Source organism: Streptomyces lusitanus (assembly GCF_042647945.1).
Lineage (GTDB): Bacteria > Actinomycetota > Actinomycetes > Streptomycetales > Streptomycetaceae > Streptomyces > Streptomyces pseudogriseolus.
This window is the reverse complement of sequence record NZ_JBHRWL010000010.1, coordinates 1-94,865: the sequence shown is the minus strand read 5'-3', so window position 1 is coordinate 94,865 and position 94,865 is coordinate 1. Positions and strand designations below refer to the sequence as shown.

Annotated in this window: 83 protein-coding genes and 1 pseudogene; 31 read left to right on the top strand and 53 right to left on the bottom strand. The window is 73.3% G+C overall.

From position 1 onward, the window contains the following. The first annotated feature begins 712 nt into the window (after window positions 1-712). Entirely contained in the window at window positions 713-2,827 is a 2,115-nt protein-coding gene (gene tap, locus ACFOSY_RS17980) for a telomere-associated protein Tap (RefSeq protein ID WP_394307943.1), read from the top strand. A gap of 6 nt (window positions 2,828-2,833) precedes the next feature. Further along, on the top strand, window positions 2,834-3,391 hold the full coding sequence (gene tpg / locus ACFOSY_RS17975; RefSeq protein WP_394307940.1) for a telomere-protecting terminal protein Tpg: 558 nt from the start codon (window positions 2,834-2,836) through the stop codon (window positions 3,389-3,391). A 413-nt stretch (window positions 3,392-3,804) separates the two neighbouring features. Here the strand turns inward: tpg and ACFOSY_RS17970 are convergent, their stop codons facing one another. From ACFOSY_RS17970 to ACFOSY_RS17940, 7 genes are all read right to left on the bottom strand, one after another. Then, window positions 3,805-4,281: a carboxymuconolactone decarboxylase family protein gene (locus ACFOSY_RS17970; RefSeq protein ID WP_394307938.1), complete on the bottom strand. Its 477-nt coding sequence runs from the start codon at window positions 4,279-4,281 to the stop codon at window positions 3,805-3,807. 118 nt (window positions 4,282-4,399) lie between these two features. Further along, window positions 4,400-5,647 (bottom strand): ketosynthase chain-length factor, encoded by a 1,248-nt coding sequence (locus tag ACFOSY_RS17965; RefSeq protein WP_394307936.1) that lies wholly within the window; start codon window positions 5,645-5,647, stop codon window positions 4,400-4,402. Continuing rightward, window positions 5,644-6,909, bottom strand: coding sequence for a beta-ketoacyl-[acyl-carrier-protein] synthase family protein (locus ACFOSY_RS17960; RefSeq protein WP_394307934.1), 1,266 nt, complete (start codon window positions 6,907-6,909; stop codon window positions 5,644-5,646). Before ACFOSY_RS17960 ends, ACFOSY_RS17965 begins: the two co-directional genes overlap by 4 nt. A gap of 10 nt (window positions 6,910-6,919) precedes the next feature. Continuing rightward, window positions 6,920-7,690, bottom strand: coding sequence for a thioesterase II family protein (locus ACFOSY_RS17955; protein ID WP_394307931.1), 771 nt, complete (start codon window positions 7,688-7,690; stop codon window positions 6,920-6,922). A gap of 148 nt (window positions 7,691-7,838) precedes the next feature. Continuing rightward, a complete protein-coding gene (locus ACFOSY_RS17950) occupies window positions 7,839-9,350 on the bottom strand; it encodes a lyase family protein (protein ID WP_394307929.1) in 1,512 nt (503 codons plus the stop codon). Further along, entirely contained in the window at window positions 9,347-11,323 is a 1,977-nt protein-coding gene (locus tag ACFOSY_RS17945; RefSeq protein WP_394307927.1) for an FAD/NAD(P)-binding protein, read from the bottom strand. Before ACFOSY_RS17945 ends, ACFOSY_RS17950 begins: the two co-directional genes overlap by 4 nt. A 73-nt stretch (window positions 11,324-11,396) precedes the next feature. Next, the gene (locus ACFOSY_RS17940; protein ID WP_394307925.1) at window positions 11,397-13,142 is read right to left on the bottom strand and encodes a condensation domain-containing protein; all 1,746 of its coding nucleotides are present in this window, start codon (window positions 13,140-13,142) and stop codon (window positions 11,397-11,399) included. A gap of 317 nt (window positions 13,143-13,459) precedes the next feature. Between ACFOSY_RS17940 and ACFOSY_RS17935 the strand changes: the two genes are divergently transcribed. The 10 genes from ACFOSY_RS17935 (at window position 13,460) to ACFOSY_RS17890 (ending at window position 24,262) form a co-directional block, all read left to right on the top strand. Beyond that, complete coding sequence (locus ACFOSY_RS17935) at window positions 13,460-14,236, top strand: alpha/beta fold hydrolase (protein WP_394307922.1); 777 nt, start codon at window positions 13,460-13,462, stop codon at window positions 14,234-14,236. A gap of 81 nt (window positions 14,237-14,317) precedes the next feature. Continuing rightward, complete coding sequence (gene cysC / locus ACFOSY_RS17930; RefSeq protein ID WP_394307956.1) at window positions 14,318-14,878, top strand: adenylyl-sulfate kinase; 561 nt, start codon at window positions 14,318-14,320, stop codon at window positions 14,876-14,878. Continuing rightward, a complete protein-coding gene (cysD, locus tag ACFOSY_RS17925) occupies window positions 14,875-15,813 on the top strand; it encodes a sulfate adenylyltransferase subunit CysD (protein WP_394307920.1) in 939 nt (312 codons plus the stop codon). Before cysC ends, cysD begins: the two co-directional genes overlap by 4 nt. A 2-nt stretch (window positions 15,814-15,815) precedes the next feature. After that, window positions 15,816-17,135, top strand: coding sequence for a sulfate adenylyltransferase subunit 1 (locus tag ACFOSY_RS17920; protein ID WP_394307917.1), 1,320 nt, complete (start codon window positions 15,816-15,818; stop codon window positions 17,133-17,135). A gap of 110 nt (window positions 17,136-17,245) precedes the next feature. Continuing rightward, window positions 17,246-18,352, top strand: a complete 1,107-nt coding sequence (locus tag ACFOSY_RS17915; RefSeq protein ID WP_394307915.1) for an aliphatic sulfonate ABC transporter substrate-binding protein — start codon at window positions 17,246-17,248, stop codon at window positions 18,350-18,352. A gap of 42 nt (window positions 18,353-18,394) precedes the next feature. Beyond that, the gene (locus tag ACFOSY_RS17910) at window positions 18,395-19,204 is read left to right on the top strand and encodes an ABC transporter ATP-binding protein (RefSeq protein ID WP_394307953.1); all 810 of its coding nucleotides are present in this window, start codon (window positions 18,395-18,397) and stop codon (window positions 19,202-19,204) included. Continuing rightward, window positions 19,191-20,084 (top strand): ABC transporter permease, encoded by an 894-nt coding sequence (locus ACFOSY_RS17905; protein ID WP_394307912.1) that lies wholly within the window; start codon window positions 19,191-19,193, stop codon window positions 20,082-20,084. The genes ACFOSY_RS17910 and ACFOSY_RS17905 overlap by 14 nt, the downstream gene beginning before the upstream one ends. A 97-nt stretch (window positions 20,085-20,181) precedes the next feature. Further along, window positions 20,182-20,388, top strand: a complete 207-nt coding sequence (locus ACFOSY_RS17900; RefSeq protein WP_394307910.1) for a hypothetical protein — start codon at window positions 20,182-20,184, stop codon at window positions 20,386-20,388. A gap of 106 nt (window positions 20,389-20,494) precedes the next feature. Beyond that, entirely contained in the window at window positions 20,495-22,231 is a 1,737-nt protein-coding gene (locus tag ACFOSY_RS17895) for an ABC transporter ATP-binding protein (protein WP_394307951.1), read from the top strand. 102 nt (window positions 22,232-22,333) lie between these two features. Next, on the top strand, window positions 22,334-24,262 hold the full coding sequence (locus ACFOSY_RS17890; RefSeq protein ID WP_394307908.1) for a multicopper oxidase family protein: 1,929 nt from the start codon (window positions 22,334-22,336) through the stop codon (window positions 24,260-24,262). A 35-nt stretch (window positions 24,263-24,297) separates the two neighbouring features. Here the strand turns inward: ACFOSY_RS17890 and ACFOSY_RS17885 are convergent, their stop codons facing one another. Continuing rightward, window positions 24,298-24,534, bottom strand: coding sequence for a hypothetical protein (locus ACFOSY_RS17885; protein WP_394307906.1), 237 nt, complete (start codon window positions 24,532-24,534; stop codon window positions 24,298-24,300). A gap of 270 nt (window positions 24,535-24,804) precedes the next feature. Here ACFOSY_RS17885 and ACFOSY_RS17880 point away from each other — a divergent pair, with 270 nt between their 5' ends. Then, window positions 24,805-25,980, top strand: a complete 1,176-nt coding sequence (locus ACFOSY_RS17880; protein ID WP_394307903.1) for a glycosyltransferase — start codon at window positions 24,805-24,807, stop codon at window positions 25,978-25,980. A gap of 217 nt (window positions 25,981-26,197) precedes the next feature. Here ACFOSY_RS17880 and ACFOSY_RS17875 read toward each other — a convergent pair whose 3' ends face one another. Next, complete coding sequence (locus ACFOSY_RS17875; protein ID WP_394307901.1) at window positions 26,198-27,274, bottom strand: glycosyltransferase; 1,077 nt, start codon at window positions 27,272-27,274, stop codon at window positions 26,198-26,200. Window positions 27,275-27,332: 58 nt separating this feature from the next. After that, complete coding sequence (gene rfbA / locus ACFOSY_RS17870) at window positions 27,333-28,202, bottom strand: glucose-1-phosphate thymidylyltransferase RfbA (protein ID WP_394307899.1); 870 nt, start codon at window positions 28,200-28,202, stop codon at window positions 27,333-27,335. Window positions 28,203-28,395: 193 nt separating this feature from the next. Between rfbA and ACFOSY_RS17865 the strand changes: the two genes are divergently transcribed. Further along, entirely contained in the window at window positions 28,396-29,409 is a 1,014-nt protein-coding gene (locus ACFOSY_RS17865; protein WP_394307898.1) for a Gfo/Idh/MocA family protein, read from the top strand. Between the two features lie 99 nt (window positions 29,410-29,508). Here ACFOSY_RS17865 and ACFOSY_RS17860 read toward each other — a convergent pair whose 3' ends face one another. Genes ACFOSY_RS17860 through ACFOSY_RS17845 form a run of 4 tightly spaced genes read right to left on the bottom strand, consistent with a single transcriptional unit; the run spans window position 29,509 to window position 32,338 of the window. Beyond that, entirely contained in the window at window positions 29,509-30,117 is a 609-nt protein-coding gene (locus ACFOSY_RS17860; protein WP_394307896.1) for a dTDP-4-dehydrorhamnose 3,5-epimerase family protein, read from the bottom strand. Window positions 30,118-30,135: 18 nt separating this feature from the next. Next, window positions 30,136-30,795, bottom strand: a complete 660-nt coding sequence (locus ACFOSY_RS17855; RefSeq protein ID WP_394307894.1) for a sulfotransferase family protein — start codon at window positions 30,793-30,795, stop codon at window positions 30,136-30,138. A gap of 15 nt (window positions 30,796-30,810) precedes the next feature. After that, the gene (locus ACFOSY_RS17850; protein ID WP_394307892.1) at window positions 30,811-31,257 is read right to left on the bottom strand and encodes a carboxymuconolactone decarboxylase family protein; all 447 of its coding nucleotides are present in this window, start codon (window positions 31,255-31,257) and stop codon (window positions 30,811-30,813) included. A 52-nt stretch (window positions 31,258-31,309) separates the two neighbouring features. Then, complete coding sequence (locus ACFOSY_RS17845) at window positions 31,310-32,338, bottom strand: methyltransferase (protein ID WP_394307890.1); 1,029 nt, start codon at window positions 32,336-32,338, stop codon at window positions 31,310-31,312. Between the two features lie 216 nt (window positions 32,339-32,554). On the opposite strand from ACFOSY_RS17845, the gene ACFOSY_RS17840 reads away from it, so the two are divergent. Continuing rightward, complete coding sequence (locus ACFOSY_RS17840; protein WP_394307887.1) at window positions 32,555-33,172, top strand: mycothiol-dependent nitroreductase Rv2466c family protein; 618 nt, start codon at window positions 32,555-32,557, stop codon at window positions 33,170-33,172. A 6-nt stretch (window positions 33,173-33,178) separates the two neighbouring features. Here ACFOSY_RS17840 and ACFOSY_RS17835 read toward each other — a convergent pair whose 3' ends face one another. Together ACFOSY_RS17835 and ACFOSY_RS17830 are read right to left on the bottom strand one after the other, a co-directional pair. Continuing rightward, the gene (locus ACFOSY_RS17835) at window positions 33,179-34,057 is read right to left on the bottom strand and encodes an NmrA/HSCARG family protein (protein ID WP_394307884.1); all 879 of its coding nucleotides are present in this window, start codon (window positions 34,055-34,057) and stop codon (window positions 33,179-33,181) included. A gap of 98 nt (window positions 34,058-34,155) precedes the next feature. Then, the gene (locus ACFOSY_RS17830) at window positions 34,156-34,884 is read right to left on the bottom strand and encodes an SDR family oxidoreductase (RefSeq protein ID WP_394307882.1); all 729 of its coding nucleotides are present in this window, start codon (window positions 34,882-34,884) and stop codon (window positions 34,156-34,158) included. A 242-nt stretch (window positions 34,885-35,126) separates the two neighbouring features. Here ACFOSY_RS17830 and ACFOSY_RS17825 point away from each other — a divergent pair, with 242 nt between their 5' ends. The 3 genes from ACFOSY_RS17825 to hemG all read left to right on the top strand — a co-directional run bounded on the left by ACFOSY_RS17825 (window position 35,127) and on the right by hemG (window position 39,694). After that, window positions 35,127-36,608 carry an FAD-dependent monooxygenase gene (locus ACFOSY_RS17825; protein ID WP_394307880.1) on the top strand — a complete coding sequence of 494 codons (1,482 nt, stop codon included), beginning with the start codon at window positions 35,127-35,129 and terminating at the stop codon, window positions 36,606-36,608. A gap of 30 nt (window positions 36,609-36,638) precedes the next feature. After that, on the top strand, window positions 36,639-38,102 hold the full coding sequence (locus ACFOSY_RS17820; protein WP_394307878.1) for an FAD-dependent oxidoreductase: 1,464 nt from the start codon (window positions 36,639-36,641) through the stop codon (window positions 38,100-38,102). 113 nt (window positions 38,103-38,215) lie between these two features. Continuing rightward, the gene (gene hemG / locus ACFOSY_RS17815; protein WP_394307876.1) at window positions 38,216-39,694 is read left to right on the top strand and encodes a protoporphyrinogen oxidase; all 1,479 of its coding nucleotides are present in this window, start codon (window positions 38,216-38,218) and stop codon (window positions 39,692-39,694) included. A 65-nt stretch (window positions 39,695-39,759) separates the two neighbouring features. On the opposite strand, the gene ACFOSY_RS17810 is transcribed toward hemG, so the two are convergent. The 9 genes and pseudogenes from ACFOSY_RS17810 to ACFOSY_RS17770 form a co-directional block, all read right to left on the bottom strand. After that, complete coding sequence (locus ACFOSY_RS17810; RefSeq protein WP_394307874.1) at window positions 39,760-41,511, bottom strand: FAD-dependent monooxygenase; 1,752 nt, start codon at window positions 41,509-41,511, stop codon at window positions 39,760-39,762. Window positions 41,512-41,677: 166 nt separating this feature from the next. Continuing rightward, a complete protein-coding gene (locus tag ACFOSY_RS17805; RefSeq protein WP_394307949.1) occupies window positions 41,678-42,136 on the bottom strand; it encodes a pyridoxamine 5'-phosphate oxidase family protein in 459 nt (152 codons plus the stop codon). Window positions 42,137-42,238: 102 nt separating this feature from the next. Then, window positions 42,239-43,249: pseudogene (locus tag ACFOSY_RS17800) on the bottom strand (GntG family PLP-dependent aldolase); the annotation flags it as partial. A gap of 4 nt (window positions 43,250-43,253) precedes the next feature. Next, window positions 43,254-44,648 carry an aldehyde dehydrogenase family protein gene (locus ACFOSY_RS17795; RefSeq protein WP_394307872.1) on the bottom strand — a complete coding sequence of 465 codons (1,395 nt, stop codon included), beginning with the start codon at window positions 44,646-44,648 and terminating at the stop codon, window positions 43,254-43,256. Beyond that, window positions 44,645-45,742 carry a hypothetical protein gene (locus ACFOSY_RS17790; RefSeq protein WP_394307870.1) on the bottom strand — a complete coding sequence of 366 codons (1,098 nt, stop codon included), beginning with the start codon at window positions 45,740-45,742 and terminating at the stop codon, window positions 44,645-44,647. Before ACFOSY_RS17790 ends, ACFOSY_RS17795 begins: the two co-directional genes overlap by 4 nt. Beyond that, window positions 45,684-47,528 carry an asparagine synthetase B family protein gene (locus ACFOSY_RS17785; protein ID WP_394307868.1) on the bottom strand — a complete coding sequence of 615 codons (1,845 nt, stop codon included), beginning with the start codon at window positions 47,526-47,528 and terminating at the stop codon, window positions 45,684-45,686. Before ACFOSY_RS17785 ends, ACFOSY_RS17790 begins: the two co-directional genes overlap by 59 nt. After that, window positions 47,516-48,520, bottom strand: coding sequence for an alpha/beta hydrolase-fold protein (locus ACFOSY_RS17780; RefSeq protein ID WP_394307866.1), 1,005 nt, complete (start codon window positions 48,518-48,520; stop codon window positions 47,516-47,518). The genes ACFOSY_RS17785 and ACFOSY_RS17780 overlap by 13 nt, the downstream gene beginning before the upstream one ends. After that, window positions 48,517-49,923 (bottom strand): MBL fold metallo-hydrolase, encoded by a 1,407-nt coding sequence (locus ACFOSY_RS17775; RefSeq protein WP_394307864.1) that lies wholly within the window; start codon window positions 49,921-49,923, stop codon window positions 48,517-48,519. Before ACFOSY_RS17775 ends, ACFOSY_RS17780 begins: the two co-directional genes overlap by 4 nt. After that, window positions 49,923-51,290 carry a formylglycine-generating enzyme family protein gene (locus ACFOSY_RS17770; RefSeq protein WP_394307862.1) on the bottom strand — a complete coding sequence of 456 codons (1,368 nt, stop codon included), beginning with the start codon at window positions 51,288-51,290 and terminating at the stop codon, window positions 49,923-49,925. The genes ACFOSY_RS17775 and ACFOSY_RS17770 overlap by 1 nt, the downstream gene beginning before the upstream one ends. Window positions 51,291-51,615: 325 nt before the next feature. Between ACFOSY_RS17770 and ACFOSY_RS17765 the strand changes: the two genes are divergently transcribed. Further along, window positions 51,616-52,416 carry a phytanoyl-CoA dioxygenase family protein gene (locus tag ACFOSY_RS17765; RefSeq protein ID WP_394307860.1) on the top strand — a complete coding sequence of 267 codons (801 nt, stop codon included), beginning with the start codon at window positions 51,616-51,618 and terminating at the stop codon, window positions 52,414-52,416. Between the two features lie 37 nt (window positions 52,417-52,453). Here the strand turns inward: ACFOSY_RS17765 and ACFOSY_RS17760 are convergent, their stop codons facing one another. Then, window positions 52,454-53,731 carry an ATP-grasp domain-containing protein gene (locus ACFOSY_RS17760; RefSeq protein ID WP_394307858.1) on the bottom strand — a complete coding sequence of 426 codons (1,278 nt, stop codon included), beginning with the start codon at window positions 53,729-53,731 and terminating at the stop codon, window positions 52,454-52,456. Between the two features lie 77 nt (window positions 53,732-53,808). Between ACFOSY_RS17760 and ACFOSY_RS17755 the strand changes: the two genes are divergently transcribed. Both ACFOSY_RS17755 and ACFOSY_RS17750 read left to right on the top strand, forming a co-directional pair. Then, a complete protein-coding gene (locus tag ACFOSY_RS17755; protein WP_394307856.1) occupies window positions 53,809-54,996 on the top strand; it encodes an MFS transporter in 1,188 nt (395 codons plus the stop codon). A gap of 82 nt (window positions 54,997-55,078) precedes the next feature. After that, window positions 55,079-56,398, top strand: coding sequence for a nucleotide disphospho-sugar-binding domain-containing protein (locus tag ACFOSY_RS17750; protein ID WP_394307854.1), 1,320 nt, complete (start codon window positions 55,079-55,081; stop codon window positions 56,396-56,398). 84 nt (window positions 56,399-56,482) lie between these two features. On the opposite strand, the gene ACFOSY_RS17745 is transcribed toward ACFOSY_RS17750, so the two are convergent. Then, window positions 56,483-58,030, bottom strand: a complete 1,548-nt coding sequence (locus tag ACFOSY_RS17745) for an alpha/beta hydrolase (RefSeq protein WP_394307851.1) — start codon at window positions 58,028-58,030, stop codon at window positions 56,483-56,485. Between the two features lie 165 nt (window positions 58,031-58,195). Here ACFOSY_RS17745 and ACFOSY_RS17740 point away from each other — a divergent pair, with 165 nt between their 5' ends. The 3 genes from ACFOSY_RS17740 to ACFOSY_RS17730 all read left to right on the top strand — a co-directional run bounded on the left by ACFOSY_RS17740 (window position 58,196) and on the right by ACFOSY_RS17730 (window position 61,067). Next, a complete protein-coding gene (locus ACFOSY_RS17740) occupies window positions 58,196-58,549 on the top strand; it encodes a VOC family protein (RefSeq protein ID WP_394307848.1) in 354 nt (117 codons plus the stop codon). A 167-nt stretch (window positions 58,550-58,716) separates the two neighbouring features. Next, the gene (gene rfbB, locus ACFOSY_RS17735) at window positions 58,717-59,697 is read left to right on the top strand and encodes a dTDP-glucose 4,6-dehydratase (RefSeq protein ID WP_394307846.1); all 981 of its coding nucleotides are present in this window, start codon (window positions 58,717-58,719) and stop codon (window positions 59,695-59,697) included. Continuing rightward, window positions 59,694-61,067: an NDP-hexose 2,3-dehydratase family protein gene (locus ACFOSY_RS17730; protein WP_394307844.1), complete on the top strand. Its 1,374-nt coding sequence runs from the start codon at window positions 59,694-59,696 to the stop codon at window positions 61,065-61,067. Before rfbB ends, ACFOSY_RS17730 begins: the two co-directional genes overlap by 4 nt. Before the next feature lie 76 nt (window positions 61,068-61,143). Here ACFOSY_RS17730 and ACFOSY_RS17725 read toward each other — a convergent pair whose 3' ends face one another. Together ACFOSY_RS17725 and ACFOSY_RS17720 are read right to left on the bottom strand one after the other, a co-directional pair. Beyond that, the gene (locus tag ACFOSY_RS17725; RefSeq protein ID WP_394307842.1) at window positions 61,144-61,596 is read right to left on the bottom strand and encodes a carboxymuconolactone decarboxylase family protein; all 453 of its coding nucleotides are present in this window, start codon (window positions 61,594-61,596) and stop codon (window positions 61,144-61,146) included. Window positions 61,597-61,705: 109 nt separating this feature from the next. Next, window positions 61,706-62,476 carry a gamma-glutamyl-gamma-aminobutyrate hydrolase family protein gene (locus ACFOSY_RS17720; RefSeq protein WP_394307840.1) on the bottom strand — a complete coding sequence of 257 codons (771 nt, stop codon included), beginning with the start codon at window positions 62,474-62,476 and terminating at the stop codon, window positions 61,706-61,708. A 223-nt stretch (window positions 62,477-62,699) separates the two neighbouring features. Between ACFOSY_RS17720 and ACFOSY_RS17715 the strand changes: the two genes are divergently transcribed. From ACFOSY_RS17715 to ACFOSY_RS17705, 3 genes are all read left to right on the top strand, one after another. Further along, window positions 62,700-63,626, top strand: a complete 927-nt coding sequence (locus ACFOSY_RS17715) for an ABC transporter ATP-binding protein (protein ID WP_394307838.1) — start codon at window positions 62,700-62,702, stop codon at window positions 63,624-63,626. Beyond that, window positions 63,623-64,462 carry an ABC transporter permease subunit gene (locus ACFOSY_RS17710; protein ID WP_394307836.1) on the top strand — a complete coding sequence of 280 codons (840 nt, stop codon included), beginning with the start codon at window positions 63,623-63,625 and terminating at the stop codon, window positions 64,460-64,462. The genes ACFOSY_RS17715 and ACFOSY_RS17710 overlap by 4 nt, the downstream gene beginning before the upstream one ends. A 190-nt stretch (window positions 64,463-64,652) precedes the next feature. Continuing rightward, window positions 64,653-65,783, top strand: coding sequence for a ParB N-terminal domain-containing protein (locus ACFOSY_RS17705; protein ID WP_394307834.1), 1,131 nt, complete (start codon window positions 64,653-64,655; stop codon window positions 65,781-65,783). 49 nt (window positions 65,784-65,832) lie between these two features. Here the strand turns inward: ACFOSY_RS17705 and ACFOSY_RS17700 are convergent, their stop codons facing one another. Continuing rightward, window positions 65,833-66,702 carry a helix-turn-helix domain-containing protein gene (locus tag ACFOSY_RS17700; protein ID WP_394307831.1) on the bottom strand — a complete coding sequence of 290 codons (870 nt, stop codon included), beginning with the start codon at window positions 66,700-66,702 and terminating at the stop codon, window positions 65,833-65,835. 171 nt (window positions 66,703-66,873) lie between these two features. On the opposite strand from ACFOSY_RS17700, the gene ACFOSY_RS17695 reads away from it, so the two are divergent. Beyond that, the gene (locus ACFOSY_RS17695; RefSeq protein ID WP_394307829.1) at window positions 66,874-67,503 is read left to right on the top strand and encodes a glyoxalase; all 630 of its coding nucleotides are present in this window, start codon (window positions 66,874-66,876) and stop codon (window positions 67,501-67,503) included. Window positions 67,504-67,598: 95 nt separating this feature from the next. Here the strand turns inward: ACFOSY_RS17695 and ACFOSY_RS17690 are convergent, their stop codons facing one another. The 8 genes from ACFOSY_RS17690 to ACFOSY_RS17655 all read right to left on the bottom strand — a co-directional run bounded on the left by ACFOSY_RS17690 (window position 67,599) and on the right by ACFOSY_RS17655 (window position 76,194). Next, the gene (locus ACFOSY_RS17690) at window positions 67,599-68,015 is read right to left on the bottom strand and encodes an enediyne antibiotic chromoprotein (RefSeq protein WP_394307826.1); all 417 of its coding nucleotides are present in this window, start codon (window positions 68,013-68,015) and stop codon (window positions 67,599-67,601) included. Between the two features lie 264 nt (window positions 68,016-68,279). Continuing rightward, window positions 68,280-69,086, bottom strand: coding sequence for a response regulator transcription factor (locus ACFOSY_RS17685; protein WP_394307824.1), 807 nt, complete (start codon window positions 69,084-69,086; stop codon window positions 68,280-68,282). Between the two features lie 113 nt (window positions 69,087-69,199). Next, window positions 69,200-69,604 (bottom strand): GNAT family N-acetyltransferase, encoded by a 405-nt coding sequence (locus ACFOSY_RS17680; RefSeq protein ID WP_394307822.1) that lies wholly within the window; start codon window positions 69,602-69,604, stop codon window positions 69,200-69,202. After that, window positions 69,588-70,874: an adenylosuccinate lyase gene (gene purB, locus ACFOSY_RS17675; protein ID WP_394307820.1), complete on the bottom strand. Its 1,287-nt coding sequence runs from the start codon at window positions 70,872-70,874 to the stop codon at window positions 69,588-69,590. The genes ACFOSY_RS17680 and purB overlap by 17 nt, the downstream gene beginning before the upstream one ends. A gap of 55 nt (window positions 70,875-70,929) precedes the next feature. Then, a complete protein-coding gene (locus tag ACFOSY_RS17670; RefSeq protein ID WP_394307818.1) occupies window positions 70,930-72,441 on the bottom strand; it encodes a glutamine synthetase in 1,512 nt (503 codons plus the stop codon). 24 nt (window positions 72,442-72,465) lie between these two features. Then, window positions 72,466-73,854, bottom strand: coding sequence for an amidase (locus ACFOSY_RS17665; RefSeq protein ID WP_394307815.1), 1,389 nt, complete (start codon window positions 73,852-73,854; stop codon window positions 72,466-72,468). A gap of 10 nt (window positions 73,855-73,864) precedes the next feature. After that, on the bottom strand, window positions 73,865-75,868 hold the full coding sequence (locus ACFOSY_RS17660; RefSeq protein WP_394307813.1) for a hypothetical protein: 2,004 nt from the start codon (window positions 75,866-75,868) through the stop codon (window positions 73,865-73,867). Then, a complete protein-coding gene (locus ACFOSY_RS17655) occupies window positions 75,865-76,194 on the bottom strand; it encodes an ATP-binding protein (RefSeq protein ID WP_394307811.1) in 330 nt (109 codons plus the stop codon). The genes ACFOSY_RS17660 and ACFOSY_RS17655 overlap by 4 nt, the downstream gene beginning before the upstream one ends. Before the next feature lie 218 nt (window positions 76,195-76,412). Between ACFOSY_RS17655 and ACFOSY_RS17650 the strand changes: the two genes are divergently transcribed. Continuing rightward, complete coding sequence (locus tag ACFOSY_RS17650) at window positions 76,413-77,594, top strand: methyltransferase (RefSeq protein WP_394307809.1); 1,182 nt, start codon at window positions 76,413-76,415, stop codon at window positions 77,592-77,594. A gap of 68 nt (window positions 77,595-77,662) precedes the next feature. On the opposite strand, the gene ACFOSY_RS17645 is transcribed toward ACFOSY_RS17650, so the two are convergent. The 8 genes from ACFOSY_RS17645 to ACFOSY_RS17610 all read right to left on the bottom strand — a co-directional run bounded on the left by ACFOSY_RS17645 (window position 77,663) and on the right by ACFOSY_RS17610 (window position 85,565). Continuing rightward, entirely contained in the window at window positions 77,663-79,168 is a 1,506-nt protein-coding gene (locus ACFOSY_RS17645) for an FAD-dependent monooxygenase (protein WP_449343583.1), read from the bottom strand. A 97-nt stretch (window positions 79,169-79,265) separates the two neighbouring features. Then, complete coding sequence (locus ACFOSY_RS17640) at window positions 79,266-80,771, bottom strand: FAD-dependent oxidoreductase (RefSeq protein ID WP_394307805.1); 1,506 nt, start codon at window positions 80,769-80,771, stop codon at window positions 79,266-79,268. Between the two features lies 1 nt (window position 80,772). After that, entirely contained in the window at window positions 80,773-81,714 is a 942-nt protein-coding gene (locus ACFOSY_RS17635) for an aromatase/cyclase (RefSeq protein ID WP_394307803.1), read from the bottom strand. Between the two features lie 94 nt (window positions 81,715-81,808). Then, window positions 81,809-82,594, bottom strand: coding sequence for a 3-oxoacyl-ACP reductase FabG (gene fabG / locus ACFOSY_RS17630; protein WP_394307800.1), 786 nt, complete (start codon window positions 82,592-82,594; stop codon window positions 81,809-81,811). An 11-nt stretch (window positions 82,595-82,605) separates the two neighbouring features. Then, a complete protein-coding gene (locus ACFOSY_RS17625) occupies window positions 82,606-82,881 on the bottom strand; it encodes a phosphopantetheine-binding protein (protein ID WP_394307798.1) in 276 nt (91 codons plus the stop codon). A 103-nt stretch (window positions 82,882-82,984) separates the two neighbouring features. Beyond that, complete coding sequence (locus ACFOSY_RS17620) at window positions 82,985-83,314, bottom strand: TcmI family type II polyketide cyclase (RefSeq protein WP_394307795.1); 330 nt, start codon at window positions 83,312-83,314, stop codon at window positions 82,985-82,987. 25 nt (window positions 83,315-83,339) lie between these two features. Then, window positions 83,340-84,035 carry an antibiotic biosynthesis monooxygenase family protein gene (locus ACFOSY_RS17615; RefSeq protein ID WP_394307782.1) on the bottom strand — a complete coding sequence of 232 codons (696 nt, stop codon included), beginning with the start codon at window positions 84,033-84,035 and terminating at the stop codon, window positions 83,340-83,342. Window positions 84,036-84,080: 45 nt separating this feature from the next. Beyond that, the gene (locus tag ACFOSY_RS17610; RefSeq protein WP_394307780.1) at window positions 84,081-85,565 is read right to left on the bottom strand and encodes an FAD-dependent monooxygenase; all 1,485 of its coding nucleotides are present in this window, start codon (window positions 85,563-85,565) and stop codon (window positions 84,081-84,083) included. A 165-nt stretch (window positions 85,566-85,730) separates the two neighbouring features. Between ACFOSY_RS17610 and ACFOSY_RS17605 the strand changes: the two genes are divergently transcribed. Continuing rightward, window positions 85,731-86,195, top strand: a complete 465-nt coding sequence (locus ACFOSY_RS17605) for a nuclear transport factor 2 family protein (RefSeq protein WP_394307778.1) — start codon at window positions 85,731-85,733, stop codon at window positions 86,193-86,195. 27 nt (window positions 86,196-86,222) lie between these two features. On the opposite strand, the gene ACFOSY_RS17600 is transcribed toward ACFOSY_RS17605, so the two are convergent. From ACFOSY_RS17600 to ACFOSY_RS17590, 3 genes are all read right to left on the bottom strand, one after another. Next, the gene (locus tag ACFOSY_RS17600) at window positions 86,223-87,170 is read right to left on the bottom strand and encodes a 4'-phosphopantetheinyl transferase family protein (RefSeq protein ID WP_394307777.1); all 948 of its coding nucleotides are present in this window, start codon (window positions 87,168-87,170) and stop codon (window positions 86,223-86,225) included. A 118-nt stretch (window positions 87,171-87,288) separates the two neighbouring features. Then, window positions 87,289-89,100: an acyl-CoA dehydrogenase gene (locus ACFOSY_RS17595; RefSeq protein WP_394307776.1), complete on the bottom strand. Its 1,812-nt coding sequence runs from the start codon at window positions 89,098-89,100 to the stop codon at window positions 87,289-87,291. A 92-nt stretch (window positions 89,101-89,192) separates the two neighbouring features. Further along, a complete protein-coding gene (locus tag ACFOSY_RS17590; protein WP_394307775.1) occupies window positions 89,193-90,170 on the bottom strand; it encodes an aromatase/cyclase in 978 nt (325 codons plus the stop codon). A gap of 446 nt (window positions 90,171-90,616) precedes the next feature. Between ACFOSY_RS17590 and ACFOSY_RS17585 the strand changes: the two genes are divergently transcribed. Continuing rightward, complete coding sequence (locus tag ACFOSY_RS17585; protein WP_394307774.1) at window positions 90,617-90,850, top strand: DUF6059 family protein; 234 nt, start codon at window positions 90,617-90,619, stop codon at window positions 90,848-90,850. Window positions 90,851-90,871: 21 nt separating this feature from the next. On the opposite strand, the gene ACFOSY_RS17580 is transcribed toward ACFOSY_RS17585, so the two are convergent. From ACFOSY_RS17580 to ACFOSY_RS17565, 4 genes are all read right to left on the bottom strand, one after another. Further along, window positions 90,872-91,693, bottom strand: coding sequence for an AfsR/SARP family transcriptional regulator (locus ACFOSY_RS17580; RefSeq protein WP_394307773.1), 822 nt, complete (start codon window positions 91,691-91,693; stop codon window positions 90,872-90,874). Window positions 91,694-92,488: 795 nt separating this feature from the next. Then, on the bottom strand, window positions 92,489-93,316 hold the full coding sequence (locus ACFOSY_RS17575; protein ID WP_394307772.1) for an AfsR/SARP family transcriptional regulator: 828 nt from the start codon (window positions 93,314-93,316) through the stop codon (window positions 92,489-92,491). Window positions 93,317-93,660: 344 nt separating this feature from the next. Then, on the bottom strand, window positions 93,661-94,338 hold the full coding sequence (locus tag ACFOSY_RS17570; protein ID WP_394307771.1) for a ScbR family autoregulator-binding transcription factor: 678 nt from the start codon (window positions 94,336-94,338) through the stop codon (window positions 93,661-93,663). A 13-nt stretch (window positions 94,339-94,351) separates the two neighbouring features. Further along, window positions 94,352-94,865 (bottom strand): carboxyl transferase domain-containing protein (locus tag ACFOSY_RS17565; protein WP_394307770.1); only part of this gene is annotated, 514 nt, incomplete at its 5' end.

Here is a 94,865-nt window from a genome sequence, read left to right as displayed (position 1 = left end):
TGTTAGTGGGTGGATGACTTGATGCAGCATGTAGGGTTGGCGAAAACACGGCACATCCCCGAGCTTTCTCTTGACGGGCTCATGCTCTGCCGAGAGGGAAGCGGAAAAATGCGTGTGTGGAGTGTTCAGGAGGTGGCGCGTGACCAGGTGAGGCACCAGGCGAACGGTCACGATGCGGCTGCCCCTGCGGACAAGGTCACCGAGGCAGCTGCCCAAGAGCAAGACGGCGGGTCAGATGAGGCGGGCGGTCCCTCCATGCGAACTGGCGGATCCGAACGGCTGACTGCCGTCCAGACAGTGAGACACAGAAAGTGGCAACACGTCAGCACCTTGTGGTCCAGGCCTGGTTGGGCTCTGCACGAGTCGGAGCAAGATGCTCAGGACCCCCCAAGGGGGCTCCAGAGTGCGGAGTGTCATGGAACAACGGAGAGGCCCCTTGGCCGAACGACCCGTCTGCAAGACACAGCAACGGGACACGGGACACGGTAAGTGTTGTCGGCCGCACCGAGCCGACCGACCCGGACAACAACCCACCAAGCCGCACTGACCCCACCTCAGCTCCTGGCCCGGCCGGCCAAGCAGGTTGTGGCGAGCAAGGACGGTGCGGCAGCTGTCCCGCCTTTCACACCGCTCCAGCACTTCCCAGGCGGGCGCGAGTAATTCATGTGAAATCCATTGTTAGATCTAAGGCGTGGTTGAGGTAGGGTGCGGCATGGAGGTGAGCTCTGTGCCCGCTGAGGACGAGATGTTCCGTGCCGTCGATGCGCTGTTGGAGGAGGTCGCTCAGGACGAGCTTCCGCCGCCCGACGAGCGCAGGCGTTTGCGCGAGGCCGCGGGACTGAGCCAGGAACAGATCGCGAAGGCTCTGAAGAGCCGACGGGAGACCATCGGGAACTGGGAGTCGGGGGCCACTGAGCCGCGGCCGCCCAAGCGCGCCGCATACGCCCGACTCCTGGAGGGCCTCGCCGCACGCTTTCCCGCCCCGGCGCCGGCGGTCCAGGAAGTGTTCACCGGCCGGATTCCGGCGCCGGCGGCGGGGCGACCGCGGCCGGAGGCGCAGAAGGCGACGAAGCCGCCGGCCGTCGCGACGGCCGGGCAGGCGCGGTTTGAGAACGGTCCGCTGGCCGTCGTCGACGTCGATGACGACGGCCGGGTAGTCGCGTACTGCGTGGGCGGGCTGGTTCTGGACGTGCCCGCCAAGAGCATCCCGGCGCTGGTCGACTGGACTCTTACGGAGGCGCGCCTCGGGCAGGCGCGGCTGCATCGCCACGGCAAGGACGCCGACCCTGTCCTCGTCCTCACCGCGTCCGCGCTGGAGCGTTACGGCCTGCCTGCCGAGCTGTCGCCCGAGGAGCGGCGTGCCGGACGGCTCGCGGCCGGCCACAAGGTGCTCAAGCAGATCGCCAAGGCGGGGCAGCAGCTCACCCAGCGCGGCTTCGGCGCGTGGGCCCGGGTCTACCGCGAGCCGGAGGGTTCCCGGCGCCGGTGCGTGCAGTTGTGCGTCCCTGCCTGGGGCGCCCTGCCCGTCGACGAGTGGGACGACAAGAGCAACCCGCTGCTGCCCACCATGCACGCTGCCGACCTCGCGCGTTTCCTCGGCACGTATGCGGAGCGGGTGATGACGCCGCGCGGCACCACGGCGGTCACGGGCCTGGAGCTGATGACGGCGCTGCGCCCGCCGACCCGGGCGCAGAAGGACGAGGCCACCGGCGAGTTCAGGCAGGCGTTCAACGACGACGCGCTCACCGGGCTGTACGACGTGGTGGAGTGCGAGGTCCCGGACGAGCATCCGCTTCTGGAGGGGAGGTACGAGCGGCACCATCAGCGCACCCCGGCCGAGATGCTGATGGAGGAGCCCTACAACTGGTGCCGGCCGCTGACCGATGCCGAGTGCATGCAGCCGTACCTGGTCGCGATCGACGTCAACATGGCGTTCGCGGCGGCCGCGAACGGCCTCACGGTCGGTTTGAACGGCCCCACCCATGTGAAGAACCCGGCGTTCGACCCTGCGCTGCCCGGCTCGTGGCTGGTCGACCTCTCCCACGTCGACCTCTCCCGCGTCGAGGCGGGCGGCCGCAGGATCGATGCCGGCCTGCTTCCCTCGCCGTTCACGCCGACCGGCGAGCACCCGGCCGGCCCGGCCTGGTACGCCACCCCGACCGTCGCCTACGCGGTGGAGCTCGGCTTCGACGTCGCGCCGGTCGAGGCGTATGTGCGTACCCGGACCGGCCGCTACCTGGATCCCTGGTACAAGCGGCTGCGTGACGCGTACGTGGAGACGATGGCCGACCTCGGCGTCACCACCGCCATGAGCGGGAGTGAGTTCCTGGACGCGATGGCCCGGTCCAAGGACGTCGACCCGGCCCTGTCGCTGGTGCTGAAGGCGATCAAGGCCACGGCGAAGGGCGGTATCGGCAAGCTGCGTCAGCGCAACCGGGGCCAGGTGCCGTACTACGAGCCGTGGCCGGCCCTGGAGCGCAGGACGTGGCGCCCCGACATCCGGGCCGCGGTCCTGTCCACGGTCCGGGTCAGCATGCATCGCAAGATGCTGAAGACCGCCGCCGTGGCCGGCGTCTACCCGGTCGCGATCGGCACCGATGCTCTCGTTTATCCTTCGCCCGGTCCGTCCCCTCTCGACTTCCTGCCGCATACGCCCGAAGGCAAGCCCGCCCCGGGTACGTTCCGGCTCGGCGTCTCGCCCGGGATGGTCAAGCACCAGGGCACCCAGACCGTGTTGTGGGCGGAGCAGCAGTTCGAGGAGCACGGCGACGTCTTCAACATCGCCAATCTCATCAAGACGGACCAGTCGGCCGGGGAAGGCGAGTAGCCCACGATGGCGGAATCGATCGGGGACGGCCTGGACCGCGCGCTGGAGTCGGCGTTCACCCGCCGTCCCCCGCAGAGCGCCCAGGCGCAGATGAAGTACCTGGTCAAGCAGCTCAAGGGCACCATGGCCACCGCGCAGGCGCTCGGGATTTCCCAGCGCACCGTGGAGCGGTACGTCAAGGGGCAGCTCAAGCGTCCCCGCCCGGATCTGCGCGGCCGTATGGAGCGCGAGGTCAGGAAGCGGTGGCAGCCGCAGGTGAGGGCGAGGGCGAAGAAGAGGGCGGCCTCCACCGGCGGCCTGGTCGTGTCCACCCGCGCCCGCTTCGGGTTCACCGCCGCGCCCGGCACCACCGATGACGCCCGCATCCGCGACATCACCCAGGCCCTGCCGCCCGAGTACGCCGACCGCCTGTTCACGTCGCGGGAGCAGGGCGCCACCGAGCAGCAGCTCCAGCAGATCGCGGCCGAGGGCCTGGCCCAGATGTACTTCCGGGCGAACGACACCCGCGCGCGCGGCCTGGGCGTGGAGTTCACCGACGTGGAACACGTCGACATCGAGCTGTAGGCCCTCTGCCGACGCGAGTGCGTTGCTCATGAGCGGGGAATGCGACGATGCCGTCTGGTGACCCCCGGGACGCGCTGGCGGTGCGACCTACGGGGAGGCCGAGGCCCTGTCCTGGACGACGAGACCGGCGAGCACCGTACCCACCCGGTCAGGCTGGACGAGTGACTGCGCCGGCACGGGGCCGGGGCCGGCCACCGGTCCCACGTCTCCTGGCATGCCGCCCTGCGCGGTGCGCTCGGCCTGGCCGTCGCGGGGGACCTCGCCGCTCGAAACCGGCGGTGGCTGGACTGCGTGCGTGAACGGCGTGCCGGGTGGCGTGGTCCCGCGGTCGTCGGCGGGGGCACGGAACATGTCCGGTCCGCCTGACCGCGGCGGCCGGTGGTCTCGGGCAGGCGATGGCGCCGGCGGCCCGGTCACCACGTGGTGCCGGCCGGCTCCTCGATGGTGGTGTTGATGCGGTTGAAGAAGTTGGTGAGGGCGATCATCAGGATGATCGCGGAGAGTTGTTCCTCGGTGAAGTGGTCCGCGGCCTCGTTCCAGATTTCGTCGGCGACGGCCTTGCCGGAGCGGTCGGCGATGCGGGTGGCGGCCTCGGTGAGGGCGAGGGCCGCGCGTTCCTCGTCGGTGAAGAAGGGGGTCTCGCGCCAGGCGGCCACGGCGTGCAGGCGTTCGTCGCTCTCGCCGTGTTTCTTCGCGCCTGTCACTCCGGCGAACACGCAGGCGCTGCAGCCGTTGATCTGGCTGGCCCGCAGGTGGACCAGTTCGAGGATCTGCGGGGCGACGCCGCCCTGGTACATGGCCTGGTGGAGGGTCTGGATGCCTTTCATGGCGTCCGGCAGGACCATGGCGGGGTTCTTCATGCGGGCGGTGGGGGTGGTCGCGGCGTTCATCCGGTGCCTTCCTGAGGATGCGTCATGTCGTGCGGGGGGGGCCGGGGCCGCCGGGACGTGGGGGATGTCGTCCCGCGGCCCCGGTGTCCGGGCTGTCCGCCGAGGGGGTGGCCGGCGGTCAGGCGGCGCTGAGGACGGCCGCCGAGTTGAAGCCGCCCCGGCCGCGGGCCAGGACCAGGGTGTGGCGGAGGGGCGTCCGGCGGGGTGTGGTGACGAGGTCGACCGGGCAGTCCGCGGCGGGTTCGGCGGTGCCGACGGTCGGCGGGATCACCTGGTCGCGCAGGGACAGCAGGGCCGCGGCGACGTCGAGGGACGCGCCGCCCGCCAGCAGCCGCCCCGTCATCGACTTCGGCGCGGTCACCGGTACTCCCCGCGGGCCGAACAGGGCGGCGAGCGCCTCTGCCTCGGCGCGGTCCGCGGCGCGCGCGCCGGCCGCGTCGGCGAACACCACGTCGATGTCCTCGGGCAGCACCCCGGCGTCGTCCATGGCCAGCCGTGCGGCGTCGCGGAGGCGCGGGGCCCCGCCGCCGTCGAAGGTGGCCGCGTACCCGGTGAACGCCCCGTAGACGTGGGCGTCGCGTTCGCGGGCGGCGGTGGCGTTCTCCAGCACGAACAGGGCGCCGCCCTCGCCGACGACGTGCCCGCAGGCCTCTTCGGCGAACGGCAGGTAGGCGCGGGCCGGGTCGGCGACCTGGCTCAGCTCGCCGGCGGCGAGGTGCGCGGCCCAGCCCCACGGACACAGCGCCGAGTCGACGCCGCCGGTGACCACCAGCCGGGCTCCCTTGCGGACCTGCCGGCGGGCGTGGGCGGCGGCGTCCAGGCCGCCGGCCTGTTCGGAGACGACGACCCCGCTCGATCCGCGCAGCCCGTGCCGGATGGAGATCTGGCCGGTGTTCACGGCGTAGAACCAGGCGAAGGACTGGTAGGCGCTGACGTGCTGGCCGCCCTTGGACCACAGGGCCTGCAGCTCGCGCTGGCCGAACTCGAACCCGCCTGCGGAGGAGGCGGTGACCACCCCGGCTCCGCACCCGGGCAGTGCCGCCGGGTCGGTGCCGCAGTCGTCGAGGGCTTCCTTCGCGGCGGCCAGCGACAGCCGGGTGACGCGGTCGGTCTGCGGCAGCAGCCGGCTGGGCAGGTGCTCGTCGTCGACGAAGCCGGGGACCTCTCCGGCGAGGCGCACCGGGTAGCGGGAGGCGTCGAAGCGGGTCAGGGCGCGGATGCCGCTGTCGCCGCGCAGGGTCGCGGCCCACCATGCCTCGGTGCCGAGCCCGTTGGGCGCGGCGACGCCGATGCCGGTGACGACGGAGCCGACGGTGGCGCGGGCGTCCGCCCGGTGCGCGGGACGGCCCAGTGTGGCTGTGGTCATGCGGCCTCCTGAAGTCGCGGCCGGGTCAGGACGATGGCGCTCTGGAAGCCGCCGAAGCCGCTGCCGACGCTGAGCACGGTGTCGGTGCGCTGCTCGCGTGCGGTGAGCGGGGTGTAGTCGAGGTCGCAGGCCGGGTCGGCCTCGTGCAGGTTGGCTGTCGGGGGCACCGTGTTGTGTTCGATCGCCAGGGCGCTGGCGGCGATCTCCAGCGAACCGATCGCCCCCAGCGAGTGACCGATCATCGACTTGATGGAGCTGACCGGCACCCGGTAGGCGTGCTCGCCGAGGCTGCGTTTGAACGCGGCGGTCTCGTGCCGGTCGTTCTGCTTGGTGCCCGAGCCGTGGGCGTTGATGTAGTCGACGGCGGTGGGGTCGAGGCGGGCCTCGTCGAGGGCGGCGCGGATCGCCTCGGCCATCTCCACGCCGTCCGTCCTCAGCCCGGTCATGTGGTAGGCGTTGCTGCGTCCGGCGAACCCGGCGATCTCCGCGTAGACGCGGGCGCCGCGCCGCCGCGCGTGTTCGAACTCCTCGAGGATCAGCACCGCCGATCCTTCGCCGAGGACGAAGCCGTTGCGGGAGCGGTCGAAGGGGCGTGAGGCGGTCTCCGGCTCGTCGTTGCGCGGGCTGGTCGCCTTGATGGCGTCGAAGCAGGCCACGGTGATCGGGGAGATCGGCGCTTCGGTCGCACCCGTCACCATCACGTCGGCGCTGCCCTCGCGGATCAGGTCGGCGGCGTGGCAGACGGAGTCGATGCCGGAGGTGCAGCCGGTCGACACCAGTGACACCGGGCCCTGCGCGCCCGCCGCCATGGCCACCTCGGCGGCCATGGAGCTCGGCACGAAGTAGTCGAAGAGGTGGGTGACCGCCCGCGTGTGGTCGACCTCCCAGGTGCTGCCGTTCTCGCTGACCACGCCGTACTCGTTGTCCAGGCCGGTGGTGCAGCCGACGGCGCTGCCCAGGGTGACACCGGTGCGCACCGGTTCCAGCGCGCCCGCCAGTCCGCTGTCCTCGAGGGCCTCCCGGGCGCTGACCAGGGCGAACTGGGCGGCGCGGTCGAGACGGGCGGCGTCGGCCGCGCCGATTCCGTGCGCGGCCGGGTCGAAGTCCGCCTCGGCGGCGATGCGCGAGCGGAAGGAGCTCGCGTCGAACAGGGTGATGCCCCGCGTGGCGGTGCGGCCCGCGGTCAGCGTGTCCCAGAACGCGCGGGTGCCCACGCCGCCCGGGGCCACGACCCCGATGCCGGTGATGACGACCCGCCTCATCGGTTGTCCCTCACAGTTGTCCTCCAGATATGAGCCCAGGTACGAGCCGGGTGCGCCGCACCACGCGGCAGGCGCGCCCGATCAGTCGGGGGGCGTGCGGGCCGCGGACGAAGAAGTGGTCACCGGGGACGGTGCGCCGCACGAAGCGGCCGGTGGTCCAGCGGGCCCAGCCCTCCAGTACGGCCGGGCCGACGACGGGGTCGTCCTGGCCGCCGACGGCCAGGATCGGCACGGGGAGCGGGCCGCCGGGGTCGGTGAGCGCGCCGGTGCGCAGTGCGGCGGCGAGCTTGAGGTCGTCCCGCAGCAGGGGCAGCACGCGGCGGTACCAGAGGCTGCCGGGAGCGGCGAGCGCGCCGTCGGGCGCCGCGCCGAGGCCGGTGGCGAACCGCAGCAGCAGTCCGTCGGTCAGCTCGTCGTCGTCGCAGGGCGGCGAGATCTGCGGCGGGGGGCTCGCCCCGACGGCGAGGCAGGCGGGCGCGGGCAGCCCGTGCTCCGTCAGGGCGCGGGCCAGGGTGTGGGCGACCAGGCCGCCCAGGCTGTGCCCGTACAGCACGTACGGGCGGCCGTCGGCGACCTGCTCGGCCAGCGGTTGAAGGAGGGTGTCCAGCAGGTCCTCGCGCGAGGTGATCCGCGTCTCCCGGCGCCGGGCGCCCCGCCCCGGCAGCGGGACGGGCACGGTCCGCACGCCGGGACCGGTGCCGGTGCGCCAGTGGGTGAACCCGGACACGCCCGCGCCGGCGTGCGCGAAGCAGTAGAGCGTGACCGGTGAGCTGTCCCGCATGATGTACCGCACCTCCTCGGCCGCCGTGGTGGAGCGCGTCGACTGGTCCGAGCCTCGCCGACGTACCTGGAGGAAGACTCGAATCGGCCATGTGCGCACGTGCCTCGTCCGCCGGGGGCGGGGGCTGCGGGCCGGGCGGGTGCGGGCCTTACACCACGCACGTCGTGGCGTGGGCGGGAGCCGGGGCGGTGACCGGCTTCGCGGATTCCGTCCCGGTGGGCACGGTTGCCGCCGGTGGTGCCGGGGCCGCCGGTGCCGGTGCCAGGGCGCGCGTCGTGAGGCCCGGCGCGCCGCCTGTGTACGCGGTCGGATCGAGCAGTTCCTCCAGTTCCTCCACGCTGTGGTGGGCGGTCACCTCCGGCAGTGTGCGCAGCACCGCCAGCAGCGGCACCCCGCGCGCGTCCGCCGCGTGCGACGCCCCGGCCAGCAGGTCCTTGGCACGCGCCCGCCCGATGCGCGGCGCGAGCAGCGCGGCCAGCCGCTCCGTCACCACCTGGCTGCCCGTCAGGCCGAGGTTGCGGCGCATGCGGTCCGGGTCCGGTGTCAGACCCTGGGCCAGCTCGGCGGCCGTGACGGCGGCCCCGCCCGCCAGGCGCAGCGCCTCCCGCAGCAGCAGCCACTCCGCGTGCCACACCCCCGCCGAGCGTTCGTCCTCCGTCATCAGACACTGGGTCAGCCCCGTGGCCAGCGGCGGCACTTGCAGGGCGGCGCTGCGGATCAGCGTGGACAGCACGGGGTTGCGCTTGTGCGGCATGGCGGAGGAGCTGCCCCGGCCCGTGACGGCGGGCTCGGCGATCTCCGAGATTTCCGTACGGGCCATCACCTGCACGTCCGCGGCGAGCTTGCCGAGGGTGCCGGCCGTGAAGGCGAGCGCCGCGGCGGTGTCGGCGACCGGGGTGCGCAGCGTGTGCCACGGCAGGGCCGGGACGGCCAGCCCTGTCTCGGCGGCGAAGGCCTCCACCAGCCGCTCCAGGTACGCGTCGGCGGTCGCGGTGCCGGCGGCCCCGGGGGCGGCGTACTCCAGGTATCCGGCGAGTGTTCCGGCGGCCCCGCCGAGCGAGACCGGCAGGGCGTCGCGGGCGGCCCCGACGCGGGCGGCGGCGTCCGCGACCAGCCGGTGCCAGCCCGCCGCCTTGAGCCCGAACGTGGTGGGGACGGCGTGCAGGGCGAGGGTGCGGCCGGCCATGACGGTGTCGCGGTGCCGGCCGGCCAGCGCGGACAGCGCTGCGGCGGTGCGGTCGAGGTCGCCGAGGATCAGGTCCAGCGCCCGCCGGCACATCAGCATGGTGCCGGTGTCCAGCACGTCCTGGCTGGTGGAGCCGCGGTGCACGTACTCGGCGGCCTGCGGGTCCTCGGCCGCCACCGCCTCGGTCAGCGCCCGCACCAGCCCCACGACGGGGTTGGCCGTCTCCCGGGCCTGCACGGCGAGCGCCCGCGGATCGAACCGCTCGGCGCGCGCCGCGCGTGTGATGGCGCGCGCGGCTGCGGCGGGTACGGTGCCGAGGGCGGCCTGGGCGCGTGCGAGGGCCGCCTCGGCGTCCAGCATGGACTGCAGCCACGCCGTCTCGCTGACGGCTTCCTCCACGGGTGTCCCGGCGCGCACCGGGGAGAACAGTCCGGCGTCCGGACCGCCGTCGAAGGGAGGGGTCGGGCGGGTCATGGGGTCATCTCCAGGAGGTCTTCCGGCAGGCCGGGCAGGGCGACGGTGAGGCGGGCGGGGGCGAGGCGGAGCACCGCCCGGGCGATGGCGTCGGAGTCGCCGAGGATCACCGAGTCCACGCCCGGCCGGATCCCGGCGGCCGTCACCCAGTGCACGGACTCGGTGGGGACGCCGTAGGCGAAGCGGCGCGGATGGGCCCGGCCGAGGGCGTCGACGGTCCGGTAGGGCCGCTCGGAGACGGCCAGTCCTCCCGACTCGTAGGCGGCGCGGGCGGCGCGGATGCGGTAGGGCGCGGCCTGGCCGGTGGCGAGCAGGTGCCGCAGCAGGGGGTCCGCGGTGCGGCGCAGGTCGGGCTCGGGCAGCCGCGCCTCGATCAGCGCCGACGCGCGCACGGGCGCCGCGTCGACGTCGTCGGCCGTGGCCACGAACGCGGCCCGGCCGCCGCTCGTGTGGAGGGTGATGCGGGTGCCCGGCCCCAGCGGGCGGACGACGTCGGCCTCGATCAGCGCGTGCAGCTCCTCGATGCGGGAGACGGGCGGGCCGATCGACAGGAACGCGTTGAGCGGGGTGTACCAGCCCGCCAGCTCGTCACGGTAGGAGTCACCGTCCAGGCCTCCGTGGTCCACCGCGAGGCGTATCTCGTTGCGCAGGTCGCGCAGCACGTCGAGGGCGGCCTTGAGCGGTCCGCCGACGTTCCCGGCCCGGGCCTGGCGGACGTCCTCGGCCAGGTGGTCCAGCAGCCAGCGCCGGAACTCCGCGCGGTCGGCGAAGCGCCGTCCCGCGGTGGGACGCTGTACGAGGTCCCAGTCCCACCGCACGGCGGGGCCGATTGCGTGGGCGTCCAGGAGGCGGGCGCGGGCCGGCTCCGTACCGGCCGTGAGGAAGGCCGGGACGAACGCCGCCGCCTCCTCGGCGCGGCCGGCCGTGCGCAGCAGTGTCTCGTAGTAGACGCTTTCCACCTCCAGGCGGATCAGCGGCCACAGGTCGGCGCGGAAGCGGACCGGCTTCCCGGCCGGACGGCGCCTGCGCAGGGCGCCGATGACGTCGGGGGTGAGCACCCGGGGCTGGTGCCGGCCGGCCGCGCCCTTCTCGTTCTCGCCGCGTGCGTGGTGGGGGACGCCGCGGCGCGAGCCGGCGTAGATCAGCGGTTCACGGCCGGAGGGCAGGTAGGCCAGGCCTCCCGAGCGGCGCACGAATTCGCCTCCGCGGCCCAGGGTGAGCAGCGCCATGCCGTCGAAGAAGTTCAGCCCCAGCCCTCGCATCAGGACGGCCTGCCCGGACGGGACCGAGGACAGGTCCACGTCGGCGGGGTTGGCCGGGGCGATGTACGTCAGCCCGTGCCGCACTGCCGCACGCCGCCAGGCGGACTCCTGTGCCGATTCGCGCAGCGGCACGTGGCCCTGGGCGAGGACCACGGCGTCCAGGCCGCGCAGCCGGGTGCCGTCGGCGAGGGTGAGGATCTGGGGGCCGCCGGGTGTGGCGGACTGGTCCCGCAGGGCCACGGCGTACGTGCGGTGTTCGACGACACGGCAGTGCGCGGGCGCCCGCCGCACGATGCGGTGGTGGCAGTACTCCAGGTAGCTGCCGTAGAAGGCGCGGGTCGGATAGGCGTCCGGGTGCAGGTTCGCCGCCTCGGTGTAGGTGGCGGCGCCGAACCGGTCCGCGGGCGAGGCCAGGACGACGGAGCGGGCCCATTCGTACAGGTCGGGCCCCGGTTCCACGGGCCCTTTCATCGTCACTGTGTCGTCGGTGAACACCGTCACCTGGGAGGCGACGGTGTTCATCAGCAGCAGCCGCGACTGGTCCGTGCGCCAGACCCGGCCGGCGCCGGGCCGGCAGGGGTCCACCAGGTGGATCGTCACGCGGCGCGGTGACGGGGCGGCGGCCCGCTCGTTGGCGCAGATCCGCTCCAGCACGGACAGGCCGCGCGGCCCGGCGCCCACGATGCACAGGGTGAGGTCCTCGGCGCTCACCTCGTGCTCCCGGCGCTGCCGGGGGCGGGCGGGGTACCGCGCCGGTGGCGGGTGGTCATGGTCGGTGCTCTCCTCACGTCGGTGCGGCGGTGGCGGTCATCGCCGCGGACGCCGGGGCCATCCGCACCGGCGGCTCGTCGGCGAGCACTGCCAGCGCGTCGGACACGGTGACCGGGCCGCCCGTGAGACCGGGCAGTGCGTGCAGCAGCCGGGCGCACTGGCGGACGAGGCGTGCCGCGTCGTCGTCGGCCAGGCGCGCCCGGTCGTGGACCGCGGCCAGGACGAGGCCTTCGTCGCTGTCCCGGTGGGCGAGCAGGGTCACGGGGAACGCCGTGTACGTACCGGCCGTGCGGGGCGTGCCCACGCTGATGCCCTGGGCGGCGAGCGCGGCGCGCAGGGCGCCGGAGCCGTGCCGCTGCTGTTCGAAGACGACGAGGCTCTCCACGAGTTCGTCGTCCGTGCCGCGCCCGGCCCACTGCTGGATCTGGCTCAGCGAGACCCATTCGTAGGCGGCCATCTCGAAGCTCTGGTCGCGTAGTTCGGCCAGCAGCCGGGGCACCGGCGCCGCCGGGTCGACGCGGACGGTCATGGGCAGCGAGTTCGCCAGCAGGCCGGGCAGGCGTTCGACGGAGTCCAGGGCGATGCCGCGGCCGGAGACGGTGACGCCGAAGCCGACCAGGGCGGGGCCCGAGGTGGCGCCCGCCCGGTACAGCAGCAGCGCCCATACCGCCTGCAGCACGCCGGCTTCGGTGGCCGCCCATGACGCGGCCCAGTCGCGCAGCCGGCCGGCCGGTGCGGCGCCCAGCCGGGCCTCGGCCCGCCCCGCCCCGGTCAGACCGGTGGCCGGGCCCGGGGCCGCGGGCCGTACGAGGGTGGCGGCGTCGGGGGCCGCCGAGGACCAGAAGTGCCGGGCGGGCGCGGTGTCCTGCCCGGCGAGCCAGCGGGCGTGGTCACGGCAGTCGGGCCGTCGTTCACCGCCGGGCAGGCGGCCTCCGGCGAGGTAGGAGCGGTAGAACTCCTCCAGCAGGACGGACACGCTCCAGGTGTCGAGCAGGACCGGGTGGAAGGTGAGCAGGATCCGCACCGACGGCGGGCCGCCGTCGGCGGGGGCCGGCTCGTCGACGAGGGTGAGCCGCAGCATGCCCGGGGAGCGCGGGTCGAAGCCGCGCAGCCGGTCGAGTTCCATGATCGCGTCGAAGTCGACGGCGCCGGCGGGATGGCGGACGACCTCGGCGCGGGCGTGTTCGTGCAGCTCCAGGCGCGGCCCGGCGTCCCAGGTGAACGCGGCGCGCAGGACGGCCTCGTGGTCGAACACCGACTGCCAGGCCGCGGTGAACCGGCCGGTGTCCAGCGGACCGCGCCAGCGCCAGTGCAACTGCTGCACACAGGGGACGGTGTTGCGGCGGGCGAGCAGGGCCCGTTGCTGGGCGGTGACCGGCACGGACGTGGTCCCGTCCTGCGGGGATTCGCCGGCCTGCTCCCGTACCGCCTTCTCCCGTACCGTCTTCTCCCGTGGCGCGGGGGCCGCGGCCGTATCCGGCTGCCCGGCGGTCAGCGCCGCCAGGGCGCGCCGGTCGGCTCGCCCGTCGGGCAGCAGGGGGATGTGCGGCACCGGGTGCAGACAGGACGGCACCAGGTGGGACGGCAGCCGTGACCTCAGGGCGGCGCGCAGTTCCGCGAGCGGAAGGCGCGTCACCACGTGCGCGACGATCCGCGAAGGACCGGGAGGGTTGCGGGCCGTGTGGACGGCGGCGTCGCGCACACCGGGCAGCGCCACGAGGGCGGCGCGCACCTCGCCGAGCTCGCCCCGGTCGCTCATGTCGGTCTCCCCCTGTGTTCGGCAGCAGGACGGGACGGGCCCGGCCCCCTGCCGCCGCGGGCGCCGTCGGGCCCGGTCCCGCCGCCTCCCATGACATGGCCCCGCGGTCGAATCCGGCTGTGGCGCCGCTCGCGGACCGCTGGCGCGCGCGGCGGTGGGTGCCGCGGGCGCCGGGCAGCGGCCGGTGGACGGGCCGGGGGCGACGACCGGGACGCAGGGGCCTTGCGACCGTTCCTCGACCGGTGGTCCAGCAGACCGCTCGAGGATGCCGCCAGGTGGGGAGGTGAGGGCACCTCCGAACGGCGTGAGGAGTGGGTATGGAGAAGGTCGTTTCCCGTGACGGCACCACGATCGCCTACGAGAAGGCCGGAGACGGCCCGCCGATCGTGCTCCTCAACGGATCGTTCCGCGACCACACCATTTTCGACGCGCTCGTCCCCGAGCTGACGCCGCACTGCACCACCTACGTCTACGACCGCCGGGGACGCGGCGAGAGCGGGGACTCCCCCGAGTACGCCGTCGCCCGCGAGATCGAGGACCTCCAGGCGGTCATCGAGGCGGCCGGCGGGTCCGCGGTGGTGTTCGCCGGCTCGTCCGGGGCGAACCTCGCGATCGAGGCGGCCCTCGCCGGCACTCCCATCACCAGGCTGGCGCTGCACGAGCCGTTCTACCGCGTCGACGGCTTCCCCAAGCCCCCGTGGAACGTCGCCAAGACCTTGCGGGTCCTCATGGAGCAGGACCGCCGCCAGGAAGCCGTCGAATACTTCCTCGGCAGCTTCCTCGGACTGACCCCGGACACGGTCGCCCAGTGGCGCAGTGGCCCCATCTGGGCGATGAACGAGGCGAACGCCCACACGCTCGCCTACGACGTGAGGATCTGCGGTGACTGCGCCGTCCCCGCCGACCGGCTCGCCGGCTACCGGACCCGGACGCTGGTCCTCAACAGCTCCGGCACCAGCCAGTGGCTGCGCGCGGCGGCTCAGGCCACGGCGGCCGCCCTGCCCAACGCCCGCTGGCTGGAACTGCCCGGCTCCTGGCACCGGATCGACATGGACGTCCTCGGCTGGACCCTGGCCGAGTTCGCCACCGCCTGACCGTCCCGCTCCGGCACGTCACCCACGTTCTAGAAGGGCATCACCGTGATCACAGCTGACCCCCCGACCGCCGGGGCCCCCGTGCGGGCGGCCGGAGCCGCCGCCCGTGAGCGCGGCGCCACCGTGTGGCTGACCGGGCTGCCGAGCGCGGGCAAGACCACCCTGGCCCGCGCCGTCGCCGAGCGGCTGGCCGCCGCGGGCCGCCGGGTCGAGGTGCTCGACGGTGACGAGATCCGCCGCCACCTGTCCCGGGAACTCGGCTTCACCCGCGCGGACCGGCACACCAATGTGCTCCGCATCGGCTTCCTCGCCGAACTGCTCGCCTCGCACGGTGTGCTGGTGCTGGTCCCGGTGATCGCCCCGTACGCGGACAGCCGCGAGGCGGTGCGCGAGCGGCACGAGGCGGCCGGCACGACCTACCTGGAGGTGCACGTGGCCACCCCGGTCGAGGTGTGCTCCGTACGCGATGTGAAGGGCCTGTACGCCAAGCAGGCCGCGGGCGGACTGACCGGACTCACCGGTGTCGACGACCCCTACGAGGAGCCCGCGGCACCCGACCTGCGCATCCGGACGGAGGGCAGGCGGGTGGCGGACACGGCCGCCGGACTGCACCGCTTCCTCGTCGAGAGGGGCCTGGCATGACGGTCCTGACACCGAGTCCGTCGGGGCTCGCCCGCTCCGCCCCCGCCCTCTCCCATCTGGACGCCCTCGAGTCGGAGGCCGTGCACATCTTCCGTGAGGTGGCGGGTGAGTTCGAGAGGCCGGTGATCCTGTTCTCCGGCGGCAAGGACTCCATCGTCATGCTGCACCTGGCGCTGAAGGCGTTCGCGCCCGCGCCGGTGCCGTTCGCGCTGCTGCACGTGGACACCGGGCACAACTTCCCCGAGGTCCTCGAGTACCGCGACCGCACGGTCGCGAAGCACGGGCTGCGGCTGCACGTCGCCTCGGTGCAGGACTACATCGACCGCGGCGTCCTCAAGGAACGCCCGGACGGCACCCGCAACCCGCTCCAGACGCTGCCGCTGACGGAGAAGATCCAGGCGGAGAAGTTCGACGCGGTGTTCGGCGGCGGCCGGCGCGACGAGGAGAAGGCCCGCGCCAAGGAGCGGGTGTTCAGCCTCCGCGACGAGTTCTCCCAGTGGGACCCGCGCCGCCAGCGCCCCGAGCTGTGGAACCTGTACAACGGGCGGCACGCCCCCGGCGAGCACGTGCGCGTGTTCCCGCTGTCCAACTGGACCGAGCTGGACGTGTGGCAGTACATCGCCCGCGAGAACATCGAACTGCCGCAGATCTACTACGCGCACGAGCGCGAGGTGTTCAAGCGCGCCGGGATGTGGCTGACCGCGGGCGAGTGGGGCGGCCCGAAGGACGGCGAGAGCGTCGAGAAGCGCCTGGTGCGCTACCGCACCGTCGGCGACATGTCCTGCACCGGCGCCGTCGACTCCGACGCCGACACCATCGAGAAGGTGATCACGGAGATCACCGCGTCCCGGCTGACCGAGCGGGGCGCGACCCGCGCCGACGACAGGCTGTCCGAGGCCGCGATGGAGGACCGCAAGCGCGAGGGGTACTTCTAGCGATGACCGTTCTCGAGACCGGCGGCGCGACGACGACCGCCGACACTCTGCGGCTGGCCACGGCCGGCTCCGTCGACGACGGCAAGTCCACCTTGGTGGGCCGGCTCCTGCACGACTCCAAGTCCGTCCTCGCCGACCAGCTGGAGTCGGTCACCCGGCACGGCACACCCGACCTCGCCCTCCTCACCGACGGCCTGCGGGCCGAGCGCGAGCAGGGCATCACGATCGACGTGGCCTACCGCTACTTCGCCACGCCCCGGCGGCGGTTCATCCTCGCCGACACCCCCGGCCATGTGCAGTACACCCGCAACATGGTCACCGGCGCGTCCACGGCCGAGCTGACGGTGATCCTGGTCGACGCCCGCAACGGCGTCGTCGAGCAGACCCGCCGGCACGCCGCGATCGCCGCCCTGCTGCGCGTCCCCCATGTCGTCCTCGCCGTCAACAAGATGGACCTCGTCGCCTACGCGGAATCCGTGTTCGCCGCGATCGCCGAGGAGTTCACCGCCTACGCCACCGAGCTGGGCGTGCCCGAGGTCACCGCGATCCCGATCTCGGCGCTGGTCGGGGACAACGTGGTGGAGCCGAGCGCGCACATGGACTGGTACGGCGGCCCCACCGTCCTCGAGCACCTGGAGACCGTGCCCGTCAGCCACGACCTGACCCGCTGCCACGCCCGGCTGCCGGTGCAGTACGTGATCCGCCCGCAGAGCCCCGAGCACCCCGACTACCGCGGCTACGCGGGCCAGATCGCCGCCGGAGCCTTCCGCGTCGGCGAGTCCGTCACCGTCCTGCCCTCCGGGCGCGCCACCCGCATCGCCGGCATCGACCTGCTCGGCCGGTCCGTCGACGCGGCCTGGGCCCCTCAGTCGGTCACCCTCCTGATGGAGGACGACATCGACATCTCCCGCGGCGACCTCGTCGTCCCCAGCCGGTTCGCACCCCCGACCACGCAGGACGTCGAGGCGACCGTCTGCCATGTGGCGGACGAGCCGCTGCGGGTGGGCCACCGGGTCCTCCTCAAGCACGGCACCCGCACCGTCAAGGCCGTCGTCAAGGACATCCCCTCCCGCCTCGCCCTCGACGACCTGTCCCTGCACCCGCGCCCCGGACAGCTCGCCGCCAACGACATCGGCCGGGTGAGGATCCGTACCGCGGAGCCGCTGCCGGTGGACTCCTACGCCGACTCCCGCCGCACCGGGTCGTTCCTCCTGATCGACCCCGCCGACGGCACGACCCTCACCGCGGGCATGGCCGGCGCCTCCTCCACCGCGCCCGAGCCGGTGCGCGACGAGACCGCGGACGACGGGTGGGACCTGTGACCGACGTCCGGGGACGCACCGGTCCTCCGTTTCCCGGCCAGGGCCCGGCCGAGGTGTCCGACGCGCCCCGGCCGGCCGTGACCGCCGGGCCGCCGGGAGGAACGCCTGCCGTGTCCGTCACCGCCCCTCCGCGCCGTACCCTCGCCGCGCTGGCCGCTGTGGCGCTGCTGCTGCTCGCCGGCTGCGGCTACGGCTCCCGGGCCGCCGACCGGGGCGCGGCACAGGCCGTTCCGGGAGCGCCCCTGACCGACGGTCTGGACACCGTGCGCATCGGCTACTTCGCCAACGTCACCCACGCCACCGCACTGGTGGCCCACCGCAAAGGCTTCCTCCGGAAGGAACTGGGCGGCACCCGCGCCCGGTACGCGGTGTTCGACGCCGGCCCCTCCGAGATCGAGGCGCTGAACGCGGGCTCGATCGACATCGGCTGGATCGGCCCCTCCCCCGCGGTCAACGGCTACGCGAAGTCGGGCGGCACCAGCCTGCGGATCATCGGCGGCTCGGCCTCCGGCGGCGTGAGACTGGTCGTCGACCCGAAGAAGATCAGGACGCCGGCCGGCGTCGAGGGCAGGCGGATCGCCACCCCGCAGCTCGGCAACACCCAGGACGTCGCCTTCCTCCACTGGGCCGCCGCGCAGGGCTGGAGCGTCGACCCGATGACCGGCAAGGGCGACGTCACCGTCGTCCGCAACGACAACAAGGTCATCCCGGACGCGTTCCGGTCCGGGTCGGTCGACGGCGCCTGGGTGCCGGAGCCGACCGCGTCGAAGCTGGTCGCCGAGGGCGGGAAGGTGCTGCTCGACGAGGCGTCCCTGTGGCCGGGCGGACGGTTCACCACCACGCACATCGTCGTGTCGCAGACGTTCCTGAGGGAGCATCCGAAAGCCGTCGAGGCCGTGTTGCGGGCGTCCGTGGCGGCCAACCGGTGGATCAAGGCCCACCCCGAGGAGGCAAAGGCCGCCGCGAACGAGCAGATCGCACGCGACGCCGGCAAGGCGCTGCCCGCCGAGGTCATGGACCCGGCCTGGGCGTCGCTGGAGGTGACCGACGACCCGCTGGCCGCCACCCTCGCCGCGCAGGCCGACCATGCCGTCCGCGCCGGCCTGCTCGAACGTCCCGACCTGCGGGGCATCTACGACCTCACGCTGCTCAACAAGGTCCTCACGGCCGAGGGCGGAAGTCCCGTCGACGACGCCGGGCTCGGCGTGCGCCGGTGACCCCGGTCGACGAGCACAGAACAGGAGGTGACGACCATGACCATGACCACACCGCTCGCCCAGGCCGCCACGACCGCCGCAGCCACCGCGGCGAACACCGGCGCCACCGCGTGGGCCGCGCGCATCGAGCACGTCTCGAAGTCGTTCCCCGGCCCCGCCGGGCAGCAGCTGGTGCTGGACGACATCAGCCTCGACATCGCCCCCGGCGAGTTCATCACCCTGCTGGGCGCCTCGGGCTGCGGCAAGTCCACCCTGCTCAACCTGGTGGCGGGCCTCGACCGCCCCACCGCCGGGTCGGTCACGACCGACGGCCGCCCCGCCCTGATGTTCCAGGAACACGCCCTGTTCCCCTGGCTGACCGCCGGCAGGAACGTCGAACTCGCCCTGCGCCTGCGCGGGGTGCCCCGCGGCCGCCGCCGCGAGCGGGCCGAGGAACTGCTCGAACTGGTCCGTCTGCGGGGCGCCCACGGCAAGCGGGTGCACGAGCTGTCCGGCGGCATGCGCCAGCGCGTCGCCCTGGCCCGCGCCCTCGCGCAGGAGAGCCGGCTGCTGCTGATGGACGAGCCGTTCGCCGCGCTCGACGCCATCACCCGCGACGTGCTGCACGACGAACTCACCCGCATCTGGCGCGAGACCGGCCTGTCGGTGCTGTTCGTCACCCACAACGTCCGCGAGGCCGTCCGCCTCGCCCAGCGCGTGGTCCTGCTGTCCTCCCGCCCCGGCCGCATCGCCCGCCAGTGGACCGTCGGCATCCCGCAGCCTCGGCGCATCGAGGACGCCGCCGTGGCGCACCTGTCCGCCGAGATCACCGAGGAACTGCGTGGGGAGATCCGCCGCCATGGCCGCCACTGACACCGCCCCGCGCGCCGACGACGGCGACCTCGCCGGCCTGGAAGCGGGCCTGGACGCCCTGGAGACCGCGCCCACCGCCCGTACCCCCCTGCGGCGGGTCCTCACCGAGAAGGTGCTGCCGCCCGTCCTCGCCCTCACCCTGGTCCTGACCGTCTGGCAGGCACTGGTGTCCTTGCGGATCGTCGACGACCCGACCAAGCTGCCCGCCCCCGCCGACGTGTGGCACGTCCTGCACGACGCCTGGCTCCAGGGCACCCTGCTCGGCTACATCTGGACCTCCGTCTCGCGCGGACTGCTCGGCTTCCTCCTCGCCCTCGCCCTCGGTACGCCGCTCGGCCTGCTGGTGGCCCGCTTCCGGTTCCTGCGGGCGGCCGTCCGGCCCGTCCTGTCCGGCCTGCAGTCACTGCCGTCCGTCGCCTGGGTGCCCCCCGCCGTGATCTGGCTCGGCCTGAACAACCGCATGATGTACGCCGTCGTCCTGCTCGGCGCCGTGCCGTCCGTCGCCAACGGGCTGGTCTCCGGCATCGACCAGGTGCCGCCGCTGTTCCAGCGCGCCGGCCGCACCCTGGGCGCCACCGGCCTGAAGGGCACCTGGCACATCACCCTGCCCGCCGCCCTCCCCGGCTACGTCGCGGGCCTCAAGCAGGGCTGGGCGTTCTCCTGGCGCTCCCTCATGGCCGCCGAGATCATCGCCTCCTTCCCCGACCTCGGCGTCGGCCTCGGACAGCTCCTGGAGAACGGCCGCAACGCCAGCGACATGGCCATGGTCTTCGAGGCGATCCTGCTCATCCTCACCGTCGGCGTCGCCGTCGACCTGCTGGTCTTCAGCCCCCTCGAACGCCGGGTGCTGCGCACCCGCGGACTGCTCGTGAAGGGCTGAGCCGCGCCTCGAGCGGGGCTCGACGCATCGTCCGCCGCTCCTTGAGACAGGTCGCCCACTGTGGCGGTGAAAGGTTGACCGGCGAACGGAGACCGACATGCGAGCGCGGCGCTCACCCGGCCTGATCAGGTCCTTCGGCAGGAGCCTCGGCGAAGGCGTCATGTGGATGGGGTTCGGATGGTTCACCGTCCAGCTGCCGCACCCCTGGACGGGATACGTGACCCTGCCCGGCGAACAGCCGTGCCTGCCCCCGCTGTCGCAGGAGGAGATCGCCCGGCGGCTGGAGCTGATGGAAGAGGTGTGAGCACCCGCCGCGGCGGTCGCGCCCGCCCACCGTCCTGACCCGACCGAACCGAAGGAGACCAGGGGTGACCGAAACCGGGTCGGCCGCTGCCCGCCATCCCGTGCAGATGCGCCGCATACTCAAGCTGTTCCGCCCGTATTGCTCGAGCCTCATGTCCGTCGCGTTCCTGGTCGCCGCGTCGTCGCTGGTCTCCCTCGTCAACCCCTTCCTGATCCGCCAGATCATCGACGTGGCGCTGCCGCAGGGCAGGACCGGACTGCTGACCCTCCTCGCCCTCGGCATGGTCGCCGTCGCCGTCGCGAACAGCTCGTTCAACGTGTGGCAGACCTACCTGTCCGCCAAGGTCGGCCAGCTCGTCATGCACGACCTGCGCACGGCGGTCTACTCCCACCTCCAGCGGATGTCGCTGGCCTTCTTCACCCGGACCCGCACGGGCGAGGTCCAGTCGCGCATCGCCAACGACATCGGCGGGATGCAGGTGACGGTGACGACCACCGCGACGGCCCTGGTGTCGGACGTGACCACCGTCATCGCCACCGTCACCGCCATGGCCCTGCTCGACTGGCGGCTCACCCTGGCCTCGCTGGTCGTCCTGCCCGGCTTCGTGTGGGTCAGCCGCCGCGTCGGCGACGAGCTGCGCGTCCTGACCCGCTCCCGGCAGCGCCAGTTCGCCGACCTGTCCTCGAACGTGCAGGAGTCGCTGTCGGTCAGCGGCATCATGCTCGGCCACACCATGGGCCGCTCACGCTCCCTCAGCGACGCGTTCGCCGCACAGTCCCGCAAGCTCACCGACACCGAGGTCCGCGCGAGCACGGCCGGCCTGTGGTACCAGTCCACCATCTGGGTCGTCATGGCGGCGATGCCCGCCGTGATCTACTGGGTGGCGGGCCTGACCGCGAGCGGCGGGCACATGGCCGTCTCCATCGGGGAACTGGTCGCCTTCGCCACCCTTCAGCAGATCCTGTTCCGGCCCGCGCAGCGCCTGCTGACCATCGGCCTGGACATCCAGAGCTCACTGGAGCTGTTCGGCCGCATCTTCGAGTACCTCGACCTGCCCGTCGACGTCGCCGAACCGGAGCGGCCCGTGGTGCCGGCGCAGCTGCGCGGCGAGGTGCGGCTGCGCGGCGTCGGCTTCCGCTACGCGGGCGCCGAACGGCCGACGCTGGACGGCGTCGACGTGACCGTGCCCGCCGGCCGCAGCCTCGCCGTCGTCGGCGAGACGGGCTCGGGCAAGACGACGCTGAGCTACCTCGTCCCGCGCCTGTACGACGCGACGTCCGGCAGTGTCACGATCGACGGCGTCGACGTGCGCAACCTGTCCTTCGACACCCTCGCCGCCGCCGTCGGGGTGGTCTCCCAGGAGTCGTACCTCTTCCACGCCACCGTCGCGGAGAACCTGCGCTTCGCCAAACCCGGCGCCACCGACGAGGAGCTGGTCGCCGCGGCCCGCGTGGCGCACATCCACGACTACCTGATGTCCCTGCCCGACGGCTACGACACGGTGGTGGGCGAGCGCGGCTACCGCTTCTCCGGCGGGGAGAAGCAGCGCCTGGCCATCGCCCGCGCCATCCTGCGCGACCCGCCGGTCCTGGTCCTCGACGAGGCCACCAGCGCGCTGGACACCCGCACCGAGCGGGCCGTGCAGCAGGCCATCGACGCGGCGAGCGCCGGCCGCACCACCATCACGGTCGCGCACCGGCTGTCGACGGTCCGCAACGCCGACGAGATCATCGTGCTGGTGCGGGGCCGCATCGCCGAGCGCGGTACCCACGAGGAGCTGCTCGCCCTCGACGGCCACTACGCCACCCTCGTCCGCCGCGACAGCGAGATGGCGGCCGTCTAGCCGCGCCAGGGATGCCGCGTCCCCGCAGCTCACGGCGGTGACTCGACCGGGCTGGACGCCACTTCGAGTGGCTCTGCAGCGGCCGTGCCTACCATCCGGCGAATGGAGACTGCGTCTGCCGGAACACCGGACTCGCCCCTGATGAAGCGGCGCACCCTGATACGCGGCGGTGCCGTGGCCGGGCTGGGTGCCCTCATGTCCTCGTACACCGCCCTCGCCGCACCGGAGGACGACGGCCCGGGCGCCGCCGAGCCGTCGGCGGACCGGCTGATCCTGGCCAAGTTCAAGGACCCGCTGCGCATACCGCCGGTGCTGCGGCCGGCCGGCCGCGGCGGCCACGACGAGCTGACCGTGCGCATGCGCACCGCCGACGTCCTGGTGCACTCCGACCTGCCGCCGGTGCGGATGTGGACGTACGAGGGGAGCTACCCGGGCCCCACCGTCGAGACGGTGCGCGGCCGCCGCCTGCGGGTGGCCTGGGAGAACCACCTGACCGGTACCCTCCCGGTCACCGCCGTCGACTTCGGGCAGCCCGGCGGCCCCTCCCCCGACCCGCTGTCCAACTACCCGGGCACGGAAGGCTGCCGGGAGGTCCCCGGGGTGGCGGACCTCCGGCCGTGGGCCGCGGTGCACCTGCACGGCATGCTGACCGGCGGCGGCAACGACGGCTGGATGGAGAACCTGGTCGCGCCCGGTGACGTGCAGCTGTCGGCGTACCCGAACGACCAGGCCGCGACGACGCTCTGGTACCACGACCACACCCACCATGTGAGCCGCTTCAGCGTGTACGCCGGTCTCGCCGGCCTGTTCGTCCGCCGTGACGAGGAGGAGCGGGCGCTGGGTCTGCCCAGGGGCCGGCACGAGGTGCCGCTGGTGCTCAGCGACCGCAACTTCGCGCTGGACGCCTCCGGCGCGCTCACCGGGCGGCTGGTCCACAAGGTGGAGATGGTCGGCACCAGGCTCATGCGGGCCCACGCCGCCCCCTACACCCTGGTCAACGGGGTGATCTGGCCCTACCTGGAGGTGGAGCCGCGCTGGTACCGGTTCCGCATCGCCAACACCGCCAACTCGCGGATCTACCGGCTGATGCTGCTGGCCGACGGCGAGCCCGTCCCCGGCGCCTTCCAGGTCATCGGCACCGACCAGGGCCTGATCGACACGCCCCTGCCCGTCGAGGGGGCGCTGAACCTCTCCTCCGGCGAACGCGTCGACGTGCTGGTCGACTTCAGCGCGTACCGCGGCCGCTCCCTGAAGCTGGTCAACACCATGGAGGGCGTGCCGCCCGGCTCCTCCAGCACCCGGCACGACCTGCTGGAACCCGATGTGATGCAGTTCCGCGTCGCCGCTCGCGGGTCCGCCGGCCGGTTCACGCCGCCCGCGGTGCTCTCGCCCACGTTCGAGCGGCCCACCCACCACGACCTGCCCCACGACAGCGCACCCCGGTGGGTGGTGCTCGTCGGTCCCGGCGCGGACAACGTGCCCGAACTGTGGGAGATGGAGGAGGTGGCGGACACGGCCGGCCTCACCTTCCCCGCCCCGGGGATCGTCCAGGTGCGGGACGCCGAGGGCACGCTCACGACGCTGCGCAGGACGGCCCTGCGCTACGACGACGGGCGGGCCTTCACCGTGGCGCACGGCAGCACGGAGATCTGGAAGTACCTCAACCTCGCCGCCTCGCCCCACCCCATGCACATCCACCTGGCCCACTTCCACGTGCTCTCCCGCGAGCAGTACGACGTGACCGGCTTCGACCGGACCGTCCGCGGCACCGTCCGGCCGGCCGCCCATCTGCGGGCCGGGGAGCTGGACCCGCACGAACGCGGGCTGAAGGACACCGTCCGGGTGGGGACCGCGGGGGAGATCCGCCCCGGCCCGAACGGCACCCCGGGCGAACTGGTCACCGTCGCCGTCAGCTTCCCCGCCGTCGGCAGGGGGGTTCACCACTGCCACATGCTGGAGCACGAGCAGCACATGGTGCGCCCTCTCGTGGTCGCACCCGCCGCCCACGGCCACGCGGGCGGCCACCACTGACGGCGGGCGGGGAGCACCGAGTGCCGGCGGCGTGGTCAGGCGGCCTTGCGGACGATCTCCACGGGGCCGGAGTCCAGCAGCGTCCGCACGGCGTCCTCGCCGCCGGCGACGTCCAGGTCCATGTCGTGGAGGAGGCCGATGACGTTCTGCACCACGGTCTCCGGCCGGGTCTTCTCCGTGCCCTCCCAGACCAGCTCCGGGAAAACGGTCAGATAGACCTTGTCGTTGCCCTGGCTGTAGATGTTCACTTCCATGACGTCACGGAGAGCCATCCGGGCTGCGTAGATCAGGTTGTTCATGTGCCACCGACTTTCGGTATCCGGTTTTCTGAGGCTTCCTGGTCACACGTACCGACCACATGATGGTCAGCCGCCGAAGGGTGTGCAACGACGTGCGGAGAATACTCCGTTCAACTGCGGGGAATCCGCGATCGAACGGGGTTCGCGAATTCCGGTGTTTGACAGGAAAAGGCCGCGCTGCGGACCATCGGTGGTGCTCGCAAATGCTGCAGGCCGCGTCCAACGAAAAGCATCCGGAGTGCCATGAAAATCCTGTTCATTACCACGGGCAGCCAGGCCACCTACTATGCCGCTGCCCCGCTGGCGACGGCCGCGCGCAATGCGGGCCACCAGGTCATGCTGGCCGCCCACGAACCGTGGGTGGAGACCGCGGAGGCCATCGGCCTCCCCACCTTCTGCTTCACCGTCGACCCGATCCGTCACTTCATGCGGATCAGCAACCCGGGCAAGGGGCTGCGCTTCCCCCGGGAGCTGGGCGACGAGGAGATGATCGGGCAGGGCCGCGGCTTCGCCAGGATGGGCCTGGCCGGGGTGGAGTCCCTGCTGGAACTGGCCAAGGACTGGACCCCGGACGTCGTCGTGGGCAGCTCCCAGAGCTACGCCGCGATGCTGCTCGCCGCCCACCTGAAGGTCCCCTACGTGCGCCACGTCGAGTACCTGGGCATCCCGCTCACCGGTATCGACCCCGGCGCCGAGCTCGAGCTGCGGCCGGAGATGGAGCGCCTCGGCGTGGACGGGCTGCTCAAGCCCGACCTGCTCCTGGACTCCACCCCGCCGTCGCTGCGGCCGGCCCACGACCCGGCCGCGCAGCCGATGCGCTGGATCCCCAGCAACCCGCAGCGCCGGCTGGAGCGCTGGATGTACACCCGCCCCGAGGGCCGCAAGCGTGTGGTGATCACCTCCGGGTTCCGCAGCCTGATGTTCCGGGACCCGGGCTGGTCCATGCCGCTGCTGGTCAAGGAGCTCGACAAGCTGGGCGCCGAGGCGCTGATCGCGGCGAACCCCGGTGCCGTCGAGCGGTTCGGCGCCGAGCTGGGCGACGCGCGCGTCGGCTGGATCCCGATCGACGTCACCGCCGCCACCTGTGACCTGGCGGTCCACCACGGCGGCGCGACCACCGCCACCACGCTCATGGCCAACGGGGTGCCCCAGCTGGTCATCCCGGAGAACCCGCCGGAGTTCCCGCCGAACTACCACCGGGAGGCCATCGCCAAGGCCATCACCGACTTCGGCGCCGGCAAGACGCTGTGGCCGCAGGCGCAGGAGCCGGACAAGGCGCCGGGCGAGGTCATCGCCGCGGCCTGCCGGGAGCTGCTGGAGAACCCCGGCTACACCGAGCGGACGCAGTTCCTCGCCAAGGAGATCTCGACCCTGCCCACGCCCGCCGAGATCGTGCCCAAGCTGGAGGCGCTGGTCTGACGGCCGTACGCCGGCCCCGGCGCACGCCGGTCGCCCTGGGACCGCGGAGGACTGCTCCGTCGGGCCCAGGGCGACCGGCGTTGTGCGTGCGGGCGGAAAGCGAGGACGCAGGACGGGACGAGGGACGGAGCACGAGGGACGGAGGGCGGGGAACGGAGGGCGGGGAACGGAGGGCGGGGAACGGGAAGGGCGGCCGGGCCGGGGCCCGGCCGCCGGGTCAGCGGGCGACGAGCGCCTCGATCTCGCGCAGCACCTCGTCCGGGGTGGGCAGCGCCGCGGTCTCCCGGGCCAGCGCCCGGGTCCGCTCGGCGTACCGGGGATCGCCGAGGATCTCGCGGCAGCCCGCGACGACCGCCTCGCCCGGCGCCTGCCCCGCCGGCGGCCGGTGCGGGTCCGCCAGGATCGCGGCGCCGAAGCCGCTGACGGCCTCCGCGACGGCCTTGCCGTAGCCGTTGTCGGGCACGACCACCTGGGGCACCCCCGCGTTGATCAGCGTCATCGCCGTGGTGGCGCCGCCGTGGTGGACCGCCAGGTCGCAGGTGGGGGCGACCACGTCCAGCGGGATCCAGCCGATGCGCACGTCCCCCAGCTCCGCGCCGTGGCGCTCGGCCGCCTCGGGCAGCGCCGCGATCAGCACCTCCACGCCCGCCCCGGTCAGCTCCTGAACCAGCCGGCGCAGTGAGCTGCCCGGGGTGTCCAGCACCAGGTTGCGGGTGCCCGCGGTGATCAGGGCCCGGCGGCGGCCCTCGGGCCGGGTGTACATCCACGGCTCGATCCGGCGCTGGGTCACCCGGGGCACCCAGCGCATCGACCGCGCGGCGGGGGCGCCGGGCGGGCGCAGCGAGGGCGGGCACAGGTCGATGAAGAGGTCGGGGGCGGGCAGCTCGGTCAGTCCCAGGCGCTCCAGCTGCGGCTGGAGTTCCGCCACCGCCGTGCGGTCCCGGCGCGCCATCGGCGCGATGTGCCAGATGTGGCGGACGTAGGGGACTTTCAGCCGGGCCGCGAGCACCCGGGGGACGTGGGAGAGGCCTCCGACGACCAGGTCGGGGGCCCACCGGCCCGTCAGGTCCAGCAGCGCGTCGATGCGGGCGGCGGCGGTCGTGCCGTCCTGGCCGTAGCGCATGCGCTCGGCGGTGATGCAGACCGCGGGGAGCCCGACGGACTGTGCGGCCGCCATCAGCGGTTCGTCGGCCGCCAGGAGGATCTCGTGGCCGGCGCTGCGGGCGGCGGCGGCGAGCGGGGCGACGCCGAAGACGGCCGCCTGGCTGCCACCGACGGTGAACAGTATTTTCATGGCTGTCGCACTTCTTCCGTTGGGGGGCGGGGGGTCTGCGGGGTGCGGCGCAGGGGGGTCAGCCGGCCTTGGCCATCTCCATGACGTACTGGCCGTAGGAGGAGTGGGCGAGGCGGCTGCCGAGCCGGTAGCAGGACTCCCGGTCGATGTAGCCCATGCGCCAGGCGATCTCCTCCAGGCAGGCGATGCGCACGCCCTGGCGGTGCTCCAGGACCTGCACGTAGTCCCCGGCCTCCATGAGCGCGTCGTGGGTCCCGGTGTCCAGCCAGACGAAACCGCGGCCGAGGGGGATCAGCGTGGCCTCGCCGCGCTCCAGGTAGATCCGGTTCAGGTCGGTGATCTCCAGCTCGCCGCGCTCGGAGGGCCGCAGCTGCCGGGCGATGTCCACCACCTGGTTGTCGTAGAGGTACAGCCCGGTGATCGCCATGTTGGTCTTCGGATCGGCCGGCTTCTCCTCCAGGGCGATGAGCCGGCCCCGCTCGTCGAGGGTGCCGACGCCGTAGCGCTCGGGATCACTCACCGGGTAGCCGAACAGGACGCATCCCTTGATGTCCTGCGCGGCCCGCTGGAGCATGGGCCCGAACTCGTAGCCGTGGAAGATGTTGTCGCCCAGCACCAGGGCGACGGAGTCGTCCCCGATGTGGTCCTCGGAGACCAGGAACGCGTCCGCGAGACCGCGGGGCTTGTCCTGCTCCGCGTAGGTCAGGGTGATGCCCAGCCACGAGCCGTCGCCCAGCAGCCGCCGGAACATCTCCGAGTCCTCGGGCGTGGTGATGATCTCGATCTCGGTGATCCCCGCCAGCATCAGAGCGGAAAGCGGGTAGTAAATCATCGGCTTGTCGTAGACCGGAAGCATTTGCTTGGAGACCCCGAGAGTGATCGGATGGAGCCTCGTGCCATTGCCGCCGGCCAGGATGATGCCCTTCACCGTGGCGCCTCCTCAGTAACGTCGTGCCCCTGGGCAGTGCACGCACTTTATCGGTGTCGGCCACGAGGCCGAAAGCCTCGTCGGAATCACCGCTCGGAAAGGCCGTTTTGTTGACAGACACGGGTCCGCCTACTCAGGCTGACGGCATACCGGTTCAGGCAAGCGCATTTACTGTCGTCGTTTAGGTGGACCTGTGGAAATCGACAATCTGACGCCCGTTCTCGAAAATGAGCAGAGGGCCGGTATCGGCATCATCGGGTGCGCCGACATCGCCGTGCGCCGGGCCCTCCCCGCCATCCACGGGTCGCCGTTCCGCCTCATGGCGGTCGCGAGCCGTTCCCGGGAGAAGGCCGAGGGCGTGGCAGCCGCCGCCGGCTGTGCGGCCGTCGAGGGCTACGAGCGGCTCCTGGACCTGCCCGGCATCGACGCCGTCTACATTCCGCTGCCCAACAGCGAGCACGCCGTGTGGGCCCGGCGGGCGCTGGAGGCGGGCAAGCACGTCCTGCTGGAGAAGCCCGCCGTGCCCGCCGAGGAGACGGCACGCGACCTCGTCGCGCTCGCCGAGAAGAGCGAGCTGGCCGTCATGGAGAACTTCGCGTTCCTCCGGCACCCCCAGCACGCCCGGGCACAGGCCCTGGTGGCCGACGGCGCGATCGGGCAACTGCGGTCCTACACGGGTTCGTTCGGCATTCCGCCGACCGATCCGAGCGGGATCAAGTACCAGGCGGACCTGGGCGGCGGCGCCCTGTGGGAGGTCGGCTGCTACCCGGTGCGGGCCGCGCAGGAGTACCTCGGCGCGTCGGCTCGGGTCCTCGGCGCCGGCCTGAAGTTCGACCCGCGGCTCGGCGTCGACGTGGCCGGCGCGGCCCTGCTCGGCGACGACGACGGGGTCACGGCGCACTGCTCCTTCGGCCTGTCTCACGGCTACCGGTCGGCCTACGAGCTGTGGGGCAGCGAGGGGCGGCTGGTCCTGGAGTGGGCGTTCACGCCCTCGGTCGGCGCCCGCCCGGTGCTGCGGCTGCAGCAGAAGGACCGCGAGACGCAGATCCTCGCACCCGCCGCGGACCAGTTCCTCGGCGTCTTCACCACGTTCCACGACGCGGTGCGCGACCCGGCCGCGCGGGCGGAGCACCACGGCGACCTGGTCCGCCAGGCCGGCCTGATGGCCCGCATCCGCGCCCACGCCCTCACCGAGGGACCCTGTTGAGCGGCAGCCGGTGAGACCCGCGAGGCGCATGGGAGAACACGGAGAAGGGCGGTCGGTGTCCTGTGGACGCCGACCGCCCTTCTCCCCTGTCCGCGCGCTCTACAGCCCGCCCGGCACCGCGGCCAGCATGCGCGGCGGGCACTGCTCCCAGGTCGGCAGCAGGCCGGCCGCCGCCGCCTCGGCCAGGGTGGGCGCCGCCGCGTCCTTGTCCGAGCGGATCGGCGGCTCCTTCAGGTCCCAGGGCAGGGCCAGCTCGGGGTCGAGGGCGTCGATGTCGATCATCGTCCCCGGCACGTACTCCTGCGAGCACAGGTAGCTCATGCACGTGTCGTCCGTCAGGGCGAGGAAGGCGTGCCCGACCCCGTCGGGCAGGTACACCGCCGTCCCCGTCCCCGGGCTCTGCAGCGTGACGTCGTAGTGGCCGAACGTCGGCGAGCCGACCCGGAGGTCGACGGCGATGTCCAGGGCGCTGCCCCGCACGCACGTGACGAACTTGGCCTGGCCCGGCGGCACCTTGGTGCCGTGGATGCCCCGCAGGGTGTTGCGCCGCGACACCGAGTAGTTGACCTGACGGACCGTGAACTCCCAGCCGCTCGCCCCGAGCAGCGCGCCGGCCCGCACCGATTCGAAGAAGTGGCCCCGGCGGTCGCTCAGCGGCTCGGGCTCCACGCGGTAGGCGCCGGGCACCGTCATTTCCGTTATCCGCACCGAAGGCTCCTCACCGGTTCAGCCCGCGGCGGCCGGGGCGCCGGCCGCCCGGGCGATCCGCTGCCGCATGGACGCTGTGTCGTTGGTGCGCGGGAACTCCTCCTGCGGGACCTCGACACCGAGGTGGGCGCACAGCGGCTCCCAGCCCTGCTGCACGTCGTAGACGAGGACCCGGTCCGCGCCCAGGGCGCGCACCACGTCCTCGTTGTGCCGGTGGTAGACCTCGATGGCGTGGTCCTTGTCGGAGAACCGGCCGCCGAACAGCCCGTCCCAGACCATGGTGCTGGTGACACGGAACAGCCGGGCCTGGGGGCTGCCGGGCTCCGGCGGGTTCGCCGTGCTGCGCAGGGCGAACTGGTACAGGGTGTCGTGGGTGCTGCGGTACCAGCTCTCGGCGTCGCGCACCGTCAGGATCACCTTGGCGTCGGGGAACGCCTCGCTGATCTGCCGGTGGTACACGGCGCACGGGCCGTCCACCGCGGAGCGGTAGCCGTCGAACACGGCCGCCCAGTCGGGCCGCTCCCCGTCACAGACGATCTTCTCCCACTGCTGGAGCCGCTCCGCATCGCCGACGATGTCGAACATGTGGAAGGAGGGGCCGAGGCCCAGGCGGTCCAGGGCCACCTTCAGCGAGGTCGTGCCGGTCCGTCCCAGACCGGCGTTGATGAGCTTGAGCACGGTGCCTTCCCCTCCTCAGCGCCAGGCCGCGTCGTCCTGGCGGGTGGCGACGTTCACCCGGTTCCAGAGGTTGACCAGTCCGATGTGCATGACCAGCGCCCCGAGCTGCTCGTCGGTGTAGTACTGGGCGGACTTCTCCCAGACCTCGTCCGACGCCATGTCCTGCGGGTCGGTCATCAGCGTGACGGCCTCCGCCATCTCCAGGGCGTGGCGCTCGGCCTCGTCGAAGCAGGACTCGGTCCGCCAGCCGGCCACCCGCCGCAGGCGCGGGTCGGTCTTCGCCGTCCGGTCCGGGCCGTCGGGGAAGGTGTAGCCGCGGCCGTTGATCTGGCTGACGCGCAGCCGGATCAGGTCCAGCGTGGTCTGCGGCACGCCCACCTTGCCGATGACCTCGGTCAGGTCGAGCAGGGGCTGCAGGGCGCCGGGAACGACCAGGGAGGGATTGTCCATCCGTGGGGTCATCGGGTCTTCTCCTGTGCGGTGTGCGGGAACGGGTCGGGTGGGTGCGGTGGCCTCAGACCGGGATGCCCTCGATGACCGAGATCGGCGCGCTGGTGGGAACGGCCCTGGTGAGCTCGAAGCCCGCCCGCGCGAACAGCTCGGTGTACTCGGCGAGCGTGCGTTCCTGGGCACCGAGCATCAGCATCAGCCACAGGTCGATGGTGTTGCCGACGTGCTTCTCGTTGCGCTCCGGGATCACGTACTCGACGACGAGCAGCTTGCCCCCGGGGGCGATCGCCTCGCGCGCGTTGCGCAGCGCGGTCACGGCGTCGGCCTCGGAGAAGTCGTGGATGATGTGCTTGAAGACGTAGGCGTCGCCGCCGGCGGGGAGCTTGTCGAGATAGCCGCCGTGCTCGATGGTGAGCCGGTCGGCGACCCCGGCAGCCTCGAAGAGCGCGGGCGAGTCGACGGTGGCGATCTTGGAGTCGTACAGGACGCCCTTGGTGTCCGGCGCCTGCCGCAGGATGCCCGCGAGGAGGTTGCCGCGGCCGGCGATGACGTCCACGACCGTGCCGAACCCGGAGAAGTCGTAGGCGGCCAGGATCGGGTCGGTCTCCGAGGCCGACAGCTCGCCGAACGCCTGGAAGAACACCCGGGCGTAGTCGGGGTTGGCGTGGAAGAAGTCCAGTGCGCCCATCCCGCGCAGCTTGGGCAGGTTGGGCTCGCCGGTCTCCACGGTGTCGTACAGGTGCCCCCACTCCTCCCACAGGGTGGGGTGGTTCATCAGCAGGGCGAAGCCGCGCATGGTGTCGGGGGCGTCCTCGCGGAGCTTGTCGGACAGCGGCGTGTTCGTGTACCGGCCGTCCGGGCCGGCCGCGAACACCCCGTGGCCAGCGAGGGCCCGCAGGACGCGGCGGGTCGCCTTCGCGTCGGCCCCGACGCGCGCGGCGATCTCCTCGACGGACAGCGGGCCGCCGGCCAGCACGTCCGCGACGCCGAGCCGGGCCGCGACCGAGACGGCCTGGGTGACCACAGCTCCCTGGATGAGGTGGAGCAGCGCGTACGAGTCTGATTGGTCACGGACCTCGGGCAGCACGGACATGCTTTTCCTCTCGGAGCGCCTTTTTGCGGTTTCTCGCGGATTCCAGACCATAGGACGGCCATTCTCAAAACCGCAACTTATCCATTCCCGCAATGCCGTCCGGGCGTTCGACCGTGGAATTTGAGCGGTTGAACAGGGCCTGTCCAGTACCGCTCCAGCGGCATTCCGGTGCCGCTCGTCAAATTGGCCTGGCCCGGCTATGTCGAGGAGGCCCCGTTGCGACACGACACCCCCACTCCGGTGGATTTCTGGTTCGACCCGACCTGCCCCTGGGCCTGGATGGCCTCCCGGTGGCTGCTCGACGTCGCCCGGCAGCGGTCCCTCGACGTGCGCTGGCACCTGATGAGCCTGACCGTCCTCAACGAGGGCCGCACCGACCTGCCCGAGCGCTGGCACCGGGACCTCGCCGTGCGCATGGAGCCGGTGCGGGTGTGCGCGGCCGCCGGGCAGACCTACGGTCCGCAGGTCCTGGGCGGGCTGTACACCGAGCTCGGCACGCGCTTCCACCTGCAGCAGGCGCCCAAGGAGCACGCCACCTACGCGGCGGCCCTCGGCGCCGCCGGCCTCGACCCCGCCCTCGCCGACGCGGCCCGTACGGACGCCTACGACGACGTGGTGCGCGCCTCGCACCACGACGGCATCGGCCGGGTCGGTTCCGATGTCGGCACGCCCGTCATCGCGGTCGGCGACGTGGCGTTCTTCGGCCCCGTGGTGAGCCCCGCCCCGCGCGGCGAGGCCGCGGCGCGGCTGTGGGACGGGGTGCTCGCCGTGGCGGCGACCGACGGGTTCTTCGAGCTCAAGCGCACCCGCACCCGCCGGCCGATCCTCACCTGAGCGGTGTCAGCGGGCCGCGGCGGCCACGGGGGCCGTCCAGTTGTCGGCCAGCCACCTCTCCAGCGTGACCAGGCCCGGCCGGGTGCGGCGCAGCTCCTCCAGGTCGGCGCGGTAGCCGTCCCGCTCGAACCAGTCGAACATGTTGGCGAGGTCGGGGCGGGCGTTGCGCAGCGGCTCGGTCGGCAGCTGCTGGTAGCGGGTCGGGACGCCGGAGACCGCCTCGAAGGCCGCGGCCATCTGCGGCCCGGTCAGACTGTCGCCGGCGATCTCCACCGTACGGCCCAGCCATGCCCCGGGGTTGTCGAAGGCGTCCGCGGCGAACACGCCGATGTCGCTGGTCGCGATGAGCTGCACCGGGATCCGCGGGTCCAGCCACATGGCCAGCACCAGTCCGTCGCCCGACGGGCGCGGCGCGATGTCGAGCAGGATGTCGTGGAACATGACCGGGCGCAGCACCGTCGTCGGCAGGTCCAGGGTGCTCAGGTACCGCTCCACCCGGTGCTTGCTCTCGAAGTGCGGGACCCGGGTGTCGCGGTCCGCGCCGCCGACCGAGCTGTACACGAAGTGCCGCACCCCGGCCCGCACCGCGGCGTCCGCCACCGCCCGGCCCTGGCGCTCCTCGGCCTCGACGCCGCCGGGCCCCCGGAACGTCTGGACGCTGAACACCCCGTGGACGTCCCGCATCGCCGCCGTCAGCGAGGCCGCGTCGTCCATGTCGCCGCGGACCAGGACCGCGCCCGCCTCCTGCAGCGCCTTCGCGTCGGCCTTGGCCGGGTCCCGGACCAGGGCGTGCACGGTGCGGCCGCGCCGCAGCAGTTCGCGGGCCACCGCCCCGCCCTGCCGGCCGGTTCCGCCCAGCACCAGGATCGTTCCGTCAAGCGCCACTGTCTGTCTCCATGTCTCGTGCCCGCCGGGACGCGCCCGGGCGGTGCGGTCGTATGCGGCGGCCGCGCGGCGGCAGCCGTGGGCCAGGGGGCCGCGTGCTACCAGGGGACGGGTCCTTCGTCCGCCAGGCACATGCCCGACGGGCCGGACTCGTCCAGCAGGGCGAGCCGGACCACGACGGCGGCTCCCTCGGCGGGTGTGCGCCGGCCGCGGTGGTGGTTCATGTCCGTGGCCACCACGCCGGGCAGGGCGGCGTTGACCTTGACCGGGGTCCCCCGCAGCTCCTTCGCGTAGGCGGCCGTGACCGCGTTCAGCGCGGTCTTCGACGACTGGTAGGCGATCATGTTGACGCCCGCCAGCGGAGAGTCCGGGTCCGCGTGCAGGGTCAGCGAGCCCATGTGGCTGGAGAGGTTGACGATCCGGCCGGCGGGGGAGCGCAGCAGCAGCGGCAGCATCGCGTGGGTCACCGTGACCACGCCGAAGACGTTGGTCTCGTAGACCTCCCGCAGGTCGGCCGCGGTGGCCTCGCCGGGCCGTCCGGTGAAGGCGCCCGCGGTGCCGGCGTTGTTCACCAGGATGTCCAGGCGGCCGTGGCGCCGTTCGATCTCACGGGCGGCCTCGGCCACACCCTCCGGGTCCGTCACGTCCAGCCGCAGCGCCGTCGCGGCGACGCCGTCGGCCGCCAGCGCGTCGGCGGCCTGCTTGCCGAGCGTCTCGTCGCGCGCGCCGACGATGACGACGGCCCCCCGCTCACCGAGCTGCCGCGCCGCGGCGAATCCGATGCCCTTGTTGGCACCGGTGACGAGCGCGATCTTCTCGTCCGTCACGTCAGCTTCCCTTTCTGCGGCCGGTAATGCGCACATTCACCAGGTGAAGAAGAAACCTGAAGGCACCCGACGATATTGCTGCGGCACGGACCGCACGCTCAAGCGTTCATCTCCCGCGTTCAACGGCATCGCTCCGCGGTCGAACGCCGTATGCGTCGGAATTCCGATCGTTGCGGCCCGGGATTTGTCTGAGTAGCTTCCCAATGGCCAACCATTGCCGCAGCGCAGAGGGCCTCAAAAGAATGAAGACAACGGACGTCATAGTGGTCGGTGCGGGGCCGGTGGGCCTGATGCTGGCCGGAGAACTGCGCCTGGGCGGGGCGGAGGTGGCCGTCTACGACCGGCTGCCCGCCCCCACCGAGGAGTCCCGGGCGCTCGGCTTCAACCGGCGGGCCGCGGAGTCGCTGGACCAGCGCGGGCTGCTGCCCCGCCTGGGCGCCTTCCGGTGGGGCCCGATGGGTCACTTCGGGGGCGTCCGCTTCGACCTGGACATGCTGGACGAGGACCACAGCGGCGTGCTGGGCCTGTCCCAGACCAGGACCGAGGAGGCGCTGGGCGGCTGGCTGGCCGAGCTGGGTGTGCCGGTGCGCCGTGGCCGCGAGGTGACCGGCCTGCGCGAGACCGCCGACGGTGTCGTGGCCGCCTTCACCGGCCCCGACGGCCCCGGCGAGGAGAGCGCCCGGTACGTCGTCGGCTGCGACGGCGCCGGCAGTACGGTCCGCGAGCTGGCCGGCATCCCCGTCGTCCACTGGGAGTCCACCCGCGGCATGTACACCGCGGAGATCACCGGCGTCGCCCCGCGCCCCCGGCCGATCGGCGAACGCCTGCCCGGCGGGCGCATGGTGGTGTGCACCCCGCTGGGCGAGGGCCGCTGCCGGGTGGTCGTTCACGACCCCGGGCTGCCCGCGCGCCCGGAGCCGGGCGCGCTGACCTTCGCCGAGGTCGCCGCCGCGTGGCGGCGGCTGACGGGTGAGTCGATCGACGACGCCCGGTGCCTGTGGCTGTGGGCCTCGGGCAACTCCTCGGCGCTGGCGCAGCAGTACCGGCGCGGCCGGGTGCTGCTGGCGGGCGACGCCGCGCACGAGATCCCGCCGCTGGCCGCGTGGGGCCTGAGCGCCGGGCTGCAGGACGCGGTGAACCTCGGCTGGAAGCTGGCGGCGGTGGTCCAGGGCCGGGCCCCCGAGGACCTGCTGGACTCCTACGACGCCGAACGCCGTCCCGTCGGCCGTCAGTTGATCCGCAACGCCCGCGCGGCGGCCAGGCTCTACCTCGGTGACGAGGCCATGGAGCCGGTGCGGGAGGTGGTGGGCGAGCTGCTGGCCCACAAGGATGCCGCCGAGCAGGTCGCCGGCGTGGTGAGCGGTCTCGGCATCCGCTACGACCTGGCCAAGGGCGACCACCCCCTGCTCGGCCGGCGCATGCCCCCCGACACCACCGTCACCCTCCCCGACGGCACCCGCCCCCGCGTCGCCGAACTCCTGCGCACCGGACGCGGCCTGCTCCTCACCACCGACGAGACCACCACCACCGCCGCCCACGGCCACACCGACCGCGTCGACGCCCGCACCGGCACATGGACCCTGCCCGGCACCCCCGCCGACGCCGTCCTCATCCGCCCCGACGGCTACGTCGCCTGGACCTCCCCCGGCACCACCGACGACCTCACCCAGGCCCTCGACCGCTGGTTCGGCACCGCCCGTCTGCCGCAGTCCGCCGGCCGGTGAACGCCGGCCCCTTCGCGAAGGAGTAACCACATGGCCAGGGATGTGATCGTCGTCGGGGCCGGCCCGGTCGGGCTGATGACGGCGGGCGAACTCAGGCTCCGCGGCGTGGACGTCGTCGTCCTCGAGCGGCTGCCCGCCCCGACGCGCCAGTCACGGGGCGCGAGCTTCACCAAGCGCACCGCCGAATGCTTCGACCAGCGGGGCCTGCTCGGCCGGCTCGGCGCCACCGAGCGGGCCGACGCCCACTTCGGCGGGGTGCCGATCGACCTCGGCATGCTCACGGAGGACCACTACGGGCACCGGGGCGTCTCCCAGTTCCGCACCGAGCGGATGCTGGAGGACTGGGCCGGCGAACTCGGCGTGCCCGTCCTGCGCGGCCGGGAGGTGACCGGTCTGCGGCAGGACGACGACGGCGTCGTGGTGAGCGTCGAGGGCCCGGGCGGGGCGGCCGAGGAGAGCGCCGCCTACCTCGTCGGCTGCGACGGCGGGCGCAGCACCGTCCGCAAGCTGGCCGGGATCGGTTTCCCCGGCACCGACGGCCGGCGCGGCTTCCTCACGGCCGACGTCACCGGCATCGAGACCCGCAAGCGGCGCATCGGCGAGAACCTGCCGGGCGGCAGCATGGTGATGGCGATGGACCTGGAGAACGGCGTCACCCGCGTCGTCGTCCACGAGGCGGGGACGCAGCCGCCGCGCGACCGCGACGCGATCGCCTACGCCGACCTCGCCGACGCCTGGCAGCGGCTGACCGGTGAGTCCATCCACCACGGCGACTGCCGCTGGATCAGCTGCTTCACCGACGCCTCCCGGGCCGCCGCCGACTACCGGCGCGGCCGGGTGTTCCTGGCCGGCGACGCCGCCCACGTGCAGCCCCCGGCGATGGCACAGGGCCTGAGCGTGGGCGTGCAGGACGCGGTGAACCTCGGCTGGAAGCTGGCGGCGGCCGTCCAGGGCTGGGCCCCCGAGGACCTGCTCGACAGCTACCACGCCGAACGCCACCCGGTCGGCGAGCAGCTGGCGCGCAACGCCCGCGCGGCGATCGAACTGCGCCTCACCGGGGAGGACATGGACCCGGTCCGGGAGATCGTGGGCGAGCTGCTCGCCCACGAGGACGCCGCCGAGTACGCGGCGGGCATGCTGAGCAACCTCGGCATCCGCTACGACCTGGCCAAGGGCGACCACCCCCTGCTCGGCCGGCGCATGCCCCCCGACACCACCGTCACCCTCCCCGACGGCACCCGCCCCCGCGTCGCCGAACTCCTGCGCACCGGACGCGGCCTGCTCCTCACCACCGACGAGACCACCACCACCGCCGCCCACGGCCACACCGACCGCGTCGACGCCCGCACCGGCACATGGACCCTGCCCGGCACCCCCGCCGACGCCGTCCTCATCCGCCCCGACGGCTACGTCGCCTGGACCTCCCCCGGCACCACCGACGACCTCACCCAGGCCCTCGACCGCTGGTTCGGCACCGCCCGCAGCGCCCTCTAGGCGCTCTCGACCGGGGGGCCGGGCCCCCCGGCGAGACTGCCAGGACCTGTCCCGGCGCCGGTCGCCGGCGCCGGGACGGCTCTCACGACACTAACCGCGAAGGATCTGGTGGAATGGCTGGCACCGAACAGGATCAGGTGAGTGGAAAGCCCCATGTGGTCGTCATCGGGGGCGGCATCGCGGGACTGGCGGCGGCGTTCCGGCTCCGCGGCGAGCCGGTCCGGGTGACGGTCCTGGAGGCGTCGTCCCGGCTGGGCGGGAAGCTGTCGGTCTCCGAGGTGGCGGGCGTCCCCGTCGACGAGGGCGCCGAGTCGCTGTACGCCAACCGGCGCCGGACCACCGGGCTGATCGCGGACGCCGGGCTCGGCGAGAAGATCATGTCCGCCGGCGTCACCGCGTCGGCGATCTGGAGCAGGGGCGAGGTCCGGCACCAGCCGGACCGTCAGTTCATGGGTGTGCCCTGCGACATGGAGGACCTCGCCCGGTCGGGCGTCGTCTCCGCGGAGGGTGTCGAGCGGGCCCGGCAGGACCTGGTGCTGCCGTCGTTCGACCTGGAGGGCGACGTCTCGGTCGCGGACTACGTCGGCGGCCGCTTCGGCCAGGAGGTCGTGGACCGCCTGGTCGAGCCGTTCGTCGCCGGGGTGTTCGCCGGCCGTGCCGCGGACCTGTCGTTCGAGGCCACGCTGACGCCGCTGGCCAAGGCGGCCCGGGCGCACGTCTCGCTGGCGGACGCGGCGGCCTCGCTGACGCCCGTGCTCGCCGAGGGCCAGAAGCCGCCGCCCGTGCGGGTGGCGACCCTGGACGGCGGGTTCGGCTCACTGCCTCCCGTGCTCGTGCGCGAGGTGCTGGCGGCGGCGCCCGACGCGTCGGTGCGCACCGACGCCCCCGTCCGTGAGCTGACCCGCGGCGCGAACGGCTGGCGGGTCACCGTGGGCACGGCCGCCGCCCCGGAGCACATCGACGCCGACGCGGTCGTCATCGCCGTGCCGGCGGGCCCCGCGGGCAAGCTGCTCGCCCAGGTGCCCGGAACCACCGCCGCCGTCTCGGCGTTCGCCGAGGTGCCGTACTCCGGCGTGGCGATGGTGACGCTCGCCTACCCGCGCTCGGCGTTCCCGGTCCCGTTGGCGGGCCGCGGTTACGCCGCCTACCGGGTGCCCGCCCCGGAGGGCAAGGCGGTCAAGGAGGTCACCTTCACCACCGTGAAGTGGCCGCACCTGGCCGGCGAGGTGGAGATCGTCCGCTGCTCGATCGGACGGTTCGGCGAGGAGCACCTGCTGGGACGCGACGACGCCGACCTCGTGGCGCTGGCGACGGCCGAGCTCGCGGAGGCCGTCGGAGTGCGCGGCGCCCCGGTGGCGAGCCGGGTCAACCGCTGGGCGGACGCCCTGCCGCAGTACACCGTCGGCCATGTCGAGCGGGTGCGGCGCATCCGCGAGTCGGTGGCCGCACAGCCCGGACTCGCCGTCTGCGGCGCCCTCTACGACGGTGTCGGCGTCGGCGTGTGCATGGCCTCGGCCCGGCAGGCGGCCGAGCAGGTGCTGGACTGGGTGCGGCAGAACGCGCCGGCCCGCTCGGTGGCGGTCGGAGCCTGACCGCACTCACGCAGAGGGGGCCGTGCCCGGAAGGGCACGGCCCCCTCTGCGTGTCCGTCGCGGTGTCAGCGGTCCAGCACCGCGGCGAACACCTGCGCCAGTGCCTGCTCGGCGTCCTGGCCGGCGCCCGTGCTGCGCCAGGCGACGTGCTGGTCGGGGCGGACCAGGAGGGCACCGGCGTCGGTGATCCCGCGGACGGCCTCCCAGCCGCCCTCGACGTCGGCGTACTCGCAGCCGGCGCCGATGCGGACGGTCGCGATGTGCACGGAGAACTTCTCCGCCACCCGCGCGGCCGCCTCGCACCACGGCGTCCCCTCCGGACCGGTGATCAGCGTGAAGTCGGTCCGGCCGGCGAGGTCCAGCGTGGACAGCCGCCGGTCGCCGGCGGTGATCCAGGCGTGCGGCAGCCGGTGCCCGGGCCGGGAGACGGGCCGGTGCTCGTTGCGCATGGGGACGCGGGCCGGCGGCTCGCTGCCGTCCGGGACGAGCGCGCCGTCCTCGTAGTGGAAGCCCACCTCCATGTCGAGGGACTGGCAGCCCCCGCGGTGGGTGTGGAAGATCTCCAGGGCGCGCGCCCGCACGGTGTCGCCGAGCGGCGAGGGGTCGAAGTACGACTCGAGGCGCTGCTTGCGGCGGCCCGCCGGAATGTTGTGGCCGGCGCCGATGGCGTCGATGACCGCCTGGTGGTGCACGGCGGCGGAGACCGCCCAGTCGACGTTCTCCCGGCCCACGGGCCGGCGCTCCGCCTCGTAGCTGTCGATGAGGCCGTCGGACGCGCGGTCGCCGAGGACCGCGGCCAGCTTCCAGGCCAGGTTGTGCGCATCCTGGATGCCGGTGTTCAGGCCCAGGCCGACGGCGGGGGGCTGGCGGTGCGCGGCGTCGCCGGCGATCAGTACGCGGCCCACCCGGTAGCGGTCGGCGAGGTGCGCGTGCACGATCCAGTCCGTCACCTTGTGCACCGTCACCTGAAGGTCCGGGATGCGCAGCAGCTCACGGATCCGGGGGACGACGTTCTCGTTGTTCCAGCGGCCGGCGGGGCCGGGCGCGAAGTGCAGCCCCCACTGCTCGCACTCCTTGCCCCAGCGCGGCCCCATCTCGATCAGGTTGCTCGACAGGTCGGGGTCCTCGGGGCTGAGGAAGTGCGTGATGAGCGTGCCCTCCTCCCACCACTCGGACAGGTCGGCGGAGAAGTACACGGTGGTGGTGTTGACCAGTCCGGGCGGGCCCTGCATCTCGATGCCGACCTCGGCGCCGACCGTGCGGCCGCCGTCGGCGCCGAGCAGGTACTGCGCCCTGACGGTCGTGGTCTCCCCTGTCTCCAGGTCGCGTATCTCGGCGGCCACGTGGTCGCCCTCGTCGGAGAACGAGGTCAGTTCGTGGTGGAACAGGACGCGCCCGGGATTGCGGTCCTCCGCGTGCCGGCGCAGGATCGGCTCCAGCCACATCTGCGGCAGCTTGGCGGGCAGGACGGGCCCGGCCGCCGCGTAGGTCTCGCGCAGCGCACCGCCGCCGAAGGCGTCCATCTCGTGGATCAGGCGCCGGTCCAGCGGTCCGTCACCGGCGAGCGTGGTCTGCCAGCGCACCTTGCCGAACTTCTCCAGCGGCGCCGCCTCGGCGAGCACGTCGTCGGCGACACCGTGCTGCCGGAAGATCTCCATCGTGCGCTGGTTGAGGTAGTGCGCCTTCGGAACCCTCGATGTGTCCGGGTGCCGCTCCACCAGCAGATGATCGACGCCCTGGTCGGACAGGAAGACGGAGGCGGACAGACCGCATCCGCCACCGCCCACGATCAGAACCGGAACCTCGATGGCTCCCATATTCGCCCCTTAAGGATCGACCGATGCGTTGCCAGTCGCAGCCTGGCAAAGGCGTCTTCAGCAGCGGTCAAGCACGGCTGGACCGTGCCGGCGCCGGGCGGTCACGCGGGTGACCGCCCGGCGCGGGCACGGCGGGCGGTCCGGGGGGGGTGTCGTCCCCGGCGGGTCAGCCGCGCCAGACGCCGTCGCGCATGAGGTCACGTCCGGCCAGCTCGTTCGACTCCCGCCAGGCCTGGACGCGCCGGGGCCGGATCCGGAAGTACTGGTAGGGCTCGTCGAGTTTGCGGGGGTCGAACCCGGTCCTGGCCGCGAAGGCGTCTCCCAGTTCCTCGCCCAGCTCGGTGACGTCCACCGGCTCCGCGACGCCGTCGACGAGCACGACGTCACGGGTCGGCCCGAGGCCGAGCCGCACCCGGCCGTCGGCCAGCAGGTTGCGGCCGGTGACCGAGTCGCGGGGGGTGGAGACGAGGATCGCGTTCCCGTCCCAGTGGTAGGACAGCGGGATCAGGTGGACGCCGCGGGAGGCACCCGCCGTGGCCACCCACAGATCGACGTCGTTCTCGAGTCTTTCCCGAGTGTCCCGCAGCCGTTCCTCGAGTCCGCGCGCGGGTGGCTTCGTCGTCATGCTTCCTCCGTCGGTGCCGGGGGCGAGGCCCCTCCTGGTGATCCTGGGCCGCCGGCCGGGCCCGGACGCGGCGGCCGCCACGGCCGCCAACGCCCGGACGGCCGCGCGTACTCCGATCATGTCGTGTGCGCGGTGGGTCACGAAGCGCACGTGTCCGTTCGGCAGCGGCAGGACGCGCACGCCGTGGCCGGCCAGGCGCTCGGCGCACTCGCCCGCGCCCAGTCCGGCCGCCCGTGCCATGACCATGTTGGTCGGCCGGGGCGGGCGCATCACCTCCACGCCGGGCACCGTGGCGAGCCCGGCGGCGAGCGCCGCGGCCGTCTCGTGGTCGGCGGCCAGGTCGGGCAGGCGGTCGAGCGCCACCAGGGCGGGCGCGGCGAGGACGCCCACCTGGTGCAGGGAACCGCCCAGCCAGTCCCTCAGCGCGCGGGCGCGGGCGACGTACTCGCGCGTGCCGCACAGCAGCGCGCCCGCGGGGGCGCCGAGTCCCTTGGAGACGGAGAAGGTGACGCTGTCCGCCGGCCCGGCCAGGTGCGCGGGCGGCACCGCGAGCGCCACGGCGGCGTTGGCGAGCCTCGCACCGTCGAGGTGCAGGTGCGCGCCGTGCCGGTGGGCCAGCTCGGCCACGGCGTACGTCGCCTCGGCGTCCAGGGCGTTGCCGGAGTGCATCATGCCGGTGTTCTCGACACAGACGACGACGGGCCCGTCCGCGCGGGCGGCGAGCAGCGCGGCCAGGGCGTCTGGGTCGGGCAGGCCGTCGGGGCGCTGCCGCACGGGCAGCAGCTCGATGCCGCCGAAGCGGCGCAGCCCGTCCGACTCCAGGAACGCCATGTGGGTGTCCGCGCCGGCGATCACCTGCGGGGCGGGCGATCCGGGCGGGCCGGCCGCGGCGAGCGGGGCGAGCAGATTGGCCATCGTGCCGGTGGGCGTGAACAGTGCGGCCTCGGTGCCGAGCAGGTCGGCGACCCGCTCCTGAAGGAGGACGACCGTCGGGTCGTCGCCGTAGACGTCGTCCCCGACCTCCGCCGCGGCCGCCGCCCGGCGCATCCGCGCGTCCGGCAGGGTGCGGGTGTCGCTGCGGAAGTCCAGGTGCGGGGGGCCGGTGCGCGCCACGGTGCTACCGCCCCGGCCGGTGGGCCACCCAGACGGCGCGCGGCCTGGTGTAGCCGTCGACGGCGTGGAGGCCCAGCTCCCGGCCGTATCCGGACTGGCCGAGGCCCCCGACGCTGACCGTCTCCTCGGTGTCGCCCCAGGTGTTCACCCAGACCATGCCGGCCCTGAGGGTCCGGGCGAAGCGCTCGGCGCGGTGGGCGTCCGAGGTCCACACCGACGCCGACAGCCCGTAGGCGGTGTCGTGGGCGAGGGCCAGGGCCTCGTCGTCGGTGGCGAACGACGCGACGGACAGCACCGGCGCGAAGATCTCCTCTCGCCAGGCGCGGCTGTCCAGGGGCGCCCGGTCGACGATCGCGGGGTGCACGAAGAACCCGCCGTCGAGGTCGTGCAGGACCGAGGAGCGGCCGGGCGGGAGGATCACCCGCGCACCGCGCTCCGCCGCCTGCGCGACCACCTCGGCCGTGCGGTCGGCGGCGGCCCGGCTGATCAGCGGGCCGAGGTCGGTGCCGGGGTCGGCCGGCCTGCCGACCTCGAGGGCGGCCGCGAGAGCGGCCACCCGGCCGACGAACTCCTCGTGCACGGCCCGGTCCACGACCAGCCGTGAACCCGCAACGCACACCTGGCCGGTGTTGCCGGTGAAGCCGGTGACGACGGCTCGTGCCGCCGCGTCGAGATCGGCGTCGCGGAAGACGACGACGGGGCTCTTGCCGCCGAGTTCGAGGGAGACCGGCTTGAGGCCGTCCGCGCAGCGCCGCGCGACCTCACGCCCGGCCGCCGTCGAGCCGGTGAAGGAGACCATGCCGACGGCCGGCTGGTCGCACAGCAGCCGGCCGGTCGCGGCGCCGCCGTAGACGGCGGTGAGCACGCCGTCGGGGAGCACGTCGCCGGCGCGCTCGGCCAGGCGGCGGATCGACAGCGGTGTCTCGGGCGCCGGCTTGACGACGACGGTGTTGCCGTGGGCGAGGGCGGCGGCGATCTTCCAGACGGCCAGCAGGAGGGGGTAGTTGTTCGGCGCGATGGCCGCGCAGACCCCGACCGGCACCCGGTCGGTGTAGGTGCGCATGCCGGGGCCCGCCGGGTGGGTCTCCCCCACCGGGTACCGGGCCGCCGCCGCGAACCAGTCGACCACCTGGGCGGCGAAGTCGACCTCTCCCAGGGCGCGGGCGGTGGGCTTGCCCGTGCTGGTCCGCTCCAGCGCCGCGAGTTCCGTGCGGTCCTCGCGCAGCAGCTCGCGCAGCAGGCGTGAGCGCTGTGCCGGGGAGGTGTCGGCCCAGCCCTTGTCGAACGCCGTCCGGGCCCGGGCCACGGCGGCGGCGACGCCGGACGCGTCGGTGTCCGGGACGTGGGTGACGGTGCGTCCGGTGGCGGGGTCGAGGACCGCACGGCCCGCCGCGGTCATCCGAGCACCGCCGCGCGGCCGGCGAGCCGGAGCCCGCGGTCGATCTCGGCGGCCAGGCCGTGGAACGCCTCCGCGCCGAGGTCCGCTCCCGCGCTGCCGAGCAGCCGGAGGTCGTACCCGTCGGGATGCTGCCACCAGGCGTCGCAGGCCCCGTACCGGGTGCTGAGGTGGCCGAGGTGGAGGGGACGGCCACCGAGGTCGCGGATCTCGGCGGTGGCGGGGTGCTTGTCCCGCTGCGGGGGGAACGCGAGCCGGCCGCCGCCGGTGCGCTGCGCCGTCAGCCGCAGCTCGCCGCCGGACGGCGAGGAGTAGACGACGTCCAGTTCGCGGACGGTGGCGCCGTCGCCGAACGTGGCGGCGCTCTCGGCGCGGAACTGCCCGGCCGTCACCGGCACTCCCTGGGCGGTGAGGAAGTCCGCCACCTGCTCCGAGGGGACCCAGTCGCCCTCGTGCTCGCGCTCGCTGCGGTGGAAGCGGAAGACGCCCGTGGGCACCGACACCATGGAGGCCGGGCGCCGGGCCCAGTAGCTCAGGTCGGCGAACGGGGTGGCCAGCACCCTCGGCACGGCGTCCGGCACGGCCGGACGCAGTGCGGCGAACAGCGCGACCAGCTCGTCGTCGTCGAACTCGCCCTCCAGCACGGACAGTTCGACGGTGGTGCGGGCCATCCTGGCACTCGCGGCGCGGTGGCCCAGGTAGTCGGTGCCGAGCCAGACGACGCGGCCCCCGCCGATCTCGGCCGGACGGGTCTCGCTGCCCCACAGGCACGGGTGGTCGGCGGCCGGGAACGCCCAGTCGTAGAGGAACTGCTTCAGGCGCAGCCGCCGTCCCCCGCCGGAGATCTCGGTGCGGTAGCCGGCGGGGTTGGCGTCGCTCCACGGGGTGCGGCCCTCGGCCGCCACCCGGCCGGGGGGCGCCTCGCGGCGCAGGGTGCCGACGCGGGTGTCGCATCCCGCGGGCAGCCGGGACGGCCGCCACAGCACGAAGTTGCACCAGTCCTGGGCGCGGGTCTCCTCGATCGCCGGGGGCACCGGGTCAAGATCGGCCGCGCGGTCCAGGACCTGCCAGCGCCACGGGGGTACGGGACTGCTCACCATGACTCCTCGGGTGGGTGCGAAGCTCCGCGAGATGGCCGAGCCAGGCGGAGGTCGAAGCAAGGAACATCCATTCGCCGACGCCGAGTTCGGCCCGGATCCCGGCGGGCAGCGGCGGCAGGCCGAAGGGGGCGCCGAGCTCGTCGGCGAGGGCGGCCAGCCGGCGGACGTACCGGGGGTCGGCGGGGGTCGGGAAGCCCTGTTTGGGGCGGTGCCGCACCGAGTCGGGCAGCAGGTCGGCGAGCGCCTCCTTGAGCAGTCCCTTGTGGCTGCTGCCGGGCTCACCGGAGTCCTTCAGGTGCTCCGGGCAGCGGAAGGCAAGCTCGGCCAGGGCGACGTCCTGGAAGACGGGCCGGTCCTCCAGGGTGAAGGTCGCCGACGTGGCGTCGACCATGTCGTTGACGTAGACCAGGAAGCGGCGCAGCAGGTGGTGCCGGCCGCGTTTGAGCGGGGACGCGGTCTTGATCGCCCGGTACTCCTCCATGGTGCGCTCCCACACCAGGTCGGTGACGGCCGCCATGTCGACGCCGAGTTCGCGCGCCATCCAGGTCACCAGCCGGGCCCAGACGGGCCGTTCGTCGGAGTACAGCTGGTGGGTCAGGTAGTGGCGCCCGTGGATGAAGGTGGGCGCGTAGGGGTCGACGACCGGGAAGTAGCGCCCGGCCTGGTAACCCCACAGTTCGTCGGCGCCGTGGCCGGAGTAGACGACCACGTTGCCGTCGCGGGCGATGGCGCCGTAGAGGTGGTGCATGGCGAGTTCCGCGCCGTGCAGCAGCGGCCGCATCAGCCGGGTGGGCAGGACGGGCACCAACTCGGCGGCGCTGCGGCGGTCCAGGTCGCACACGGTCAGCGGTACGCCCAGCCGCTCGGCGGCCTCGGAGGCGTGCGCCACGTCGTCGCCCGAGCCGCCGATGCCGTCCTGGTAGCGCAGCACGTACCCCTGGACGGGGACGTCCAGCGCGGTCAGGGCCGCCACGGCCGCCGTGCTGTCGACGCCGCCGCTGAGCACCGCCGCCCGCGGGACGTCGGACACGGCCCGCTCCGCGATCGCCCGGTCGAACGCTGCCCGGATCTCCTCGGCGCTGACCAGCCCGTCCACCGGCGTGGGCCGCCAGTAGCGGTGGGTGCTGGTGCCGGGGCGGTCGACCGACAGGTACTCGGCGGGCTGCAGGGCCCGCACGCCCCGCAGCCAGGTGTGGTCGTCGGCCGCGTCCATCCGGATCCAGGAGCGCAGGACGTACTCCTCGGGGTCCACCTCGGGGGTGACCAGGCCGGTGCGCAGGAGCACGCCCGGCTCGGAGGCGAAGAGGAGCCCGCCGTGGGTGAAGGCGTAGAAGAGGGGTTTCACGCCGAAGTGGTCGCGGGCGAGCACGACGCGGCCGGTCCAGGTGTCGTGCCAGGCGAGGGCGAACATGCCGGACAGCGGCCGCAGGGCGGCCGCGGGGTCGTCCTCGCGGCACACCTGCTGGAGGACGAACTCGGTGTCGCAGGCGGTGCTTCGGGGCCACAGCGGCGCGGCGGGCGAACGGGAGCCGTACACCTCGCCGTTGTGCACCAGGACGACGCGTCCGGTGGGGTCGGTCATCGGCTGGTCGCCCGCCTCGCTGCGATCGCGGACCGCCAGGCGCGTCGCGCACAGCATGACGGTGCCGCACGCCGAGACGTACGGGGCGCGGGCCGCCTCGCCCCGGTGCGCCATGGCGTCGGTCATCGTGCGGCCGAGCGCGTCCATCCAGTCGGCGTCCCGCCGTCCCTCGAAGCTGATGAAACCCGCTATGCCGCACACGCGCCGGCCTCCGTCTTCCCCCACACCCGCCACAACTGGGCCATGGCCTCGGCGAACACGTACTCGATGCCGTGGTGGCCGCCCTCGTGCTCGCGGTAGGCGTGCGTGACGCCGTGTGCGTCGAGGGCGGCGTGCAGCGCGCGGACGCCCCAGTGCATCCCGTAGTCGTCGCGTTCGCCGACGCTGAGGTGGAGGAGGCCGAGTCCGGCGAGCCGGTGGGCGTGGGCGGGGAGCATGCGCACCGGGTCGTGGCGCAGCCACCGCTGCCACACCTCGTCGCGGAACAGGCCGGTGACGGGGTCGCACGGCAGCGCGTCGGCGGGAGCGGTTGCGGGGGCGTCGGCGTAGCACATGCCCGTGGCGACGATGCTCATCGCCACCATGAAGGGCACGTCGTGCGGGCCGGTGTCCCGGCGGTCGAGCAGTGCCTCGACGCCGCCGGCCGCCCGGACGGTGTCCAGCGCGGCGGGCAGCAGCGGCAGGTAGCAGTGCTCGAACCCGGCGTCGGGCGAGAAGGCGAGCACCGCCGAGAACAGCCCGGTCGTCATGCCCGCGACCAGGGCGCCGTAGCCGCCGCTGGACTTGCCCGCGACGGCGCGTCCGGCGGGCCCCGGCAGGGACGCGAACCGCCGGTCCACCTCGGCGACGACCTCCGCCAGGTGGCCGGCGTAGCGCCCGCAGGCGGCGGAGTCGATGTACTGCGAGCCGCCGTAGGCGGTCGTGCAGTCGGGTACGACGAGCAGTGCGGGCGGCACCCTGCCCTCCGCCATCGCCCGGCCGAGCCGGTCGGCGACCGAGCCGCCGAAGGCGAGCGGCCGGTGGGTGAGGCTGGGCCGGGCGCCGAAGCCCGGCAGCCAGTACACCACCGGGTACCGCCGGACGCCGTCGTACCCCGGCGGAAGGTGCACCTCGACGCGGCGGCGGTGCGGGTCGCCCAGCGGGTTGCCGCGCAGACAGGCGCTGTCGAGGTCGAACAGGACCGGCTCGCTCATGGCCTGCTCTCCTGCCGCAGCGCACGTTCCACGTGGCGGGTGTAGAACGACGGGTGGTGGAAGACCGCGGAGAGCAGCACGCCGTCGCTGGCCCACAGTCCGAAGGAGCTGCCGAACAGCAGGTCGGCGCCGAGCATGGCCTCGAGCGTGGAGGCGGCGATCTCGGTCCAGCCCTCGCCGCCGGCGAGGTGGCCGCGGGCGGGTCCGGGGCCCAGCCGTGTGATCCGGCCGGTCACCGGGTCGAGCAGGAAGGACGTCTCACTCCCGTCGTCCTCGTACAGCGAGACGACGTGGCGGCCGGCGCCGTGGTCCAGGGCCCGGTACCAGTAGTCGGTCGCCACCAGCCGGTCCAGCAGCTCGCGCAGCATGTCCTCGGCGTCGCGGGTCTGACGGCCGTACCGGTCGCGGGAGGCGTCGAACGGCGGTACGGGGGTGTCCGGGTCGAGCGTCACCGCGGCGTAGACCTCGTCGAAGTCGTACCCGCCGGGCGGCACCGGTCCGTCGGCCGGGGCGGCCTTGCCGTCCTTGACCTCGATCGCCTGTCCGGGACCCCAGAGCAGGCCGTCGCGGCCCAGCTCGTCCAGGCGGCGCAGTGCCTGCACCGGGGTGAAGGGGAAGATCGTGCGGTTGCACCAGTCGTAGTCGGACGTGCCGTCGCCGCTGATGCGCCAGCCGAACGAGGAGGGCACGGTCACGGCCGCGGGGATCGCGTCGACGTACCGGTCGAAGTTGGCGACGGCGCGGGCGCGCACCGCGTCCGGATCGGTCAGCGGGCGGCGCTCGGTGAGCACGCCGGGCGGCGAGATGCTGTGCGCGGGGACGAACAAGGCGTCCAGCCTCGGGGCGTCGGGGCGGCGGAAGGCCGCCACGGTGTCCTCGTGCAGGAGCGCGTCGCCGCACAGCATGACGGCCGCGTCGTCGGTCTGCACCAGCACGCTCATCTCCGGGAAGGACACCGCCGAGGGGAACGTCCGCAGGGTCGTCCGGCCCAGGGTGAGGGTGTCGCCCGGTGTCACCGGCTGAAGGTTCTCGTAGCCGAAGCGGCGCAGGGTCCAGGCGATGGCCTGGTGGCCGAGCCCGGACGCGGTCAGCTGCGGCGGCACGGGGCCGGTGGGGTAGACGCAGGTGACCTCGGAGCTCTGGCGCGGGCTGTCGTCGAAGTCCACGTCGGCGCCGTCGACCAGGCGCAGGAGTGAGGGGAAGTGGTGGTGGTCGAAGTGGTGGTGGCTGAGCACCACGTAGTCGACACCGTCGTCGAGGACCTCACGGACCAACCGGTCGGGCACCGCCGGGTGGTGCTCCCAGAAGCGGTCCAGACGCTGGGTGAGCCAGGGGTCGAAGAGGATGCGTTCCGTGCCCGTGTCGACGAGGACGGCGGCGTGGCCGAGGGAGGTCAGTCGCATCAGGCGCTCGCTTCGTACACGCAGCGGAAGCCGACCTCGTTGTGCCGGTCGGTGATCAGGTCCTTGCCCCGGTAGAACGTGGTCAGGCAGGACCGCGGGGAGGTCCAGGTGCCGCCGCGCAGCACATGGAAGGCCTCCTTGCGGTTCATGAAGTCCAGCGGGTGCCGGCCCTTGAAGAAGGGGTCCATGTCCTCGCCGGTGTAGTAGTTGGTCCGCGTCAGTTCCCAGACGTTGCCCGACATCTGCAGGGCGCCGTAGGGGCTGGCGCCCTGCGGGAGGGCGTCGGCGGGCAGCACCGGGTGGGCGGGGTTGTCGCCCTGCGAGACGGTGACGAGCAGCGCCTCCAGGGAGTCGAGGTCGGCGACCTCCTCGCCGAACGACCGCTCCACGTAGTTCACCCGGTCCGGGTCCCACTCCTCGCCCCAGGGGTAGCGGCGGCCGTCCACGCCGCGCGCGGCCTTCTCCCACTGGACCTCGCTGGGCAGCGAACCGCCGGCCCACTTCGCGAAGGCGTACGCGTCGTACCAGTCGATGCCGACGACCGGCAGGTCGGGGGCGTTGAACCGCGGGTCGTGCCAGTGCACCGGACGGTGCGAGCGCTCCAGCGGCTGGTCGGGGTGGTCGAACTCGCCGGAGTCGCCGGCCTCGTCGAGGAAGGCGCGGTAGCGCGCGTTGGTCACGGTGGTGCGGTCGATGAGGAACGCGGGTACGTCCACGGCGCGCAGCGTGCTGTCGTCCTGGGCCATGCGGAAGGCGTCGGGCTTCTCCTCGGCGCCGATGATGGCCGGGCCGCCCGGCACCAGGACGACGTCGGTGTTCCGCCGGGGGCGCTTGCGCGCGGCCTCGACGCGCGCCCGCATGTCCGAGAAGTACTCGTCCTCCAGGCGGCGCAGTTCGGCCGGGTCGCGGGTGCCGAAGACGGCGATCAGGGCCCGCTTGGTGAGCGCCGCGCCGCAGCCCACGGGCTTGCGCGTCCAGTCGGGGCGGGTGAAGTTGCTGGGCCAGCCGGAGATGCGGATGAGGTCGGGTACGGCGGCGGCGATCCGGTGCTCCGCGATGACCTTCAGCGCCGTGAAGGCGACCCAGTCGACGGTGTCGTGGGTGGCGGCGGCCACGGCGGTGTCGGCGGCCGGGTCGCCCGCGTGGTGCCTGGCCAGCAGGCGCACCGCACCGGCCCGCACCGGCCATTCGGGGTGGGTGACCGCGACAGACGCCAGCAGCGGTATCCCGTCGGCGGCCCGCCCCCGGTCCTCGGCCAGCGCGACGACACGTTCCACCGACGCCCAGTAGCGCTCGTCGGTGGAGTCGTCGATCTCCAGCAGATCGGCGGGAATGTCGATGACTTCTGAAACGCGATTACCTACCATCTCAGCCTCTCTCGGACGACGCGCCGCCCGCACGGATTCTGAATTCCATACGGGCGGCGCGTTCGCTGGTCAGCGGATTACCACTTGCTGGTCTCCTGCTCAGCGTCACGGGTGTCGATGAAGTCGCGGTCGCTCATTTGTCACTCCTTCCGCCGTATCGGGTTGCCGCGGGCCGGATCGGCCGCACGGCCCGGAAGCATACGAAGAGCGCGGAAGGCGCGGCAACGGCCTTGAAACGCGGACGTTGAACATGAACATTTCCGTGGTATTGGCGGGTCGGCCGGCGGCGATCCGAGGTGGTACGAGGAGAGAAGAGGAGAGAAGAATGAGCGCCACGCATTACCGGGAAGTGCGCGACAACGGATTCATGCGGCTCGACGGGCTGGTGGCGGGCGAGGAACTCGCCCGGCTGCGCGGCGCGGTGTCCGACCTGGAGGAGCTGGCCCGCGACCGCACGGTCTCCGGCGGGGACTTCGTCCTGGAGGCCCCCGGCGTCGGCGGCTGGGCGGCCTGGCAGCAGGGCGCCGAGGCCCTCCCCGGGGTGCTGAGGTCGGCCGACCGCATCCACGAGCACGTCCCCGAGTTCGCGGCCGTGCAGCGGTCGCTGGACCTGGCCGGCGGGCCGGTGGCGGGGGCCGCCGGGAGCCCGGGCACCCTGGTCAACGCGTTCCTGTGGGCCAAGCCGCCCGTGGTGGGGTCGGCCAAGCCCTGGCATCAGGACATCGCCTTCGCGCCGCCCTCGTTCGGCGCCGAGGAGCACGGCATCGTGACGATCTGGATCGCGCTGGAGCCGGCCACCGTGCGCAACGGCTGCCTGGAGTTCCTCCCCGGCTCCCATCTGCTCGGGCTGTTCCCGCACACCGGGGACCGGGAGCGCCTGCCGGGCGAGCCGCCGCGGGAGGGCGCGGTGGAGCCGCACGTCGCGGACGAGCACCTGCCGCGCACGGCCGACCCGGTGGCCGTCCCCCTCGAGCCCGGTTCCGCCGTCGTGTTCGACGGCCTGGTGCTGCACCGTTCGGCGCCCAACACCACGGCGGCTCAGCCGCGCACGGCCGTCAGTTTCGTCTACCAGGTGCCGCGGCCCTCGTGGACCCGGATGGAGCCGGCCGCGGTGGTCCGGGCCTGACGTTCGACCGCTGCGGATCCGCAGTCGAACGCGGGCGTCAGGAGTCCGCCCTGCCGTCGAGGCCGTAGAACGCCTCGCCGTCGAGGTGGCGGATCGTGTTCAGGTCGCGCTGCACCACCTCCTCCAGGTCGTGCAGCAGCGTCACGATGAGCGGATAGGTGAGGTCGTCGACCGTGCGGCGGATCCGCTGACCCGGTTTCACCAGCGTGATCAGGCTGTGGAAGCTCTCCAGCCGCTCGATCTCCTCGATGCCGCGGTACTCGCCGAGCACGCCCTCCACCGGCGAGACCATGCCGAAGATGGCGCTGTACCGACGCACCCGGTACGGCGTTCCGGCCCGGGCGTGGAACCGCTCGGGCCGCAGGCAGGCGTCGACGGTCCACTCCAGCTGGGACTCGCCGATGCCCAGGCCGGCGCAGGCCGGGATGCCGCCGCCGGCGACCCGGGCACCGACCTCGACCAGGCACGGCCCCTGCGGGGTCATCCTGATCTCCAGGTGTGCCGGGCCGTGGCGGATGCCGAGGGCGTCGAGCACCTGGAACGCGTAGTCACGCAGCGGCTGCACGGCCCGGCTCGCCGAGTCGGTCAGCGACAGGGCGTCGCAGAGGTCGACGACCCCGTTCGCGGTGAGGCGGCCGGTCCGCCAGACGTCGCAGAGGTGGTGGCGGCCGTCCCGGCTGACGGTGTTCACCATGTACTCGGTGCCCGGCAGGTACTCCTGCGCCACGGCCCCCTTGTTGGGCTGGGAGAAGACGTCGTCGGCATCGGCGAGGGAGCGGAACGCCGCCGCCGACTCCTCCGGGGTGTCGCAGAAGAACACGCCCTGGCTGCCCGCGCTGCGCGGCGGCTTGACGACGACCCGCCCGCCCAGTTCGCGGTGCCAGGCGGCGAGTTCGTCCGCGTCGGTGGCGCGCAGCTGCCGGGCCGCGCGAAGTCCCGCGGCGCGCACCGCCTCGACCATGAGGTGCTTGTCGCGCCGCGCGGCGCTGAGGGCGGTGCCGTTGCCCGGCAGGCCGAGCCGCTCCGCGAGCAGGTCCGCGAGCTCCACCCCGCTCTCCCCGCCCGCGACCACCGCGACCGGCGCGAACGCCTTGACAGCCGCCACCGTGGCCTCCAGGTCGCCGTCGTGCACGATATCGGCGACGAAATCCTCCGGGACGTACGGCGATGCGCGGTACACGTACGGAACTTCCCGAGTGCTCTGCACCCGGACAATGGAACTTCCCTGTTCCAGGAATTTCAGGACGAGTGAGCGGACCGAGGCCCAGGCGTCCACCATCACGATGCACGGGCGTTCATCCATTGCTGCTGTCATGTGTTCAAAGTAGAGAGAGCGGTCCCTCGCCGAAAGACGTTCAACTCTGGGATCCTCCCCCTTCGGAGGAGTGCCTGATGACGTCTTTTCTTGCAGGAGTGCGCTCGCCGCACTGCATCCCGGTATTGCTGTTCGTCAATGCCTTCGGCAGCTTTCTGGTCCTGGTGAGCCTTTCCACGCTCGTGGGGTCGGCCACCGGGTCGGGGCTGCTCGCGGCGGCCGTGCTGAGCGCGCCGTGGCTGCCCGCGCTGCTGCTGGCCGGACCGCTCAACCGGGTGCTCGCCCGGCACGCCCCGGAGCGGCTCGTGCGGCTGGCCGAGGCGACGAGCCTGGTGCTGACCGCCGCAGCGCTCGTGGCCCCGCAGCGGGCGCTCCTCGCGGTCACCGCCGCACTCCTGCTGGCCCGTGGGTACTTCGAGGCGGTCACCCGCTCGGCCACCGCGCTCGTGCTGCGCGACACCGTGCCGGCGCGGCGGCTGGACCGGGCGAACACCGTCGCCGAGATCGGCAAGCTGACCGGCCTGAGCGTCGGAGCGGCACTGGCCGGACCGGCCGCCTCGGTGCTGTCGCTGCGCGGGCTGATCGCGGTGAACGCGGCGACGCTGGTGCTCAGTTCGCTGCTCGCGTGGGCGCTGCCGTCCGCACCGCGGCAGACCGCCCCCGCGGACGATGCCGGAACCGCCGCCCGGCCGCGGGTCGACGATCCCGTGCTGCGCCGGCTGTTCGCCCGTTTCCTGCTGGTGTCCTTCTGGCAGGGCTTCCACACGGTGGCCGTCACCGTCGTCCCGGTCCAGTTGCTCGGCGGCGGCACCCGCCTGGTGGGTGTGTTCGTCGCCGTCTCCTCGGTGGCCCTGTTCACGGGGTCGCTCGCCGCCCTGCCGGCCCAGCACTGTCTGACGCGTGTGCCCTCGGCCGTCTGGGCGCTGCTTCCCATGGCGCCCCTGCTGGCGGCGGTGCTGGTCGGCCGTACGGTGCCGACGCTTGTGCTGTACGCGCTGTTCCTGGTCCTCTTCGAGGTGGCGTACCTGCACTACAACAACCGGCTCCTGAGCACGGCCCGCGCCGCCGACCTGCCGTCGGTGGTGACGCTGCGGGCCACTCTGCTGCCCGCGGGCGTGGCGGTGTCCATCCTGGCGCTGGGTGCGCTGTGCGACCTGGTGGGTCCGGTGTCCACCGCCTCCGTGGTGGCCGTCGTCACCGTCCTGGTCACCGCCTCGACCGGCACCGCCGGGCTCGCCCGGCGGCGACGCGTGCAGGACGCCTGACCAGGGCGGCGAGGGGCCGCGGGCCGGGCGGTGCGGCGTTCGTCCCTGATCCTTTGTTCCCGACTGTCAAGGAAGTGCCATCGTGCGGGTCCTCGTCGTGCCGTTTCCCTGGAAGGCTCATGTGTTCAACCTCGTGCCGCTCGCCTGGTCGCTGCGGACGGCCGGGCACGAGGTGCGGGTGGCCTGCTGGCCGAATCTGCTCGACGTCGTCACCTCGGCCGGGCTGACGGCCGTGGGCGTCGGTCCCGGCGAGACCGCGGAGGTGCGCAGGCAGCGGGACCGGCGCCAGACGTCCGAGCGCGCCGCGGCGGCGAAACGAGCCCCGCAGCAGGGGCTCGACCCGCTGTTCGACATACGGCCGGATCGCGAGCGGCTGGACTGGGACCAGGCCTGCCGGGTCTTCGACGACCTGGTGCTGCCGCAGGCACGGCGCTCCAACGACTCGATGATGGACGACCTGGTCGCCGAGGCCCGCGCCTGGCGTCCCGACCTGGTGCTGTGGGGTGCCAAGGCGTTCGCGGGCGCGGTGGCCGCCGAGGCCGTGGGCGCGGCGCACGCCCGGGTGCTGTACTCCGTCGACGTCTACACCCGGATGCGCGAGGACTTCCTGCACGCCCGGGCCCAGCAGCCGCCGGAGCGGCGCACCGACGCGATGCGGGACTGGCTGGCCGGCTGGGCCCGGCGGTACGGCGTCGCGTTCTCCGAGGACCTGGTCAACGGCCAGTTCACCGTCGCCCCGCTGCCCGAGGCGTTCCGGCCCGACCCGGGGCCGGCCGTGCTGCCCGTGCAGTTCGTGCCCTACAACGGTCCGGCCGTGGTGCCGGGGTGGCTCGCCGGGCCGCCGCCTGCGCCGCGGGTGCTGATGACGTTCGGCGACTCGGCCGACGAACGCCGGACCCGGCTGCCGCTGACCGTCGAGGGCGTCCGGGGCATCCTCGGCTCGGTGGCGGATCTGGAGATCGAGCTGGTGCTGGCCGTGCCGCCGGAGGTCCGCGAGGAGCTGCGGGAGGTGCCGGCCAACACCCGCCTGGTGGAGTCCGTGCCCCTCGCCGAGGTGCTGCCGACGTGCTCGGCCGTGGTGCACCACGGCGGCACCTGGTCGTTCGGCTGCGCGCTGCGCCACGGCGTGCCCCAGTTGCTGATCAGCCGGGCGTTCGACGCGCCGCTGAAGTTCCGGTGCCTTCGGGCCGCGGGCGCGGGGCTCGCCATGACGCCCGCCGAGGCGGACGGGCCCGCGGTCCGTGCCGCCCTCGTCCGCCTGCTGCACGACGCGGACCTGCGGGCGAACGCGGTACGGCTGCGGGACCAGATGCTGGCCATGCCCGCGCCCGGCGACCTGGCGCGGACGCTGGAGGCTCTGGCCGTCGCCCACCGGGCGGGGCCGGTGCCCGCCCTGCGCTGACCAGCGCTGCCCCGGCGGTCCGGGCCGGCCGGGAACACGGACGGGCCCCGCGTGCTCCACGCGGGGCCCGTCCGCCGGTTCGCGTCAGGACGCGGGGACCGGGTCGGCCGACGCCTGGCAGACGGCGTCGACCCCCCTCTTGGAGGCGGGACGGGTGCCGTCCCGGAAGAAGTCGCCGACGTACTTGTTGAGGCAGGCATTGTTGTTCGCCGACAGCGCCGCACCGACGTTGTGGCCGCCCCGCTCCAGCACCAGCCGGGAGTTGGGGAACAGCTCGTGGGTCTCGACGGCACCGCGGGTACCGTGCGCGGTGTCGAACTGCGGCTGCACCAGCAGGACGCTCACCTTGCCGTCGCCGACCGCGACCGGCGTGCTCCGCGCGGGCTGCGGCCAGAACGCGCACGGCGCGTTGTGCCAGGCGTTGGGCCAGGTCAGGACCCGGTCACCGGCGTCGTACTGGCGCCAGTGGTCCTTGCTCCAGCGGTTCCAGTTCCGCGGCCAGGGGCCGTCGAGGCAGTTGACCGCGTTGGTCATGGCGTGCCGGTTCTGGTGCGGGAAGCCGGCCGGGGTGAAGGTGGCCCGCAGCGACGCCGGGTCCTTGTGCACCACCCAGTCGGAGAGCACCTTCGCCCGGGAGAGCCAGGTCCAGCTGCGGTAGACGACCGGCTCGAAGATGTCCGCCCACTCCATCGGGCCGATCTTGCCGTCGAGGGGCGCCGCCTGCAGCGCGTCCTGCCCCTTGTAGTAGTTCGCCTCCACCTGGTCCGCGGTCGTGCCCAGGCCGTAGACGGCGTCGTGCTCGGCGACCCAGGCGAAGAAGATCTCCGCGTTGCGCTCGGACAGCGCGTTCTTGCGCAGGCTGCCGCGGTAGCCCACCGTGCTGGGGCGCACCACGCTGTCCAGCACCATGCGCTCCAGCCGCTGCGGGAACAGCGAGGCGTAGACCGAGCCGAGGTAGGTGCCCCAGTCGGTGCCGAAGTAGGTGATCTTCTCCTGGCCGAGGGCGATCCGCATCCGGTCCAGGTCGCGCGCCGCGTCCTCGGTGCTCAGGTGGCGCAGCACGTCGCCGTACTTGGCGTCGCAGCTGTCGGCGTAGGCCCGGGCCCGCTCCGCCCACTCCCGCTCGGCGGCGGGCGTGCCCGGCACCGGGTCCGGCTGCGCGTGCCCGGGGTCGATGTAGTCGACGTCGCAGACCACGGACGGCTCGCTGGCGCCGACGCCGCGCGGGTCGAAGCCGATCCAGTCGTAGGCGGCGCCGACGTCCTGGGCCAGCCCGGTGGTGCCCTTGGCGTACCGGGTGGGCAGGTCACGGCCGATGCCGCCGGGCCACTGGCCGCGGTTGAGGATGACGACGCCCTTGTACTCGCTGTCGGGGACGGTGTGCTTGGCCCGTGTCAGCGCCAGGCTGATCTTCGTGCCCTCGGGGGCGTCGTAGTCGAGCGGCACCTGCACGGTGCCGCATTCCAGGCCCTTGAGCATGTCGCCGAGGACCGGATCACCGCCCTCGCACGGCACCCAGTCGACGCTGCCGGCGGCCGGTCCGGCCGTGTTCTTCGCCACCGCGACCGGGGCGACGGCCGTACCCAACAGCGCGGCCGCCACCGCCGGTATGACCAACGCAAGCTTTCTCACGGAATTCCCCTCCTAGTTCAGCGCGCTCGCAGCGTGGCACCGGTCCGTCGGTTCACGCTCAAGAACGCCTGGAAATCGCCTTGAGGCGACGGAGGGGAAGATGCAAGGGGTTTCTCCATTTCCCTAGCATGGGGCGACGAATTCCGACCCCCACCGGGAGTGAGAATGGCTGACGCAGCCGTCCAGGGAATCAAGACCGTGCTGCACCCCGTCGCGGACGTGGCAGCGGCCAGGAAGCTGTACACCGCCGTGTTCGGCATCGAGCCGCAGACCGACTCGGAGTACTACGTCGGGTTCGACGTCGCGGGCCAGCACATCGGACTCGTGCCGGCGGGCGCGCAGGGCATCACCGCGCAGGTCGCCTACCTGCACGTGGCCGACCTCGACGCGAAACTGGCCGAGATCACCGCAGCGGGCGGCACCGTGAGCAGTCCCGCCACGGAGGTCGGCGCCGGCCGGCGCGTGGCGACCGTCACCGACCTCGACGGCAACGTCCTCGGACTGCTGCAGGACAGCTGACGCCGCGTCCCGGCCCCGCGTTCCCGGCCGCCCCGGAGCCCGTCGAGCCCGTCTCGAGAAGGCTTCGAGGGCGGCCGTCCAGTCTCTCCCGCAGGGTGGGTGGAGACCCCCGAGGGAAGGGAAAAGGACATGCTTCGAGCGCGGAATTCCGGCTGCGACGTGGTCGCATGAGAATCCTCGTCACCGGCGGCGCCGGATTCATCGGCTCGCACTATGTACGGACCATGCTCGACGGGGGCTGTCCGGGATTCGAGGACGCCCACGTCACGGTCCTGGACGCGCTGACCTACGCGGGGAACCGGGACAACCTCCCCGCCTCGCATCCGCGGCTGACCTTCGCACACGGGAACATCCTCGACCGGGAGCTGCTGCGTGACCTGCTCGACGGCCAGGACGCGGTGGTGCACTTCGCGGCCGAGAGCCATGTCGACCGCTCCATCGCCAGCGGCGCCGACTTCGTCCGCACCAACGTCGAGGGCACGCAGGCGTTGCTCGAGGCCTGCCTGGCGGCCGGCGTCGGGCGCGTGGTGCACATCTCGACCGACGAGGTGTACGGCTCCATCGAGGAGGGGGTGTGGACCGAGGAGTCCCCGCTGCTGCCCAACTCGCCGTACGCCGCGTCCAAGGCGGCCTCCGACCTGATCGCCCTGGCGTACTTCCGCACCCATGGGCTGAACGTGTCGGTCACCCGCTGCTCCAACAACTACGGGCCCCACCAGTACCCGGAGAAGTTCATCCCGCTCGCCGTCACCAACCTGCTCGAAGGACGCCCCATCCCCGTCTACGGCGACGGCGGGCAGATCCGCGAGTGGCTGCACGTGGACGACCACTGCCGCGCCGTGCAGCGGGTCCTCACCGGCGGCCGGGCGGGCGAGGTCTACAACATCGGCGCAGGCACGGCCGTCTCGAACCTGGAGCTGGCCCACCGGCTCGCCGAACTGTGCGGGGCGGGACCGGACATGATCCGGCACATCACCGACCGCAAGGGCCACGACCGGCGCTACGCCCTGGACCAGGGCAGGATCGAACGCGAACTCGGCCACCGGCCGCTGACCGCGTTCGACACCGGTCTGGCCGAGACCGTCGCCTGGTACCGCGACAACCCTCACTGGTGGAAGCCGCTCAAGAACGGCGGGGACCGGCCGTGAGCGCCCCCGTGCGGCTGGTGGCGCGCACCGGCGCCGACGTCGCCGAGCGCCTGGCACGGTCGGCCGCGGCGGCCGAGGGCGCGCACACCGCGACGTCCGAGGTGCCGGGCTGGCTGGACCTGCACCGGCTCCTGAGCGGAACGGTCATCCGGCGGATCCCGTTCTCGGGGCTCGACCACTGGTCGTTCGCCCCGGACACCGGAAACCTGCGGCACAGCAGCGGACGCTTCTTCACCGTCGAGGGACTGCACGTCAGCGGGCCGGGCACCGAGTGGGAGCAGCCGATCATCGTGCAGCCGGAGATCGGCATCCTCGGCATCCTCGCCAAGGAGTTCGACGGGGTCCTGCACTTCCTGATGCAGGCCAAGATGGAGCCCGGCAACCCCAACCTGGTGCAGCTCTCCCCCACCGTGCAGGCCACCCGCAGCAACTACACGAAGGCCCACGGCGGGACGGCGGTGAAGTACCTGGAGCACTTCCTCGCCCCGCGCAGGGAGCAGGTCCTCACGGACGTCCTGCAGTCCGAGCACGGCGCCTGGTTCTTCCGCAAACGCAACCGCAACATGATCGTCGAGGTGGACGGCGACGTCACCGTCCACGACGGCTTCTGCTGGCTCACCCTCGGTCAGATCCTGCGGCTGCTGCGCCTGGACAACGTCGTGAACATGGACGCGCGTACCGTGCTGGCGAGCGCGCCGGCCCTCCACGACGAGACGAGGGCGCTGTCGTCGGACGCCGGCCTGCTGGCCTGGTTCACCGGGGAACGCGCCCGGCACGACGTACGCGCCCGCCGTATGCCGCTGCGCGACATCGCCGGCTGGCGGACCGACGCGCACTCCGTCAGCCGGGCCGACGGCAGGTTCTTCCGGGTGATGGCGGTCTCCGTCGAGGGGGCCGGCCGTGAGGTGGCCGGCTGGACCCAGCCGATCATCGAACCCGTCGAGCGCGGGGTGGCCGGCTTCGCCTGCCGGTTCTTCGACGGCGTCCCGCATCTCCTGGCGCACGCCCGCGTCGAGGGCGGTTTCCTCGACACCGTGGAGCTGGCGCCGACCGTGCAGTGCGTGCCGTCGAACTACGCGCCCGAGCACCGGCCGCCCTTCCTGGACGTCCTGCTGGACGCCTCGCCCGACCGCGTCCTGTACTCGGCCGTGCACAGCGAGGAGGGCGGCCGCTTCCTCAACGCGGAGAGCCGCTACCTGATCGTCGAGACCGACGAGGCGACGACCCCCGCCCGGCCGCCCCTCGGCTACCAGTGGGTGACACCGGGCCAGCTGAACTGGCTGGCCGGGCACAGCCGCTACGTCAACGTCCAGGCGAGGACCCTGCTCGCCGTCCTCGGCCCGGCACTGCGCGGCGACGGCGCGCCCTGACCCGAGCGGGTCCGCCGACGGCACGAGGCCCTGCCCGGGAGGTGATCCCCGGGCAGGGCCTCGGTGCCGGCAAGGGCTACTGCGCCGCGCTGAGCCGGCTGGTCATCGGGGTCCACTTCTTGGGGTTGACACGCCAGTCCACCGCCTCCTGCTTGGTGGCGACGTTGACCCGGTTCCACAGGTTGACCAGTCCGATGTGCAGGACGACGGCGGCCAGCTGCACCTGGGTCCAGTGCCTGGCGGCCTCCTCCCAGACCTCGTCCGACACCGGGTCCTCGCGGCCGTCGATCCGCGTGGCGGCCTCCGCCAGCGCCAGCACGGAGCGCTCGGCGTCGGTGAAGCAGGTCTGCTCCCGCCAGGTCTCCACCAGCGGCAGACGGCGGTCCTCCTCCCCCGCCTCCTCGAACTCCTTCGGCTTCACGGGCAGGTGGACCGTCCGCCCGTTGATCTGGCTCACCCTGAGATGGATGAGCACGAGCGTCTGGAGCGGCACGCCGACACTGTTGACGGCCTTGACCAGCGCGCGCATGGGCGGAAGAACATCGGGAACCACCAACGAGGGGTTGGGCATCCGCGGCGACATCATTCTCCTTCGTAGGGGGATCGAAAATCGGTCTGCTCCCGGCAACGCCTGTTTCTCAGGGAATCGGAACTGCGGCGGCCTGCTCTTTGCGCAGGCGTTCGCCGGCGGCGTGCGCGAGTGCTCGGTGAAGTCGTCGGTCGGCCGTGTGCCCGGATTCCCATTGCACGCCGATTGCGAAGGGGTGGTCGGTGACTTCCAGGGCCTCGACGGTTCCGTCCCCGGCCCGTCCGGTGACGGTGAGGCCGCTGCCGACCCGGTCCACCGCCTGGTGGTGGTGGCACGCCGTCTCCGGCTCGTCCTCGTCGAGGATGCCGGCGATCCGGCTGCCGGACAGCAGCTTCAGCGGCCGGCGGCCCAGCGTGAAGGTCTGCGTCCGCGGACGGTGGCCGTCGTGCCCCGTGACGTCCGCCAGGTGCTGGTGCAGGGTGCCCCCGTGCAGCACGTTGAGCAGCTGCAGCCCGCGGCAGATCGCCAGCACGGGCAGGCCGGTGTCCAGCGCCCGGCGCAGCAGCGTCAGTTCGACGCGGTCCGCGTCCGGGGTCATCGCCCGGGTCGCCGGGTGGGCCTGCGCCCCGTACAGCGCGGGGTCCACGTCGGGCCCGCCCGGAACCAGCAGTCCGTCGAGCCGGCCGACCAGGTCCTCCGCGCCCGGCAGCAGCGGCAGCAGCAGGGGCGTGCAGCCCTCCTCGGACAGGAAGGCCACGTGCGACTGGAGGGCCAGGGCGACGACCAGGTCGCTGCCCTGGAGGGTGACCGGCGCCGTCCGCGCACAGATCCCGATGACCGGCCGCCGGGCGGGCCCCGGCCCGTTCGTGACTGAATTCATGACCACCCTTGTTTCCGGGTTCAACTGGGGAAAGTAAGCAGATGAAACACGCGCTTCCCCGGACAGACGGAGCTGCCAAAATATCCGCGCCGTGAAGCCGCGGACCATCGTTCACGGTCCGCTCCAGGCTGCGACTACTGAACAGATAGCGATCCTGCTATCACAAATGGCCGGGGAAATTTGCCCCAGCGGAACTCTCGCAGGCCATTCAACCGAGGTGACCATGATCGAGGCCAAGAACCTCACCAAACGCTACGGCGACAAGACCGTCGTGGACGACCTGTCGTTCACGGTCGAGCCCGGCCGGGTCACCGGCTTCCTGGGTCCCAACGGCGCGGGCAAATCCACCACCATGCGCCTGCTGCTGGGACTCGACAGGCCCGACGCCGGCGAGGCCACCGTCAACGGCGTGCCCTACCGCGAGCTGGACCGGCCGCTGAGCGTCGTCGGCGCCCTGCTGGAGGCCCGCGCCGTCCACACCGGGCGCAGCGCCTTCAACCACCTGCTCTGCCTGGCGCAGACCCAGGGCATCGGCCGGCGCCGGGTCGAGGAGGTCGTCGAGCAGGTCGGGCTGGCCTCCGTGGCCCACAAGCGGGCGGGCGGCTTCTCGCTCGGCATGGGGCAGCGGCTCGGCATCGCCGCCGCACTGCTCGGCGACCCCGCCGCCCTTGTCCTGGACGAGCCCGTCAACGGCCTCGACCCCGAGGGCATCCTGTGGATCCGGAACCTGATGAAGTCGCTCGCGGCCGAGGGCCGCGCCGTCTTCGTCTCCAGCCACCTGATGAACGAGATGGCCGTCACCGCCGACCACCTCGTCGTCATCGGACGCGGCCGGCTGGTCGCCGACTGCTCCACCGAGGAGTTCATCGAGCGCAGCACGGAGCGCTCCGTCCTCATCCGCACGCCCGACGGGACGCAGCTCGCCGGGCTGCTGCGGCGCGAGGGCGCCACCGTCACCCGCACCGGCGAGGGCGACCTCGACGTCACCGGGATCGAGGCCCCGCGCATCGCCGAACTCGCCGCCGCCGACGGCCTGGTGCTGCACGAGCTGACCTCGCGGCGCGGCTCCCTCGAGGAAGCTTTCATGGAACTGACCAGGGACGCCGTCGAGTACGACGCCGACGTGCCCGCCGCCGGAGGTGTGAAGTGACCGCCACGACCACGTTCGCCACCGGGTCCCGCCCGGTCTCCGGGGGCCGGGGTCCGAACTTCGGCAACCTGATGCTCTCGGAGTGGACGAAGATCCGCTCCGTCCGCTCCACCGTCTGGTCCCTCGCCGTCCTGGTCGTGCTCACCCTGGTGTTCACCGCGCTGTTCATGCAGATGGGCATCTCGAACTGGGACAAGGCCGATGCCGCCCAGCAGGCGGAGATGCGCATGGACCCGACCGGCACGATCCTGGGCAGCGGCATCCTGCTCAGCCAGCTCGCGGTGTGCGTGATGGGCGTGATGGCGATCGCGTCCGAGTACTCCACCGGCATGATCCGCGCCAGCCTGCTCGCCGTGCCCCGGCGGGTGCCCGTCCTGGCGGCCAAGGGCGCGGTGTTCGCCCTGCTGGTCCTGGCGGTGGGCGAAGTGACCGCGTTCGGCTCCTTCTTCATCGGCGCGCCGATCCTCGACGGCAAGGCGCCGGTCTCCCTCGGCGACCCGGGCGCCCTGCGGGCGGTCGTCGGCTGCGGCCTCTACCTGGCCCTGCTCGGACTGTTCGCCCTCGCCGTCGGCGCGATCATCCGGCACACCGCGGCCAGCATCACCGTCGTCGTCGGGTTCGTCCTGGTGATCACCCCGATGGCGGACCTGCTGCCCGGCAGCGTGGGCGAGCACATCCACGCCTGGCTGCCCACCCAGGCCGGCTTCATGATCACCCAGCAGCACTCCCGCGCCGGCGATCTGCTGGGGCCGTGGGAGGGGCTCGGGGTGCTCGCGCTCTGGGCGGCCGTCCTGCTGGCCGTCGCGGCGGTGCAGATGCGGCGCCGGGACGCCTGATCCCCCCCGCGGGTGTCCGCCCGGCGGACACCCGCGGAGCCGTGTTTGAGAGAACGTCAACCTGCTCTCCACTGCGGCTGGAGACCCTCCTGCGACCCTCGTCGGCAGCGGCAGCAGAGAGGGAGTCACAGGGATGTCTCAGAGCAACGCGCAAGCCGTCTCGATCACGAGTGCGTTCAGTGCCGTCCGCATGGAGAACGTCGGAGCCTCGGCGCACAGCGAGTTCGACCTGAGGAATTTCGAGGAGATCCCGGCCCGCGAAGTCCCCCTTTCCGCTCTCTCGCCGGGAGTTTCCCTGCGCCAGGGCGGAACGGACCCCGCTCATGTCCGGCTTCTCGTGGACGCCGCGGATTCGGCGGAACTGCCTCCCCTGCTCGTCCAGGTGGACGGCTGCCGTGTCATCGACGGGCTGCACCGCCTGGAGGCCGCCCGGCTCATGGGCGCCGAAAGCATCCAGGTCCGTTTTCTCGACTGCTCCAACTCCGAGGCCCTCGTCATCGCCATGAAGGCGAACGGCACGCACGGCCTGCCGCTGTCGCGGGCCGACCGCGTCGCCGGCGCCCAGCGGGTCCTCAACTCCCACCCCGACTGGTCCGACCGTGCCATCGCGGGCGTCACCGGACTGAGTGCCAAGACCATCGCGTCCCTGCGCGAGCGGTCGGCGATCGCGACGCCGTTGGGCGGCAAGCGCATCGGCCAGGACGGCAGGCGGCGTCCGGTGGACGCCGGCGAGGGCAGGCGGCGCGCCGCCGAGTACATCGCCGCCCACCCGGACGCGCCGCTGCGCCAGGTCGCCAAGGCCACCGACGTGTCGCTGGGCACGGTGCACGACGTCAGCGCCCGGCTGCGGCGCGGCGAGGGGCCCGAACGCAACGGGCGCCGCACGCCCGCCGCGCGACCGCAGCACGTGCGGCCCGTCCAGTCCGTGCCGGCGCCCGCCGACGTGACGGCGCCGGCCGGGCCGGACACCGACGGGGTGCGCCGGGCGCCGCTGCGTGTGGCCGGGAGCGCCGAGGCCGCCCCGCCGCAGCGCAGGAACCACTCCGAGCCCGCGCCCACCTGGGCGGCGGTGGCGGCCAAGATGGCCACCGACCCCGCGATCCGCTACACCGCCGACGGCCGGGAGCTGCTGCGCTGGATGCAGTCGCAGACCACCGAGCCCGGTGAGGACTGGCGGCGGCTCGTCGACGCCGTGCCGCCCCACTGGCTCGGTGTGGTCGCCCCGATCGCCGAGCACATCGGCAAGGAGTGGTGTCTGCTCGCCGAACGGCTGAAGGCCCGTCAGGACCTGTGCCGCACCCTGTCGCCTTCGGGGACCTGACCACCGCTCCCGCGCTCCTGACGGCACCTCGGATCCCCGACCGCCGCGTCTACGCCCCTGGCGGCACCGGCGCGGCGGGCACCAGCCGTAGCCGGCCGGCGCCGGCCGGCTCCCGCCCGGGTGCGGCCGCTGCCGGTGTGGTGGCGGCGCATCCGGGATGCGGCACGACCGTCGCGGGCGGGTCGAGCTCCGGCAGGGCGAGCAGCACCGGCGGATCGGCCGGGCAGGCCGGCCGCAGCCGTACCGCGGCGCTGGTGACGGCGCCGGCGGTGACGGTCACGGTGGTGGCCGCCGTGCCGTGGCCTCCGACGAGTCCGGTCCGCACGGCGTGCGGGTCGTGACCGGTGCCGGCCGCCACCGCCACCGCGAGCAGGTGCCAGCGCCCCTCGGGCACGTCCCGCAGGGAGTAGCAGGACGGCCGGTCGCTCGGCACGTCGACGACCGCCTGGGCGACGGCCGGGTACTGGACGACGGCCGTGGCGAAGGCCCCCAGGAACACCCGTGCGTTGCCGTGGCCCGGTGGCAGCCTGACCGTGCCGGCGACCGAGCCGAACCGCGGCGACGGTCCCGGCTCTGGCGCCGGCGGCTCGGCCCCCTGCGCGCCGCACAGCCGGCGGAACCGGCCGGGTGACAGGCCGACAGCGGCCGTGAAGGAATGCGTGAACGCGTCGAGGCTGTCGAAGCCGACCGCTGCGGAGATCTCCGCGAACGTCATCGAGGTGCTCCCGATGAGCTTCTTCGCCTCGTGAACGCGGACCGCGGCCAGGAATCTCCCGGGGCTCACCCCGGTCTCCTCCCGGAACAGACGCGAGAAGGGGAAATCGCCGAGTGAGGCGCCGTGCGCGACGTCCGTGACGGTCAGCGGGTCCCCGAACCGCTCGCGCATACGGGCGACCGCCCGCTCCACTGCTGCATCCATGGCCCACCCCAGGTGTGTCGTCCCGCTCGACAGGGTGGCTCGTGCGCGCGGGACTTTGCTCGAGTCCCGCTAGGGGACCGCTGCAGGATCGCTCCGGACGGGGGCGAGACGCCGGCGATCGAGCACGAACGGAGAAGCCTCCGGCGGACGCCCGCGGCTAGCGTGAACGTCATGAGCTTCCTCGCACACGTCACCCTGGAGGTGGCCGACCTCGCGGCCGCCGAACGCTTCTACTCCGACGCCTTCGGGCTGGGCCCGCGGGTACGTCTGCGCACCTCCGAGGCGCCGACGAGCGGATTCCGCGGATTCACCATGTCGATCACCGTGTCCCAGCCGGCCGACGTCGACAGCTTCCTCGGCTCCGCCCTGGAGGCCGGCGCCACCGCGCTGAAGCCGGCCGCGAAGTCCCTGTGGGGCTACGGCGGCGTCGTGCAGGCGCCGGACGGCACGATCTGGAAGGTGGCGACCTCGTCCAAGAAGAACACCGGCCCCGCCACCCGCAAGGTCGACGACCTCGTTCTCCTGCTGGGCGTCGAGGACGTCAAGGCGAGCAAGCAGTTCTACGTCGGGCAGGGCCTGTCCGTCGCCAAGAGCTTCGGCGGCAAGTACGTCGAGTTCTCCTCCGACGACGCCTCCGTCAAGCTGGCGCTGTACAAGCGCCGGGGCCTGGCCAAGGACGTCGGTGTGCCCGAGGAGGGCAGCGGCTCGCACCGCATCGTGCTCGGCGGCACCGCCGGGTCCTTCACCGACCCGGACGGCTTCGCCTGGGAGTCGGCGTCGGTGTCGTCCGCCTCCGCCTGACTCCGTCGGCCGGCCGCCGGAACACGAACGCGCCCACCGAGCGGTGCCATGGGCGGGCACCGCTCGGTGGGCTGCCGTCTCGCGGATGCGGTGCCTCAGCCGAAGGAGATGTCGGTGCCGACCGGGCCGGTGGAGGCCAGGTAGGCGACCAGCTGGCACTGCTGCGCGGCGCAGTCGACGGTCACGGACGTACCGGTGCCGGTGCTCCAGTCGGTGGCCGTGAACTGCTTGCGCACGGTGTAGGGCACGGTGAAGGTGCCGTCGGACCGCACGGTGGCCGTGGCCAGCGTGTCGGTGCAGGTGGTGCTCTCCCGGCACTGCGAAACCGCGACCTCGGCACCCGCCTGATAGCCCGAGCCGGACACGGTCACGGTCTGCCCGTCGGCCAGGCCGCTGCTGGGCGAGGCGGTCACCGCCGGGGCTGCGGAGGCCGGGGCGGTGGACAGGGCCAGGGCCGCGACGGCGGCGGAGCCCAGCATGCCGGCCTTGGTCAGACGCGAGCGGATCTGCATGGTCGTCTCCTCGAAGAGTGCGGACAGCGGAAGTGGAACGGCGTTCGGAAGATCACGCCTCACCCAGAGTCGGCCGGAACACATGAGACCGGCTCGAGACCGCCTCGACGCCCGCTGGAACTGCGCCGCACGTCCGGTTGACCGCCGCACGGGGCGGCGCATCGCGGAGGACGTCGTCCAGGAGCACACGCCGGGCAGGCCGGACCGGCCGGCGGCGCCGGCGACGGCGGCACAGACGTGCGCAGGAGGGGACGTGTCGTGAGCTCAGGCGTTGCCGAGCATGAAGCCGACGCCGCGGACCGTCACGATCCAGCCGCTGTCGCCCAGCTTGCCGCGCAGGCTGCTGACATGGGTGTCGACGGTGCGGCGGGACCAGGAGTCACCCCAGACCTGCTGCAGGAGCTGCTTGCGCGGGATGACGGTGTCCGGGTGCGAGGCCAGCAGGCACAGGAGATCGAACTCCTTGCGGGTCAGGGCGACTTCCTCGCCGCCGACCAGGACCTCACGGGAGCCCACATCGATGTGCAGACGGCCGTGCCGGATCTCGCGGGCCGCGGCCGGCTGCCACTCGGCGCGCCGCATCACGGCCTCGATGCGGGCCATCAGCTCGCGCAGGCCGTAGGGCTTGGCGACGTAGTCGTCGGCGCCCGCCTGGAGGCCGAGGACGCAGTCCAGTTCGGAGGCGCGGGCGGTGACGATGATGACGGGCACCCGGCTGACGGAGCGGATGGCGCGGCAGATCTCCAGGCCGTCCAGGTCGGGCAGCTCGAGGTCCAGCAGAACGAGATCGGCGTCCTCGTGGGCGCGCAGCGCAGCCTCGCCGCGGCGGACGCCGAAGGCGTCGTGTCCGTGCCGGCGCAGCTGGGTGACGAGGGATTCGGCGCAGGCGGTGTCGGCGTCGACGACGAGGACCCGGCGGCCCGAGGGCATCGAGACCGCGGCTCCGCGGCCGGCGGCCGCGGTGTCCCGCTCCCCGGCGGGCCGGGGGGCGGCCGGGGCACGGCCGACGGCGGGAGCGGGGCCGGCGGGCGGGCGGGTGTCGAGCAGCGCCTGTGCCGAAGTCACGGTCATGCCTCCCCGGGGGTGCGGTGCTGTGCGCGGGTCCGGGTCCCGCCCTGCCCGTGAATCTAGGCAAGGGCGGTCGAGCCCCGGTACAGCCCCGGCTGCCCCCGGCGGGACGCCCCCTACGGGTTGAGCACCCAGGCCGACTCGTGGCGGGTGAACCCGATGTGCGGGTAGTAGTCGACGGCCGCGGGCGCGGACAGCAGCACGAGCTTGGCGTCCGGGGCCTCGCCGCGCGTGGCGTCGATCAGGGCGCGGCCGATGCCGGAGCGCTGGTGGTCCCGCACGACCGCGATGTCCGAGACGTAGGTGACGTAGGAGAAGTCGGAGACGGCGCGCACGATGCCGAGCAGCACGCCCTCGTCGTCGCGGGCGACGAGCACGAGGTTGGCGTTCTCGACCATGGCCGCGAACCGCTCGCGGTCCCCGACCGGGCGCCGCTCGCCGAGGCCCGAGGCGTGGTAGACGCCGAGGACCTCGTCCAGGTCGAGCGCGGCGCCGTCGACGCGGTCAATCTTCCAGCTCATGCAGCTTCTCCAATCGGGTGCGGATCACATCGTGGTGGGTGAGGAAGCGCTCGGGTCCGAGGCCGGCCGGCTCGATGCCCTGCTTGGCCAGGGACGCGCCGAAGTGCTCGCCCGTCGCCAGAGTGTGGTTGGCCGCGGCCTGCACGCTGCGGTAGGCGTGTTCGCGTTCCATGCCGTCGCCGAGGAGTCCGGCGAGGACCGAGGAACTGTAGACAAGGCCGTCGGTCTGGTCGATGTGCGCGCGCATCCGGTCGGCGTCCACGGTGAGCGAGGCCACCAGCTCGGCGGCCTTGGTCACCTGGAAGTGGCCGACGCTGAGGCTGTCCGGCAGGATCACCCGCTCCACGGACTGGTGGGCGAGGTCGCGTTCGTGCCAGAGCGCCACGTTCTCCAGCGCGGTGTCGGCGTAGCCGCGCAGCAGGCGCGCCAGGCCGCACAGGCGTTCGCTGGTGGTGGGGTTGCGCTTGTGCGGCATGGCGCTGGAGCCCTGGTAGGCGCTGGTGCGCGCCTCCTCGACCTCGCGGACCTCGGTGCGCTGCAGCAGCCGCAGTTCCAGGGCGATCTGCTCCACACAGGCGCCCAGGACGGCCACGGCCTGCAGGAGCTGGGCGTGCCGGTCGCGGGCGACGACCTGGCTGGGCGCGGGCTCGGCGGCGAGGCCGAGGGCGGAGCAGACGTGCTCCTCCACCCGGGGGTCGATCAGCGCGTAGGTGCCGACGGAGCCGGAGACGGTGCCGACGGCGACGGCCTCGCGGGCGGCTTCGAGCCGGCGCAGCGAGCGGTCCACGGCGAAGGCGTGTCCGGCGAGTTTGTGCCCGAAGGTGGTGGGCTCGGCGTGCATGCCGTGGGTGCGGCCCACCATCGCGGTGTCCCAGTGCTCCAGGGCGCGTCCGGTCAGCACGCGGCGCAGCCGCCGGGCGGCGCCGGTGAGCAGGTCGGTGGCGCGCGCGAGGGTGTGGCCGAGCGCGGTGTCGACGAGGTCGTAGCTGGTCATGCCGAGGTGCACCCAGCGTGCGGACGCGTCGGGGATGTCCTCGCAGTAGGCGGCGAGGAAGGAGAGCACCTCGTGGTCGCGTTCGCGCTCGATCTCGGCGACCCGCTCCGGGTCGGGGACGCGGGCGCGGCGCATGTCCTCCACCGCCTCGTGGGGTACGCGGCCGAGGGCGGCCTGCGCCTCGGAGGCGAGGATCTCCACGCGCACCCAGGTGGCGTAGCGGGTCCGGTCGGAGAAGAGCGAGGCCATCTCCGGCAGTGTGTAACGGGGAATCATGGCGGGCCGCCTTCGTCGGGAGGGGAACGGCAGGGGGCGGGGGGCTCGGCCGTGGTCAGTAGGCGCCGAAGTACTCGCGCTGTTCCCACTCGGTGACCTGGCCCGGGGAGGGGGGCGCCTGCACGCACGCGGCCTCGTAGCGGCGCAGCTCGCTCTCCTTGAGCTTGGCCAGGCAGGCGGCGAGCGGTTCGCCGAGCAGCCGGGCGGCACGGCCCGCGCGGAAGGCGTCGAGGGCCTCGCGCAGCTGCTGCGGCACCAGGTCCGCCCCGCCGGCCCCGGCGGGGTCACCGGTGCCGGCCGGCGGGGTCTGCGCGGTCAGGCCCTCCAGTCCCGCGAACAGCTGGGCGGCGATGTTCAGGTACGGGTTGGCGCAGGGTTCGCCGATCCGGTTCTCGATGTGCGCCCCGGCGCCGTGGCCGACGACGCGGAGCATCGCGCTGCGGTCCTCCTGGCTCCAGCCGAGGCGCGTGGGTGCGAGGGAGTGCTCTGCGGACAGCCGCCGGTAGCCGTTGACGGTGGGCACCGAGAGCAGGAACAGCTCGCGGGCCCACGACAGCAGCCCCTCGGCGTACGCCTTGCCCTGCGGGGACAGTCCCCCGGAGGGGCCCTCGGTGCCGAACAGGTTGCCGCCCGTGGCGACGTCGGTGACCGACTGGTTGAGGTGCCAGCCGCTGGGGTCGGCGGCGTCGAGGAGCGGCAGCGACATGAAGGAGGCGTGGTGGCCGCGGCGGGCGCACCAGCTCTTGGTGACCGTGCGGAACAGCAGCATCGCGTCGGCGGTGTCCAGCGCGGTCATCGGGCTGAACGTCGTCTCGATCTGGCCGGGCCCGGACTCGTGCTCCATCGACCGCAGGGGCAGGCCCAGGGCGAGCAGGTGCAGGGCGAGCGGATCGGTCAGGGGCGCGGCAGTGTCGTAGTGGGCGTCGAGGTTGAACTGGTAGCCGGCGTTCAGGGCCGCCACGCGCGGCGCCCTGCCCTGCAGGCCGAAGCCGTTGCCGCTGTTGCCGGGCTCGTCGTCCAGGCGCCGGGTGAGGTACCACTCGACCTCCAGGCCGAGGACGGGGGCGAGGCCGTGCCCGGCGTACCGGTCGACGACGCGGCGCAGCACGGCCCGGGAGGACAGCGGGTGGGGGGTGCCGTCGCGCAGGTACTCGTCGCCGATCACCCAGGCGGTGCGGGCGTCACCGCCGGGCAGCGGCTGGAAGGTGAGGGGGTCGGGGACGAGGATGAAGTTCCCGGCGCCGGCGATCTCGTCGACGCCGATGCCGTGATCGCCGAGGAAGTCGACGGCGACGGCGTGCCCGGTGTCGAAGACGAACGGGCCGGGGCTGAAGTTCATGCCGTTGCGCAGGACGGTGCGGAACGCCTCGGCGGTGAGGGTCTTGGAGCGGACCAGTCCGTGCGGGTCGCCGAAGACGAGGCGTACGAGGTCGAGGTCGGCGAGGCTCGCCTCGACCCGCTCGGCGGCGGCGGTCCGGGCTTCGTCCCACAGCCCGTGGTCGGCGACGAACGACGGCCGCCCGACGCTTCCCTCCGCGGCGGGCGAGGACCATGACCTGGCATACATGGGGTGTCCTTTCCAGGGCGTGCGTCAGCGGGCGGCCGCGGGCTCCAGGGCCCGTGCCGGGGCGGGCGCCGGGGTGGCGAGGTCCGGTTCCAGGCGCGCGGCGAGCGTGAGGACCAGGTCGTCCGCGCCGACGGGGCCGACCAGTTGCAGGCCCACGGGCAGGCCGGAGCGGGTGAGCCCGGCGGGCAGCGACAGGGCCGGCTGCCCGGTCATGTTGAACGGGTACGCGGCGGGCGCCCAGGCCAGCCACCGCAGGTCGCGGGGGTCGGCCGCCCAGGCCGGGCCGATGGCGTCGGCGGCGAACGGCTCGACGGGCACGGTGGCCATGGCGAGGACGTCGTAGCGGTCCATGAGGGCGCGCAGGCCGGTGCGCAGCTCCTGGCGGACCTCCTCGGCGCGGATCACGTCGGCGCCGCTGAGGGTGCGCCCGTGGCGGACGATCTCGAGGCGGCCGGGGTCGGCCCACTCGTCGTGCTCGGGGCGGGCCCCGGCGGCCTCGCAGGCGGCGAGGAGGTCGACGAGCGCGGGGTAGGGGTCGGTGCGGTACGGCTCGACGTCCTCGACCAGGTGGCCCTGGCCCAGCAGCGCGAGCCGGGCCTGCCCGGTCACCCGGCGGACCTCCTCGGCGGTGCCCTCGTACTCGATCCAGCCGATCCGCAGGGCCCGGCGGGTGCGCGGCGCGTCGAGAGAGCCGAGGCCGGAGTCCGGGTCGCCCGGGTGCGGGCCCGCCATGACCTGGGCGAGCAGCGCGGCGTCGGCGACGGTGCGGGCGAGAGGGCCCTGGTGGGCGAGCCGGTCGGCGCTGTTGGGGACGTACGGGATGCGCCCCAGGGACGGCTTGTAGCCGACGACGCCGCAGAACGCGGCCGGGATGCGGATCGATCCGGCGCCGTCGGTGCCCAGGGAGCCGTCGCACAGGCCCGTGGCGACCGCGGCGGCGGCTCCGCCGCTGGAGCCGCCCGCGCTCAGGCGGGGGTCGTAGGGGTTGCGGGCGGGCGGGCCGACCCGGCTGACCGTCGAGGCGCTCCAGCCGTACTCGGAGGTGGCGGTCTTGCCGACCACGACGGCTCCGGCGGCGCGCAGCCGGGCCACGGCGGGCGCGTCCGCCCGGGGCCGGTCGTTGGGCAGCAGCGAGCCGCGGGCGGTGGGCAGGTCGCGGGTCTGCAGCAGGTCCTTCACGGAGACGGTGACGCCGAGCAGCGGCAGGGTCCGCCAGATGTCGGGGCCGCCCTCGCGGATCCGCCGGTCGGCCAGTTCGGCGGCGCGCAGCGCCTCCTCGCCCGCGACGGCGACGTACGCGTCGAGCGTGTCCTGCTCGCGGGCGGCGGTCAGGACGGCGGTCGTGTGCTCGACGGCGGACAGCTCGCCCCGCCGCAGCAGTTCCCTGGTGCGGCTGATGCCGTGGGCGGTCATCGGTCTCCCCTCAGGACGCCCGGCGGCCCTGGCCGGCCAGGAGGTCCGAGTCGGCGGGTCCCCGGCCCGTGACGGCCGTCCAGTGCCAGCCGGAGTCGAACGCGGTGACCTCGAGTTCGGTGCCGGCGGCGACGAGGGCGGCGGCGAGCGAGGTGGCGCGGGCGATGAACGCCGACACCCGGTGGGCGGCGAGCAGGTCCTGTTCGCCGAACGGGTCGCCGGCGCAGCGCAGCAGCCGCAGGTCCATGAACCCGTCGAACCGGCGCCCGTCGACCTCGACGGCCTGCGGGGAGCGGATCGAGAACCGCACGTTGTTGTTGACGTGCCCGTGGTGGTGCTGGTCGGAGAAGTACGCGAGGTCGGGGATGACGGGCGGCACGAAGTGGTCGCGGGCCACGACCTCGGGCACCCGGGGGAGATTGCCGGCGACGAAGTGCCAGGAGTTGTACTGCATCCGTGAGGACATCGCCCAGGCGGCGTCGGCGAGGGCGGCCTCGGAGCCGCCGAAGTGGGCGGCGGCCTCCGGGCGCGGCACCACGCAGCAGAAGAAGCGGGTGATGTCCCAGTCGCAGATCTCGGCCCAGTTCTCCCCGCGCAGCGCGCGCACCAGGGCGGGCAGGGAGCGCATGCCGCGGCTCATGGCGAAGTCGGCGCCGAAGGCCGTGGCGGTCGCGGCGACGCTCTCGTACACCAGGGACTCCAGGCCGGTGCCGAAGGCGCCGTGCGGCCGGGCGAGCCAGCCCGGCTCGGCGGCCAGGTCCCGGCCGAGGTCGGCGAGGGTGGCGCCGGTCAACGGCAGGCGGGTCCGCAGGTGTTCGGCGACGGCGTCCTCGCGGGCCCGCGCCTGCGGTCCGGGCGCGCCGGCCACGCGTTCCACCTTGTGCATGAGGGCCCCGTGGATCTCCCGGTACAGCTGGGCGCTGCGGGCGACGTCCTGGCGGCGCGCGCGCAGCGCGGCCGCGAGCCGGTCGAGGTCGGCGACGCGGGGCGAGGCGGCGGGCACCGGGTCGGCCCCGCACACGGCGTTGTAGGCGCGCCGCACCCGCTCCAGGGTGTACGCGACGTGATCGACGGTCAGCTGGGTGCCGTTGGCCTCCTCGACGCGGCCGAAGCCGGCCGAGCGGATGAGCAGCGTGAGGCAGACGACGAGCTGGGTGTCCTGGTCCGTCCAGAGGTCCAGCGGGAGGCCGTGCAGGGCGCTGAGGGCGCAGTCGGGGTGACCGGGCCACAGCGTCTTGCCGGTCAGGGTGTTGCGGCCGCGGAAGTTCGTGTACTGGGTGTCCTCCTGGTAGAGGACGAACGGGGCGGTGCGCAGGGCCGCTTCCCTGGCCTGCGTGACCAGCGCGTCCCGGCCCTCGGGGCCCTGCTCGGCGAGCCAGGCGCGGCAGTCGGCGGCGGAGGCGGCCTGCCGGGCGCGGGCGGCGTCGAGTGCGCGCCGGTAGGCGTCGAGGACGGCGCGGCTCCACGGCACGCGGCGGACGCCGGCGACCAGGTCGCGCGGGTCCAGCGGCGGGGCGCCGGGCGTGCGCAGGACGATACGGCCGCTGGTGCTGAGGGCGATCTCGCCACGGAACGCGGGCGGTTCGGCGGACGCGGACGGCACGGCGGACACGGCCGGCGCGGAGGGCCGGGGGCCGGTCTCCGCGGTCGCCGTGCCGGTCCCGGGCACGGCGGCCGGCCCGTCGGCGCCGTCGCCGGCGTCGCGCCAGGTCAGTCCGGCCAGCGCCACCAGGGCGGCCTGCTCGGCGGTGTTCAGGGCACGCAGCTGGACGTCGCGCGGGACGTGCCCGTCGAGGGTGAGCAGCACCTCGAGGGCCGAGCGCAGGTCCCGGGTCCCGCCCGCGCGCCGCCAGACGCGCTGGAGGAGGCCGGGGAACCCGGCGTCGGGTGCGGCGACGTGGTCCGGTTCGGCGGTGGTCCCGGCGGGGATGCCGAGCCGGCTGGGGCGGCGGCTGATCCGCTTCCGGGCGTGTTCGGCGCGACGGGATTCCTGGCGCCTTCCGGAGTCCTTCATGCGGCGCCCTCGGCGGTGAGTTCGATGTGGTTCCACATCGCGTCGCCGGTGGGGGTCCAGTCCTCGTCGACGTAGATGCAGTCGACCGGGCACTCCAGGACACAGCTGGGGCAGCCCGAGCACAGCTCGGGGACGATCACCACGTCCAGGCCGTGGTCGAAGATCGCGCCGAACTCCCCGGGACAGGAACGCAGGCAGTTGCCGCAGGTGATGCACTCGGACGGTTCGATGCGCCTCGGCGGCTTCTTCCAGTTGTCGGCGCGGGCGCGCCGTGTGATGCGATCGGCGCGCTCCGACAGCGCGGCGGACGACGCGAGCTTCTTCACGGGATCGGCCCCCTCCGGGACTCTTCTCGGCCACGGCCGAGACGGACGGTCCCGATCGTCACCGGGCCGTCTCGACTGCCCCCGGAGCGCGGGTGGGGACCAACTGGAGTCCGGGCGCGTCCCGGCGGGCCCTGGCGCCGCGCGTCCTGCGGCCGGTGCGGCACGGGGGCGACTCCAGCCGCCCGCGAGCGCGGCCCGTCTGCGCCGCCGGAGTCTCGGTGTCCGGGCGCTGTCCGGCGGCCGCCGGCCGGGGACGCGCCGACCTGCCCGCCGCGGACGGACCGCTCGGCCGCCCGCCGCCCACCACGGAGGAACCCATGCCGCTGCCGCCCGCCCGTGTGGTCCGGATCGTCGAGGGTGTGCGCCACGCTCTGCTCGGACTCGTGCGCAAGCTGGCCCCCGCGCCCTTCTCGCTGCTCGAGATGGTCCAGGGCGCCATGCTCAGCCAGGCCCTCTACGCCGCCGCGGAGCTGCGCGTGGCCGAGGCGCTCCGCGACGGCCCGCTGCCTGTCGCGCGGCTCGCCGAGCAGGTCGGGGCCCACCCGGAGACGCTGCACCGGCTGCTGCGACTGCTCGCCGCGAACGGCGTCTTCGCCGAGCGCAAGGACGGCAGCTTCGCCCTGACCCCGATGGCGGAGGCGCTGCTGGAGGACGCGCCGATGTCGATGCGCGGCATCGCGGTGCTCATGGGGCACCCGGTCCACTGGGAGGACTGGTCGCACTTCGTCGACGCGGTGCGCTCCGGCGAGCCGTCCCTGCCCAAGCTGCGCGGCATGACGGCCTTCGAGTTCCTGGAGGCGAAGCCGGAGTACGGCCAGGTGTTCTTCAAGGGCATGGGCGCCATGTCCGCCACCGAGACCGAGCCGGTCCTGGCCGCGTACGACTTCTCGCGGTTCGGCACGGTCGTGGACTTCTGCGCCGGGCGCGGCGAACTGCTCGCGGGCATCCTGCGGAAGTCGCCGGGGGTGCGGGGGATCCTCGCCGACCCGCGGGTGGCCGAGAACGGCGCGGCGCAGTACCTGGAAGAGCAGCGGGTCGCCGACCGCTGCGAGGTGGTGGCCGCCGACCTGTTCGGGCCGGTGCCCGAGGGCGGCGACGCCTACGTCCTCAAGCACATCGTGCACGACTGGCCCGAGGAGAAGGCCCTGCGGATCCTGCGCAACGTGCGCGCCGCGATGCGGCCCGGCGGGCGGCTGCTGCTGATGGAGATGGTCGTGCCGGACAAGCCGAACGCCCCGCACGCCTCGAAGCTCGTCGACCTGTGGCTGATGCTGCTCGTGGGCGGCAAGGAGCGCACGGCCGGGCAGTACGCACGGCTGCTGGCCGAGGCAGGTTTCCGGCTGGAGCGGGTGGTGCAGACCGCGGGCGCGATCTCGGTCGTGGAGGCGAGCGCCCGCTAGCGGCGCCGGGACGCAGCAGGGGCGCCGCCCGGTGGTCCGGGCGGCGCCCCTGCTCTGCCGCGTTGCCGTCAGTCCCCGGCGGGAGCACCGAACCAGCGGGTGAGGACGGTGCCGAGGCCGTCCGTGCCGCCCGATGCGGTCCAGGCGACGTGCCCGTCGGGGCGGACCAGCACGGCGTCCAGGCCCGCGAGGACGCCGTCGCGGTCGGACGGGGAGGCGGTGGCCGTGACGACGTCGACGCGGCCGGACCAGGGCGCCGCCGCCTCGCGCAGGCCGGCGTCGCCGGTCAGGTCGAGCAGCACCCCGCGGCCGGCATGCAGCAGCCGGAAGGTGTCGGTCGCTCCGTCGGGCCCGGTCAACGGGAGCCTGGCCAGGCGCCGCCCGAGCAGCGGGTGGGCGGAGTCGTCGTCGTCCTCGCCGAGGTCGTAGCGGATGTCGAGGTGGGAGACGATGCCCGCGAGGTGGCGGCGGACCACGTCGTGGCCGGTGAGTTCGGTGAAGATCCGGCGCAGCGGTTCCGCCTGGTCGCCGCCGAGGAAGACCGAGCCCTGGGCGCGGGTGTTCATCAGCAGGCGGCGGCCCACCGGGTGGCGTTCGGCGTGGTAGGTGTCCAGGAGGGCGTCGCCGGCGCGTCCGGTGACGACGGCGGCGAGCTTCCAGCCGAGGTTGGCGGCGTCCTGCACGCCGGTGCTCAGGCCCTGGCCGCCGGCGGGCAGGTGGATGTGGGCGGCATCGCCGGCGAGCAGCACCCGGCCGCGCCGGTACTCGGCGGCCTGCCGGGTGGCGTCGCTGAAGAAGCTGACCCATTCGGCGCCGCCGCCGCTGATGTCCTCGCCGGTGATGTGCTCCCAGGCCTTGGCGACCTCCTCGAAGGTGACGGTGTCGTCGGCGCTGCGCGCGGCGGCGCCGTGCGGGCAGACGATGATGCGGTGCACGCCCTCCTTGAGGGGGGCGGCCATCACCATGCCGTTGGGCAGTGCCTCACCGAGGTAGCGGGGCTTGAGGTCGAGGCCGGTGACGTCGGCGAGGAACATGGCGCGGGTCGCCTCGGTGCCGGGGAAGTCGATCCCCGCGAGCTTGCGCACGGTGCTCTTGCCCCCGTCGCAGCCGACGAGGAACGGTGCGCGCATCCGCCGTACGCCGTCCGGGGTGCCGACGGTGATCTCGGCGTGGTCGCCGTCGCGGAAGCCCTCGGCGAGGGCGAGCACCTCGTGCCCGCGGCGGATGTCGGCGCCGAGGCCGGCGGCCCACTCGGCGAGGACGGCCTCGGTCTGGCTCTGGGGGATGCCGCGGGCGCCGAAGTGGGCGCCCTCCAGGGCGGTGAAGTCGAACTGGACGCCGCCGAAGTGGCCGACGGGGCTGACCTCCAGGCTTTCGCCCTGCCCGAAGCGGGGAAGGATCCCGCGCTGGTCGAACACCTCCATCGCGCGGGCGGTGAAGCCGAGGCCGCGGGACTGGCCGGTGGGTTCGGCCAGCTTGTCGAGGACGATCACCTCGGCCCCGCCCAGGCGGAGTTCCCCCGCGAGCATCAGTCCGGTCGGACCCGCGCCTACGACGATGACGTCGGCGTCCATCGTGGTGTCCTGCATGTCGTCGTATCCCTCTCAGTCATCGGTGGTCCGTGCTCGGTGGGGCGGGGGGTGGCGAGGACGGGGCGGGCCGGGCGGTGTCTCAGGGGGAGCCGAACCAGCGTGCGGCGGCCTCGGCGAGCCCGTCGCCGTCCCCGGCGCCCGCCCAGACGACGTGGCCGTCGGGCCGCACCAGCACGGCGCGGGTGCCCTCCAGCGGTGAGCCGGCCGCCGTCTCGGCGGTGACCGTGTCGACGCGGTCGGCCAGGGCGGCGTCGAGGTGCGGCGGCGGCCCGCCCGCGCCCAGCAGCAGTCCGCGTCCGGAACGCAGCAGGTCGGCCGTGCTGCACACGACGGCGCCGGTGCGCAGCACGGTGTGCGGCAGGCGGGCGCCGAGCAGCGGGTGCCCGGGGCCGCCGACGTCGTACCGGATCGCCAGGCCGCTGATCATCCCGGCGAGGTGGGCGCGCACGTCCTCGTGGGCGATGAGCTCGGCGAGGACGGTGCGCAGCGGCTCGACCTCGGGACCGCCCAGGAGCAGCAGGGCCTGGGCGCGGATGTTGCCGAGGACGGCCGCGCCGACCGCGGCGCGTTCGGTGTCGTAGCTGTCGAGGAGTCCGGCGGGGGCGGTGCCGTCGACGGCGGCGGCGAGTTTCCAGCCGAGGTTGTAGGCGTCCTGGAGGCCGAGGTTGAGGGCCTGTCCGCCGATGGGCATCTGCCGGTGGGCGGCGTCCCCGGCGAACAGGATCCGGCCGTGCCGGTAGCGGCTCAGGCAGCGGTTCTCGTCGTCGAAGCGGTTGACCCACACCGGTGTGCCGCCGGTGATGTCCTCGCCCGTCACCCGCTTCCACGCGGCGGCGACCTCGTCGTAGTGCGGGTCGCCGGTGCGTTCGCGGACCGCGGCGCCGAACTCGTGCACCATGACCCGGGTCACGCCCGCCGGGTTGCGGGCGGCGACGGCGAGGCCGGCGGGGAGCCGCTGGAAGCGCCGGGCGGGGATGTCGAGGCCCTCGACGTCGGCGCGCAGCAGTTCCCGTGCGGCCGGGGTGCCGGGGAAGTCGGCGCCGGTGAGGGCGCGCACGGTGGAGTCCTGGCCGTCGCAGGCCACGAGGTAGGGGGCGCGCAGCAGGACGCGGGCGCCGTGACGGTCGGTGGCGGCGGCCTCGACGTGCGTGCCGTGGTCGTCCACGGCACGCAGGGTGTGCCCGCACCTGAGGTCGGCGCCGAGGCCGAGGGCCCATTCCTCCAGCACCGACTCGGTCTTGGTCTGGGGGACCTTCCACTGCCCGGGCCAGGGGCCGGGCAGGGTCAGGTCGAGGGGGATGCCGCCGAAGTGGCCGCGCGGCTCGCACGGCGGGGTGCCGAGGTCGGCGAGCAGACCGCGGCTGTCCAGCACTTCCATGGTGCGGGCGTTCAGGGTGGAGGCCCGGGACTCGGTGGTGGGGCCGTGCCGCCGTTCGACGAGTGTCACCTGGATCCCGCGCAGGGCCAGTTCACCGGCGAGGAGCAGGCCGACCGGGCCCGCGCCGACGACGATCACCTGGGTGTCGACCGTCCGGGCAGGCCCGGTCGGCGCCGGCCGGTGGTCCTGGTGCGGGTCGGTGGCCATGTCAGCGGTTCCGCTCCGCGTACTCCTTGGCGTGGCCGAGGGTGGCGAGGCTGTTGGTGCTCAGCGCGCTCCGCACGTAGGCGCGGGCGTCGGCGACGGTGGCCCCGGGGCCGAGGATCTTGGCGATGTTGTCGGTGTTGAGGGTGACGGTGTGCTGGGAGCTGGCCGTGGCGCCCGCCTCGGTCTCCTCGAAGGTCCACACTCCGGTGTGCAGGGTCATCAGCGCCGGCAGGGTGACCTGCTTGTAGGCGATGCGGTGTTGGCCGAGGACGACCCGGTAGGACTTGGTGGTGTGCGTCGAGCCGTCCTTGGCCCGGGTGTCCATCTCCAGTTCCTGCAGGCCGGGGGTGTCCTCGGTGAAGCGCACGCGCGCCACGTGCGGGAGCCGCTCGGTCCACAGCCCGGCCTCGTTGACGAAGGCGAAGGCGTCCTTCGCGGCGCCGTCGATGCGCACGCTGTCGGTGAAGGAGAAGGTCAGCTCCTGCGCCTCGGCCTCGTGGACGCGCTCGACGTTCTCCTTGAGCGCGGCCAGTTCGCTGGTGCTGTTGCGGTCGACGGCCCGCTCGATCCACAGCAGGTCGTGCGGGTCGTCGTCGACGGCGCGGTAGTCGTGCAGGAGCCGGACGCGGCAGCTGCCCTCGTCGAGGGGTTCGACGATCCAGGTGCCGCCCATGGCGGCGACCGGCGGCGCCGGCACCTCCTGGCGGAAGGTGATGCGCAGCGCCTCGGGGTCGAGGGTGCGGCGGGAGGTCCACGTCTTGGGCTCGCCGTTGGCGGTGGCCCAGATGCGGATGCGTTCCTCGCCGGCGCCGGTCCCCTCCCGGTCGACGTAGATGGTGGGCGGGAAGACGCGCGGCCAGTTGGTCACCTCGGCGAGGAGACGGTACACGGCGGCGGCGGGCGCGCTGATGGTGATCTCGTGCTCGACCTCACGAGTCGTCATGACGGGTTCTCCTCGGTGGTACCGGCTGTGCGGGCGTCGGGGAGCGGGGCTCCGGCGGGGCGGGCGGGGTTCGAAGGACGCCGGCGGACGCGGCCTAGAAGTTGCCCAGGCCGCCGCAGACGTTGAGGGCCTGGGAGGTGATGGACGCGGCGGCGTCGGTGGCCAGGTAGCCGACCAGTCCGGCGACCTCCTGCGGGGTGGCGTAGCGGCCGAGCGGGATCTTGGCCTGGAACTTCTGGAGGATCTCGTCCTCGGTCGTGCCCCAGGCGTCCGCGTAGCCCTGCCGCACCCGCTGCGCCATCGGTGTCTCGACGTAGCCGGGGCAGACGGCGTTGACGGTGATGCCGGTCGGGGCGAGCTCGTTGCCGAGCGCCTTGGTGAATCCGACGACGCCGTGCTTGGACGCCGAGTAGGGGGCGCCGAGGACGACGCCCTGCTTGCCCGCGGTGGAGGCGATGTTGATGATCCGGCCGCGGTCCTTGGCCCGCATGCCGCCGGTGGTCAGCACCTCGCGGGTCATGCGGAAGACGCTGTTGAGGTTGGTGTCGATGACGTCGTCCCACAGCTCGTCGGTGATGTCCGCGGTGACGCCGCCGCCGGAGCGCCCGGCGTTGTTGACGAGCACGTCGACGGTGCCGAACGCGGCGACGGCACTGCGCACGAACTCCTTGACGCTGTCGGTGTCGCGGACGTCGAGCGGCCGGCCGTCGACGTCAAGGCCCTCCTCACGCAGCGCCTTGGCGGTGCGTTCGACGTTGTCGGCGTTGCGCGCGCCGATGAACACCCGGTGGCCCTGCCGGGCCAGCAGGCGGGCGGCTTCGAGGCCGATGCCGCTGGTCGCGCCGGTGACGAGGGCGACCCTCCCGGTGGTGTCGGACATGGTGTGCTCCCTCAGGCGGCCTGGGCGCCGGACACGGCCAGCTGGGCGTTGACGGCGTCGATCAGGTCACGCGGCGTCAGGTCCTCGCTGAGGTCGTCGTCGTCCAGGACGATGCCGTACTCGCGCTCGATGCGGCCGCCGGTCTCCAGCAGGGCGATGGACTCGTAGCCCAGCACCGCGAACACGGTGTCCAGGATGTCGCCGTCGAGGTCGACGTTCTCGTCGGCGCCTGCGGCCTCGAGAAGGATCCGCCGGAGGTCCTCAAGGGTGAACTGGCTGCTGGCCATGGGGTGATTCCTTCGCTCTCGGGGGTGGTGCCCCCACTGATCTGTGTGATGGGTCGCGGGCGGGGTGCCCCGGTGTGACGGCGGTACGGCGGCTCCGCCCTGCTCAGGCGGACGCCTCCCACCGGTAGAAGCGCTGTGCCATGGCGTCGGCCGGGGAGCGCCAGGTGGCGGGGTCGTAGGGCTCGATGAACGGCTTCAGGTCGTCGCTGATCCGTACGAAGCGCGGGTCGTCCTTGGCGCGCTGGATCAGTTCGCCGCCGTTGTCCTCGTCGAAGTCCTGGAGGTGGAAGTAGAGGCCGTTGAAGGCGAACAGCTGACGCCGGCGGGTGCCCATGCGGTGCGGCATGTCCGTCGCGTCGAACTCGGCGAAGAGCTCGGCGACGTCCGCGCTCGAACCGGGCGCCATGCGGGCCACGATCAGCGTGCTGTGCATAGGTTCGCTCCTCGGGGTGCGCGGGTCACTCGCCCGCGGCGCGGGTGTGCACCACGCGGTAGGTGTTGGAGTCGCTCTCGATCGTCAGCTCGGCGATGCGCTCGTCGTTGGCGCGGCGGGCCTCCGGCTTGTCGGCGTGGGACAGGCCGCGGAAGGCGTCGTAGCTCTCCTTGCTGTCCCACTGCGAGTACACGACGGCGAAGGCGCCCTCGACGAACATGGCGCGCAGCCCCTTGAAGACGGAGTGCGAGCGGTAGCCGGGCACGTCCACCAGCCAGTGCCGGTCCTCGCCCAGGAGCTTGATCAGGTCGGCCTGGTCGGCCTCGGCGACGCGGAGGACCTCGATGACGGTGTAGTCGTCGCGGTCCGGCGAGACCTCGACGCGGCCCTGGAGGTCCGGGTGGGTCTGGGTGAAGACGATCTCGTTCTGCAGCAGCCGGATCGCCGTGGTGATCTCGCGGAAGACGGGCAGCGTGCGGTGCTTGAACTCCTCGCCGGCGTACCGCTTCTCCAGGTCCTCGCCGCTGCGCCACTGGATGAGGTTGGCGGTGCCGGGGCTGTCCTGGCCGGCGTGCACGGTGGAGGAGATCCATCCCTCGTAGGCCGCCGCGTCGACGATCTTGCCCATCTCGGTGAGCAGCTGGTCCTGGTGCTCGGGGGTGTCGGTGGTGAACAGGTTGAGGACGGTCAGGTAGTTGTCCTCGGTCGAGATGATCGGCATGGTTCCTCGCTTCTCGGAGATGGACGTGCGGTGGGAGGGCTCCGGTCAGGCGGCCGGGCCGAACCAGCGGCCGAGCGCGACGGTGAGCGGCATGCCGCTCGTCGCGGCGCCGGGGCCGTCGTGCGGGCCGCCGATCCAGGCGATGTAGCCGTCGGGGCGGACCAGGAGGGCGCCCAGGCCGGCGTCGTCCCCGGACTCCTGGACGGTGACGGTGTCGACCCGGTCGGACCATCCGCGGGCCGCGGCGCGCAGGTCCGCGCTGTCGGCCAGGTCGAGCAGCAGGCCGCGCCCGGAGCCGAGGAGGGAGAGGACGCTCTGCTTGACGCCGTCGCGGGTGACCTGCCGGTCGGCGAGGCGCCGGCCGAGCAGCGGGTGGTCGCCGCCGACGTCGTGGCGGATGTCGAGTCCGGTCACCATGCCCACCAGGTGGCGCTGCACCTCCTCGTGCCGCACCAGCTCGGTGAACACCTGGCGCAGCGGGTCGACCTCGTCGCCGCCGAGGTAGAGGGTGCGCTGGGCGAGGGTGTTGGCGAGGACGCGGGCGCCGACCGGGTGGCGTTCGGTGTGGTACGTGTCCAGCAGCGTCTCGGGGGCCAGGCCGTTGAGGTGGAGGGCGAGCTTCCAGCCGAGGTTGACGGCGTCCTGGATGCCGGCGCTCATGCCCTGGGCGCCGATCGGCAGGTGGATGTGGGCGGCGTCGCCGGCGACGAAGACGCGGCCCTTGCGGTACTGGGCGGCCTGGCGGCTGACGTCGGTGGTGGAGGACACCCACAGCGGTGTGGCGCCGCTGATGTCCTCGCCGGACAGCCGGTGGAAGGCCTCGGCGACCTCGTCGAAGGTGATGGGGTCCGGGCCGGTGCGCAGCGGCTGGGCGCGGTCGTAGTAGATGACGCGGGCGCGGTCGGGTCCGAGCGGCAGCACCATGACCATGCCGCCGAGCACCGGCTCCCCGCTGAAGCGGGGGCGCAGCTGTACGCCGGCGATGTCGGCGAAGCGCAGCTCGACGGTGGGCGCGGTGCCGGGGAAGTCGATGCCGGCGCGGGTGCGCACCACGCTGCGGGCGCCGTCGCAGCCGACGGCGTAGCGGGCGCGCAGTGTGCCGGTGCCGTCCTCGGTGGCGACGCTGACGGTGACCCCGTCGTCGTCCTGCGCCACGTCGGTGACCTCGACGCCGCGGCGCACCTCGACACCGCGCTCGGCGATCCAGCCGGCGAGCATGCCCTCGGTGCGGGACTGGGGGATGCCGCGGGCGCCGTAGGAGCCGCCGGGAACGACCCGGTAGTCGAGCGGCACACCGCCGAAATGACCGAAGGGAATGACGTCGACGTCACCGAGCCGGGAAATGAGTCCGCGCTGGGCGAATTCCTCGATCGTCCGCGCGGAAAAGCCGAGGGCACGGGATTCCCTGATCGGCTGGGCAAGCCGGTCGACGATCAGGACGGAAACTCCATGGAGACTCAACTCGCCCGCGAGCATGAGTCCGGTGGGTCCTGCTCCCACAATGAGCACGTCCGCGTCAAAGGTATTCATCTGCCCTCTCCCGACTGGTGTTCGACGAGTATTGCCGGGTCACGGGAGAACGGTAAAGACAATGTGGTACAGGCTTCGCGCAATCCGTTACAGAACTCCGTCGGGAATGTCAGATCTTCCGCAGGAACCTGGTCCGCGCGGACGCGCCGGATCCATGCTCGGGCGGTGACTTCCATTCCTTCCGCCGTCCCGGCCGCGGCCGCCGACACCGTCGACGCCGCTCTGGTCGGGGAACTGCTGGGTCGCTACCTGATCGCGCTCGACGACGAGGAACTCGACGACGCATGGGCGCGGAGCCTGTTCACCGAGGACGCGGTCGTCACCTTCCCGATGAGCCGCCACGCGGGGCGCGCCGGGCTGGCCGAGTGGCACCGCGCCTCCCTCGCGGCGTTCGCGCGGACCCAGCACCTGGGCTCGCCGCCAGTGGTGGCCGTCGACGGCGACGTGGCCGTGTTCCGCGCCCATGTGCTGACCACGCACGTCCACCGTCCGGGCGGTGAGGGGCCGGGCCTGTTCCGCGCGGGCACCCTCGCCCGTGGCGTGGCCCGCAGGACTCCGGCCGGCTGGCGCATGACCGAGCTGTCGTTCCACGTCCTCTTCACCGAGGGCGAGCCGCCGTCCCGCACCTGAGTCACCGTCCCGCGAGGCCCGCGGGGGTCAGATGTCCACTCCCCCGGTGTCCTGCCCGGGCGGGGTCATCGCCGTGAGCAGGCTTCGGTCCAGCATGGTGCCGACCGAGGTGTCGCCGGCCGGGTCGAGCCCGGCGTCGTGGCAGGCCGCGCTGATGAGGTAGCGGCCCAGCACCAGGTGGGTGGCGAACGCCCACTCGTCGCCGAGGGCCTCGGTGCCGTCGGGGGTGCGCAGGCCGCCGGGGCCGAGGTCGAAGCCGAACTCGGTGAAGGGCAGCCGCATGCCCTGCCCGAGAGCCTTGGTGTAGGCCTCCTTCAGCGTCCACAGACGCAGCAGGCAGGCCGCCCGCCGGTCGGCGGGCAGCGCGTCCAGCCCCGTGGCCTCCGCGGGCGTGCAGATGCGGTTCCGTATCAGGTCGAGGTCGAAGCGCCGGTCCGCACGCTCGGCGTCCAGGCCCATCCGGCCGATCCGGCTGATGCCCACGGCCATCAGCTCACCGGTGTGCGTCAGGCCCACCTCCACCTGGTCGAGTCCGCGCAGGTAGGGGCGGCCTCCGAGCCGGTAGGCGATGTCGATGTCCTCGGGGTCGATGCCGAGCGCGGCGGCCGCCGTGTACTTGATGAGCAGCCGGGAGGCGGCGAACCGGCAGCGCACGACCGGGTCCTGGGTGTCGGCGTAGCGGTCCCAGTCGCGTCCGAGCAGGGCCCGCAGGCGTGGCGTGGTGAGCACCGAGGGCAGCCACTCGGTCCAGGTCGCGTACGCGACGGTGGCGCCCCGGTCCAGGAGGTTCTCCCGGACCCGGAGCCAGGAGCTGTCCGGCCGCGGGATGTGCACGGGCGGCGCGACGGCGCAGCCGTGCGCGGTGGCGACGGTGCCGAGGGCGCTCGGACCGTGCGGGGCGGCAAGGCGGGCGCCCGTCCCGTCCCGGTCGCGGGCGTCGCCGTCGCGCGGGTCGGTGGGCTCATCGGGGTGCATGGCGTTCGCCTCCTTCTGTCGTCCTCGCGGCCCGGCGGCCGCTCGGGGGCCCGGGCGGCCGCCCGCGGGCGCCAGGCCGCCCCCACAGGCGCCGAATCGTTTCTGTCGCGGTGGGGTCTCACGCGAGCCGCATCCCGTACAGGTCGAAGCTGCGCCGGCGCCGGTACCGGTCCACGAGCCCGGCGGCGAGGTCCGGTACGACGCCTTCCGGCAGTTCGGGCACCTCCAGGCCGAGGCGCCGGCCGAACCGGCTCAGCGCGAGCAGTGCCCAGTCGGGTTCGGCGAGCAGAGCGCCGTCCGCGGCGAGGTGGCCGGCGTTCTCGCAGACGGCGAGGCAGGCGGCGGCGGCGAGCAGCAGGCAGTACCGGTCGACGAGGACGTAGGAGGCGGCGGGCGCCACGGAGTCCGGGCGCCCGGAGAGCGTGGCGCACCGGTCGGCGAGGCTGTGCACCTCCGCGGCGAAGGCGCGGGCCAGGTCGGCGAGCGCCGCCCAGCGCGGCCCGCGGGAACGCCGTCCGTCGAGCCGGGCCGCGGCGCCGAGCAGCGCGGCGAGCAGACCGTCGCAGCCCCGCTGCGGGTCGGAGGGCTCGGCGGCGAGCCGGCGGAAGTCGAGCGGGGGGCCCGGGCGGCCGGGGGTGAACAGCGCGGCGGGCGCCTCGTGTCCGCTCTCGCCACGCCAGGCGGCGTGGGCGAGGGTGCGCAGGTGGGGGACGAGCACGGCCTGGGTGTCGGCGGTCCCGGCGTGGCCCAGCCCGGCGACCGGCAGGTCACGCACGAGCTTCTGGAAGCCCCCGTAGGCGGGCCCACGCTCGTAGCCGCGGGCGCCGAGCACCGCGGCGAGTTCGTCGAGGTCCTCGTGGAGCAGAGCGGACACGGCGTACTTGACGGCGGCCGAGGGGACGAGGGCGTGTTCGGGGGCCAGGTCGATCAGCCGCAGTCCGGTGACGGCGAGGCTGTCGCAGGCGAGCAGGTCGGCGAAGACCCCGGCGAGCACCCGGCCGCGACGGCCGCGCAGCACGAGGCCGCGGCGGGACTCGCTGACGGCGCGGACGGCGTAGCGCAACGCGCTGTCCATCCCGCCGACCAGGGCGCCGCCGGACACCAGCGACCGGCTGACCTGGAAGGTGCGCAGGGACAGGGAGATCCCTTCACCGAGGTCCCCGATCAGGGCGTCGGCGGGAACGGGGCACTGTTCGAGGTCGAGTCCGGCGTAGTGGGCGCCGCGCATGCCGTGGGTGCGGGCGCGCGGCAGCCGGTGCACGGCGTGCGCCGGGAGCCGGTCGGTCTCCAGCAGGAACGCGGAGTGGCTGTCGGGCCCGTCGCCGGGAGCGGTGCGCACGTAGGCGACGAAGGCGTCGGCGCGGTCGGCGTTGATGACGACGTCCTTGCGGCCGTCGACGACGTAGCCGCCGCCCGGTGCGGGGCGCGCGGTGTACTCGCCGCGCAGGATCGCGTTGGCGTGGGCGAACTCCCGGTGCAGGATCGTCATCCGGCCGCCGCCGAGCAGCCGCCGCGCGGTGTCCCGGCGCTGGCGTCCGTCGCCGGCGCTCCACACCACGGACGCGGCGAACAGGGCGGTCATCCCCGCGCCGAAGCCGAGGGCCACGTCCCGCCGGAACACCGGCCGCAGCACCTGTGCGAGCCCTTCGACGCCGTCGAGACGTCCGCCCAGTTCCCTGGGCACGAACTCCGCGGCGAGGCCGTAGCGGTCGAGCAGTTCCTCGGTGGCCGCAGGCGCCTCGCGCCGCTCGTCGGCGGCGAGCAGTGCCCGCTGGCCGTGCGGGTTGTCGTCGGCGAGAGGGTCGCCGAGCAGGTCCTCGACGTAACTGGCCCGCACGGCGCCGTCGGCGGGGAGCCGGGCGGGGCGGCCGGGGGCGGGCCGTGCCGGGGAACCGGGTGCACCGGTGTCCGCGGTCAGGCTGTCATGCACGTGGGACCTCCAACGTCGGCCCGCCCGGCCGGTGCGGACGGGCGGCTTCAGCGCGATGGGCAGGGGTGCGGCGGCCGGGCCGGCCGCGCGGCTCAGGCCCCACGGGCCGGTGCGCCCTCGGCGTGCTCCCTGGCCAGCCGCAGCGCGGCGGCGCTCTGCCCGGCGAGCCGTGCGCGCAGCGCCTCCCGCGCGAGGCGTACCGCCTGCGCGCCCTCGCCGTACCGCTGCCGTACGCCCTCCTCGTCGAGCACGGCGTGGTGGCGCGCGACGACGGTGACGCCCGTGCCCCAGGCGTCGGGTTCGACCGACCATTCCCCGGTGTGCGCGGCGAGCAGGGCGGGCTGCTCGGTGTCCCGGATGTCCTTGTAGACGATGCGTCCCGCGTGCGGGAAGCCGATCCGCACCGATTCGGTGGTGCGCGTGGTGCCGTCGGCGGCGCGCAGTTCCACGGTCATCAGCTGTACGCCGGGTGCGCTCTCGGCCAGGTCGGTCCTGGTGGCGCCGGGCACGGCGTCGGCCCGGTCGCCGAAGCGGTGCAGGAACGCGTAGACCGGCTCGACGGCCGCGTCGATGTGCGCCGACTCCTCGAAGGAGAGCACGAGGTCGTCCAGGCGGCGCCAGCGATCGGCGAGCTGCCGGAGGTTGGTGAGCGCGGCGCGGGTGTTGGCGGCGGTGGCCCGCTTGACCCAGTCGACGTCCGCGCGCGCGTTGCCCGTGACGGCGAAGTCGTTGCGCAGGGTGACGAGGGACCGTTCGGCGCCGCGCGGTTCGACGGTCCAGCTGCCGCCCATGGAGGTCACGGGGCGGGGCAGCACTTCCTGGCGGAAGTCGATGCGGTGGGCCACGGGGTCCAGGACGCGCCGCGTGGTCCAGGACCTGATCTCGCCGTTGGCGGTGACCCACATCCTCAGCCGCTCCGACTCCCCGTCGAACTCCAGTTGTTCGACGTGGACCGTGGGCGGCAGGAAGACGGGCCAGCGCAGGGCGTCCGCGATCAGGCCGTAGAGCACGCCGGCCGGGGCGTCCACCTCCGCGTGCTGGGCCATACGGTGCACAGGCGCGAGGTACATCCACCACACCCCTCTTCTCGGACGTCCGGTAGGCCGGCCACGGGGCGCCCGCGGCCGGCACGGCCAGTACAGGCTCGTTATGGACTGTGTCCCGATCGGGTGGAGGACGTCTCGCACGCCGCTCGACGGTCGCTCGAATCAGCAGGACGGCGTGACGCGCCGGTGCGCGGGCTGCTTCCGCTCGATGCCGGCTCGTCCCGGACGCCACCGGCCGGGGGCCGGCACGGCGCCGGCCGGGAGGAGGCGCCGTCCAGGGGGCGTGGCGGCCGGGACGTCACCTGCGCGCACGCCACGTCCGGCGGCGGTCGGGCCGGCTTACGGGTGCCGCCCCGCCGGCGGTCCGGAAGGGCCCGTACGCCCGGCTCCAGGGGATGTCAGGCATTTCACGAGCGGCCGGATTGAACCTGGCGGGCGTCCTACGACGGTCCCCGCCCGGAGGAGTGGCGATGGCGTTTCCCGGTGTCCGGCGCGTGCGGCGCGCCGCACGCGCCCTGGCGGCCGGCGTGTGGGATTGCCTGGTGTCCTTCGGAAGCCTCCAGGTGACGGGCGGGTTCGGCCGGACCGATGCCGTCCGGCTGCTTTCCGAGCCCCCGCCCGGTCACCCCGAGCGCCTGCGCCCGGACGTGCCCCTGACCGCGCTGGAGCGCGCCCTGCTGAGGGAGCTGGACCCGGCCGACTGAACCACCGGGCGGCGGCGCGAATCAGGCCGCGTACAGGTCGAAGGTGGAGGTGCGGCGCGGTCCGCAGACCACGTCCAGCTGGGGGTCGACGGCGAGCATCGCCTGGTGCAGCCGCTGCAGCTGCGGCGAGGGCTCCACGCCCAGCTCGTCGACCAGGCGGCGGCGCAGCCGGTGGTAGACGTCGAGCGCGGCGGCCTGCCGGCCGGAGCGGTACAGCGCCACCATGGCCTGGGAATGCAGCCCCTCGTGCTCGGGGTGCCGGGCGGTCAGGTCCATGAGTTCGGCGGTGACCTCGGCGTGCCGGCCGAGCCTGAGGTCGGCGTCGATGCGGCGTTCCCGGGTGACGAGCCGGCTCTCCTCCAGCCGCATCGCCTCAATCTCCAGCACCGGCCCGACGCGTACGTCGACCAGGGCGGGTCCCTGCCACAGGTCCAGCGCCCGGCGGTAGGCGCGGGCCGCCGAATCGTCGTCACCCTTCTCGAACGCCTGCTGGCCCTCGGCGACGAGGCTCTCGTACGCGTGGACGTCGACCGCTTCGGCCGGTATCTGCAGCAGGTATCCGCCGTGCCGGGTGGCGAGCACGTCCTTCGCGGCGCCGGGGGTGCTGGGTCCCATGGCGGTACCGAGCCGGCGCCGCAGCTGGAGTATGTAGGTCTGCAGGGTGGTCAGGGCGCTCTGGGGCAGGTCGGTGCCCCAGATCTCCTCCATGAGCGTGGGCACGGGCATGACCCGGCCCGGGTAGAGGGCCAGCAGGGCCAGGATCTGGCGCGGCTTGCCCGCGGTCGGGACGATCGACATCCCGTTGACGTCGGCAGTCAGTGGACCCAGAACGCAAATCTTCATGGTTTCCCTCCCCGTACCTCAACGGCTGCGCTCGGTTTCCGCTCCAATGTGCGAAATCGGTGCCGAGATTCGTCGATATTGCGCCACGCGGGGACCGGATGCTTGTTCCCGCGATGGATGCGCGAGGCGCACCGTATCCCTTTGCGACCCGTCCCTCTCAGGTTGTCGAGGATTCATTGAGCGGCCTTCGTGCCATACCCTTTTCCGGTCACTGAGGAGCCGTCGGCGCCAACAATGATCCGCGGACGCCGCATGACGTCAACTCGGAGTTTCCTGGACCCGCACTGGAGCCGGAATCGAATATGCCTGACCGTTCAACCGGGGAATCCGGGACGGTGAGCGAGGTGAATCTCCGATTCACCTTTCACTGCCCCCGCCCACCGGAATGGGACCACCGGACGGAACCGCCCCGGAATTGCGGTGCACGGCCTTGGGGCGCGAGTCGGCGGAGTCCCGCGCGCTCTGCCGTGATGTCTGCGCGCTGAGGCGTCCGGCGGCCGTGGCGGCCGCGGCGGACGAGATGCCGCCTGAAGGTGCGGGAGGCGCCCCGCTCGGCGGGACCTGTGGGCCGGTCGGCCCGGCTTCATGACGGGCGGGCCGAGGGGCTGACGGGCCGTCGGTGCCTGCCGTACGTCCTGTGAAGGGCTGTCCTCGTCCCTGCGGCGGTGCGGTCGGACAGGACCGGGTCCCCAGCGCGCAGGAGCGCGAGGCGCCCTTCCGCCGCGCCGGCCATGGGTCCGCGGTCCGGTCGTCGGCCGGCCCGGTGGGACCGCGGTCAGCCCGGGGGTGGGGCGGTCAGCTCCCCAGGGCCACGGCCTGCCCGGCGATCGCCGCGCCGCGGGCCGGCACGGTCTCCGGGGTGGCCAGCAGGATGGAGCGCTGCAGCCGGCGAAGCGTCGCCGACGGCTCCAGACCCAGCTCGCGGACGAGCGTGGTGCGCAGCCGCTGGTAGGCGTTGAGTGCCTCGCCGCGGCGCCCGGACCGGTGCAGGGCGACCATGTACTGGCCGTGCAGGCTCTCGTGCAGGCGGTGCCGGTTGACGAGGACGGTCAGTTCGGACACCAGCTCCCGGTGGCGTCCGAGCCGCAGGTCGGCCTCGATGCGCTGGTCCAGGGCGCACAGCCGGGCCTCGTCCAGGCGCTTGGCCTCGAGGCCGGTCCGGCTGCCGGCGGTGACGTCGGCGAGCGCGGCGCCGGTCCACAGGGACAGCGCCTCACGCAGCCTGCGTGCCGCGCCGGCGAAGTCCTCGGCGTCCATGGCCCGGTAGCCCGCCCCTGCCTGCTTCTCGAACTCGCGGAAGTCGACGCGGCCGCCCCGGGTGTTCAGGCGGTAGCCGCCGGGGAGGGTGACGAGGATGTCCTTGGCGGTGACGCCCCTCTCGCCGGCCTGGGCCAGGGCCTCGCCGATGAGTTCCCGCAGTTGGAGCACGTAGGTCTGCAGGGTGGTGCGGGCGCTGCGCGGCGGTTCGTCGTCCCAGAGCTCTTCGACCAGGGAGGAGACCGGGACCACCCGGTCCGCGTGCAGGGCGAGCAGCGCCAGCACCTGCCTCGGCTTCGGGGCCGTCGGTGTTACGGAGATGCCGTGCTCGCTTACCGACAGCGCGCCCAGTACTTCGATGTCCACTGCCTTCTCCCCCTGAGTCGTGTGCCGGATGCGTACGGGCCCATGGCACGGGACCGCCGCTCGTAAGCCTGGACGGGTGTGCCCTGGCTCTTGCTCGAGTAAGAATAAAAAAACAGCACAGACGGTTTGTCAATGGGAGGTGAAGACGGCACCCCATCGATTCCCCTTCCCCTAGCAGGTCGGAGCAGCTCCAGGCCCCCCGGAAGAGCTCCGGGGGGCCTGTGAACGCCGACGAAGAGCCCTCCGGCGCCGAGGGCATGCCGAAGGGGCGGAAGGCGCGGCAGGCGTTCACACGTCCTTCACACCGTTGCGGAGGCCCGGGCGCCGGGGCAGCGCCGTGGCTGTCAGTCGTCCTCTCCGCCGGCCTGTGCAGCCGGTCCGTCGTCCCGCGTGCGCCGCGCGTGGTCACCGGACGGACCGCCGGCCGCCACGAGGCTCCCCAGCACGGGGGGTGTGGCCAGTTGAGGCAGCAGCAGCTGCCAGAACCTCGTGACCGTGCGACGCGAGAGCCACTCCGGGTCCCGTGCCCCCAGCACCTCGAACCCGGTGGTGGCCGCCACCACCGAGGAGGCCACCTGCTCGGGAGCGATGCCGTTGAGCGCGCCTTCACCCTCGGCGCGCTTCAGCGCCTCCTCGACCCACGCGTGCCACTGGCGGTACAGGTCCCGGCCACCCTGACGGACTTGGTCACGGCTCAGTTCGAAGCCCGCGCGCAGCACCACGTCCTCGCCGAGCTCCCGGGCGAGGCGGTGCGAGGTGTCCACCAGCATCTGGAGGGCGTTGCCGACCGCTTCCCCGTGCACCCCGACCAGAAGCTCCAGGCGTTCCGACGCGGCCTGCTCCACCGCGTCGGCCACCCCGGCCTTGCTCGAGAAGTGGAAGTGGAGCGCTCCGTTACTCACCCCGGCCAGCGAGCTGATCGCGGCGAGCGACGCCACGCTGAAACCGTCCCGGTCGAAGACCGTGGCGGCCGATTCGATCAGCGCCTCGCGGGTGCGCAGCGCTCGTTCCTGTTTGACCATTCAGGGTGCTCCATTACTGCGGGGGGTTGCCGTGCTTGCGGGAGGGCAGGTCGGCGTGCTTCGTGCGAAGCATCGCCAGGGAAGTGATGAGCACCTGGCGGGTCTCGGCGGGGTCGATGACGTCATCGACGAGGCCGCGCTCGGCGGCGTAGTAGGGGTGCATGAGCTCGGACTTGTACTCCTTGACCATGCGGGCCCGCATGGCCTCGGGGTCCTCGGCCTCGGCGATCTGCCGGCGGAAGATGACGTTGGCGGCGCCTTCCGCGCCCATCACCGCGATCTCGTTCGTCGGCCACGCGTAGGTGAGGTCGGCGCCGATGGACTGGGAGTCCATGACGATGTACGCGCCGCCGTACGCCTTGCGCAGGATCAGCGAGATCCGCGGCACGGTGGCGTTGCAGTAGGCGTACAGCAGTTTCGCGCCGTGGCGGATGATGCCGCCGTGTTCCTGGTCGACGCCGGGGAGGAAGCCGGGGACGTCCAGGAAGGTGAGGATGGGGATGTTGAAGGCGTCGCACATCTGCACG

Bases quoted from the DNA above. Each gene is read 5' to 3' on its own strand.
- ACFOSY_RS17670 (WP_394307818.1), bottom strand. From the start codon at position 72,441: ATGTATGCCAGGTCATGGTCCTCGCCCGCCGCGGAGGGAAGCGTCGGG.
- ACFOSY_RS17600 (WP_394307777.1), bottom strand. From the start codon at position 87,170: ATGCACCCCGATGAGCCCACCGACCCGCGCGACGGCGACGCCCGCGAC.
- ACFOSY_RS17610 (WP_394307780.1), bottom strand. From the start codon at position 85,565: ATGAATACCTTTGACGCGGACGTGCTCATTGTGGGAGCAGGACCCACC.
- ACFOSY_RS17695 (WP_394307829.1), top strand. From the start codon at position 66,874: ATGAGCTTCCTCGCACACGTCACCCTGGAGGTGGCCGACCTCGCGGCC.
- ACFOSY_RS17635 (WP_394307803.1), bottom strand. From the start codon at position 81,714: ATGACGACTCGTGAGGTCGAGCACGAGATCACCATCAGCGCGCCCGCC.
- ACFOSY_RS17905 (WP_394307912.1), top strand. From the start codon at position 19,191: ATGGCCGCCACTGACACCGCCCCGCGCGCCGACGACGGCGACCTCGCC.
- ACFOSY_RS17970 (WP_394307938.1), bottom strand. From the start codon at position 4,281: ATGAACGCCGCGACCACCCCCACCGCCCGCATGAAGAACCCCGCCATG.
- ACFOSY_RS17895 (WP_394307951.1), top strand. From the start codon at position 20,495: ATGCGCCGCATACTCAAGCTGTTCCGCCCGTATTGCTCGAGCCTCATG.
- ACFOSY_RS17910 (WP_394307953.1), top strand. From the start codon at position 18,395: ATGACCACACCGCTCGCCCAGGCCGCCACGACCGCCGCAGCCACCGCG.
- ACFOSY_RS17920 (WP_394307917.1), top strand. From the start codon at position 15,816: ATGACCGTTCTCGAGACCGGCGGCGCGACGACGACCGCCGACACTCTG.
- ACFOSY_RS17760 (WP_394307858.1), bottom strand. From the start codon at position 53,731: ATGACAGCAGCAATGGATGAACGCCCGTGCATCGTGATGGTGGACGCC.
- ACFOSY_RS17795 (WP_394307872.1), bottom strand. From the start codon at position 44,648: ATGACCGCGGCGGGCCGTGCGGTCCTCGACCCCGCCACCGGACGCACC.
- ACFOSY_RS17625 (WP_394307798.1), bottom strand. From the start codon at position 82,881: ATGGCCAGCAGCCAGTTCACCCTTGAGGACCTCCGGCGGATCCTTCTC.
- ACFOSY_RS17935 (WP_394307922.1), top strand. From the start codon at position 13,460: ATGGAGAAGGTCGTTTCCCGTGACGGCACCACGATCGCCTACGAGAAG.
- ACFOSY_RS17705 (WP_394307834.1), top strand. From the start codon at position 64,653: ATGGAGAACGTCGGAGCCTCGGCGCACAGCGAGTTCGACCTGAGGAAT.
- ACFOSY_RS17900 (WP_394307910.1), top strand. From the start codon at position 20,182: ATGCGAGCGCGGCGCTCACCCGGCCTGATCAGGTCCTTCGGCAGGAGC.
- ACFOSY_RS17765 (WP_394307860.1), top strand. From the start codon at position 51,616: ATGAGCGCCACGCATTACCGGGAAGTGCGCGACAACGGATTCATGCGG.
- ACFOSY_RS17960 (WP_394307934.1), bottom strand. From the start codon at position 6,909: ATGAGGCGGGTCGTCATCACCGGCATCGGGGTCGTGGCCCCGGGCGGC.
- ACFOSY_RS17685 (WP_394307824.1), bottom strand. From the start codon at position 69,086: ATGACCGTGACTTCGGCACAGGCGCTGCTCGACACCCGCCCGCCCGCC.
- ACFOSY_RS17780 (WP_394307866.1), bottom strand. From the start codon at position 48,520: ATGAGCGAGCCGGTCCTGTTCGACCTCGACAGCGCCTGTCTGCGCGGC.
- ACFOSY_RS17880 (WP_394307903.1), top strand. From the start codon at position 24,805: ATGAAAATCCTGTTCATTACCACGGGCAGCCAGGCCACCTACTATGCC.
- ACFOSY_RS17720 (WP_394307840.1), bottom strand. From the start codon at position 62,476: ATGAATTCAGTCACGAACGGGCCGGGGCCCGCCCGGCGGCCGGTCATC.
- ACFOSY_RS17585 (WP_394307774.1), top strand. From the start codon at position 90,617: ATGGCGTTTCCCGGTGTCCGGCGCGTGCGGCGCGCCGCACGCGCCCTG.
- tpg (WP_394307940.1), top strand. From the start codon at position 2,834: ATGGCGGAATCGATCGGGGACGGCCTGGACCGCGCGCTGGAGTCGGCG.
- ACFOSY_RS17660 (WP_394307813.1), bottom strand. From the start codon at position 75,868: ATGAAGGACTCCGGAAGGCGCCAGGAATCCCGTCGCGCCGAACACGCC.
- tap (WP_394307943.1), top strand. From the start codon at position 713: ATGGAGGTGAGCTCTGTGCCCGCTGAGGACGAGATGTTCCGTGCCGTC.
- ACFOSY_RS17940 (WP_394307925.1), bottom strand. From the start codon at position 13,142: ATGAGCGACCGGGGCGAGCTCGGCGAGGTGCGCGCCGCCCTCGTGGCG.
- ACFOSY_RS17775 (WP_394307864.1), bottom strand. From the start codon at position 49,923: ATGCGACTGACCTCCCTCGGCCACGCCGCCGTCCTCGTCGACACGGGC.
- ACFOSY_RS17875 (WP_394307901.1), bottom strand. From the start codon at position 27,274: ATGAAAATACTGTTCACCGTCGGTGGCAGCCAGGCGGCCGTCTTCGGC.
- ACFOSY_RS17850 (WP_394307892.1), bottom strand. From the start codon at position 31,257: ATGACCCCACGGATGGACAATCCCTCCCTGGTCGTTCCCGGCGCCCTG.
- purB (WP_394307820.1), bottom strand. From the start codon at position 70,874: ATGATTCCCCGTTACACACTGCCGGAGATGGCCTCGCTCTTCTCCGAC.
- ACFOSY_RS17825 (WP_394307880.1), top strand. From the start codon at position 35,127: ATGAAGACAACGGACGTCATAGTGGTCGGTGCGGGGCCGGTGGGCCTG.
- ACFOSY_RS17820 (WP_394307878.1), top strand. From the start codon at position 36,639: ATGGCCAGGGATGTGATCGTCGTCGGGGCCGGCCCGGTCGGGCTGATG.
- ACFOSY_RS17885 (WP_394307906.1), bottom strand. From the start codon at position 24,534: ATGGCTCTCCGTGACGTCATGGAAGTGAACATCTACAGCCAGGGCAAC.
- ACFOSY_RS17590 (WP_394307775.1), bottom strand. From the start codon at position 90,170: ATGTACCTCGCGCCTGTGCACCGTATGGCCCAGCACGCGGAGGTGGAC.
- ACFOSY_RS17810 (WP_394307874.1), bottom strand. From the start codon at position 41,511: ATGGGAGCCATCGAGGTTCCGGTTCTGATCGTGGGCGGTGGCGGATGC.
- ACFOSY_RS17955 (WP_394307931.1), bottom strand. From the start codon at position 7,690: ATGCGGGACAGCTCACCGGTCACGCTCTACTGCTTCGCGCACGCCGGC.
- ACFOSY_RS17690 (WP_394307826.1), bottom strand. From the start codon at position 68,015: ATGCAGATCCGCTCGCGTCTGACCAAGGCCGGCATGCTGGGCTCCGCC.
- ACFOSY_RS17770 (WP_394307862.1), bottom strand. From the start codon at position 51,290: ATGGTAGGTAATCGCGTTTCAGAAGTCATCGACATTCCCGCCGATCTG.
- ACFOSY_RS17665 (WP_394307815.1), bottom strand. From the start codon at position 73,854: ATGACCGCCCACGGCATCAGCCGCACCAGGGAACTGCTGCGGCGGGGC.
- ACFOSY_RS17680 (WP_394307822.1), bottom strand. From the start codon at position 69,604: ATGAGCTGGAAGATTGACCGCGTCGACGGCGCCGCGCTCGACCTGGAC.
- ACFOSY_RS17570 (WP_394307771.1), bottom strand. From the start codon at position 94,338: ATGGTCAAACAGGAACGAGCGCTGCGCACCCGCGAGGCGCTGATCGAA.
- ACFOSY_RS17640 (WP_394307805.1), bottom strand. From the start codon at position 80,771: ATGGCCACCGACCCGCACCAGGACCACCGGCCGGCGCCGACCGGGCCT.
- ACFOSY_RS17725 (WP_394307842.1), bottom strand. From the start codon at position 61,596: ATGCGCGCGCTGGTCAAGGCCGTCAACAGTGTCGGCGTGCCGCTCCAG.
- ACFOSY_RS17805 (WP_394307949.1), bottom strand. From the start codon at position 42,136: ATGACGACGAAGCCACCCGCGCGCGGACTCGAGGAACGGCTGCGGGAC.
- ACFOSY_RS17890 (WP_394307908.1), top strand. From the start codon at position 22,334: ATGGAGACTGCGTCTGCCGGAACACCGGACTCGCCCCTGATGAAGCGG.
- ACFOSY_RS17950 (WP_394307929.1), bottom strand. From the start codon at position 9,350: ATGACCCGCCCGACCCCTCCCTTCGACGGCGGTCCGGACGCCGGACTG.
- ACFOSY_RS17645 (WP_449343583.1), bottom strand. From the start codon at position 79,168: ATGGACGCCGACGTCATCGTCGTAGGCGCGGGTCCGACCGGACTGATG.
- ACFOSY_RS17620 (WP_394307795.1), bottom strand. From the start codon at position 83,314: ATGCACAGCACGCTGATCGTGGCCCGCATGGCGCCCGGTTCGAGCGCG.
- ACFOSY_RS17700 (WP_394307831.1), bottom strand. From the start codon at position 66,702: ATGGATGCAGCAGTGGAGCGGGCGGTCGCCCGTATGCGCGAGCGGTTC.
- fabG (WP_394307800.1), bottom strand. From the start codon at position 82,594: ATGTCCGACACCACCGGGAGGGTCGCCCTCGTCACCGGCGCGACCAGC.
- ACFOSY_RS17965 (WP_394307936.1), bottom strand. From the start codon at position 5,647: ATGACCACAGCCACACTGGGCCGTCCCGCGCACCGGGCGGACGCCCGC.
- ACFOSY_RS17715 (WP_394307838.1), top strand. From the start codon at position 62,700: ATGATCGAGGCCAAGAACCTCACCAAACGCTACGGCGACAAGACCGTC.
- ACFOSY_RS17755 (WP_394307856.1), top strand. From the start codon at position 53,809: ATGACGTCTTTTCTTGCAGGAGTGCGCTCGCCGCACTGCATCCCGGTA.
- ACFOSY_RS17615 (WP_394307782.1), bottom strand. From the start codon at position 84,035: ATGCCGATCATCTCGACCGAGGACAACTACCTGACCGTCCTCAACCTG.
- ACFOSY_RS17740 (WP_394307848.1), top strand. From the start codon at position 58,196: ATGGCTGACGCAGCCGTCCAGGGAATCAAGACCGTGCTGCACCCCGTC.
- rfbB (WP_394307846.1), top strand. From the start codon at position 58,717: ATGAGAATCCTCGTCACCGGCGGCGCCGGATTCATCGGCTCGCACTAT.
- ACFOSY_RS17845 (WP_394307890.1), bottom strand. From the start codon at position 32,338: ATGTCCGTGCTGCCCGAGGTCCGTGACCAATCAGACTCGTACGCGCTG.
- cysD (WP_394307920.1), top strand. From the start codon at position 14,875: ATGACGGTCCTGACACCGAGTCCGTCGGGGCTCGCCCGCTCCGCCCCC.
- ACFOSY_RS17580 (WP_394307773.1), bottom strand. From the start codon at position 91,693: ATGAAGATTTGCGTTCTGGGTCCACTGACTGCCGACGTCAACGGGATG.
- hemG (WP_394307876.1), top strand. From the start codon at position 38,216: ATGGCTGGCACCGAACAGGATCAGGTGAGTGGAAAGCCCCATGTGGTC.